101 protein-coding genes, 3 tRNA genes and 2 pseudogenes (1 of these 106 running past the window's edge) are annotated in these 115,343 nt (G+C 33.8%); 34 read left to right on the top strand and 72 right to left on the bottom strand.

The window, feature by feature from the left end:
• The 7 genes from rodA to QWY92_RS03515 form a co-directional block, all read right to left on the bottom strand.
• Positions 1–557 carry the 5' portion of a rod shape-determining protein RodA gene (gene rodA / locus QWY92_RS03545; RefSeq protein WP_290268542.1) on the bottom strand. 721 nt of this gene lie to the left of the window's left edge, so the window shows 557 of its 1,278 coding nt (coding positions 1–557); the start codon lies at positions 555–557; its stop codon lies off the left edge, out of view.
• On the bottom strand, positions 550–2,496 hold the full coding sequence (gene mrdA / locus QWY92_RS03540) for a penicillin-binding protein 2 (protein WP_290268541.1): 1,947 nt from the start codon (positions 2,494–2,496) through the stop codon (positions 550–552). The genes rodA and mrdA overlap by 8 nt, the downstream gene beginning before the upstream one ends.
• Positions 2,493–2,999, bottom strand: a complete 507-nt coding sequence (locus QWY92_RS03535) for a rod shape-determining protein MreD (RefSeq protein ID WP_290268540.1) — start codon at positions 2,997–2,999, stop codon at positions 2,493–2,495. The genes mrdA and QWY92_RS03535 overlap by 4 nt, the downstream gene beginning before the upstream one ends.
• The gene (gene mreC / locus QWY92_RS03530; RefSeq protein WP_290268539.1) at positions 2,992–3,816 is read right to left on the bottom strand and encodes a rod shape-determining protein MreC; all 825 of its coding nucleotides are present in this window, start codon (positions 3,814–3,816) and stop codon (positions 2,992–2,994) included. Before mreC ends, QWY92_RS03535 begins: the two co-directional genes overlap by 8 nt.
• Positions 3,817–3,840: 24 nt before the next feature.
• The gene (locus QWY92_RS03525; protein WP_290268538.1) at positions 3,841–4,869 is read right to left on the bottom strand and encodes a rod shape-determining protein; all 1,029 of its coding nucleotides are present in this window, start codon (positions 4,867–4,869) and stop codon (positions 3,841–3,843) included.
• Between the two features lie 195 nt (positions 4,870–5,064).
• Positions 5,065–6,597: a bifunctional phosphoribosylaminoimidazolecarboxamide formyltransferase/IMP cyclohydrolase gene (gene purH, locus QWY92_RS03520; protein ID WP_290268537.1), complete on the bottom strand. Its 1,533-nt coding sequence runs from the start codon at positions 6,595–6,597 to the stop codon at positions 5,065–5,067.
• Positions 6,598–6,919: 322 nt separating this feature from the next.
• On the bottom strand, positions 6,920–7,375 hold the full coding sequence (locus QWY92_RS03515) for a GAF domain-containing protein (protein ID WP_290268536.1): 456 nt from the start codon (positions 7,373–7,375) through the stop codon (positions 6,920–6,922).
• Between the two features lie 69 nt (positions 7,376–7,444).
• Between QWY92_RS03515 and xrtF the strand changes: the two genes are divergently transcribed.
• Both xrtF and QWY92_RS03505 read left to right on the top strand, forming a co-directional pair.
• Positions 7,445–7,996 carry an exosortase family protein XrtF gene (gene xrtF, locus QWY92_RS03510; RefSeq protein ID WP_290268535.1) on the top strand — a complete coding sequence of 184 codons (552 nt, stop codon included), beginning with the start codon at positions 7,445–7,447 and terminating at the stop codon, positions 7,994–7,996.
• Positions 7,989–8,417: an exosortase F system-associated membrane protein gene (locus QWY92_RS03505; RefSeq protein ID WP_290268534.1), complete on the top strand. Its 429-nt coding sequence runs from the start codon at positions 7,989–7,991 to the stop codon at positions 8,415–8,417. Before xrtF ends, QWY92_RS03505 begins: the two co-directional genes overlap by 8 nt.
• A 107-nt stretch (positions 8,418–8,524) precedes the next feature.
• On the opposite strand, the gene QWY92_RS03500 is transcribed toward QWY92_RS03505, so the two are convergent.
• Together QWY92_RS03500 and QWY92_RS03495 are read right to left on the bottom strand one after the other, a co-directional pair.
• A complete protein-coding gene (locus QWY92_RS03500) occupies positions 8,525–11,212 on the bottom strand; it encodes an AsmA-like C-terminal region-containing protein (protein WP_290268533.1) in 2,688 nt (895 codons plus the stop codon).
• A gap of 96 nt (positions 11,213–11,308) precedes the next feature.
• Entirely contained in the window at positions 11,309–12,013 is a 705-nt protein-coding gene (locus tag QWY92_RS03495; RefSeq protein WP_290268532.1) for a queuosine precursor transporter, read from the bottom strand.
• A 73-nt stretch (positions 12,014–12,086) separates the two neighbouring features.
• Here QWY92_RS03495 and folK point away from each other — a divergent pair, with 73 nt between their 5' ends.
• A complete protein-coding gene (folK, locus tag QWY92_RS03490) occupies positions 12,087–13,214 on the top strand; it encodes a 2-amino-4-hydroxy-6-hydroxymethyldihydropteridine diphosphokinase (protein WP_290268531.1) in 1,128 nt (375 codons plus the stop codon).
• On the opposite strand, the gene QWY92_RS03485 is transcribed toward folK, so the two are convergent.
• Positions 13,185–13,856 (bottom strand): class I SAM-dependent methyltransferase, encoded by a 672-nt coding sequence (locus QWY92_RS03485; protein WP_290268529.1) that lies wholly within the window; start codon positions 13,854–13,856, stop codon positions 13,185–13,187. The two genes, folK and QWY92_RS03485, sit on opposite strands and share 30 nt — an antisense overlap.
• 5 nt (positions 13,857–13,861) lie before the next feature.
• The gene (locus QWY92_RS03480; protein WP_290268528.1) at positions 13,862–14,398 is read right to left on the bottom strand and encodes an RNA methyltransferase; all 537 of its coding nucleotides are present in this window, start codon (positions 14,396–14,398) and stop codon (positions 13,862–13,864) included.
• Positions 14,399–14,740: 342 nt separating this feature from the next.
• Between QWY92_RS03480 and mutS the strand changes: the two genes are divergently transcribed.
• The 3 genes from mutS to QWY92_RS03465 all read left to right on the top strand — a co-directional run bounded on the left by mutS (position 14,741) and on the right by QWY92_RS03465 (position 17,637).
• Complete coding sequence (gene mutS, locus QWY92_RS03475; RefSeq protein WP_290268527.1) at positions 14,741–17,353, top strand: DNA mismatch repair protein MutS; 2,613 nt, start codon at positions 14,741–14,743, stop codon at positions 17,351–17,353.
• Between the two features lie 98 nt (positions 17,354–17,451).
• Positions 17,452–17,523, top strand: a tRNA-Gly gene (locus tag QWY92_RS03470).
• A 30-nt stretch (positions 17,524–17,553) separates the two neighbouring features.
• A tRNA-Leu gene (locus tag QWY92_RS03465) sits at positions 17,554–17,637 on the top strand.
• Between the two features lie 311 nt (positions 17,638–17,948).
• Here QWY92_RS03465 and QWY92_RS03460 read toward each other — a convergent pair.
• From QWY92_RS03460 to QWY92_RS03430, 7 genes are all read right to left on the bottom strand, one after another.
• Entirely contained in the window at positions 17,949–20,159 is a 2,211-nt protein-coding gene (locus tag QWY92_RS03460; protein ID WP_290268526.1) for a hypothetical protein, read from the bottom strand.
• 17 nt (positions 20,160–20,176) lie between these two features.
• Complete coding sequence (locus QWY92_RS03455; RefSeq protein ID WP_290268525.1) at positions 20,177–21,163, bottom strand: hypothetical protein; 987 nt, start codon at positions 21,161–21,163, stop codon at positions 20,177–20,179.
• 125 nt (positions 21,164–21,288) lie between these two features.
• Positions 21,289–21,657 carry a hypothetical protein gene (locus tag QWY92_RS03450; protein WP_290268524.1) on the bottom strand — a complete coding sequence of 123 codons (369 nt, stop codon included), beginning with the start codon at positions 21,655–21,657 and terminating at the stop codon, positions 21,289–21,291.
• Positions 21,658–21,664: 7 nt separating this feature from the next.
• Positions 21,665–21,940, bottom strand: a complete 276-nt coding sequence (locus tag QWY92_RS03445) for a helix-turn-helix domain-containing protein (protein ID WP_290268523.1) — start codon at positions 21,938–21,940, stop codon at positions 21,665–21,667.
• Between the two features lie 88 nt (positions 21,941–22,028).
• Positions 22,029–22,625 (bottom strand): RteC domain-containing protein, encoded by a 597-nt coding sequence (locus QWY92_RS03440; protein WP_290268522.1) that lies wholly within the window; start codon positions 22,623–22,625, stop codon positions 22,029–22,031.
• An 80-nt stretch (positions 22,626–22,705) separates the two neighbouring features.
• Positions 22,706–23,062, bottom strand: coding sequence for a hypothetical protein (locus QWY92_RS03435; protein WP_290268521.1), 357 nt, complete (start codon positions 23,060–23,062; stop codon positions 22,706–22,708).
• A 12-nt stretch (positions 23,063–23,074) separates the two neighbouring features.
• Positions 23,075–24,424 carry a tyrosine-type recombinase/integrase gene (locus QWY92_RS03430; protein ID WP_290268520.1) on the bottom strand — a complete coding sequence of 450 codons (1,350 nt, stop codon included), beginning with the start codon at positions 24,422–24,424 and terminating at the stop codon, positions 23,075–23,077.
• Between the two features lie 628 nt (positions 24,425–25,052).
• Between QWY92_RS03430 and QWY92_RS03425 the strand changes: the two genes are divergently transcribed.
• The 7 genes from QWY92_RS03425 (at position 25,053) to QWY92_RS03395 (ending at position 29,996) form a co-directional block, all read left to right on the top strand.
• A complete protein-coding gene (locus QWY92_RS03425) occupies positions 25,053–25,718 on the top strand; it encodes a DUF6796 family protein (protein ID WP_290268519.1) in 666 nt (221 codons plus the stop codon).
• A complete protein-coding gene (locus tag QWY92_RS03420) occupies positions 25,711–27,372 on the top strand; it encodes a CRTAC1 family protein (RefSeq protein ID WP_290268518.1) in 1,662 nt (553 codons plus the stop codon). The genes QWY92_RS03425 and QWY92_RS03420 overlap by 8 nt, the downstream gene beginning before the upstream one ends.
• A gap of 3 nt (positions 27,373–27,375) precedes the next feature.
• Positions 27,376–27,645 carry a hypothetical protein gene (locus QWY92_RS03415; protein ID WP_290268517.1) on the top strand — a complete coding sequence of 90 codons (270 nt, stop codon included), beginning with the start codon at positions 27,376–27,378 and terminating at the stop codon, positions 27,643–27,645.
• The gene (locus QWY92_RS03410) at positions 27,645–28,013 is read left to right on the top strand and encodes a hypothetical protein (protein WP_290268516.1); all 369 of its coding nucleotides are present in this window, start codon (positions 27,645–27,647) and stop codon (positions 28,011–28,013) included. Before QWY92_RS03415 ends, QWY92_RS03410 begins: the two co-directional genes overlap by 1 nt.
• Positions 28,010–28,147 carry a hypothetical protein gene (locus tag QWY92_RS03405; protein ID WP_290268515.1) on the top strand — a complete coding sequence of 46 codons (138 nt, stop codon included), beginning with the start codon at positions 28,010–28,012 and terminating at the stop codon, positions 28,145–28,147. Before QWY92_RS03410 ends, QWY92_RS03405 begins: the two co-directional genes overlap by 4 nt.
• Positions 28,148–28,294: 147 nt before the next feature.
• Entirely contained in the window at positions 28,295–28,666 is a 372-nt protein-coding gene (locus QWY92_RS03400; RefSeq protein ID WP_290268514.1) for a hypothetical protein, read from the top strand.
• Between the two features lie 88 nt (positions 28,667–28,754).
• On the top strand, positions 28,755–29,996 hold the full coding sequence (locus tag QWY92_RS03395; RefSeq protein WP_290268513.1) for a cation:proton antiporter: 1,242 nt from the start codon (positions 28,755–28,757) through the stop codon (positions 29,994–29,996).
• Positions 29,997–30,096: 100 nt separating this feature from the next.
• Here the strand turns inward: QWY92_RS03395 and QWY92_RS03390 are convergent, their stop codons facing one another.
• Positions 30,097–30,639 (bottom strand): DUF2911 domain-containing protein, encoded by a 543-nt coding sequence (locus tag QWY92_RS03390; protein WP_290268512.1) that lies wholly within the window; start codon positions 30,637–30,639, stop codon positions 30,097–30,099.
• Between the two features lie 179 nt (positions 30,640–30,818).
• On the opposite strand from QWY92_RS03390, the gene QWY92_RS03385 reads away from it, so the two are divergent.
• Complete coding sequence (locus tag QWY92_RS03385) at positions 30,819–31,121, top strand: DUF202 domain-containing protein (RefSeq protein WP_290268511.1); 303 nt, start codon at positions 30,819–30,821, stop codon at positions 31,119–31,121.
• Positions 31,122–31,240: 119 nt separating this feature from the next.
• Here the strand turns inward: QWY92_RS03385 and aspS are convergent.
• The 5 genes and pseudogenes from aspS to QWY92_RS03365 form a co-directional block, all read right to left on the bottom strand.
• Positions 31,241–33,070, bottom strand: a pseudogene (gene aspS, locus QWY92_RS20590) (aspartate--tRNA ligase); the annotation flags it as partial.
• 135 nt (positions 33,071–33,205) lie between these two features.
• Positions 33,206–34,576 (bottom strand): annotated as a pseudogene (gene gatB / locus QWY92_RS20585) (Asp-tRNA(Asn)/Glu-tRNA(Gln) amidotransferase subunit GatB); the annotation flags it as partial.
• Positions 34,576–35,976, bottom strand: a complete 1,401-nt coding sequence (locus QWY92_RS03375) for an amidase family protein (protein ID WP_290268509.1) — start codon at positions 35,974–35,976, stop codon at positions 34,576–34,578. The gene QWY92_RS03375 and the pseudogene gatB, both read right to left, overlap by 1 nt.
• Positions 35,977–35,978: 2 nt before the next feature.
• Entirely contained in the window at positions 35,979–36,248 is a 270-nt protein-coding gene (locus tag QWY92_RS03370) for an Asp-tRNA(Asn)/Glu-tRNA(Gln) amidotransferase subunit GatC (RefSeq protein WP_290268507.1), read from the bottom strand.
• Between the two features lie 274 nt (positions 36,249–36,522).
• Positions 36,523–37,728: a multidrug effflux MFS transporter gene (locus tag QWY92_RS03365; RefSeq protein WP_290268506.1), complete on the bottom strand. Its 1,206-nt coding sequence runs from the start codon at positions 37,726–37,728 to the stop codon at positions 36,523–36,525.
• Between the two features lie 98 nt (positions 37,729–37,826).
• On the opposite strand from QWY92_RS03365, the gene QWY92_RS03360 reads away from it, so the two are divergent.
• From QWY92_RS03360 to QWY92_RS03350, 3 genes are all read left to right on the top strand, one after another.
• Positions 37,827–38,411 (top strand): Crp/Fnr family transcriptional regulator, encoded by a 585-nt coding sequence (locus QWY92_RS03360; RefSeq protein ID WP_290268505.1) that lies wholly within the window; start codon positions 37,827–37,829, stop codon positions 38,409–38,411.
• 144 nt (positions 38,412–38,555) lie between these two features.
• Positions 38,556–39,134: a YceI family protein gene (locus QWY92_RS03355; RefSeq protein WP_290268504.1), complete on the top strand. Its 579-nt coding sequence runs from the start codon at positions 38,556–38,558 to the stop codon at positions 39,132–39,134.
• A 124-nt stretch (positions 39,135–39,258) separates the two neighbouring features.
• Entirely contained in the window at positions 39,259–39,870 is a 612-nt protein-coding gene (locus QWY92_RS03350) for a DEAD/DEAH box helicase (RefSeq protein WP_290268503.1), read from the top strand.
• Positions 39,871–39,921: 51 nt separating this feature from the next.
• Here the strand turns inward: QWY92_RS03350 and QWY92_RS03345 are convergent, their stop codons facing one another.
• The 4 genes from QWY92_RS03345 to QWY92_RS03330 form a co-directional block, all read right to left on the bottom strand.
• Entirely contained in the window at positions 39,922–41,463 is a 1,542-nt protein-coding gene (locus QWY92_RS03345; RefSeq protein WP_290268502.1) for an acyl-CoA carboxylase subunit beta, read from the bottom strand.
• A 56-nt stretch (positions 41,464–41,519) separates the two neighbouring features.
• A complete protein-coding gene (gene accC, locus QWY92_RS03340) occupies positions 41,520–42,962 on the bottom strand; it encodes an acetyl-CoA carboxylase biotin carboxylase subunit (protein ID WP_290268501.1) in 1,443 nt (480 codons plus the stop codon).
• Positions 42,963–43,012: 50 nt separating this feature from the next.
• Positions 43,013–43,498: an acyl-CoA carboxylase biotin carboxyl carrier protein subunit gene (locus QWY92_RS03335; protein ID WP_290268500.1), complete on the bottom strand. Its 486-nt coding sequence runs from the start codon at positions 43,496–43,498 to the stop codon at positions 43,013–43,015.
• Positions 43,499–43,728: 230 nt separating this feature from the next.
• Positions 43,729–43,801 (bottom strand) — tRNA-Phe (locus QWY92_RS03330).
• Positions 43,802–43,986: 185 nt separating this feature from the next.
• Between QWY92_RS03330 and QWY92_RS03325 the strand changes: the two genes are divergently transcribed.
• The 6 genes from QWY92_RS03325 to QWY92_RS03300 all read left to right on the top strand — a co-directional run bounded on the left by QWY92_RS03325 (position 43,987) and on the right by QWY92_RS03300 (position 52,042).
• A complete protein-coding gene (locus QWY92_RS03325) occupies positions 43,987–44,715 on the top strand; it encodes a type III pantothenate kinase (RefSeq protein ID WP_290268499.1) in 729 nt (242 codons plus the stop codon).
• Complete coding sequence (locus QWY92_RS03320) at positions 44,715–46,013, top strand: BamG family beta-barrel-assembly machinery protein (RefSeq protein ID WP_290268498.1); 1,299 nt, start codon at positions 44,715–44,717, stop codon at positions 46,011–46,013. Before QWY92_RS03325 ends, QWY92_RS03320 begins: the two co-directional genes overlap by 1 nt.
• A gap of 18 nt (positions 46,014–46,031) precedes the next feature.
• Entirely contained in the window at positions 46,032–47,414 is a 1,383-nt protein-coding gene (locus tag QWY92_RS03315) for a hypothetical protein (protein WP_290268497.1), read from the top strand.
• Positions 47,414–47,968, top strand: coding sequence for an LPS export ABC transporter periplasmic protein LptC (gene lptC / locus QWY92_RS03310; protein ID WP_290268496.1), 555 nt, complete (start codon positions 47,414–47,416; stop codon positions 47,966–47,968). Before QWY92_RS03315 ends, lptC begins: the two co-directional genes overlap by 1 nt.
• A gap of 305 nt (positions 47,969–48,273) precedes the next feature.
• Complete coding sequence (locus tag QWY92_RS03305) at positions 48,274–49,563, top strand: hemolysin family protein (protein WP_290268495.1); 1,290 nt, start codon at positions 48,274–48,276, stop codon at positions 49,561–49,563.
• Between the two features lie 349 nt (positions 49,564–49,912).
• Complete coding sequence (locus QWY92_RS03300; RefSeq protein ID WP_290268494.1) at positions 49,913–52,042, top strand: peptidylprolyl isomerase; 2,130 nt, start codon at positions 49,913–49,915, stop codon at positions 52,040–52,042.
• Between the two features lie 92 nt (positions 52,043–52,134).
• On the opposite strand, the gene QWY92_RS03295 is transcribed toward QWY92_RS03300, so the two are convergent.
• The 5 genes from QWY92_RS03295 to QWY92_RS03275 all read right to left on the bottom strand — a co-directional run bounded on the left by QWY92_RS03295 (position 52,135) and on the right by QWY92_RS03275 (position 57,346).
• The gene (locus tag QWY92_RS03295) at positions 52,135–53,043 is read right to left on the bottom strand and encodes a GYDIA family GHMP kinase (RefSeq protein WP_290268493.1); all 909 of its coding nucleotides are present in this window, start codon (positions 53,041–53,043) and stop codon (positions 52,135–52,137) included.
• A 24-nt stretch (positions 53,044–53,067) separates the two neighbouring features.
• Positions 53,068–54,048, bottom strand: a complete 981-nt coding sequence (locus tag QWY92_RS03290) for a YitT family protein (protein WP_290268492.1) — start codon at positions 54,046–54,048, stop codon at positions 53,068–53,070.
• Positions 54,049–54,057: 9 nt separating this feature from the next.
• Positions 54,058–55,599, bottom strand: coding sequence for a helicase HerA-like domain-containing protein (locus QWY92_RS03285; RefSeq protein WP_290268491.1), 1,542 nt, complete (start codon positions 55,597–55,599; stop codon positions 54,058–54,060).
• Positions 55,600–55,699: 100 nt separating this feature from the next.
• Positions 55,700–56,476 (bottom strand): phage tail-like protein, encoded by a 777-nt coding sequence (locus QWY92_RS03280; protein ID WP_290268490.1) that lies wholly within the window; start codon positions 56,474–56,476, stop codon positions 55,700–55,702.
• A gap of 177 nt (positions 56,477–56,653) precedes the next feature.
• Positions 56,654–57,346, bottom strand: a complete 693-nt coding sequence (locus QWY92_RS03275; protein ID WP_290268489.1) for a phage tail-like protein — start codon at positions 57,344–57,346, stop codon at positions 56,654–56,656.
• A gap of 111 nt (positions 57,347–57,457) precedes the next feature.
• Here QWY92_RS03275 and QWY92_RS03270 point away from each other — a divergent pair, with 111 nt between their 5' ends.
• From QWY92_RS03270 to QWY92_RS03245, 6 genes are all read left to right on the top strand, one after another.
• Positions 57,458–58,087: a 7-carboxy-7-deazaguanine synthase QueE gene (locus QWY92_RS03270; protein ID WP_290268488.1), complete on the top strand. Its 630-nt coding sequence runs from the start codon at positions 57,458–57,460 to the stop codon at positions 58,085–58,087.
• 88 nt (positions 58,088–58,175) lie between these two features.
• Positions 58,176–60,194: an ATP-binding protein gene (locus tag QWY92_RS03265; RefSeq protein ID WP_290268487.1), complete on the top strand. Its 2,019-nt coding sequence runs from the start codon at positions 58,176–58,178 to the stop codon at positions 60,192–60,194.
• A gap of 245 nt (positions 60,195–60,439) precedes the next feature.
• On the top strand, positions 60,440–60,871 hold the full coding sequence (locus QWY92_RS03260; protein ID WP_290268486.1) for a hypothetical protein: 432 nt from the start codon (positions 60,440–60,442) through the stop codon (positions 60,869–60,871).
• A gap of 150 nt (positions 60,872–61,021) precedes the next feature.
• A complete protein-coding gene (locus QWY92_RS03255) occupies positions 61,022–62,104 on the top strand; it encodes an efflux RND transporter periplasmic adaptor subunit (RefSeq protein WP_290268485.1) in 1,083 nt (360 codons plus the stop codon).
• Between the two features lie 27 nt (positions 62,105–62,131).
• On the top strand, positions 62,132–65,386 hold the full coding sequence (locus QWY92_RS03250; RefSeq protein ID WP_290268484.1) for an efflux RND transporter permease subunit: 3,255 nt from the start codon (positions 62,132–62,134) through the stop codon (positions 65,384–65,386).
• On the top strand, positions 65,376–66,827 hold the full coding sequence (locus QWY92_RS03245) for a TolC family protein (RefSeq protein WP_290269969.1): 1,452 nt from the start codon (positions 65,376–65,378) through the stop codon (positions 66,825–66,827). The genes QWY92_RS03250 and QWY92_RS03245 overlap by 11 nt, the downstream gene beginning before the upstream one ends.
• A 110-nt stretch (positions 66,828–66,937) precedes the next feature.
• Here QWY92_RS03245 and QWY92_RS03240 read toward each other — a convergent pair whose 3' ends face one another.
• From QWY92_RS03240 to QWY92_RS03200, 9 genes are all read right to left on the bottom strand, one after another.
• On the bottom strand, positions 66,938–67,819 hold the full coding sequence (locus tag QWY92_RS03240; RefSeq protein WP_290268483.1) for a carbohydrate kinase family protein: 882 nt from the start codon (positions 67,817–67,819) through the stop codon (positions 66,938–66,940).
• A gap of 84 nt (positions 67,820–67,903) precedes the next feature.
• A complete protein-coding gene (locus QWY92_RS03235) occupies positions 67,904–69,649 on the bottom strand; it encodes a RagB/SusD family nutrient uptake outer membrane protein (protein ID WP_290268482.1) in 1,746 nt (581 codons plus the stop codon).
• Between the two features lie 11 nt (positions 69,650–69,660).
• Positions 69,661–72,822 (bottom strand): SusC/RagA family TonB-linked outer membrane protein, encoded by a 3,162-nt coding sequence (locus QWY92_RS03230; RefSeq protein ID WP_290268481.1) that lies wholly within the window; start codon positions 72,820–72,822, stop codon positions 69,661–69,663.
• Positions 72,823–72,839: 17 nt separating this feature from the next.
• A complete protein-coding gene (locus QWY92_RS03225) occupies positions 72,840–74,453 on the bottom strand; it encodes a glycoside hydrolase family 32 protein (RefSeq protein ID WP_290268480.1) in 1,614 nt (537 codons plus the stop codon).
• An 18-nt stretch (positions 74,454–74,471) separates the two neighbouring features.
• Positions 74,472–75,797, bottom strand: a complete 1,326-nt coding sequence (locus QWY92_RS03220; protein ID WP_290268479.1) for a sugar porter family MFS transporter — start codon at positions 75,795–75,797, stop codon at positions 74,472–74,474.
• A 383-nt stretch (positions 75,798–76,180) separates the two neighbouring features.
• Positions 76,181–78,910, bottom strand: coding sequence for a substrate-binding domain-containing protein (locus QWY92_RS03215; protein ID WP_290268478.1), 2,730 nt, complete (start codon positions 78,908–78,910; stop codon positions 76,181–76,183).
• A 252-nt stretch (positions 78,911–79,162) separates the two neighbouring features.
• The gene (locus QWY92_RS03210) at positions 79,163–79,843 is read right to left on the bottom strand and encodes a PrsW family intramembrane metalloprotease (RefSeq protein WP_290268477.1); all 681 of its coding nucleotides are present in this window, start codon (positions 79,841–79,843) and stop codon (positions 79,163–79,165) included.
• Positions 79,844–79,879: 36 nt separating this feature from the next.
• Positions 79,880–80,428: an NUDIX hydrolase gene (locus QWY92_RS03205; RefSeq protein ID WP_290268476.1), complete on the bottom strand. Its 549-nt coding sequence runs from the start codon at positions 80,426–80,428 to the stop codon at positions 79,880–79,882.
• A 60-nt stretch (positions 80,429–80,488) separates the two neighbouring features.
• Positions 80,489–81,577, bottom strand: coding sequence for a M42 family metallopeptidase (locus QWY92_RS03200; RefSeq protein ID WP_290268475.1), 1,089 nt, complete (start codon positions 81,575–81,577; stop codon positions 80,489–80,491).
• A gap of 102 nt (positions 81,578–81,679) precedes the next feature.
• On the opposite strand from QWY92_RS03200, the gene QWY92_RS03195 reads away from it, so the two are divergent.
• From QWY92_RS03195 to QWY92_RS03185, 3 genes are read left to right on the top strand one after another with little or no spacing between them, the layout of a single operon-like run.
• A complete protein-coding gene (locus QWY92_RS03195; protein WP_290268474.1) occupies positions 81,680–82,357 on the top strand; it encodes a DUF4294 domain-containing protein in 678 nt (225 codons plus the stop codon).
• Positions 82,358–82,360: 3 nt separating this feature from the next.
• Complete coding sequence (gene trhA / locus QWY92_RS03190) at positions 82,361–82,987, top strand: PAQR family membrane homeostasis protein TrhA (RefSeq protein ID WP_290268473.1); 627 nt, start codon at positions 82,361–82,363, stop codon at positions 82,985–82,987.
• Positions 82,984–83,475 carry a GNAT family N-acetyltransferase gene (locus tag QWY92_RS03185; protein ID WP_290268472.1) on the top strand — a complete coding sequence of 164 codons (492 nt, stop codon included), beginning with the start codon at positions 82,984–82,986 and terminating at the stop codon, positions 83,473–83,475. The genes trhA and QWY92_RS03185 overlap by 4 nt, the downstream gene beginning before the upstream one ends.
• 15 nt (positions 83,476–83,490) lie before the next feature.
• Here the strand turns inward: QWY92_RS03185 and QWY92_RS03180 are convergent, their stop codons facing one another.
• From QWY92_RS03180 to kynU, 6 genes are all read right to left on the bottom strand, one after another.
• On the bottom strand, positions 83,491–83,919 hold the full coding sequence (locus QWY92_RS03180; protein ID WP_042499891.1) for a DUF4268 domain-containing protein: 429 nt from the start codon (positions 83,917–83,919) through the stop codon (positions 83,491–83,493).
• A gap of 60 nt (positions 83,920–83,979) precedes the next feature.
• The gene (locus tag QWY92_RS03175; RefSeq protein WP_290268471.1) at positions 83,980–84,621 is read right to left on the bottom strand and encodes an O-methyltransferase; all 642 of its coding nucleotides are present in this window, start codon (positions 84,619–84,621) and stop codon (positions 83,980–83,982) included.
• Between the two features lie 90 nt (positions 84,622–84,711).
• The gene (locus QWY92_RS03170; RefSeq protein WP_282149232.1) at positions 84,712–85,794 is read right to left on the bottom strand and encodes an amidohydrolase family protein; all 1,083 of its coding nucleotides are present in this window, start codon (positions 85,792–85,794) and stop codon (positions 84,712–84,714) included.
• A gap of 75 nt (positions 85,795–85,869) precedes the next feature.
• Complete coding sequence (locus QWY92_RS03165; RefSeq protein WP_290268470.1) at positions 85,870–86,403, bottom strand: 3-hydroxyanthranilate 3,4-dioxygenase; 534 nt, start codon at positions 86,401–86,403, stop codon at positions 85,870–85,872.
• A gap of 123 nt (positions 86,404–86,526) precedes the next feature.
• Positions 86,527–87,915: an FAD-dependent oxidoreductase gene (locus QWY92_RS03160; protein ID WP_290268469.1), complete on the bottom strand. Its 1,389-nt coding sequence runs from the start codon at positions 87,913–87,915 to the stop codon at positions 86,527–86,529.
• A complete protein-coding gene (gene kynU / locus QWY92_RS03155; protein ID WP_290268468.1) occupies positions 87,908–89,179 on the bottom strand; it encodes a kynureninase in 1,272 nt (423 codons plus the stop codon). The genes QWY92_RS03160 and kynU overlap by 8 nt, the downstream gene beginning before the upstream one ends.
• A 116-nt stretch (positions 89,180–89,295) precedes the next feature.
• On the opposite strand from kynU, the gene QWY92_RS03150 reads away from it, so the two are divergent.
• Positions 89,296–90,672: a sensor histidine kinase gene (locus QWY92_RS03150; protein WP_290268467.1), complete on the top strand. Its 1,377-nt coding sequence runs from the start codon at positions 89,296–89,298 to the stop codon at positions 90,670–90,672.
• A 190-nt stretch (positions 90,673–90,862) separates the two neighbouring features.
• On the opposite strand, the gene QWY92_RS03145 is transcribed toward QWY92_RS03150, so the two are convergent.
• From QWY92_RS03145 to rpsO, 21 genes are all read right to left on the bottom strand, one after another.
• The gene (locus QWY92_RS03145) at positions 90,863–91,699 is read right to left on the bottom strand and encodes an O-methyltransferase (protein ID WP_290268466.1); all 837 of its coding nucleotides are present in this window, start codon (positions 91,697–91,699) and stop codon (positions 90,863–90,865) included.
• A 240-nt stretch (positions 91,700–91,939) separates the two neighbouring features.
• Positions 91,940–92,560 carry a MarC family protein gene (locus QWY92_RS03140; protein ID WP_290268465.1) on the bottom strand — a complete coding sequence of 207 codons (621 nt, stop codon included), beginning with the start codon at positions 92,558–92,560 and terminating at the stop codon, positions 91,940–91,942.
• Between the two features lie 202 nt (positions 92,561–92,762).
• Entirely contained in the window at positions 92,763–92,999 is a 237-nt protein-coding gene (locus tag QWY92_RS20410; protein ID WP_336622084.1) for a hypothetical protein, read from the bottom strand.
• Positions 93,000–93,190: 191 nt separating this feature from the next.
• Complete coding sequence (locus QWY92_RS20580) at positions 93,191–93,460, bottom strand: integrase core domain-containing protein (protein WP_377879402.1); 270 nt, start codon at positions 93,458–93,460, stop codon at positions 93,191–93,193.
• Between the two features lie 780 nt (positions 93,461–94,240).
• Positions 94,241–94,411 carry a helix-turn-helix domain-containing protein gene (locus QWY92_RS03130; RefSeq protein ID WP_290268464.1) on the bottom strand — a complete coding sequence of 57 codons (171 nt, stop codon included), beginning with the start codon at positions 94,409–94,411 and terminating at the stop codon, positions 94,241–94,243.
• A gap of 147 nt (positions 94,412–94,558) precedes the next feature.
• Positions 94,559–95,065, bottom strand: coding sequence for a hypothetical protein (locus tag QWY92_RS03125; RefSeq protein ID WP_290268463.1), 507 nt, complete (start codon positions 95,063–95,065; stop codon positions 94,559–94,561).
• Positions 95,066–95,387: 322 nt separating this feature from the next.
• A complete protein-coding gene (locus QWY92_RS03120) occupies positions 95,388–95,648 on the bottom strand; it encodes a hypothetical protein (protein ID WP_290268462.1) in 261 nt (86 codons plus the stop codon).
• Between the two features lie 516 nt (positions 95,649–96,164).
• A complete protein-coding gene (locus tag QWY92_RS03115) occupies positions 96,165–97,169 on the bottom strand; it encodes an IS30 family transposase (RefSeq protein ID WP_290268461.1) in 1,005 nt (334 codons plus the stop codon).
• A 212-nt stretch (positions 97,170–97,381) separates the two neighbouring features.
• Entirely contained in the window at positions 97,382–97,885 is a 504-nt protein-coding gene (locus tag QWY92_RS03110) for an energy transducer TonB (RefSeq protein WP_290268460.1), read from the bottom strand.
• A gap of 131 nt (positions 97,886–98,016) precedes the next feature.
• A complete protein-coding gene (locus QWY92_RS03105) occupies positions 98,017–98,655 on the bottom strand; it encodes a hypothetical protein (RefSeq protein ID WP_290268459.1) in 639 nt (212 codons plus the stop codon).
• 165 nt (positions 98,656–98,820) lie between these two features.
• Positions 98,821–99,171, bottom strand: a complete 351-nt coding sequence (locus QWY92_RS03100) for a hypothetical protein (protein ID WP_290268458.1) — start codon at positions 99,169–99,171, stop codon at positions 98,821–98,823.
• A gap of 595 nt (positions 99,172–99,766) precedes the next feature.
• Positions 99,767–100,102 carry a hypothetical protein gene (locus QWY92_RS03095; RefSeq protein ID WP_290268457.1) on the bottom strand — a complete coding sequence of 112 codons (336 nt, stop codon included), beginning with the start codon at positions 100,100–100,102 and terminating at the stop codon, positions 99,767–99,769.
• A 337-nt stretch (positions 100,103–100,439) separates the two neighbouring features.
• Positions 100,440–100,967, bottom strand: a complete 528-nt coding sequence (locus QWY92_RS03090; RefSeq protein ID WP_290268456.1) for a DUF4269 domain-containing protein — start codon at positions 100,965–100,967, stop codon at positions 100,440–100,442.
• Positions 100,968–101,127: 160 nt separating this feature from the next.
• Positions 101,128–101,535, bottom strand: coding sequence for a hypothetical protein (locus tag QWY92_RS03085; protein WP_290268455.1), 408 nt, complete (start codon positions 101,533–101,535; stop codon positions 101,128–101,130).
• Entirely contained in the window at positions 101,532–101,909 is a 378-nt protein-coding gene (locus QWY92_RS03080) for a hypothetical protein (protein WP_290268454.1), read from the bottom strand. Before QWY92_RS03080 ends, QWY92_RS03085 begins: the two co-directional genes overlap by 4 nt.
• A gap of 134 nt (positions 101,910–102,043) precedes the next feature.
• Positions 102,044–102,421: a hypothetical protein gene (locus QWY92_RS03075; RefSeq protein WP_290268453.1), complete on the bottom strand. Its 378-nt coding sequence runs from the start codon at positions 102,419–102,421 to the stop codon at positions 102,044–102,046.
• A 420-nt stretch (positions 102,422–102,841) separates the two neighbouring features.
• Positions 102,842–103,309: a type II secretion system protein GspG gene (locus QWY92_RS03070; protein ID WP_290268452.1), complete on the bottom strand. Its 468-nt coding sequence runs from the start codon at positions 103,307–103,309 to the stop codon at positions 102,842–102,844.
• A gap of 223 nt (positions 103,310–103,532) precedes the next feature.
• Positions 103,533–105,947: an RNA-binding domain-containing protein gene (locus tag QWY92_RS03065; RefSeq protein WP_290268451.1), complete on the bottom strand. Its 2,415-nt coding sequence runs from the start codon at positions 105,945–105,947 to the stop codon at positions 103,533–103,535.
• Between the two features lie 64 nt (positions 105,948–106,011).
• A complete protein-coding gene (gene xerA / locus QWY92_RS03060; RefSeq protein WP_290268450.1) occupies positions 106,012–107,172 on the bottom strand; it encodes a site-specific tyrosine recombinase/integron integrase in 1,161 nt (386 codons plus the stop codon).
• 95 nt (positions 107,173–107,267) lie between these two features.
• Positions 107,268–109,517 carry a polyribonucleotide nucleotidyltransferase gene (locus QWY92_RS03055; protein ID WP_290268449.1) on the bottom strand — a complete coding sequence of 750 codons (2,250 nt, stop codon included), beginning with the start codon at positions 109,515–109,517 and terminating at the stop codon, positions 107,268–107,270.
• A 334-nt stretch (positions 109,518–109,851) separates the two neighbouring features.
• Positions 109,852–110,121 carry a 30S ribosomal protein S15 gene (rpsO, locus tag QWY92_RS03050; protein ID WP_057780575.1) on the bottom strand — a complete coding sequence of 90 codons (270 nt, stop codon included), beginning with the start codon at positions 110,119–110,121 and terminating at the stop codon, positions 109,852–109,854.
• 181 nt (positions 110,122–110,302) lie between these two features.
• Here rpsO and QWY92_RS03045 point away from each other — a divergent pair, with 181 nt between their 5' ends.
• A complete protein-coding gene (locus tag QWY92_RS03045) occupies positions 110,303–111,031 on the top strand; it encodes a hypothetical protein (protein ID WP_290268448.1) in 729 nt (242 codons plus the stop codon).
• 83 nt (positions 111,032–111,114) lie between these two features.
• Here QWY92_RS03045 and QWY92_RS03040 read toward each other — a convergent pair whose 3' ends face one another.
• The 3 genes from QWY92_RS03040 to fbaA form a co-directional block, all read right to left on the bottom strand.
• Positions 111,115–112,506, bottom strand: a complete 1,392-nt coding sequence (locus QWY92_RS03040; RefSeq protein ID WP_290268447.1) for a hybrid sensor histidine kinase/response regulator — start codon at positions 112,504–112,506, stop codon at positions 111,115–111,117.
• 600 nt (positions 112,507–113,106) lie between these two features.
• Complete coding sequence (accD, locus tag QWY92_RS03035; protein ID WP_290268446.1) at positions 113,107–113,964, bottom strand: acetyl-CoA carboxylase, carboxyltransferase subunit beta; 858 nt, start codon at positions 113,962–113,964, stop codon at positions 113,107–113,109.
• A 288-nt stretch (positions 113,965–114,252) separates the two neighbouring features.
• Complete coding sequence (fbaA, locus tag QWY92_RS03030; RefSeq protein WP_290269967.1) at positions 114,253–115,320, bottom strand: class II fructose-bisphosphate aldolase; 1,068 nt, start codon at positions 115,318–115,320, stop codon at positions 114,253–114,255.
• Positions 115,321–115,343: the final 23 nt, after the last annotated feature.

The raw sequence follows: 115,343 nt of genomic DNA, 5'->3' as shown, positions 1-115,343 counted from the left end.
TAATATTTAGGTAAACCTTCGCGATACAGTACGAAGAAGAAAGCCCCGTAAACAATGGTACTTCCGGTGTCGTTTTGTAATAGTACCAAAACGGCTGGTGTACAAATAATGATAAAGGTTTTTATTTGATCGCTGAAATTATTGATATTGGTGTTTAAATCGCTAATGTATTTAGCAACGGCAAGGGCTGTGGCGGTTTTAGCGAATTCACTAGGTTGGAGTGTCATCCCGCCAATACCATACCAAGAGGTGGCGCCATTTACGTTTTTTCCGAAGAAAAAAAGACCGACCAGAGAAAGCATAGAAATGATGTAAATAACACTAGAGAAACGTTCGTAAAATTTGGCATCAATAGCTAGTAATAAAACAATTAGGCCAAAGGTTAAGAAAATGAAAATAAGTTGTTTGCCGAAAGGTTGCGATATATCGAAATAGTTTAAAGTATCTCCAGTGTGTGACGCCGACATGATATTTAACCAACCAAAGCCCACTAATAATAAGAATAGGATAATGGTAATCCAATCGAACTTAAAATATCTATTAGTTTCTCTACTCATTAAGGGCTGTTTTGTTTATTTGTTTCAGCTTCTCTTGTAAGCGATTGTATTCTGTGTTGTCAACAAGTTGCAAGCTTGAGCCGCCGTTAATTCTAAAAGGTTTTCCTGATTGTGGTTTAGCGTATTCATCTTCCAGACTATGCTTTAAAATCCAATCTTCTAAATCTTTTCGAGTAATAGTCTTTTTAATATATTGTTCAATCATTAAACTGGCTATTCTACCTGCAAAACGACCTCCCCAATATCCGTTTTCAACAAAAACAGCAATTGCTATTTTAGGGTTGTCTTTAGGAGCAAATGCTACAAAAATAGAATGGTCTGTTAATTGCGTTGTTACGCTATCAATTTTTGTAAAATTTTCTGCGGTTCCTGTTTTTCCACAAATTTCAATATCTTTTACTTGAAGAGCTGCAGCTGTTCCTTTGTTGTACACATCAAACATGCCTTGAATTATAGGTTCGAAATTTTGCTTGTCAATGGTTGTATGTTTTGGAGTGGTGTAGTTGGAATCAATCGTGTCTCCTTTAATGTTTTTTATAATATGTGGCGTGTAAAAATAACCGCGATTGCTAATGGCGGCTACCATGTTTGCGAGTTGAATAGGTGTAGCTTCAACTTCACCTTGGCCAATAGCGTTAGAAATATTGTATGTAGATGCCCATCTGCCTTTGCCATACCATCTATCGTAAAAATCGCCATCAGGAATCCGTCCTTTGTTGCCAATTTTAAGGTCGTAGCCTAAATAATTACCCAAACCAAAACTTTTAACGTGGTCGCTCCAAACATCCATGCCGTCGTGCGCATTGTCATATTTGTCAATTATACGTCTGTAAACATTAGCGAAATATGCGTTGCAAGATTGTGCAATACCATCTGTCATTGCTAAAGGACTGTAATGATGGTGGCATCCCGTTAATTTTCTGCTTCCTAAGTAATAGCCCAATCTACAAGTGAACTTCTCTTCTGGAGTTACTACTTTTTCTTGTAAACCAATGAGTGCATTCAAAACTTTAAAAGGCGACCCTGGTGGGTATTGCGCTTTTAAACTTCTGTCGAATAATGGTTTTGCAATGGTATCATAATACAGTTTAGTGAAATTCTCAGATCGTTTTCTGCCCACTAATAAATTTGGGTTGAACGATGGTGCCGAAACCATGGTTAAAATTTCACCCGATGCAGGTTCGATAGCAATAATTCCACCGCGTTTATTTTGCATCAATAGTTCGCCATAAGCTTGGAGGTCGGCATCGATGGTAATGGTGATATCTTTTCCTGGTTCTGGAACAATGTCAAATTCACCATCTTTATATGAGCCTATGTTTCGGTTAAATCGGTCTTTTTGAATAAATTTCAGACCTTTAACCCCACGCAGTGTTTCTTCATAAGAAACCTCAACGCCTTGTTTTCCGATGAGGTCGCCCATTTTATAGTAATCATCTCGGTTTATTATGGCATTGTTAACCTCACCGATATCACCTAAAACATTAGCGCCAATAGAAGTTTCGTAATGTCGAAGCGAGCGTTTTTGAATATAAAAGCCTTTGAATTTCCGCATTTTTTCTTGTAGAACAGCATAGTCGGCTTTGGATAAATGTGATATAAAAACAGATGATAATCGTGGCGAGTAATGTCTCGCTTTATTGTAAGTTTTTATGAATTTTGCTTTATCAATTTTTAAGAGATTGCAAAATTCTAAGGTATCTAAAGGTTCCACTTCACGTGGAATAATCATAACATCGTATGAGGGTTGGTTGGAGACTAAAAGGGTACCATTTCTGTCGTATACAAAACCGCGCTTGGGGTAATCCCAAACTTTTCTAATGGCATTATCGTCGTATAAACTTTGCGAATTCGAGCTGTAAACTTGAAGATAAAATAGCCGAAAAATAAAAGTAAGACCAACAAGAATGATGGAAATATAAAGTAGAAATTGTCTCATTTCGATTTTTTACTAAAAATAATTGTTATGATCATAATCAGTATAATACTGAATATACTTGAGAATAACGTTTTTTGAAGTATTAAAATTATTTTAGAAAAGTTAAATATTTCTAAACTGAATAATACAAAATGATGTATTACTGTGAGGAGTGAAATATAGGTGAGTTTGGTGCCAAAATCGACCGTGTCAAACTTGATAGATTGGTGCTCGTAAATCATGCCGAAAGACGATTTTAAAATCACTGGGCGTATGTAAGCAATAAATACACAGGCTCCTGCATGAATACCACCAGTGTCTAGAAATAAATCGATAGTTAAACCTAAGAAAAAACTGAGTAAAATAATAATAATCCTATTGTTTCTAACAGGGAAAAAAGCGATTAATAAAATATAAACGTAAGGGTTTATGTAACCCAAAAAGTTAATATGATTGAATATTAAAATTTGAAAAAACACGAGGACTAAAAAACGACCACCTTGTACAAAAAACAAATTATTCATTTGAGTTGCCGTTTAAGAGGTTAGTAATTTCAGGAAGGTGCTTGTTTTCGATAATGTAAACATGTTCTAAGTTAGTCATGTCGTTAAAAAGGAGCACGTTAATTTCGTAATAGTTTTCGTTGTTGTCGAGATGAAAATCGAGCACAGTACCAATAGGAACATTCTTTGGGAAAATCGAGGATAAGCCAGAGGTTACAATGGTATCTCCTACTTTAAAATTGGCGATTTTTGGAATATCAACCAATTGGGTAACGCGAGGATTTTTTGCGTCCCAGGTTAAAGATCCGTAATGATTGGTTGTTTTTAACTTCGCGCTAATGTTACTTGTTGTATTTAAAATAGAAATAACCGTAGCAAAGTTTTTACTGGTTTTGTTAATAATACCTAAAATACCTTTACTGGTAATGACACCAAAATCTTCATGGATATTATCATTTTTACCTTGGTCTAAAAGCAGCGTATTATTTGTTAAGGAATAGCTGTTTTTTATAATACGTGCCGATGTAAACTTGTAAGTTTCATCAAAGGTTGTACTGTCTAAATAAGTAGAATCGCTTTGGTTAGTGTTATTGTATAAAAGCGATTTTAGCCTTTTGTTTTCTTCGGTAAGTAAATTGTTTTGAGACCTTAAATTAAAATAATCAGACAAGTTATTAACCGATGTGTAAACGCCACCTGTTAAAAAATTAGCCGAATTAATAAACTTACTTTTATGGTACGAATGCGATTGAATTGTAAACACAATAGAAATAGAAAACAGCAACAAGAACAACAAAAAGTTTTTGTTTCTTATTATAAAATTAATAATTTGTTGCATGTGTTATCGACCTATTTTATGCTTTTATTTTATCAATACACTTTTGTATTTAGGTAAGTTTTTAAGCGTAATACCTGTACCGCGAACTACGGCGCGTAAAGGATCTTCAGCAATATAAACTGGTAAGTCTGTTTTTAAAGATAAACGTTTGTCTAAACCACGAAGCATCGATCCACCACCGGCTAAATAAATACCTGTATTATAAATATCGGCAGCTAATTCTGGAGGGGTTTGAGATAACGTTTCCATAACAGCATCTTCAATACGTAAAATAGATTTATCTAAAGCTTTCGCTATTTCGCGGTAAGAAATTTGTACTTGTTTTGGTTTACCTGTAAGTAAATCACGCCCTTGAACGCTCATATCTTCTGGAGGCAACTCTAAATCTTCAGTAGCTGCTCCAATTTGAATTTTTATTTTTTCAGCAGTACGTTCTCCAACATATAAATTGTGTTGGGTACGCATGTAATACACAATATCGTTTGTAAAGACATCACCAGCAATTTTAACCGATTTATCGCAAACAATACCACCAAGAGCAATAACTGCAATTTCGGTTGTACCACCTCCTATATCCACAACCATGTTTCCTTTTGGTTGCATAATATCTACACCAATACCAATGGCCGCAGCCATAGGTTCGTGAATTAGGTAAACTTCTTTACCATTAACACGTTCTGCACTTTCTTTTACCGCTCGCATTTCTACCTCTGTAATTCCAGAAGGAATACAAATTACCATACGTAAAGCAGGTGTGAAAAACTTCTTTTTTAAAGCTGGTATGTTTTTAATAAACATACTTATCATTTGCTCTGAAGCATCAAAATCGGCAATTACACCATCTTTTAATGGGCGAATGGTTTTAATATTCTCATGGGTTTTACCTTGCATTAAACTGGCTTCTTGCCCAACGGCAATAATTTTACCAGAAATTCTGTCTCTAGCTACAATAGATGGCGCATCGACAACCACTTTATCATTATGAATAATAAGTGTGTTTGCGGTACCTAAATCTATCGCTATATCTTCAGTTAGGAAGTCAAAAAATCCCATGTGCAATTAATAATTTAATGTGGTTTAAAAAACGGATCCCGTAAAAGTACTAAAAGTTAGCAAATATCTTGAGTTTTATAAGGCTCAAAATTTGCTGTAATTAAAGTATTCTATGGTTATACGTGATATATTAGTTTACGGACTGTTTAAACCTCGTTTTTGTTTTAAAAACAAGGTTTAAATAGCTCGTGAGTCTTAATGTTTGAAATGGCGTGTACCTGTCATAACCATAGCAACGTTGTTTTCGTTACAATAATCAATACTCAGTTGATCTTTAATCGATCCTCCGGGTTGAATAACAGCAGCAACACCTGCGTTTTTAGCAATTTCCACACAATCAGGGAAAGGGAAAAAAGCATCACTAGCCATAGCCGCACCGTTTAAATCGAATTTAAAACTTTGTGCTTTATGTATGGCTTGTTCTAAAGCATCTACACGACTAGTTTGTCCTGTTCCGCTAGCTAATAATTGCTTGTTTTTTGTTAATACTATGGTGTTAGATTTAGTATGTTTACAAATTTTAGAAGCAAAAATTAAATCGTCAACTTGTGCGGTTGTTGGCGCTAAAGTAGTTGCTGTTTTTAAATCTTCAGCTTGATCGGTAATGTTGTTTCTATCTTGAACTAAAACACCGTTTAAACAACTTCTAACGTTTGTTTGTGGCATTTCAATATCATGGATTTCTAACATAATTCTGTTCTTTTTTCCTTTAAGGATTTCTAACGCTTCCGCTGAAAAAGAAGGGGCGATAACCACCTCACAGAATAATTTATGAATTTCTTCCGCCGTAGCGATATCAATTTCTTTGTTACTGATTAATACACCTCCAAAAGCAGAAACAGGATCGCCTGCTAAAGCATCTACATAGGCTTGGTGTAATGTATCGCGTTGTGCTAAACCACAAGCATTATTGTGTTTTAAAATGGCAAATGTTGGAGCGTCGTTTTTAAACTCGTTCATTAAGTTAACAGCGGCATCTACATCTAAAAGGTTGTTGTAGCTTAATTCTTTACCGTGAAGCTTCGTGAACAACTCATCGAAGTTTCCGAAGAAAAATCCTTTTTGGTGTGGGTTTTCACCGTAACGTAAAGTTTTACCGTTAGTTTCGCTTATTTTTAAAACTGTTTCTTCGTTGTTTTGGTTGAAATAGTTAAAAATAGCAGTATCGTAATGAGAAGATACGTTGAATGCTTTTCCAGCAAAACGTTTTCTGTTTTCTTCTGAAATGCTTCCGTTGTTTTCTGAAATTAAATCTAAAAATTCAGCATAATCATCAACAGATGATACACAAATAACATCTGAATAATTTTTAGCTGCAGCACGAATTAAAGAAATACCTCCGATATCGATTTTTTCAATAATGTCTTGTGTGCTTGCACCTGATGCTACTGTTTTTTCAAAAGGATATAAATCTACGATAACAACATCTAATTGAGGAATGTCGTATTCAGCTAATTCAGCTACATCGCCATCATGGTTTTGTCTGTTTAAAATACCACCAAAAACTTTTGGGTGTAATGTTTTTACACGACCACCAAGAATAGAAGGATATGAGGTCACATCTTCAACAGGAACAACGTCTATGCCTAAATCGTTAATAAATTTTTCGGTGCCACCAGTAGAATAAATGGTTACGCCTTGGTCGTTTAACTTTCTTACAATTGGTTCTAATCCGTCTTTACTGAATACAGAAATTAGTGCCGATTTAATCGTTTTTTCGTTGCTCATTGTGTTGTGTAATGTTTAAGAGTCCTTTTTTAACGGTGAATTTTATTGTTTTTCAGTCTTTTAAGCTGAAATTTCTAAATAATTGCAAAAGTACTTATTTCCTTTAAAAAATAGGCGGTGAATTATTAAAAAAGACAAGGTAATTTTTAACTAAAAAGGGAAGTGGTAAAATAAGGAGTTGAAACGTAAAAAATGAAAGCCCAAAATAGGAGAGGGAAACGGAGGGACGAAAAACTTAAAATCTTAGTTTTAGCTACAAGTTTTTCAATCAAGTTATCGAAAAGCTGTAGCTAAAACAGAATGATTTTTTATAAAATACTTTTTAAAGTATAGTTGCTACTTGCTGGCAAACAAACTCTAAAAAACGCTCGTCAGCTTCGGTAAATGGGTCTGGTGTGTTCGAGTCGATATCAATTTGACCAATGTTTTCACCATTTACAAAAATAGGGACTACAATTTCGGCTTTTACAGTAATGCTGCATGCAATGTAATTATCTTGAGCTGCTACATCGGGCACTACAAAATTTTCGTTACTTACGGCTACTTGTCCACAAATACCTTTTCCGAAAGGAATTACGGTATGGTCTGTTGGCGCACCAACGTATGGGCCTAAAAGTAATTCTTCTTTTTCTCCATTTCTGAAATAGAAACCTATCCAGTTGTAGTATGTTATATTTTTATCTAGTAATTCGCAGATGCTTAATAAACGCGCATCTTTATCTATTTCTGTGTTTGAAATTATGGCTGTTACTTGAGGTTTTAGAGATTCTAAAATCATAATTTTAAAAGTTTTGGCAAAAGTATTTAAAAAGATGTAATTTCGGTACTTTGTTTATAGCATTTTAATTTGAAAACACTCTTTATAAAATACAAGTCGGTAATAAAATTTATACTTACATTTTTAGTGGTGTATATTGTGCTTTCTGTGGGCTATAAATTCTATTTAGAATTTTCTGAAGGATCTCGGTTTTATCCCGATTATTTCACACATTTAGTGGGGCAGCAGAGTAACGATTTGTTAAATACTTTTGGGTATGATTCTCAAATGTTACCGCACCCTGATGAGCCATCTCTTAAATTGATTTTAGAAAACGTTTATGTAGCTCGAATTATTGAGGGATGTAATGGGATTAGTGTTATTATTTTGTTTGTGTCTTTCATTTTTGCTTTTTCGGGGAAGTTGAAAACAACCTTGTTATATGTGCTTTCCGGGAGTGTTTTAGTGTATGTCGTAAATGTGCTGCGTATTGTGGTTTTAGCAATTGGTATTTATCAATTTCCAGAATGGTCGGAGTTTCTACATAGCGTTGTTTTTCCAGGAATAATTTATGGTGTAGTGTTTTTATTATGGGTGTTTTGGGTGAATAGGTTTTCAAAATTAAATAAGAAGGATGTCTAAATTAATACGATATGTTTTACTTTCCTTTTTATTCGGATTACTCGTTTTAATTCGATGGTTTGAGCATGAGTTATTTTACGATCCGTATTTAACATTCTTTAAAAACGATTATTTATACGTTGATAGTCCACGACGCGAATTACTAAAATTGGTGAGTTTTACAACGCTGCGGTATGTTTTAAATACTGTGGTTTCTTTAACAATTCTTTACGTGGTTTTTAGAGAACGAAGTATTATAAAGTTCTCTATGTATATTTATGGTATCGCATTTCTGCTTTTAATTTGTGGGTATTTATACTTTGTAATCAATCCGAAACAAGCCGATTATTATATGTTTTTTAATTTACGGCGCTTCTTAATTCAGCCCGTTATTTTAATCTTATTGTTGCCTGCTTTTTACTATCATAAAATCACAAAGTAGCGAACTATTCCGTAGGTTATATTATGAAAAAAAAAGCCATAAAAACATGAATTATTTATTCGTGTTTTTATGGCTTTTCCTTTTTCTTCGGAAGTTTTAAACAGAAATTACTGCACCGTGTCTTGCGTTTTTTTCTTCAAGAAACCACCAAGTACATTTTTAACCGCGTCTGTAGTATTTGTTTTTTGTGTGGTTTTTGTGGTGTCAGTTTGTGTTTTATTTCCTGAAATAATACCGCCAAGCGCATCTTTTATAGCGTCAGTTTGTGTGGCTTTGGTTGAATCTGTTTTTGTTTTGTTACCAGAAATGATACCTCCAATTAAATCGGAAACTTTATCTTTTCCTTTATTCAGTAGTTTTTGTTTTTCAATTTCAACTAGTTGTTTCGTAAGGTTGGTAACGCCACTTGTTAAATCTGTTTTAACGGTTGGACTTGTATACGATCCGCCAATATTTGCTGTAACAGGAATCGTGATGTTGTTAGCGTCTTCGCTATCAATTTTGCTTAATAGATTAGTAACCTCATTTCCTAAATATTTTGCAGGCACGTTAAAAACGGCGTTGTAATTAAGGGTTTTGTCAAAACCATGAGCTCCCGAAACCGTAATGGCAATATCCTTATATTTTATATCGAAAGGTTTAACGCTTACTTGTCCGTTGGCAAATTCTAATGTCGTTTTTAAGTCTTTTAAATCCAATTTACTGAAATCGATAAAATCAATAGAACTTTCCAATTTACTCATTAACCCGGTTTTGCTTTCGCTTAAGTTTGTGGTTAATAATTCAGCTAAAGCATTACCTGAAATTGTGCTTAAATTCGGTAAAAATTCTTTGTCTAAACTACCCGATAAATTCATGCTAGTGTTTAGTTTACCTTGAAGTATTTTAGCAATAGGAGCTATGTTTTGAAGTAATTCTAAGCCTTGAAAAGATTTTGAAATATCGAAATTATTAGCGCCTAAACTGAAATTGAATGTTGGTATTTCAGTTTTTGTAGATACATCGCCAGAAACAGTAAGTGCACCATCGAAAAGACTTGAAGTTACATTGCTTAATGTTGCTGTTTGGTCTTTTATTAAAAGTGTACCTGTAACACTCGTTAAGTTTAAATTATCGTAAACTACTGTTTTAGCGTTGGCGTTTATGGTGCAATCTAAAAATGCTGGAATTTTTAAAGACTCACTAGCGCTTGTGCTTTGGTTTTCAGTAGAAGCAGTTTCGCTTTCCGACATAAAATCGCTCACTTTAAACACGTTTGAGTTGAGGTCGAAATTTCCTTTTAAGGCAGTGTCACTCAATAAAAACCCTAATAAGTTGGTTATCGTTCCAGAGGCATTTAAATCACTTTCTCCTGTTTTGGCTTTAAACTGATTTAAAGCCACTGTGGTTGGATTGAAAGTTAAATTAGCTTCGGAAATTTCAATTGGGTTTGCCATATCATCCGAAGAAAAAACAAAATTAGTTACACTTGCTGAGCCACTGCTTTTAATGCGTTCAAAAGCATTGGTTTCAATCGCATTCATATCAAAAGATGTGCTTAGTTTTGCTTTTAAAATTCCGGTAAGTTCGTTTTCTAAAGTCACTGGATATGCCTGTGATATGTTTGCGAGGTTTAAAACACCGTCTAAATTGGCATTTATAAACATGTTTTTTGTGATGTTTTTAATACTTGCAGACGATTTAAAAACATCGTTATCTATTTTGAAGTTAAGCGTATTCAAATCCACGTAAGTGTCATCTAAAATACCTGTTGTGTTTTTTATAGTAGTATTAATCACAATGTTTTCAACACGTTTTGGTAAATCAGGATATTTAAATGATGCATTGTTTGATACAATGTTGATATCTAAAGTCGGGATCGTTTCATCAGAATTAATACCTTTTATTATACCATTTATTTTGAAATCGCCACTAGTTTCTACACCATCGAGGCTGCCAGAATAACTTTCTGGAATTAAAGCTAAAAAGTTTTTAAAGTCCGATTCTGGATTTTTAAAGGTAATATCAATTTCTTGACCTTTATCGTCGTCCAATAACCTTACAAAACCATCAAATTCAATAGGAAGTTTGTTAATGTAACCTTTGTTTTCTTTAAAGGTGTATTTGCTGTTTGCTAAATCTAAGTCGATTAAAGCGCCTAGTTTTATGGCGTGATTATCTAAATAGTTTGTGCTATCCATCATAAAACTGACGTTAGCTTCTGTGTTTGTATCCAATTCCGAAGTGTCTCCCGAAAATGTACCACTACCATTATGGTTTAATGCGGTAAGGTGAAAACTCATTTTAGAGCCTTCATCAATATAATTAAAAGTACTATTGTCAATGCTGTAATCTTCAATGCTAAATGCAAAGCTACTAGACTCCGAAGTAGTTTCCGTTGTGTTGGTATCGGTTTTTGTAATGTCGTAATTGGTTACGCCAGCTGCATTGGTTTTAAGCGTTACCAAAGCTTCATCTATATAAATACTATTTACAACAATAGCCTCTTCACTAGCGGTTTTGAATAATTCAGGGATAGAAACGGTAAAAGCAATCGATTTTGTAGAGAGCAGGGTTTCATCCTTAAATGGTTCAAAATTGGTAATAACCAAATCGTTAATGTTAACTTGAGCTTCCGGAAAACTGCGGATAAAACTCAGACTAACATCGCTAAATTCAACATTCGCGTTTAAGTTTTCGTTTATAAACTGTTTCACCATACCTTGTATTTTACCTTGGAAAACAAAAGGAAGTGCAATTAATAAAATAATAAGTGTAAGTGCGGTAATTCCCGCTATTTTTAAAACTTTTTTCATAAGTAGGCGTCTATATAAATATATACGCAAAAATCGGGTTTAAAGTTTAATATACTAAGGGGTTTATGTTAATTTTAACGGAATGTAAGGTAAAGTTTATAGCAATTCAATTTCCTCGTTTACTTTAAGGTTGAAACGTTTACGGAATAAAAACACACCTAAATATAAAAATGGTGTATCTATGAATGCAATGATCACTTTAAAGATGAAACCGCTTAATAAAAGTCCTAAAAACCGATCCCAGGCAATAATATCGAAAATACAAAGCAGGCCAACAACAGTGAAGGTGTCTACAAATTGCGATAAAAAGGTTGAAAAATTATTCCGAAGCCATAAATGTTTCCCTTTGGTAAGTTGTTTCCAGAAATGATAAATTTGAATATCGATAAATTGCGCAAATAAATACGCCATCATACTCGCAAAAACGGCTAAAATGGTGTTGCCAAAAACGGTGTTAAACATGCCATTTTGAACAGGAGACCACGGTGTGGCGGGGACCACATTTGAAACGTAAACTATTAATAATGAAAAAAATGAAGCAAATATACCAGCGACAACCACTTGGTTTGCACGTTTTTTGCCATAAATTTCACTGATTAAATCCGTGATTAAAAACGTAATTGGGTAGGGGAGAATACCTACGGAAACTTCAAATAGTTTACTCCCAAAAATTTCAATATCGAAAGGATACCAATAGAAAAATTTCTGAAAAATTAAGTTAGAAACTACTAACGAGGTTATAAATAAGGCACCCAAAAGCATGTAAATCCGTTGGGCAGCAAGTCTGTCTTTTAATGTCATGCAAAGTTGTGAATAAATACCTCGGGTAAATATACAATGAAACCATTTAGTTTTCATTATTTTGCCGATACTTATGACAAAACCAACCACATTTCATATTGCTTTAGGAAGTAATAAAGGCGATAAACTTGAAAATTTGCAACATGCTATTGAAGCCATACATCTTGAAGTTGGCAATATTAAGGCGATTTCCAAAGTGTATCAATCGCCTGCGTTTGGTTTTGAAAGTGACGATTTTTATAATGCCTGTTTAGTTTTAGAAAGTTATTTAAGGCCTCAAGTAATTCTAGAAATCTTACAAGAAATTGAAACGCAGTTAGGGCGAAAGCCTAAGCAAACTGAGGTGTACGAGGCTCGTGAAATTGATTTGGATATTATTTTTTCTGAACAAGAAATAATTAGCACCGAAACCTTGATGGTGCCACACCCCGAAATGCAGAAACGTAAATTTGTGTTGTTGCCATTGCATGATGTGGCTGCTAAAATGACGCATCCTAAATTTAATAAAAGTGTATCGGCTTTGTTAACGGAGTGTGCGGACGATTCTGTGTTGTCACCATTAGAAGATACTTTGAAAAACCCATTGGAGCGTCTCGATTTTTCAAAATATAATTACATTGCTATTGAAGGTAATATTGGTGCTGGAAAAACGAGTTTAACAAAAATGATAGCGCAAGATTTTAACGCGAAGTCTATTTTGGAACGTTTTACTGAAAACCCCTTTTTACCTAAATTTTACGAAGACCCAAAACGGTACGCTTTTACGGTAGAAATGGCTTATTTAACGGATAGGTACCAGCAGATTACAGAAGATTTTGCACAACTCGATTTGTTTAAAGATTTTATTGTGAGCGATTACGATGTGTATAAATCACTCATTTTTTCTAAAATCACACTTAAAGGCGACGAGTTTAGTTTGTATCGAAAGTTGTTTTATATGATGTATAAAGATTTACGTCAGCCCGATTTATATATCTATTTATATCAAAATACCGAACGGTTACAGCAGAATATTAAAAAACGCGGACGCGATTACGAGCAAAATATTGAAGATGATTATTTAGAAAAAATTAATTCGGGTTATTTAGAGTTCTTAAAAACGCAACCGAATTTCAATGTAAAAATTATTGATATTTCCGATAAGGATTTTGTGGAGAATCGCACAGATTATTTATGGGTTTTGGGTGAGATTTGTAAATAACCACGTTACAATCTGTCCTTTTCCATCGTTCAAAATATGTTCGCCAAGTTTTGTAGCTTCTTGAACTTTCAAATTAAAAGGTGGCTCTAATAAGTTAACACCACTATTCTTTTTTATTCGGATGCCTTGCCCAGAAATAATATCTTTATTTGGTGTAAAATCGCCTGTGGGCACATGTTCCGTAAGAATAACGTACTTGTAATTCATTAGTTTTTTCGCGACTTTTTCAATTTCAGCATTAGATAAATGTTGTAATACTTGTCTAAGAATAACGCAATCGGCCTGAGGAAGTGGGGCCTCAACAATATTTAAACATTGAAATTCTAGGTTTTCCTCCTGAAATAAAATTTTATTTCTTTCAATTAGGCTTTCAACAATATCAATCGCAAAATATGTTTTAGTAAATTGAGTTAGGTGTTTACCAATATTAAAATCGCCGCAACCCAAATCGCAAACGGTTAAAAGTGATTTGTGCGATTTCAAAAAAGCAGTCAACACCTGTAAGTACGGCTCAATAATTTCAGGATTGTGAGAGCCTTCACCAGAGTAAAAATCAAATCCGGTTCCGCCCCAAAGTTTCATATCGTAAACCTGAGTCATCGCATCCTTAGTTGGCCACGGCGTCTTTTTTCGTTTTGCCACCTAAACTATTTATTTGCTAATAACTTAGAAAACACATCCCAAACCACAACACCACAGCTCACCGAGATATTCAGCGAATGCTTTGTGCCAAATTGCGGAATTTCAATAACTATATCACTTGCCGAAACTACATTTTGCGCCACGCCTTTCACTTCATTTCCAAAAACAAGCGCGTATTTTACATCTGTTTCAGGTGTAAAATCGTTTAGCATCGTGGCGTTTTCGGCCTGTTCAATCGCGCAAATTTTCACGTTTTCGGCTTTTAGTTTTTCAACTAAACCCATCGTGTTTTCAATATATTCCCACGCCACAGTATCGGTACTTCCTAAAGCTGTTTTATGAATATCCTTGTGTGGTGGCGTTGCCGTAATGCCACAGAGGTAGATTTTTTCAACTAAAAACGCATCACTCGTTCTAAACACCGATCCAATATTATTTAAACTTCTAATGTTGTCAAGCACAATAATTACAGGTGTTTTCGCTGCTTCCTTAAAGTCGTCAACACTCAATCGGTCCAGTTCACTATTTTTTAATTTACGCATGATACTTGATGAATTATATTTTTTATTCCGCGAAAGCGAAACATTTTTATTTAATTAAATTTGGTTTTTTATGGCGTTCCCCAAGGGTCGGGCTTTCTGTAGTCGCTTTTTTGTGTTGCATAGGTGCAACAACACAAAAAGAGCTCCAACAATGCTCCAATCCCTAACGCGCCACGGTTATGTGCTTACTCAAGCCTGAAAATTGTTTTATAAATCACAACTAAAATCGGTGGTTGTCCATAAACTTAAAATTGTGAACAATTAGCGATAACTTCTAGGCGTTCCACTTCAAAAAAAATAGAATAATAGTTACTTTAGCAAACTTACTAAAACAGATATCCATTGGCAACAAAAAGTAAAAAAGTAACTCCGTTAATGAAACAATATAATGCTATCAAGGCGAAATACCCCGATGCATTGTTATTATTTAGAGTAGGCGATTTTTACGAAACCTTTGGTTCGGATGCTGTTAAAACGGCCGGTATTTTAGGGATTATTTTAACCAAACGTGGAGCCGGTAGCGAAAGCGAAATAGAACTTGCCGGTTTTCCGCATCATTCTTTAAACACCTATTTGCCTAAGTTGGTAAAAGCAGGCGAACGCGTGGCTATTTGCGACCAACTCGAAGATCCAAAACAAACCAAAAATATTGTAAAACGTGGCGTTACTGAATTGGTAACACCGGGCGTAGCTTTAAACGATGAGGTTTTAGTGTCTAAATCGAACAATTTTTTATGTTCTGTTTATTTCGATAAAAAAAATATAGGAATTTCGTTTTTAGATATTTCAACCGGGGAATTTTTAACTTCTCAAGGTAATGCGGAGTATATCGATAAGTTACTGCAAAATTTTAGCCCCAGTGAGGTTTTAGTCTCTAAACAAAAACGCGCTAAGTTTAATGAAACTTTTGGCGACGATTTTCACACGTTTTATTTAGAAGATTGGGTATATCAAACCGATTATGCTTACGAGACTCTAGTAAAACATTTTGATACTAAAACACTTAAAGGTTTCGGTGTTGAAGATTTACAAGAAGGCGTGATTGCTTCCGGATCTATTCTTCATTATTTAGGCGAAACACAGCATCATAAACTGCAACACATCACATCAATTTCTCGTATTGCAGAAGATGATTATGTGTGGATGGATCGTTTCACTATTCGAAACTTAGAACTTTATAATTCTACAAATAATAATGCCGTAACGCTTTTAAATGTTATTGATAAAACCATTTCACCCATGGGTGGCAGGTTGCTAAAACGTTGGTTGGCATTACCGTTAAAGAGTGTAGCCAAAATAAAACTACGTCATGAGGTAGTTCATTTTTTAACGTCCGAAGATGCTACGCTTTTAAGTATTCAAAACCATATTAAAGGCATTGGTGATTTAGAGCGATTAATTTCTAAGGTGGCTACTACTAAAGTGAATCCGCGCGAGGTTATTCAACTTAAAAATTCATTAGAAGCTATAGTTCCTATAAAAACTTTAGCGTCCGATTGCGATAACGATTCCTTAAAAATTATTGGAGATACGTTACAAAGTTGTAATGTGTTGCGTGCTAAAATTAAAGAAACTTTAAATGAAGAAGCGCCTGTAAATGTTTTAAAAGGAAATAGTATTGCTGAAGGATTCTCTAAAGAATTAGATGAATTACGAGCACTTTCAACCTCAGGGAAAGATTATTTAAATGGCATGCTCGAACGCGAAAGCGAACGCACAGGGATTACTTCGCTTAAGATAGCTTCGAATAACGTATTTGGGTATTATATAGAAGTTCGAAACACGCATAAAGATAAGGTGCCCGAAGAGTGGATTAGAAAACAAACTTTGGTAAATGCAGAACGTTATATTACCGAAGAATTAAAAGAATACGAAGCCAAAATTTTAGGTGCCGAAGATAAAATACAAGCCATTGAGCAAAAATTATTTGCTGAATTGGTAAGTTGGATGAACCAATATATCAAGGCCGTGCAACAAAATGCTTATTTAATTGGGCAAATAGATTGTTTGTGTGGGTTTGCTCAACTGGCAAAAGATAATAATTACGTGTACCCAGTTATTGATGAGTCGCACGATTTAGAAATTAAAGAAGGACGTCACCCTGTAATTGAAAAACAATTGCCTATTGGCGAAGATTATATTGCCAACGATGTGTTTTTAGATAGAACCACACAACAACTTATCATGATTACTGGGCCTAATATGTCTGGTAAATCGGCTATTTTACGTCAAACCGCACTTATTGTGCTATTGGCTCAAATGGGAAGTTTTGTGCCTGCAAAAGAGGCTCGGATTGGTTTGGTTGATAAAATATTTACGAGAGTAGGTGCCAGTGATAATATTTCGATGGGCGAATCGACGTTTATGGTAGAAATGAACGAGACGGCGTCTATTCTAAATAACATCTCAGAACGCAGTTTGGTTCTTTTAGATGAAATTGGACGTGGTACGAGTACTTATGATGGTATTTCGATTGCTTGGGCTATTAGCGAGTACTTGCATGAGCACCCGGCGAAACCGAAAACCTTATTCGCGACGCATTATCATGAACTGAATGAAATGACGGAAACTTTTGGACGTATTAAAAATTTCAACGTTTCAGTAAAAGAATTAAAAGATAATGTGCTTTTCTTGAGAAAGCTAGTTGAAGGGGGAAGTGCGCATAGTTTCGGAATTCATGTGGCAAAAATGGCGGGCATGCCACAACAAGTTTTACGTCGTGCCAACAAAATTTTAGAGAAGTTAGAAAAGTCGCATTCGAGTGAAGAACTCACAAATAAAGTAAAATCGATGCAAGACGACATGCAGCTCAGTTTTTTTAATTTAGACGACCCTTTACTGGAAAATATTAAAGAAGAAATTTTAGACATTGATATTGATACACTTACACCGGTAGAAGCGCTTATGAAATTGAATGAAATCAAGCGTATGTTGCTAAAGAAAAAACAAGGTTAAAAGTTTTTTTAAATTTTTTTTCAAAAAGGCTTTGGTAATCCAATAAAAGTCTTAAATTTGCAACCGCAATAGCAATATTGCTCGTTCATTAAAAGACTGCGAAAGTAGCTCAGGGGTAGAGCATCACCTTGCCAAGGTGGGGGTCGCGGGTTCAAATCCCGTCTTTCGCTCTGAGAATTTTTGCCTTAAAATATTCCAATGCTGAAGTGGTGGAATTGGTAGACACGTTGGACTTAAAATCCAATGTCCATTAGGACGTACGGGTTCAAGTCCCGTCTTCAGTACTATAACCGTTGTTAATCGATTGATTTTCAGCGGTTTTTTATTTTTAATACTTAATTCTTGCCAACCATTTGCCAACCATTTTTAAAAACACTCATTTACACGTGTTTTGATTTTTACCTATACGCGCGAACAGATAGTAACGAAGTTTTTTTTGACTTTTGTTTATGTGCGCGAACAGATAACCACGAAGTTTAAAATAATTCATTAGATTGATAAACATAAAACTAAAATTAAAACCTCATCAAGTTGCATAATGATGAGGTTTTAATATTCTGCTTACGGTTATTAATGTATAAACACTTTTTATTTTCTACTTATACACTGGGACTGGTTCAAAAGCGGCTTCTATAAATTTCCATGTACCGGCACCGTCGGGTTTTACACTCATTATGTAACCATGTCTTACGGTTGTATCTCCTTCAATGGTAAATTCTACTTTACAATAAAAGTTAGGAACATCAACACCGTTAATGTTGGTAAATCCTTTTAATTGCGTCATTAATTCATTACTTACAACATGCTCTCCCTCGATGTAGTAAGGTTCAAATAATCTGTTTCCTAAATCTGAATTAATAATATTATCATTTTCAGTAATGGCGGCCTTTCCGATTAATTGCGTTGTCATTGCACTATTTGCCGTCGAACTTCCAAAAGATAAATACTCGTTTTGATAGTGTTTTAACGGTGTGGCTAGTAGTGATTTTCTACGTCTTAAATTATTTGCTGGCGACAATCTTAAATTTTTCGCTGTTTCAGGGCTGAAAATTCCCGTTGGTGCCGCGGCAAAATCATCATTCCATAAACGCTCAGTTAAAACACCGGAAACATCTTTACAGTCTTTTATAAAAATATCAGTATCTCTGTCAGTATCTAAGGTCGGGTAATCTTCCCTTTGGTACCGTCTTTGTTTTTCTTCGTCGTAAACGCCTGCAATGTATTTCGAGATTGACGAATAAGGGTTTTTTATTGCTGTTATGTTTGAAACCCAATTCGCCTTTCCGTTAGGCTCGTCCAATCCCATAATACCTTCAACTTCACCGCCTTTCTCATAACCTAATTCAACACTAGAAAAAACAAAGTCCTCTGCAGTATGTTTTTTTACGTTGGCCAATGGTATAGGCAATACAATTACAATGTTAGGATTGAAAAAATATTCAAAATCCTCGGCAATAATTAGGTCCTGGTTGTTTATACTTTGAAACCCGACATGAACATTTAATACAGATTGCAATGTTTGCGTATAATCTTTAAAAGATGTTGTGAACTTTTTATACAGTTCATCGGCTAACCCGAAATTACGCAACCAATGGCCACTGTATGCGCTTAAATAAGCAAATTCACCATCTTGTGAGTATCCTAATTCGGTACGTCCTAATATGGACGCTTTAAACCTATTTGATTTTCCCGTGATTAACTGTGATAGTCTCTCACCTAAATCATGCAATGTTATTGCTTTTGTTGATGTCGTTGCAAACGTGCTACTTTCTGTTAGTATCATTTCAACGTTAATGTCTCTACAATTGATTTCTAAACGGCTTCGTGTTCCGCTACCACCTTTTAACAATTGGCTGAATTGTAATGATGCTGATTCACCTGATTTTAAATTAAGAACCTCATTAACATTGAAAGTCTGTGCGATTTCGTCATAAGTGGAAATATTATCAGCGTACCAAATCACTATTTCTCTATCGTAATCATAATCAGTACCGTTTTTATAAATGGCAACTCTTAGCCAGAATCTTGAAAAATCGGTGTTCTCGTTTCTTATAACATCGGGGGTAAATGAGATAGACAAGTCCATGTTTAAAACGCTCCTCAATTTTGAGTTTGCAAAAAACATCATTTCATTTGTTCCATCAGAAAACCTGTCACCTATTTTGGTATTAGGATATGGGTTTTGTGCATTTTCGTGCGATTTAGATTTTATAAGCAATGGTACGCATACGGACGAACCACGTTCGTTTCCTTTATCATCTGTATAATTATACATATATGCCGTATCATCATTATTGCTAACCTCGTATGTTGATGTTAAAAATATTTCTCTATCATCAATAGTTAGGTCTTTTGTTGCTAATTCAGGAATAGTGATTTGATCAATTGTTGTTGTGCTTTCAATTTCTAATTTTTCACTTTCACGTGCTTTAAAAAGTTTGTCAAAACCGCCTGAATTAATTTTAACAGAAAGTTCGTTGTTTTCTAGGTTGTAAATCGTCTCAAGTGTACTGGTGTATAGTTCAACCCATTCATCAGTATTTGGGTTTTGACCCTCTTTTTTAATTGAAACTACTTCGTTAATGCCGTAATTTTCCAATACATCAACTATATAATCTAAGCCGTCATTAGTAAATTTTAAACTTGCTGAATAATTTGTAACTATCCCGATGTTTTCAATTGTTCTTACAAATTCCTCATCCGCTGTCTCGTAACCAATAGGATCTGTAATTATGAGGTCAGGCTTATGTGTCGACGATAAAGTATGACGTATATTTTCGTAGTATGCTGCGTTAGTTAGTACCATTTTTTTCTGTTTTTAATTTAATTACTAATGTGTTTTTGTTTTAGGTGTTTTGGGGTAGTATTTAACTCACTATATGAATGGTTAATTATTACCCTTTTAGGTGTTTTTAATTTTCGGTTAATTATTACCCCTTTTTTTATTAAATCCTTTCTTAATTGCTCATGTAAATTTTCGGAATGTTTTATTATTATTTGTTTTAATTTCTTTTTAGGCTTGTCTCTTTTGTTAGGTTTTAAAGTATCTAGCCAGTATGTAATATCTGAATAGTTGTTTAACTCCTTTTTAATTGATTTTATCAACTTACTTTTGTTAATAGTCTTATCGTAATAAACGACCCTTTCAAACCTTTTTAAAAGAAAATGTAAGGCCTTATTTAGTGTTGTTTTATTTATATCTTCAAAAGTTTTAATACCTGTTTCCGTATTGAAATCAATAGACTTTTTATGCGCGATTTCAATTCTTAATGTATGTTTGCTTATTCCGTATTGTTCGGATTTATTGTAAATTTTTATCCTGTAATTATTGTGTAATACTTCAGCGTACCGCCTTTTAAACTTAAACTCAAACGGCAAACCTCGATTGAACAGCAAGCCAGTAATAAATAATTGGGGGCAAAAGTCAGGCGTAGTGTTGATCCCGAATTCTATGTTTTGAAATATCATTTTATTTGGTTTACAATCAAACAATAGACATAAATGCTTATTTATTTCTAAAATATTATCCAGTGTAAATATATTCCCGTTATAACCCTTGTAGTTTCTAACCGTTTTGTAATTCGGTGCCTTGATCTCGTTTAGAGAATTATGTAATTTATGAATACTTCCAGTAAATAAAATTAACCCACTATCGTAAATTGTAATTTTACAATAGTGGTACATGGCTATTTTTTTTGCAGCCAATAACCCCGTTTTTTCTGAAACCTCCGTTTTAAACTCGAGATACGGCAAACTTTCAAGGCGTTTCCTATCTATGTTTAAAAGCTTTATTTTTATGTAATCAATCAAAAGGAAATAGTTATATTTGCGTGTATGTAATGCGTTGCCAGTGTTACTGCATTTGAACAAAAAAAAGAGAGCCTTTGAACAGCTCTCTTTTTTTGTTTTGTTCTTGCTGTAATGTTTCTAGTTTATTATAAAAACTTCCTTAAATCGGTTGTGTAGTAGTTTTGGTAAAACTCAATTGTTAGGGTGCTGTAATCTTCGGAAAATCTAAAAACAACTAGGTTTCTTTTTCTTTGAGTGTCTCCCTTGTAAACGTTTTTTTTAGAGGTTTTAAATAAACCTGTAATGTATTTAGTCCACTTGTTTCCCTCTCGTATCTTTAACCAAAAAACAGGCATAGATTGAGCGCAATTTTGATTAACACTAATATTGATGAGGTTGGAAAATACAGGGTTTGCGCTACATTTTTGAAGTTCGTAATGTTTCACGCTTTTATATTTGCCCTCGTTTATTTCCTTGTAAACGTGAGTGACTGGTTGAGGTGTTTGCGTTGCCATCGTATTACTATTTAAGTTCAACGAAAGCATTTTCAATATCGGTACGTAAATAATATACACGTCCCCCGATTTGCTTTGCCTTTAATATTCCTTTTTTAGTCCAGTTGTGAACACTCGAGAGGTTTATTTTAAGCATTTCGGCAACCTCAACACGTGTTAAATACTGTTTAGGCTCTTTGGGTTGAAAGTGTTTTTTGAGGTCTTCTAATTGAGTTTTTACACCCTTAATAATGGCCGTTTGAAGTTGTTCAGGGGTTACTTGAATAAATTGTACTTGTGGCATTTTGCTAAATATTTTAGATTAATATTCGGCTAAATTGCAACGCTTTAGAAGTGTTTAAATACTACTAACTTTTAACTAACTAAAGATTTTATTTTGCTTTATTGTCAATGTAATTATTAAATGACCCTTTTAAGGTGTCTAAAAATATAGTTTTGCTTCCTGTTCTATAAGTAAACTTTGTGATTGCCTGATCTATGTGTTTTAATTCAGTACCAAAAACCTCTTGAACTCTTTTGAATATATCTTCCTGTTTACCCTTTAAATTTCCGTTTTCAATTAGAGCCTTTGTTAATTCTATGAGTTCGGTTTTATTTCCGTGCCATTGTATTGATCCTGTTTTTTGCTCATTGATATTTAACTTTTCATTTAAAAACGTCAAAATAGATTCAAAGGCAAAATTAACCTGTTTCCGCTTAACTTCATTAATTTCCTTTTGAGGTGTTTTAATCATGTCCAGTACTTCAGTCATGATATTGCATCCTAAAAATTCTGTTTTAATAAAAAAGTTTCCGTCTTTTAGTTCAATATATTCCGTATTCTCAAAACATGCTTTGTAAAAAGATATATTTTCTTTTACAAACCTTTGTAAACTAGCATCTTCGTAAACTGTTTTAAAGTTTTCAAAATCTGAATTAAAACTATTTTTAAATTCGTTTGCTGAAAAGTATAATTTTAGGTAATCCATTTGAACAGTGTTTTTTGCGTTGCCTTGATAAATATACAAAACCCTCTTAACACGTTTAAAAGGGTTTGTTTTATTGTTGTTTATGAGGCTTGTTTTTCTTCAATAATGGCCTGTCTTAAGCGGCTTAATTGTTCCTTTACTTCTAATTTTTCTTCATATCCTCTTTGCACCCCTTTAAGTTCGTTCTCTACTTTGTTAATTATGAGAAAATCACAATCCCCAGTGTCTAAGGCGCACTCTTTGAAATATTCAAACCTATCCGTTAAAATCATATACGAATCCTTAGTACATTCATTTGGTAAATCTGACATCCATTCCAGGCACTTCAATCCATGCTCAAAACTATTAATAGCCTGAAGCAATAACAACTGATTCCCTTTTTGCAAGTTTGCTGCGTTTTCTTCTTTTTTTAATTCAATTGCGGTTTGTTCTTTCATAATATATAAAGTTTAATTGTTTACTGCGTTTTTAATAACAGTTAGGTTTGTTTTTTTGTGTTGCTTTTGTGCTTGTAATGTATAGAAATCCGCTATTTGTTGGGCGTAATCCAAACTATCCTTACCAATGTAGTTTAATAACATTTTTTCTGAACTATGAGCCGTTATACTCATTATTAATGGCGTTGGTAATACACTGTATAAGTTAGAAGCAAAAGAACGACGGCAAACGTGAGAAGCCATTAACTCATATTTAGGATATAAGCCGCTTATTTTTCTTTTAAATCCTTTTGAAATATACTTTCCTTTACTGTCTTTAGGTATTACGTTGTTATTTTTGTCTACCATCAAAATTTTAGTTCCTGTTATCATTTCATCAATTCCAGCAATACGGCAAACCTCTTTTATATGGTTGTTAAATTTTTGAATTGATATTTTATATGGCAAACCATCTTTTAAAATCTCTTTTGTTTTCTCTAATACTGGTATAGTTACGTTTTTACCTGTTTTTTGCTGTTTTAGTTCTATTACTTCTAAACCGTTTCTATTAATAAAATTACTTTGGTTTAATTGCAAAAGGTCGCCACCTCTTTGTCCTATGTTACATCCTAATAAAAGCCATTTTTGAGCGTTTTTAAGGGCGTCATTTAAAAGTACCGCGCTTTCTATCGCTTGCAATTCTTTAGGGTTTAAAAACAGTATGTTTTCATTTTTGGTTTTAGTACTATCAATTTTCTTTAATTGTACACTGGTTTCAATTCCATAAAAGGAAGCATCATTACAAACCGTTTTTAAATCTGCTATTTTTTTAAGTGCGTAACTTTTTTGGTAGTTCTTTGTATTGAGTAGGTATTTTAAAAAATCCTTTGCAAATTTTACGTTTACATCTTTTACCTTGAAAGAGTTTTGTTTTTGATATTCAGTAAGAATATTTTTTAATGAAGTATAGGCGTTAATACGGCTTTTTGATAATCCTATTCCGCCTTTTGCATTTTTTCGTGTTGGTGCTTCATTAATAATGCTTTGTATGGCATCCGTTAATAAATCGCTTTGCGTGGTTTCTGTAATGCGATTAAAGAATAAATCAATATTATATTTTAACCAACTTGCGTTTATTTCTTCTCCTGTACTATTCGCATTATTAACCTGATCTAAAACATAGGTTTCTAATTTCTGTAAAGTAGATTTTAAATTTTTATTTGTTGGGGTGTTTGTTTTAGGGTAATTGGTAGAACTCCAATTTTTTGGACTGATATACAAACCAGTTTTAGCGCGTGGACTTAAACCCCGTTTTACAGATAATCTTAAATAAACCGGTACCGTTTCACTATTACCTAATACTTGAAATTTAATTGTTGCCATTATTTTGAGTATTTGAACAATACAAATATACAATCTTTTACAATTCTTGCCAACCGTTTGCCAACCGTTTTTAAACCTATTTCAATTTTATGCGATTTTATTAAATACGTATAACCTTTTGTAAAATATGCAGTTGATGGATTTTTAAAAGGTTTGCCACATGTTTACTAAGGTTTGAATAGTATTCAAAATAGTGGGTTTCAAGTCCCGTCTTCAGTACAAAAGCCTTATCTTTTATTAGATAAGGCTTTTTTTATGTTCAAAATCTAAATATTTCTTCAAAAACACATAAGGTTTTAGGATGATCTTTACTATCGGATTTTCCAAACTTATAGATCTTCAGTGAATTACGCTAAAGGGTTATGTAAAGTGATAAATGACACTAAAAAGATGTATAGATGTCATGCTAAGTAACTATCCAAAACTTAACACCATTGTATAAAGATAGCCTAACAAGAATTAAAAAATTTATTGCAGATTACCTGAGAGAGCTTGTTTTTTAACAAGGCTATTTTATGTTGCTATGGATGAACGTCAATTATAACCTATTAGTATATAGTATTTTATTTTATCTGAAAGTAATTTTAACATATCTCGACAAACCCATAACTAACACATTAACTATCAAATGAAATTAACTAAAACTTTAGGGTATCTAGGCCTTATTGCTTCTATTCTTGTAGGCTTAGGGGAATATTTTTTACATTATTCACCCTCAATTTTAGAACATTCCGAAAATTATCAGTTTTTCAAATTCGTATCATTAAATAATCTTACCGCAGGTCATTTCTTGGCCGTTATTGGATTACCTTTTTACTTTGCCGGATATATACATATATATCGAATGCTTAAATCGGGCAACGAAGCGTTAGCTAGGCTGGTTTTAGCCATAGGATTTATAGCTTTTGCAGTTGGTGGAGTTTGGATTGGCTCTCGTGCTTCTATAGGTAATATTGTTCATTTAAAAGAAACAATCGATCCTTTGGCCTACCAAAACTTATTATCACATTACACAAACCACATGGAGGTGTTAGTGCAAGCTCTACGTATTATTATAGCCACATTATCTGTTGTTTTTGCTATTGCCATTTTAAAAGGAGGGACATACTACAAAAAATGGATGGCAATTTTCAATCCTATTGTAATACTCATTTTATTAGTGGTTTTAGGGAAATTAATACCCGCTTTAGGCAAGCACATGCTACCTATATTAATGAACGTGACTCATTTTATTCTTTTCGGATTATCATTATACCAATTTAACAAATACATTAAAAATCAAAAAAATGCTTAAAAAAATTCTAAAATTCACAGGAATAGTAATCCTTTTACTAGTTGTACTCATTCTTGGTTTTTTCTGGCGCGATTCCGTTTCAGATAAATACGATATCACAATAGAAGATAGTAAAATTCCTTTATTTTCAGAAATAGCTATTGATTTTAAACATCAATATAATGGTGTTAAATCATTGCCAATAGCACCTTCAGCTTTAATAGATATTGATAACGATAATATAGACGAAGTCTTTTTTGGAGGTGGCATGTTTCAAGAAGATGCCATTTTTGCTTATCGTGATAATCAGTTTGTCGATATTTCTTCCGAAGTTAATTTACAGCAAAAAGGGAGTACGTTAACCACGGTTGGTGTTGTTTCTGCCGATTTTGATAACAACGGATTTACCGATATTTTACTTGGTAGAGAAGATGGTTTAACAATCTATTATAATACCGGCGGAAAGTTTAGCGCTAAAAAGATTGACACACCAATAAATGAAAAATCAACACCTGCCGGATTAACGGTTGGTGATATTGATAAAGATGGTGATTTAGATATTTTTATGGCAACCTACCTTAAAAAAGAGCTGATGGAAGGGCAAACCATTTTTGAAGATTACACTTACGGTTCTACAAGTGAATTACTTTTAAACACAGGAAACGAAAATTTTGTAAGTATCACTAAAGAAGCTGGCTTAGACTATGTTCACAACACGTTTCAAGGTGTTTTAGTTGATATTGATAACGATTCTTGGTTAGATTTAGTTGTGGTGCATGATACGGGTGAAGCAAGAACTTATAAAAACAACGGCGACCTAACATACACGATGAAACCGAACCCGCTAACCAAAAAATTCGCCTACCCAATGGGATTAGCAGTTGGTGATTATAATAATGATGGGTTGGTAGATTTTATGTTTTCTAATACAGGAAGTACGCTTCCTAGAGCGATTGCGAAAGGCGATATAAAAGAGGCATCTTTATTTAATGAAAAATGGATTCTTTTTAAAAATGAAGGAAACTTTAAATTTACAGATACAGCGGAAGAGACTAAAATTGCAGACTATGAGTTTTCTTGGGGTTGCACCTTTGCAGATATGAATAATGATGGTTTACAAGATTTAATGGTAGCTGAAAATTATGTAGATTTTGCACCTAATAAACTGTTTAAACTGCCTAGTAGATTTTTAGTTCAGAAGGAAGATGGCACGTTTGCACCAACTGAAGAAAAAAGTGGTGTTGTTAATCCGTATTACGCTATAACATCATTAGTAAGTGATTTTAATCAAGATGGTTATTTAGATATGATTTGGGTAAACATCGACTCGCCATCCTTAGCCTATATCAACAAAGGAGGAACTAACAATTATCTACAAGTAGACTTAGGAGAATCTGTAAATGCACAAGGAGCAAAGGTAACAGTAACTACGCCAACAAAAACGTTAACCGATTGGTTAGTAAGCGGGGAAGGTTTAGCTAGTGATCAAACGGCATTGCTTCAATTTGGATTAGGTAAAGAATCTACTGTTTTGAATATTAAAGTGCTTTTGGCAGACAACAAAGAAATTAGTGTTGATAACCCGAAGGTTAACTCGGTTATCGATTTAAAACCACAGGTTAAAGCACCTATTGTAGAAGAAACAGATATAGAAATAGTAGAATTAAAAAACTAAGAGATGAATTTTATAAAACAATTATTAGGCAAGGGCAAGGAAAAAGAAATTAACGATTTATCTAAAGGCTATTGTCCTAATTGTTGGGGGCATCAAGAGTACGATAACCTCATAAGAGAAAAGTATGAGGATATGCAAATAAGTGTTAATAACCATAGTGCTAATTATGCATTTGTGCAGAAATTTGTAGTAACACACCTCGATGGGATTAAGCTTAAAAGCACAGTTAAAGGTACAGAATGCCCTACTTGCGTAGTTGTAACTAGCCAATAATGCTAAAAAGAATTACATATTATGCTATTCTTGGTGTGCTTATAATAGGTGTATATGGAGCTGGCGGATTAGTTATTGAAGAATTAAAAACAGGTGAAGGCTGCCCAAAAATAATGGGCATCCCCATGTGTTTGGTTATTCTAATCTGTTTTCTTATTCCGCTGATAGCACATATTCTAAAAAAATGGAACGTGCTATACTTTCTGTTTGCAGGCTTAGCATGTAGTATTGCTTTAGTTGCTTCAATCATGCAGCTTTTAGGTTATGCCGAATGCCCGAAAACAGCTTTTGGTACACCCATGTGCTATTATTCATTATTGCTTTTTAGTAGTTTAATGCTTTTTAAAATATTAAATTTTAAATTATGAAAAGACCGGTGGTTATTGTTCGAACAAACAATTTAGAAAGCAAGCAGCCAGAACGCGTACTCGTAAATGGATGGGATTATCGTGTAGATTCTGGAGTTTCAAAAGATAATAATAAAGTACTTCGTATATTTTAACTAAAATTAAAGGAGACCATTGGTTGGTAGGATTATTTAATCGTGATGCATATTTAGAAACCTAGTTAGATATGTATTGCGATGAAACAGAATCATACAAGGGGCGCACAAAATAACTTGCTCAAAACGGTTTAAAAATAAATTCTCATGGAAAACTGGTATTTACCAATTACAATTGTGCCTGGTTTAGGATTGCTTATTCTTTCAACTTCAAACTTAATGGTCACTTTGAGTAATGAAATAAACGTACTGATTGAAAGTTCTAAAAAGAAAACCATTATTGCAAGAAAATTAAAACAATTGAAGTTGCTTAATATGGCTATGGTTTTTTTCTATGTTGCTGTAGCACTTTTATTAATATCTGCTGTTATAAATGGTTTATATGAAGTTGGGAAAACTTCGTTGTATACCAGTGTTTTAGCTATTTTCTTCGCCCTCATCGGACTTTTTTCTTTAGTAACATTTTCCTTTAGGGCAGTAACAATTCGGCAAAATCAATTTCAGAACACAATAGATTAAATCTAATATCTTATTATTAATTCAATAGGAAGTTTTATCTTTCTATTGTTATTTTCGTAATGAAATATTTTAATACCATCTAAATAAAATGTTCGAATCCTTCAGTATTATATTTACAATAGCGACACTTTTTAATTACACTAATTATAAATGGTTAAAATTGCCAACCACTATCGGGTTAATGGTTTTGAGTTTAATATTAATTGTTCCTATAAAGCTAAGTGAAATTGTTTTTCCTGAACTTTATAAATTCTTTTATAACATTATTGTTAATGCAGATTTTAAAACACTGTTACTTAATGGTATTTTAAGTTTTTTGTTATTTGCTGGCGCGTTACATGTTAACCTCGCGGCACTTGCTAAAGAAAAAAAATCTATTTTTCTATTTGCAACTTTTGGAGTGCTTATATCTACATTTTTAGTTGGAGGCTTAACCTTTTTCGGAGCTCAACTTATTGGTGTGAAATTACCATTTTTGGATGCACTGCTATTTGGGGCTTTAATATCTCCAACCGATCCAATCGCTGTTATGGCTATTTTGAAAAAAGCGAATATTGCCGAAAGTTTAGGGATTAAAATAGAAGGCGAATCGTTGTTTAATGATGGTATTGGTGTGGTTGTGTTTTCAGGAATACTGTTAATAGCTCAAGCGACTGGTGAGTATAGTAATACAGAGATTGGAGCCGAAATAGGAATGCTGTTTTTAGAAGAAGCAGTTGGTGGAGTACTTTACGGATTGTTCATTGGTTTTTTAGGTTTAAAATGTATTCAGTCTTTAAAGGAAAATCCCCAATTAGCGGTCATGATTACACTTGCTACTGTTATGGGGGGTACCGCGGGTGCATTTATATTACATACATCGGCACCATTGGCGATGGTTGTGGCAGGACTATATATAGGGAATAAAATTCATGTTAATGAAGATAAAAACCAAATACAAAAGGCGATTAGTTCCTTTTGGGAGATTTTAGACGATGTATTTAATGGTATTCTCTTTGTGCTTATAGGGCTTGCTATTCATTTATTAAATTTTAATACAAATTATATTTTATTAGGTGTTCTTGGTGTTTTAATTGTGCTTTTAGCACGATTCGTTTCTGTGCTTTTACCATATTCATTATTAAAACACGAAGAAAAGAAACCCATTAAAACCGTTGTTGTTTTAACTTGGGGCGGATTACGAGGTGGTATTTCTATTGCGTTAGCATTAAGTTTAAGTAAAGAACTTTCAGGAGATTTAATACTTCATGTAACTTATATTATTGTGTTGTTCTCAATTATAGTACAAGGTTTAAGTATTGGGAAAGTTGTAAAAAAAATATATTCTTAAAATTCCATTTTAATAGATATCGATTAAGACATTATAAAAGAATCAAAAAAAATCCCGCAAACTTAAGTTTGCGGGATTTTTATATATGATAAGTTTGTTATTACTTTACAAAAGGTACAGCAATACGAGTAGTTCCCCAACCTAAATGCATGTTTATGGCTCCATCAGCTTCATCAAAAGCAATAGAAAAAGCATCTAAATCATCTCCAGAAGTTACCGGTACAGATAATCTAGCAACATCGTTCGCTTCTTTGTAGAAATAAGAACCCCAAACATTTAAATCTTTATTAATTATTGCAGTCCATTCGTTTTCATTAGGAATTAAATAGAAAGTATATGTTCCAGCTTTAACAGTGGTATCACCAAATTTCATATCTGAGAACAATGTTAATTCAGCAGCTTCATTAGCGCCTACTCTCCAAACTTTACCGTTTGGTGCTAAAGTTGCTAAATCACGTCCGTTTAATTGTGGTCGGCTATAAATAATTTTAATGTCTTTATTTGCGTCTTTGTAATCCGAAGGGAAAGCAGCCGCATCCATTGGGCTTTTATCTAATTTTGAGAATTTTTGAGCGCTTACACTTGTTGATAATAACATTACGAATACGAAAGCAAGACTTGTGAATACAGTTGTTTTTTTCATGATAAAATTTTTAATTTTTTAAATATTTTTTTAGATATACTAAAATAGTTGTTATTTCAAGAAACAGTCGGTTTATAATCTAAAAGATTACAATCTTGTTTAATCTTTTTTTGAATAGACTTTGGAAGATTATTTAAACTTAGATAAAAAACTGTATTTTTATATACAAATTCACAAAAATGAAGCTTCTCCGCTTTGGTCGAGATTTTGAACCAGACCAAAAAGTTATTTTACGAGATTATTTAGCCATAGAGCGCACACGCTTGGCCAATGAACGCACATTGTTGTCTTACATACGTTCGTCGCTTTATTTGCTCTTAGGAAGCTTAGCATTGTATCAAATAAAAGAATTTCCAAACTTTAAATACCTTACTGTTGTTGGCCTTGCTTTTAGTGGCCTGTTTTTTATTATTGGTATTTATAGGTTTTCCATGCTTAAAAGAAGTTTGAAACGCTTGTATTATATGGCTGACGGAAAGTAGAGTAGACGTTATTGGTTGTTAGGTAATTGTGCTTGTTTGTATATTTTGTTTCTAACAAAAAAAAAGCCTCAGTAATAAACTGAAGCTTTTATATTTATTTTGAATGAAATTGAAAAGTCCTACTTACGCATCACTTTAACATTCATTTCTTCTACTTTTTTATCAGATAATAATGAAGGCGCACCAAAAAGTAAATCTTCACTAGTTCCTGTTTTTGGAAATGCCATAACCTCTCTAATGGATGCTTTTTTCTCTAAAATCATCATTAAACGGTCTACACCCCAGGCAATTCCGCCGTGTGGTGGTGCTCCGTAATGGAAGGCTTTATACATGGTTCCAACACTTTTCATCATCTCTTCCTTATTATAACCCATGTTTTTATAGGTTGCTTCTAGAATTTCTGGTTTGTGTGCACGCACCGATCCGCCACCAATTTCGTAACCATTCAGAATTAAATCATATTGCTGCGCAATAATGCTTCCAATTTCATCTTCGTTACCATTCATGTGTTTGTCGATATCGTAAATTGCAGGCATCGAGAATGGGTTGTGTGTAAAGGTCCAACGGCCTTCATCTGTTTTTTCAAACATCGGGAAATCTACAACCCAAGCAGGTCGTAATTCTTTCGGATTAATCAAACGCAGCATGCTTCCTAACTCTTGGCGCACTGCATCTAAAGCTTTATTTGCTGTTTCATAATCGGCAGCCGAGAAAAACACAATATCACCAACTTGAGCGTTGGTAGTTTTTATAATTCCAGCAGCAATATCTTCACCTAAAAATTTAATAATTGGCGATTGTAAATCGTTTTCATTTACAATAATATAGGCTAAACCACCTAAACCATGTTGTTGCGCGATGCCGGTAAGTTTTTCAATCTGTCCTTTAGATAAGCGTTTTTTTCCTTGTTCTTCGGCAGAAACTTTTATGCATTTTACAATACCACCTTCATCAATAGGTTTACTAAATACTTGGAAGCTGGTTTCTTTTACAATTTCGGTAATGTCTTGCAGCTTTAAACCGAAACGTAAATCTGGACGGTCGCAACCGTAAAAATCCATAGCTTCCTTATATGTAATTACTTCAAACGGATGTAAAACCCATTTTTTGCCATATATTTTCTTCACAATCGCGTTAAACATTTTCGTGTTTAAATCGATAATTTGTTGCATACTTGCGTAAGCCATTTCTATATCGAGTTGTGTAAATTCTGGTTGGCGATCGCCACGAGAATCTTCATCTCTAAAACAACGTGCAATTTGGAAATATTTCTCATAACCACTAACCATCAACATTTGTTTAAACTGTTGTGGGGCTTGAGGTAAAGTGTAAAATAAACCGGCTTGCTTACGGGTTGGTACAATAAATTCACGAGCGCCTTCATCGGTTCCTGCACTTAAAATTGGCGTTTCAATTTCTAGGAAATCATCATCGTCCAAAATATCACGCATCATTTTAATCACTTTATGGCGATTAACAATAACACGACGCACATCGTCATTTCTGTGATCTAAATATTTATACTGAAAACGAACGTTTTCATTCGTTTTTGTAGCGCGTTTAATTTCAAAAGGAAGCGTTTTAGACAGGTTTAAAATATCTAAATCTGTCGCTTCTAATTCTATAGTTCCTGTTTTTAAAGCCGCATTATAGTCGTCTTCTTTACGTTGAACAATAGTACCAGTCACGGTAATAACAGATTCTGGTTTTAGTTTTACAAGTTCGTCTAAATTCGCGAAAGATTCTCGGCTTAAACGGACTTGGAAAATTTGAGTACTTGAATCGCGTAAATCAATAAACATTAATTCACCATGATCTCGTACAGAAGACACCCATCCTGAAAACGTCACGGTTTCTGCAATGTTATCTTCAGATACATCCGAGATGACATGCGTTCTATATTCGTCTTTTATAATTAAAGGAATTTCCGGTAGAACTTCCTCTTCTTTTTGTTTTACAGTTTGAACTTTGTTCGTTTCTGGTTGTTGACTAGTGGCAACAGCTTCAATATTAGCTCCAGAAGTTTGAACTTGTTTTAAAATCCCTTCACGAATTACTTTTCCTGAAGCACCTTTACCAATTATAGCAATTACCTTTCCTACTAAAATACCAGCTTTTCCTTGGTTTCCAGATTTAATATCACTGGCAACAGCTTCATTTTCAGAAATAACCTTTGCAATGGCATTCTCTATTTTTTCTTCGGAAATAGTATTGGCTTCAAAATACGTTTTGTAATCGAATTTTGAATCTTCTAACAGCGATTTAATAGCGTTTTGTGCTAAAACAGGCGTTACTTTTTCATTTTTGAATAAGTTGAAAATTTCTATAAAATCTGAAATATTTTCAATACTTGTATAATCTTCAGCTTTAATATTATTGGTTAACGTTTTTGCAACGAATGATGGATCTTTCAATTCATTATTAATAGCAACAAAGGTTTCCGAACGTAATGAATCGGCTGTAAAAAACTTAGCATCTTGAGGTAAAACACCGCCTTTTATTAAAATAGATTCTACAGCAAAAGGGAGTGTGCTTAAATCAACATCAATAGATTCTACAACATCTTTAATGCTTACAAAAGGTAAATCGGGCTCCGAAATAAAACGGTAATCGGCCTCGAATTCCTTTTTACGCATGGTTTTTGTTTGCTTTAAATCGGCATCCCAAAGCACCGTAGTTTGGTCTGGTCTAAAAGCTTTATTCTCGATGTAATAATTAAGTTGCTTTTCTACTTCTTCCTTCAAAGCATCAATCATAAACTTAAACGAGTTTAAGTTTTTAATCTCAGTTCTCGGGTTTAGTTCGTAGCTCTGTTTTTTACGAAGCGATACAGAAACATCCGATTTAAACTCTCCTTTTTCAAGGTTAGCTTCAGATATTTTTAAGTTTTGAACAATACGCTGAATGTATTGCGCATAGGTTGAAGCATCTTCAATATGGCGAATACAAGGTTCTGTAACAATTTCAATAAGTGGAACACCTGCTTTATTGAAATCAACTAGAGATATTTTTTTCTCATGCATCAATTTTGCAGCATCTTCCTCGATATGAACTTGTGTTAAATTCACTGTAAATTGCGAACCATCGTTTCTAAAACAAGATACTTGTCCGTCAGGAATAACAGGGTTATGAAACTGTGTAATTTGTATGTTTTTCGGGTTGTCTGGATATTCGTAGTGTTTTCTATCCCAAGAAATCACTTCGTTTTCAAACGTAGATTTTACCGCTTTACCAAAGTAAATAGCCTTTGTAATAGCTTCTTTGTTAATGGATGGTAAAACACCCATTTGGCCAGTACAAACCGAACAAATGTTTTGGTTAGGTGTGTCTATTTCTTCGTTTGGACAAGAACAAAATAATTTTGATTTTGTGTTTAATCGTACGTGTGTTTCCAGACCGATTACTAACTCTAATTCGTGCTTTTTAAGTAGCTCGTTTAATTGCTCTAATTCCATTATATCGTATCTTTTAAGAAGTTAGCAAACTTCAAAACGAGTTCGTCATTATGTTTTGCTGCCGTAATTTGTAAACCAGTTGCTGTACCTTGTGGAACAGTTAAAGTGGGTAATTGCCCTAAGCTGAAACCAACGGTATAAGCATCGGATAAATACATGGCGTGCGGATCTTTTAAACTGTCGCCAATTTTTGGAGGCGTATTTGGTGTTACTGGTGAAAGGATGATATCTACATTTTTAAAATCGTTTTCGAAATTTGAAGAAATAGTGTCACGAAGTGCTAAGCCTTTCAAATAAATTTCATCGGAAAATCCTTGTGATAATACTTGATTTCCACCAACGATACGGCGTTTTGTTTCTTCAGAAAAATTCTCCGAACGTGTTACCGAATAGGTTTCTTTTAAAGTATCACCTTCAATTCTGTTACCGTAATTTGTACCGTCTAAACGAGATAGGTTAGAAGCAGTTTCGGCCATAGCCAAAGTATAATATGTAGATACTAAAGTTTCAGATTCAAAGAAATCTAACGCTTTAACTTCAATACCTTTTGCTTTTATTTTTTCGATAGCTTGTAAAAAATCGGCTTTTACTTTGGGGTCAATCGCTGGGCTATCAATAAAGTTTTTAAAGTATCCAACGGTTTTGATGCCTTCGGAATTTAAAATTTGCGCCTGAGATATTTCCGCGGAAGCGTAAGAGGTTTGATCTTTAATATCTTTACCACTCATTACGTTTAGTACAATACGAATATCTTCGATAGATTGTGCAATAGGTCCAACGCAGTCTGTAGACGATGCGTAAGCCATTAAACCATAACGAGAAATACGACCGTAACTTGGTTTTAAACCATAAACATTATTGTAACCAGCAGGTTGGCGAACCGAACCTCCTGTATCGCCACCAATAGAAAAAACGGTGTAATTTTTTGCAACGTTTACTGCAGAGCCACCACTAGAACCACCACCAACTAAGTCGGGATTTATAGCGTTTTTTACCGCGCCAAAAATGGTGTTTTCTGAAGATGAACCATGACCAAAACTATCGCAATTTTCTTTTACCAATGGAATAGCGCCTGCATCCAACAAATTCTGGATAGCCGTTGCTGTATATGCTGCTTTGTAGTTTTTTAACAGGTTAGAACTCGCTGTTGTTAGCGTACCCTGAACCATGTAAACATCTTTAATACCAAAAGGAATGCCTTCTAGCAAACCAATAGTTTCACCGTTGGCAATTTTAGCATCTACTTTGGCTGCTAAATCTAGCGCCATAGAATCCAACATGGCGTTAACCGTATTGTGCGTGTTTGGTTTTAATTGGGCTAATTTGTCTTGCACTAATGCTGTGCAAGTTATTTCTTTATCCACCAATTGCTGATGGATTTTGAGTATTTGAGAATCCATATTTATTCTTCTATCACTTTAGAGACTACTAAATATCCGTTTTTTTCCTTCGGAAAGTTTTCGATGATGATCTGTTTTTCAATTGCAGAACTTTCAATAACAACATCGTCTCTTAAATCGTTTATCAACACGCTATTATTACCATTATTATTAGAGGTTTTATTATTTGTTGGCTGTGCATTCTTTATCACATCAAATAATTTATTGACAGCCTCGGAGGGTTGTGCACCTTTAATACTCGACAAAATGTCGACGGTCATAATTTTACTCATGTCTTAAATTTTAGTTACTAAGTGAAACTTATAAGCTAGCAAAATTACGAAAGTTTTTATTGGCGTGGAAGCTTATGTAATGTAAAGTTGAATTGTGTGTTTATTGATAAAATACTCTATAATAAAGAGGTGATAGCTTCTAGATTTATGATAAACTTCAATCTAAAATCGCCTTTTATTAAAAATATGAAAGCCTTCTATATTTGAGTGAAATAAAAAACAATAGGATTAATCTTATTTTTCGGGTTTGAAAGCACGGATGGCTTCAGAAAAATTATGTGGTTATTAATCTCTTTTTACGTTTCAAAATTAGAAAAACAAGAATAGATAATACACCGAAAATAGAAAAACCAATAAAGAGCGGTAAAACCGATGTTTTTACAAAACTACCAATATAATGAGCAATAGGCACAGCTAAAACTGTTGAGAAAAAACCGTTTATTGCGGCGCCAATACCTGCAATATGCCCAAGGGGTTGCATGGCTAATGCTCTTAAGTTTCCGAATAAAAAACCAACCGCAAAAAATTGTAAAGCTAAAAAGGAAATAAGCGTGTAAATGCTCGGGTTTTGCCCAGATGAGAATAAAATAACATATAAAACAGAAATAAAAGCATAGGCTAGTGTTGAGTAATATGCAATTTTCATCATGCCAAAACGCTCTACTAATTGACTGTTTAAAAACGTCGCAAAACCAATGGAAATAGCAAGGCTAGCAAATATATACGGAAACATTTCAGCTAAATTATATTGTTCCTGAAAAATTTGTTGAGAGGTACTTAAGTATACCATGAACGAGCCCGTAATAAAACCAGAAACTAAAGTAAATGCTACAGATTCTTTATGTTTAAGAAATTCTTTGGTTCCACTAATAAATAGGTGTGGGGAGAGTTTTATGCGTTTTTCTTTTGGTAAGGTTTCGGGTTGTCTGAGCCAAAACCAAATCATGATAATTAAACCAAAAATGAGGTTGAAATAAAATATAGCTTGCCAATTAAAAAGGTTGATTAAAAATTGTCCAAACATGGGGGCTATAATGGGTACTAAAATAAAAAACATGACCACAAAGGATAGAATTTTAGCCATATAATCGCCGCTAAATTCATCACGAATCATGGAAGTACTTAAACTTCTAGGGGAAGACAAACCAATACCTTGCAGAATACGGCCAAAAAGCATCATTTCGTAATTTTTGGTTGTTACGCAAATAATACTGGCAATAATAAAAATTAGGAAACCAACATAAACAATAGGTTTACGTCCGAAACTATCAGAAATAGGCCCAAAAATAAGTTGACCAAAACCAATACCTAAAAAAATCATGGTAATTAAAAGTTGGTTCTGGCTTGAGCTTGTTGCGCCTAGCGAAGCTCCAATTTCTGGTAAAGCTGGTAAAAGTGCATCAATCGTTAAAGCAACAATAGACATTAAAGATGCCATTAAAGCCACGAATTCAAACTTTACCTTTTTTTGTTTTTCCATCGCGCAAAGGTAAAATATTATAAATCTACAGGTATTCAATTAACATTTATTAACGTTATAATATTATCACTAAATTTGATAGCAAGAAACATGTGTAAATGAAACTAAAACCGCTTTTTGATTATATAAAAACCCGTATCACTTTAACACCTGGAGAGAGGGCGTTTTTAGAGTCCAAGGTTAGCTACCGTAAATATTTAAAAGGACAATATATTATTCAGCAAGGAGATGTTTGTAAGCACGTTTGTTTTGTAATTTCGGGCTGTACCAAAACATTTTATTTAGACAAAGAAGGGCAGGAGCATGTGCTTATGTTTGCTATTAAAGATTGGTGGACTTCGGATATGGGAAGTTATATCACGCAAACTCCAGCCGATTTCAGTGTGCAATGTTTAGAGGATACGGAGGTTGCTGTTTTTTCTTATGATACTTCGGAAATGTTATACGCCGAAATACCAAGTTTAGAACGATTTTTTAGGCAAATTGTAGAGCGTGCTTTTGCAGCGTCTCAAAAGCGAATTATTCGAAACCTTAGTCTTTCCGCCAAGGAGCGTTATCTTTTCTTTAAAAATGAATACCCTAAAATAGAAAAACGCATTCCGCAGTATTTAGTCGCATCTTATCTCGGGATGACTAAGGAGTTTCTCAGTAAAATTAAAAGCCAATTGGTATTCGAAAAATAGCTAATGAAATTCACAATGCCGAATTAAATAAAAAATCATGTTAAACTAGATTAACCTAATTAGGTAAGCTACATTATTTTTTAACAGGAAAAACAGCGGCATCTTTGTATCTTTAATTTTAAACAAAACATTAATTATATTATTATGAAAAACACCATTAAAAATTTAGCGTTAGTTGCTATTGTCGCAGTATTTACTTTTGCTTTTACAACGATTGACAAGGAAAAGAAAGAAGTTAAAACAGAAAGTAGCAAAGTAGTTTGGAAAGGTTATAAAGTAACTGGTTCTCACGAAGGTACTATTGCTATTCAATCGGGCTCGTTAAGTTTTGAAGGAGACAAGCTAGTAGGAGGTAACTTTGTTATCGATATGACCACGATTATTTCTACCGATATGGAAGGTGAATATAAAGGGAAACTTGAAGGGCATTTAAAATCTGACGATTTCTTTGGAGTAGATAAACACAATACTGCTACTTTAGAATTCACAGAAGTGAAAGCTTCTGGTAAAAACGCGTATCAGGTTTCTGGAAATTTAACCATTAAAGGAAAAACAAATCCAGAGACGTTTACAATGTCTATCTACGGAAATAAAGCAACTGCGAACCTTAAAATAGATAGAACAAAATATGGTGTTCAGTATGGTTCAACAAGTTTTTTCGAAGGTTTGAAAGATAAAGCAATTTATGATGAGTTTGATTTAGTAGCCGATTTAGAGTTCTAATATCAACTTAAATAAGTTATACAGAAAGGTGTTCAGCAATGAGTGCCTTTTTTTTGTTTTTAAGGTTTCTGTTTTGGGTGTTGAAAAGCCTATCTTTGAAATCTATAAAAAAGAACTTCATTTTATGTCATTTAAAAAAATAATCGAACCCCTAAAAGATAATTTAGCAAACAAAGGAATTGAAACGCCATTACCGCTTCAGAAAGAAATTTTATCTAAAATTAAAGGCGGTTCAAGCATGTTTATTATCGCACCTAAAGATGCAGGAAAAACAACTAGTATTATTATAAGTGTTATTCAGAAATTGAAAAGTTCTTTTGAAGATGCGCCGCGTGCCTTAATTTATGTAAAAGATAAACAAACGGCTTTAGATCTAGAATTAGAATTTAATAGTTTTAAACGTGGTACCGATTTACGCGTGTATTGTGCTTATGATGAAAAGAACATTGATGATCAACGTGATGAAATTTATTATGGTACCGATATTATTATTGCTACACCAAAACGTTTAAATAAATTATTCTATTTAAACGCCGTGAATTTAAATAGGTTGCAAATGTGCATTGTTGAAGATGCAGAGTTTTTATTTAGAAATAATAATTTTGCAGAAGTAACAAGAACACCTGAAAGTATTGGGAAATGCCAGTATTTAGTATTCGCAGAAAAGTTCGATGCCCGTTTTGAGCGCTGGCAAGATACGTTTATGTACAATTCCCAAATAGTTAAAATGAAATAGTTTTAGCCTGAATAACGAGATTTTTTTTAAGACTAATTAAATCTACAGGTATTACAACGGGATATTGCCGTGTTTTCGTTTTGGTAAAACCACTTTTTTATCCTCAAGCATAGCATATGCTTTTATTAATTTTCTTCTGGTGTGGTTCGGAAGGATCACTTCGTCTATGAATCCGCGTTGTGCTGCACGATACGGATTTGCGAATTGTTCAGCATATTCAGCTTCCTTTTCTGCTAATTTTTCTATAGGATTTTCTGCGTTTGAAATTTCATTTTTAAAGATGATTTCACTGGCGCCTTTTGCTCCCATAACAGCTATTTCGGCGCCTGGCCAGGCAAAATTTAAATCAGCTCCAATATGTTTTGAGTTCATAACATCATAAGCGCCACCGTAAGCTTTTCTAGTAATTACGGTAACTCGCGGCACGGTAGCTTCACTTAGAGCGTATAATAGTTTTGCACCGTGCACAATAATACCGCTCCATTCTTGGTCGGTGCCAGGTAAAAAACCAGGAACATCAACAAGTACTAATAAAGGAATATTAAAGCTATCACAAAAACGTGTAAATCGGGCTGCTTTTTTAGAGCTGTTCACATCTAAAACACCGGCTAAATATTGTGGCTGATTAGCAATAATACCAATACTTCGCCCGCCTAATCGCGCAAAACCTACAATGATATTTTGAGCGTAATCTTTATGAATTTCGTAAAACGAATCTGCATCAATAATCCCAGAAATTACATTGTGCATATCGTAAGGCTTGTTTGGGTTGTCGGGAACAATAGTCGATAATACGTCACGGATTTCATCACCTAACTTAAAGTCAAGTTTCTTTGGAGTTTCGGTGTTGTTTTGTGGTAAATAGCTTAAAAGCGTTTTTAAATCGTCTAAACACGCCGCATCATTTGATGATGTTTTATGTGCTACCCCCGATTTTGAAGCATGAGTTTGCGAGCCGCCTAAATCCTCACTGCTAACATCTTCATTGGTAACCGTTTTTACAACACTTGGCCCGGTAACAAACATGTAACTGGTTTTTTCGACCATTAAAGTGAAATCGGTAATCGCTGGGGAATACACAGCACCGCCCGCACAAGGCCCCATAATGGCAGAAATCTGAGGAATAACTCCTGAAGCTTGCACGTTTCGGAAAAAAATATCAGCATAACCGCCAAGCGAGCGTACGCCTTCTTGAATTCGTGCGCCTCCAGAATCGTTTAAGCCAATTATTGGAGCCCCTACTTTTACTGCCAAATCCATGATTTTGCATATTTTTTCAGCATGTGTTTCGGAAAGTGCTCCTCCGAAAACAGTAAAATCTTGAGCGTAAATATAAACCAAACGCCCGTTGATTGTGCCGTAGCCGGTAATAACACCATCGCCAAAATAGACTTCGTTTTCCATGCCGAAATCAGTGGTTCGGTGGGTTACTAAAATGCCGATTTCTTCAAAAGAACCTTCGTCTATAATATAATTAACACGTTCGCGTGCGGTTAGCTTTTTCTTAGCGTGTTGTTTATCGATGCGTTTTTGTCCACCGCCTAAATGTGCCTGTGCAATGCGGTTGTTAAGTTTGTTTATTTTTGAATCCATGTGATGTTTTATATAGGGTGAACGCTATTTTTTTAATTGAAACTTGTTTTCAGGGACTATTTATTCGGAAGTCTTAATTGTTTTTGATCTTCTAAATAGTGTTTTACAGCAATAAGTGCCGCAATTTTAGCTTTAGTTTCGTTTTCCGCTTTAAGTGTTTCAGGATTATAATATTTTTTCACAAAATGCGTATCGAAATCACCTGAACGAAATGCGTCGTGATTGCAAACAAATTGTCCGAAGGGTAAAGTGGTTTCGATGCCTTCTACGTGAAAATCATTAATCGCTTTTATCATCAGGGCAATCGCTTCTTCGCGAGTTTTTTCGTAGGTGATTAGTTTTGATAACATCGGGTCGTAATAAATAGGAATATCCATGCCTTGCTCAAAGCCGTTGTCTACGCGAATTCCTTCACCTTCCGGGATTTTGTAAACATCTAAATGTCCAACGCTAGGAAGGAAATCATTTAAAGGGTCTTCGGCATAAACCCGTAATTCTAAAGCGTGTCCGTTAATTTTAAGATCGTCTTGTTTTAGATGAAGTGCTTCGCCTCTCGCGACTTTTATTTGTAGTTCCACCAAATCTACTCCGGTAATTAATTCGGTTACCGGGTGCTCCACTTGTAAGCGAGTATTCATTTCTAAGAAATAAAAATTTTGATGTTCATCTAATAAAAACTCTACGGTTCCGGCTCCTAAATAATCACAGGCTTTGGCTACTTTTATGGCGGCTTCTCCCATTTCGGAGCGTAATTGCGGCGAAAGAACACAAGAAGGAGCCTCTTCGACTACTTTTTGATGACGACGCTGAATACTGCACTCACGTTCAAAAAAATGTAAGACATTGCCATGACTATCCGCCATAATTTGAATTTCGATATGTCGCGGTGAATTCACGTATTTTTCGATAAAAACTGATCCATCTCCAAAGGCGGAAGTCGCTTCGCTGATAGCGCGATTCATTTGCGATTCTAAATCAGTTTCTTTTTCAACAATACGCATGCCTTTTCCGCCACCGCCGGCCGATGCTTTTATTAAAATGGGGAATCCTATTGTTTTTGCAATGTTTTTTGCTTTTTCAACATCGGTTATGGCTTCATCAATACCAGGAACCATAGGGATGTTGTATTTTTTAACAGCATCTTTGGCAGCTAACTTACTGCCCATAATTTTTATAGCTTTTGATTTTGGACCAATAAAAATGATATTATTAGCTTCGCATAATTCAGCGAAACCAGCATTTTCACTTAAAAAACCATATCCGGGATGAATGGCGTCGGCATTTAATGTTTTGGCTACTTCAATAATTTTATCACCTCTTAAATAAGATTCATTTGATGGTGGTTCGCCTATACAAACTGCTTGGTCGGCAAGTTTTACATGTGGGGCATGTCTGTCGGCGGTAGAAAATATGGCAATGGTTTTTATGCCCATGCGTCTTGCGGTTTTTATAACGCGAATAGCTATTTCTCCACGGTTAGCGATTAGTATTTTTTTCATTTAGTTGGCGTTTATTCTTTTTTATTCTGGTTAAAACGACGGTTTTAAATTTATTCAAACTCAATCAGGAGTTGTTGTTTTTCAACAGCATCTCCTTTTGTGACTAGAATAGCTTTGATGATGCCGTCGCGAGGCGAGGTAATAATGTTTTCCATTTTCATTGCCTCCAAAATAAGTAAAGTGTCGTTTTCTTTCACTGCTTGTCCAATGGTTATGGGTAATTCTAAAATTAAGCCCGGCATAGATGCTTTTATAGTTTGAATTTGTTTTGAAGAACTGCTTTCAAATCCCATTTTTTTAATAAGTTGATCAAGCTCGTTTTCAATATTAATGGTGTAAGTAGTGTTGTTTACCTTAACCTTGTAAGTCTTTTGGAGGAAATTTGACTCAATAATTTCAGCTTTGTACGATGTGTTTTTATGAAGAATATGCTGTTTGTTTTCTGAAGTTTTTACAACATCAATAGCTGATAAATCGGTTTCTAAAATTTCGAAAACCTGATTATTATTTACTTTGGCGATAAATTGTTTGCTCATAAAATCCTAGTGTTTACTCCTAGTAAATATAAGGATTTAAAAAATATTGATAGATGAAATTGGTAATGGATTGGAAGGTTGTGTTGCTTTGAGGGGGAGAGGTGTTTAAATTCCGAAGTTTTTGATGATGATTCCTTTTGAGTTTGACTTTGTTTTAAGTTGTAGTATATGCTGTAAAACAAAAAACTCTTAACAATCGAATGATTATTAAGAGTTTGTGAAAAATTTTGTGGTACCTCCAGGAATCGAACCAGGGACACAAGGATTTTCAGTCCTTTGCTCTACCAACTGAGCTAAGGTACCTCGCTAAAGCGGTTGCAAATATACACTCAATTAAAGTATCTGCCAAATAAAAAATTAAAAAAATGTAAAATAATTTTCATTAACCTGATTTTCTTTCAGTTATGGATTGAAATAAAATTAGATAATATTTAGTTTTTCAGAATTAATTAAAAACGGCTTTGTAAATTTACCGTTTTATAGAAAATATGTATTTAATTATTGATGTTGGAAATTCGTTTGTTAAGCTCGCTGTGTTTAAAAAAGACCAACTTGTAGCTAAACGTGTTGTTAAGTTAATGGATGTTTTAAAGGCTGTTGAGGTTATTAAAAAAGAATACCCAACTATTGCTAAGGCTATAGTGTCTTCGGTTGGGCGTTTAACGCAACGGGATGTTGAGGAGATAGGTGTTTTGTTTGATTTAACAGAATTAAATCATAACACGAAGCTTCCTTTTGAGAATTTATACGGAACGCCTAAAACATTAGGAGTAGATAGAATAGCCTTAGTTTGTGCTTCGGTTAAACAATTTCCTAAGAAAAATACGTTAATAATAGATGCTGGAACTTGTATTACCTATGATTTTGTAACCGATGAAAATGCATATTTAGGTGGTGCGATTTCTCCTGGTTTACGTATGCGGTATGCATCGTTAAATAATTTAACAGCGAATTTACCGTTATTGGATACAGAATGTCCTGGCAATATTATTGGTAACTCCACAAAATCATCAATTCATTCAGGTGTTGTTTATGGGGTTTTAAATGAAATTGACGGAAATATTACGGCGTATCAAGAGAAATTTTTAGATTTAACAGTTATTTTAACAGGTGGTGATACTAATTTCTTGTCTAAACAATTAAAAAGTAGCATATTTGTCAACGATAATTTTCTTTTAGAAGGACTTAATTATATTTTACAATTTAATTCAAATTAATGATAAAAAAACTTGTATTCGTTTTTATTGCAATAATGGCAATTCAAAGTTACGGACAAGAAGGAACGGCATCACCGTATTCTTTTTACGGTATAGGAAGTCTTAAGTTTAAAGGGACGGTAGAAAATAGGAGTATGGGTGGTTTAAGTATTTATACTGACAGTATCCACGTTAACCTTAGAAATCCGGCCTCTTACGCAGGAAAAAACTTAGAACTTTTAAACAACGAAAGTAGACCTGTGAAGTTTACCGTTGGTGGTTCATACACAAGCACGACTTTAAAAAGTGATTCAGGAAGCGATAACGCGTCTTCTTCAACTTTCGATTATTTGGCGATAGCTATTCCTGTAGGTAAATTTGGTTTTGGCTTCGGTTTAATTCCTTATTCTTCGGTGGGCTATAAGCTAGAATCTTATGAAGATGAAAAGATTTCCAATAGATTTAGAGGTGAAGGCGGACTTAATAAAGCCTTTTTAGGTTTTGGATATCAAATTGTTGAAGGTTTAAATGTTGGTGTAGATATTCAGTATAACTTCGGAAACATCCAAAATAGCACCATAGATTATCTGTATGATGATGAAGGCGATGCTGTACAGTATCAGGGACGTGAGAATAACCGATCGGATTTAAGTGGTTTAAATATTAACATCGGCGCATCGTATAAAGTAATGTTAAATGAGAAACTTGAACTTGTTTCAGGACTTACTTATACGCCAGAGAGTAGCTTAAATTCTAAAAATGAGCGTTCATTTTCAACAATTGTTTCATCTACCGATGGAACAGAATTCCCGATAAGCACAATAGAAACAGATCTTGGTGATTTAAAAGAAAGCGACTTGGTGTTACCTTCTAAAGTTTCGTTTGGTGTAGGTATTGGCCAACCAAGAAAATGGTTTGTTGGTGTTGAGTCGGAATACATGAAAACAAGCGATTTCTCAAACGAATTATACAGTAATAACACATCAGCAACTTACGAAGATCAATCTACAGTACGATTAGGTGGTTTTTATATTCCTAAATACGATTCGTTTTCAAGCTACTTGAAACGTGTGGTTTATCGTGCAGGTATGCATTTTGAAAACACCGGTTTAAATATAGAAAATGAATCTATAAACGAGTTTGGCATGTCTTTTGGAATGGGATTACCAGTTGGAAGCTTTTTCTCTAATGCTAATATTGGTGTTGAAGTTGGTAAACGCGGTACCACGAACAGCAATTTAATTCAAGAGAATTTTGTTAATTTCCAATTAAGTTTATCTTTGAACGATCGATGGTTCAATAAAAGAAAATTTGACTAACAGCATAAATTTAATATCATGAAAACTAAAATTACACTATTATTAACCTTTTTGTTTGTAAGTACGAGCGCCCTTATAGCTCAAGACAATCAAGAAGATATGGCAAAACTCTCTATCATGTCAGAGTATGCTAAGTCCAAGAATTATGAAGCTGCTTATACACCATTTATGGAGTTGAGAGCAAAAAACCCAAGTTACAGTAGAGCGATTTACGTATATGGAGAAAAAATTCTTGAAGATAAAATTGAAAAAGCACCAGAAGCAGAAAAAGTAGCATATATTAATGATCTTTTAAAACTTTGGGAAGAACGTGCTCAATACTTTGCAAGCAAAACTCCTGCTGGAGAATATGGAGCAATGGCATGCCAGTTAAAATACGATAACAAAGTGGCATTAAGTTTAACTAATGAAGAGTTATACGCATGTTTTGATGCTGCCTATAAAGCAGATAAAGACACCTTTACAAACCCAAAAAGTTTATATACTTACTTCTCTTTAATGGTTGATTTATATGATGCGAAACAAAAATCAGCAGCAGAATTATTTAATAAATATGATGACGTTGCAGAAAAAGTAGAGGGTGAAGTAGAAAACTACTCGAAAAAGCTAAATGCACTTATTGAAAAAGATTCTACAGGAGCAAGCTTAACATCAAAAGAAAAAAGCATTAAAAGATCAAGTGAAAGTTATTTGAAAGCTTACGATCAAATTTCATCTGGTATTGATAATAAATTAGGTTCAAGAGCAAACTGTGAAAACTTAATTCCTTTATACGAAAAGGATTTTGAAGAAAACAAAACCAATGCGGTTTGGTTACAAAGAGCAGCGGGTAAAATGTCTGAAAAAGATTGTACTGATGATCCGTTATTCTTTAAGTTAGTAAATGCATACCACGAAATTTCACCTTCGGCTAATTCAGCTTATTACTTAGGGATCTTGAAAGATAAAGAAGGTAAAAACAGTGAAGCTATTGCTTTTTACAAGCAAGCTATTGATTTAGAGTCTGATGACTTCAAGAAAGCCAAATTAAACAACAAAATTGGTATTAAACTAAAATCTAGAGGAAACTACGGTCAGGCTAGAGGATACTTTAGACAATCTTTAAAATTAAACCCATCAAACGGTCGTCCACATTTATCTATTGCAGCGATGTATGCAGCTAGTGCAAACAACTGTGGAGATACAAACTTTAATAAAAGAGCAGTATATTGGTTAGCAGCAGACGAGGCTAGAAAAGCAGCACGTGTAGATCCTACTTTAAAGAAGGCGTCAGCAGCATCTGTAGCAAACTATATGGCTAAAGCACCTGCTAAAGCAGATATTTTTAGCTGTGGTTGTTCTGGACAATCTATTAAAATTGGATGTTGGATAGGGGCTTCGATTACCGTACCAAGTATTTAATGAAGAAGACTAAAACATATTATATTTTAAACATAGTCATGCTTAGTTGCATGACTATGTTTTTTTCATGCAATAATAGTTTGAAAGAAGTGCAGAAAATTGGCATTTCGGAAAATGAACCTATAGGTGTTGCTGAAAATGTTAACTTAAAACACACCGACTCTGGTCGGGTAACAGCTAATTTAATTAGCACAAAAATGCTCGATTTCTCCAATCGAGATTTTCCGTATAACGAATTTACAGATGGATTAGTACTGTATTTATATGGAGATAAAAATGAAAAAAGTACTGTTGTTGCAGATTATGCTATTATTTATTCTGATACGAATTTAATCGATTTACGAGGTCACGTTGTTATTACAATGGCTGATGGCTCTTCTTTAAAATCGGAACAACTTTTTTACGATCAAAAAAAGAATTGGTTATTTACCAATAACGCGGTAACCTTTGAAACCCAAACCGATATTATTCACGGGAACGGTTTTGATTCGGATACCAAATTCAAAAATGCCGAAGTTCTAGAAGTTACTGGAATTATTAGTATGGAAGAGTAGTTCTATAGCTTTCCACTTCATTTTTCTTTATTCTATTTTAGTAACATAAAACAGTGTTACAAATAAAATCGTGCTTCTGTATTTTTAATTATCTTTGTACTCAGTTTAAAATTCAATAAATGAACTATTTAAAATTTTCAAAATTTTTATATTTAGCTTTCGCACTCTACTTAGTCTATGATGTTTTCAAAATCTGGAACATTGATAGAAGTCGAGCATACCTAAGTTTGTTTTTATTAGCCCTTGCTATATTTATGTTCTTCTTTAGACGTCGTTTCGAAAATAAAAGCAATAACTCCAAGTAAATGAGCCTTTATGTTATTATCATAATTGTTTCACTTATCCTTTCTGCATTTTTCTCGGGTATGGAAATCGCTTATGTATCTTCAAATAAAATACATATCGAAATTGAAAAAAAGCAAGAAGGTATGTTGGCTAAAGTGTTAAAAAAGCTAACGGCAAAACCTTCAAAATTTATTACCACCATGCTTATTGGTAACAATATTGCATTGGTACTCTATGGGTTTTTTATGGGCGATTTGCTTGTAAGTTGGTTTCAGTCTATGCTGCCAACACCTTATGGGTTTTTAAATTACTTACTCGACGATTTAAGTTTATTAACGCAAACCATTATTTCAACCATAGTTATTTTAATCACTGCGGAATTTTTTCCGAAGGTGTTTTTCCAAATCTACGCCAACAAACTTATTAAAGCATTAGCCGTTCCTGCCTATGTGTTTTATGTGTTATTTAGTTTTATATCCGATTTTGTAATCTGGATTTCTGATGTGGTATTAAAAGCTTTTTTTAAAACAGAAGGCGATCAAATTCAATTGGCCTTTACAAAGGTTGAATTAGGGAATTACATCAGCGAGCAAATGGAATCGGTTGAAGAACATGACGAAGTGGATAGTGAAATTCAAATATTTCAGAATGCTTTAGAGTTTTCCGAAGTAAAAGCACGCGAAGTTATGGTGCCTCGAACGGAAATAATTGCTGTTGAAATTAATGAATCTATAAAAACTTTAAACGCCTTATTTACAGAAACCGGTTGTACCAAGATTTTGGTTTATAAGGAAACTATTGATGATATTTTAGGTTACGCTCACTCGTTTGAACTTTTCAAAAAGCCAAAAACCATTAAGGCAATGATGTTGCCCGTTGAGTTTGTGCCAGAAACCGTTTTAATTAAAGATGTGTTGGGTGTATTGACTAAAAAACACAAAAGTATTGCTGTGGTTTTAGATGAATATGGTGGCACTTCAGGTATTATGTCGGTTGAAGATATTGTTGAAGAACTTTTTGGCGAAATTGAAGACGAACATGATACGGTAGATTTAGTGGATGAAAAGTTAGAGGATGATACCTTTCATTTTTCGGGTCGGGTAGAGGTAGATTATATTAACGAAACCTACAAAATTAACCTTCCGGAAAGTGAAAATTATGAAACCTTGGGCGGCTTAATTGTAAGTCATACACAACAAATCCCAGAACAACATGAAGTGGTTAAAATGGACGATTTTCAGTTTACCATTCTAGAAGTATCTAATACAAAAATTGATCTAGTTGAAATTAAACTTCTTGAGGAAGATTAATATTGAAACTTATTATTAGAATTGAAAATTGAATGTTTCAATAGTATTTAGATTAATTAGTCTTTCCTTATAGATTAAATAGATAAGAAGAAAACCTTCCTTTTTACGTTTTGACTGAAACATTTCAGGAATAAAAACCTGACGGGATAAGCGCTTCTAAACCCATAACAAGTGCCTGAATAGCTACAAACTAACATACAATAAACAAAATACAAAATATCCCTTTCATTATTAAATAGAAAATGGTATTTTCGCGCACGATATTTTCATCAAATTGGGTATCAAAAGGTATCCAAATTTAACAAGCTAAATCCCAAAAAGGGTTTATTCTAAAACATTTTAATTACAGATGGCAGTTTTAAATAAAATCAGACAACGTTCACTTTTCCTAATCTTAATAATAGCGTTGGCGTTATTCTCTTTCGTATTAGCAGATTTATTTAAAAATAGCGATGCGCTTTCAGCAAAATCGCAAAACATTGTGGGTACCGTAAATGGCACAGACATTACACGCGAGTCTTTCTTGCAAAAAGTAGAAGTGGCACAACGTCAAGCAGGTCCTAATTCAAGCAATACACAAACCATGAATCGTGTTTGGGAGCAAGAAGTAAGAGAAGCTGTTTTAGGTGGCCAGTTCGAAAAATTAGGGATTTCTGTAGAAAAAGACCAAATGAAAGATCTTTTGAAAACGGCACTTGCAACAAGTCCTGAGTTTTTAAACGAAGCGGGTTTATTTGATGAAGCTAAACTTAACGAATACATTGCTAACTTAAAGGAAACATCACCTGCAGGTTACGAAAGTTGGGTTAATTACGAAAAGCAATTAGCAGCCAACGCCTTACAACAAAACTACTTTAACTTAGTAAAAGCTGGGTTAACAGGAACACTTGCTGAAGGTGAATTGGAATATATGCTTGAGAATAATAAAGTAGATATTAAATATGTACAAGTACCTTATTCTTCTATCGCAGATAGTTTAGTGAAGGTAACTAAATCTGATATTTCTAGCTACGTTAGTAAGCATGCTGCTAAGTATGAAGTAGAAGCTACAAGAGATATTCGTTTTGTAGAATTTAATGAAGTTGCTAGTCCAGAAGATGAAGCAGCAATTCAAGAAGATTTAAAGAAGCTTTTAACGGATCGTGTTGAGTATAATGAAGGCCTTAAAGCTAACGAAAATATAACTGGATTTTTAAATACTAAAAACAACGAAGAGTTTATCAACTCTAATTCTGATATTAAATTTGATAATCGTTTTGTATTTAAATCAAGTTTACCATCAGCAATTGCTGATACTATTTATAACTTAAATGTTGGAGATGTTTACGGACCTTATAAAGATAATGGTTCTTACAAAATTTCTAAATTAATTGCGGTAAAGCAAATTCCAGATTCAGCTAAAGTTAGACACATTTTAATTCCTTTTATCGGAACAAGAAGTTCTGGAGCGCAAGCAACACAAACTGAAGCAGAAGCGAAAGCTACAGCGGATAGCCTTTTAACTATTTTAAAATCTAACCGTTCTAAGTTTCCTGAGTTTGTTACAGAATTTTCTACAGATCAAGGAAGTGTTGAAAACGGTGGTCGTTACGATTGGCATGCATACAATACTATGGTTCCTGAATTTAACGATTTTGAATTTGAAGGTAAAACTGGCGATTTAGGAATTGTAAAAACCATGTTCGGTTTTCATATTATTGAAGTTGAAGGACAAAAGAATACATCTAAAGCTGTTAAAGTTGGAACCTTATCTAGATTAATTGAGCCATCGGATGCTACAGTTGATAAAGTATTTAGAGATGCTTCTAGTTTTGAAGTTGCTGCTGTTGATAATGATTTTGAAGCACTTGCAAAAGAGCGTAACTTTACAGTACGTCCTGTTAATGGGATAAAAGTTTTAGATGAAACCATCCCTGGAGTTGGAAGTCAAAGACCAATTGTACGTTGGGCATTTGAAGAAGGCGCTGAAATAGGTGATTTAAAACGTTTCAGTATTACTAATGGTTATGTTATAGCACAATTAGTTGCTAAGCATGAAGCCGGATTAATGTCTGCTGAAGATGCAACAGTAAGTGTGTTACCAATACTTAGAAAAGAGAAAAAAGCAGAGATGTTAAGATCTAAAATAACAGCTACAACCTTAGAAGATTTATCAACATCACAAAATAAAAGTATACGTACAGCTTCTGCGATTAATATGAAAACTCCAACAATTTCTGGAGCAGGTAGAGAGCCGTTAGTTGTTGGTGCTGCTTTTGGATTAAAAGAAGGTGAAACTTCTAAATTAATTGATGGAGCAAATGGTGTTTACATGATTCAGGTAACAAAAGTTACGCCGGCTGCACCATTAGATAACTACCAATCTTCTGCAAACAGAGTTGCGCAACAAAAATCTAATGTTGTGAATTCTAAATTATACAATGCATTAAAAGATGCTGCGGAAATTGAAGATAATAGAGCTAAAACACAAGTTCAATAAGAACAACGTAATTCGATTATAATATTAAAAAAAGCCTCATTAATTTGAGGCTTTTTTGTGCTTTATATTTCGATGAATATAAATGCTCGTGATTATTTTACCATATCTAAATATGGAATCACGGTATTGTAGCCTTTTGCTTTAAAATAGCGTTCAGGATTGGCGTTAGTTGCAGCTAGAATAAAATCTCCACCCCAAGCACCAAGACTTTTAATACTACCTTTAAAGTCGTTAAAAAGCGCTTGTTTTACTGGTGTCTGTTTGGTTATTTCGGCTATAATGTTTTCATGTGTTTCCATAAGGTTTTGGAACACTTCCAATGTTTGGCAAGTACACATCTGCTGAGTTATCTCGTTAATTTGATTAATGTAATTGGATAAATCACCTTTATGTTCACGATAATGAGAAATGCCATCGCGGCTGTTTTGCTTTTTATTCAAATGAATAAAATATAAGTTGTTTTTAAAGTTGGGGTCGAAATTAATTTCAATCACTTCCTTTGAATCCTCTTTTATTTGATAGCTAATCGCTGTGTCGTGTTTAGCGCAAGCAATATCATATCCGCTACCTCCAAAAGTATTTTCTAAAAGGATGTATGGATCCACTTGTGCCCAAGTTGCTAAATTGTTTATTAAAGTAGACGATGTGCCTAAACCCCAATTTTTAGGAAAATCTAGTTTTGTGGTTATTTTAAAGCCTTTAGCGCCTTTTAAATAATTTGGGTTTAACTGTTTTACGGCGTTTAGTATCTGTAGAAGCCGGTTTGAAATGGCATCATCATTTCCTAAATGTTGAATAGTGTTATCTTTAATTTCAAAAGTAATTTCAAACCAAGTTTGTTTGGTTTCATCTAAACTTGTCCATATAATTTTAGGTTCATCTATAGTTTCAACATCTAAAGATTGTCCGTATGTTGTAGGCACCGCCAATGCTATAGCGCCATCTAAAACAACATATTCTCCTGAAATTAGTAATTTACCGTTGCTAAAAAATTGCTTCACGTTTTATGTTTAAGTTAACCTCTTTTATTTTAAAGGTTTCCGTTTTATCATCCCGCCTTTTAAATCTTTTACTAAGCCCATGATGATAAATGCATTTCTGTCAATTTTATCAATTTCGGTGTGCAGTTTAGCAAGTTCTAAGCGCGTTACTATGGTGTAGATAATATCTTTGTCATAACTGTCACCATTAGTGCCATAGCCTCCTTTTCCTGCGTAAATAGTGCAAGCTCTGCGGAGTTGTTTGGTTATCATGAGGCGCAATTCTTCATGTTTGTTGGAAATTATGGTAACACCTACATATTCTTCAACACCATCTACAACAAAATCGACTGTTTTCGCTGCCGATAAATAAGTTAATATCGCGTATAAAGCAATTTCAATGGACAATATATAAGCACCTACCGAAAATATAACAATGTTTATTAGTAGCAGGACGTCTCCAATGGTTAGCGATAGTTTTCGACCTAAATAGATGGCTAAAACCTCGGTGCCATCGATAACACTGCCGCCACGCATGGAAAGCCCAATACCTAAGCCTAGGAAAAATCCTCCAAAAACTGCAATTAAAAGTTTGTCTTGCGTAATTATGGGGTATTCTACAAAGTGAACCACAATGGCTAAAAGCGCAATAGCAGCAATACTTTTTAATGCAAATTTAACGCCTATGGTTTTCGAGGCCAAAAACAGAAATGGTAGATTAACAATAATAAGTAAGTAGCCTAAATCTATAGAGGTGACGTTTTGTAACAATAAAGAAATACCTGTGGCACCACCATCGATAAACTGATTTGGTAATAAAAAACCTTTTAACCCAAAGCCAGCAGAAAACACACCGATGATAATAAAAACAGACTCTTTTATGGCATGTGATATTTCAACCTGATAGCTTCTAACTAAGGGAATAATTTGTTTTATGCTAATGGGCTTACTGTCGCCTTTAGCTTTTGTTTTTTCAAGCTTTTTTCGAGCTAAATCTACAAGTATTTTAGATAAAAATGGATTCATTTATTTGTTTTACTTTTTCAATACTTTAGTTAGAATGCCAAAAACACTACGGATAAAAGTGGCGCTGGTAAGTACTTTTACAATCGGGTTCATAGCTGTACTTCTGCGTCTGGTAGTCGATGTTTTACGTTTCGATTCTGCTTTTTTTAGAGCTTCGGCTTCTTGTTTCGCTTTTTCTTTAGCTTCGTCTGCTTCGGCTTGCTTAATTTTTTCATTTAACAGTTCGTAAGCACTTTCTCTATCAATAGTTTCGTTGTATTTTTTAACCATTTTAGATTTAGCTAGTAACTTGCTTAATTCCAAATCGGTTAAAACATCCATTCTACTCATCGGTGCACGCATCATGGTGGCTGCAAGTGGTGTTGGACGTCCTTTTTCGTCTAAAGCAGATACTAAAGCTTCTCCAATACCAAGCGATGTAATAATTTCGGTGGTGTCGTAATATTCTGAATCTGGATAATTTTGCGCCGTAAGTTTAATAGCTTTTCTGTCTTTTGCTGTAAAAGCTCTTAAAGCGTGCTGAATTTTTAAGCCTAATTGTCCTAGTACAGCTTCGGGTACATCGGTTGGGTTTTGCGTTACAAAATACAAGCCAACACCTTTACTTCGGATTAATTTTACAATACTTTCAATTTGGTTTAAAAGCGCTTTGGAAGCTTCATTGAAAATTAAATGGGCCTCGTCTATAAACAAGATGAGTTCAGGGCGATCACTATCGCCTTGCTCTGGAAATGTAGAATATATTTCTGCTAATAAACTGAGCATGAATGTTGAAAATAATTTGGGGCGATCCTGAATATCAGTTAACCTAAGAATATTAATATAGCCACGGCCATTTTCATCAATACGCAATAAGTCTTGGGTGTCGAAAGAGGTTTCACCAAAAAATAAATCGGCACCTTGTTGTTCTAATTCGATCACCTTCCGAAGAATAGCACCTGTAGATGCTGTTGAAATACGACCATAAGCTTCGGTGAATTCGGCTTTACCTTCTTGAGTGGTATATTGTAATATTTTTTTGAAATCTTTTAAATCGAGTAGCGGTAATTTATTATCGTCGCAATATTGAAAAATTACGGATACAACACCCGATTGGGTTTCGGTTAAATCTAAAACGCGGGATAATAAAACGGGGCCAAATTCGCTTACGGTAGCTCTAAGGCGTACACCATCTTGTTCAGAGAGCGTTAATATTTCAACAGGAAAACCTTTGGCTTCAAAAGGGATACCTATTTGTTCGTGACGCTGATCAATTTTTGGGTGTCCAGGGCTTGGTTGTGCTAAACCACTTAAATCGCCCTTAATATCCATGAGTAAAACCGGGACACCTTTATCGCTTAAATTTTCGGCTAAAACTTGTAGAGATTTTGTTTTTCCTGTACCTGTTGCTCCAGCGATTAAGCCGTGACGATTCATGGTTTTTAAAGGGATTTTTACATGGGCACCCGTTATTGTTTTACCATCTAACATGGCGGCTCCCACAGGAATAAAATCGCCTTTAGTGGTGTTACCTTCGGTGATGTATTTTAAAAAATCATCTGTCTTACTCATACCGTATATTTTTGATAAAAATACAGTAAATAAGATGAAGAAAAAAATGTGCTTAAAACTGAAATAAATAGAATGTTTAAATTCTATTTATTTCAGTTTATTACCTATGAGCTTCATAAATAACAATTATATTTTCTAATTTATCAGTAACATTGATGGTAAAACCATCGGCATTAAAGCTTGTTACTTCAGCAGCTGTTAAACCTAGCTTATCTCCATTTTGATTTCCATAACGAATACCTATGGCTCTAGAGCTAGAAGCATATCTAGAAATATCGTTAATAGAGTTACCACTTCCTCCGTTAAAAATAACTTGTTGGTTTATAATGCCTCCATAGTTAGTGGCATAACCTTGCATGGCTCCGAACGAATTTTGAAAGCCGGTATTATTATCGGAAACTCCATTATCTGCATCTAAATCTTCAGTTTCTACGTTGGCATAAGCCGAGAATTTAATAGAACTTGGTTCAAATGGAATACCATTAATAGTTTGAATTCCGGTGTTGGTAATAATAAATTTACCTATATATGTTGTAGTGCCAATAAAAGCGCCAGAATCTGTCCCGGAGCCTAATAAGTTTCCTGGGTCTGTACTAACCGTGGCATTAGAGTTTATGGGATTCCATAATGGAGTGCCTACCGATCCAGAATTAAACTCAAACCTGCTTGTAGTGATGTTAAACACCAATAAACCTGTAGCGGGTAGTGGTATACTATTTCGTTCAGCAGTAGTTAGTCTTGGTATTAAAATACCTTTACTGTCTGATTCAATATCTAAAATTGAAGAATCGTCGGGGGAAGTGGTGCCAATTCCTACTTGAGATTGGACACAGAAAAAACTCACGCATAGCGTAAGCATAAGGAAGTACTTTTTCATTTTATATAGCCTTAGGGAGGCAGTTTTTTGTAATTATTCCTCGAAAATAACTAGAAAATTTAAAAAAGCAATATTTAAACAGCACTAATGCATGTATTTTTGTAGATGTTTTACTACTAATAGAAAACCTTTAAAAGGGTTAAATTTTATGAGTAATGTTTAGTTTCTGAAAAACAATTAGTTAAGGTGGCTAATGCCTATGTTGACAAATTTAGCATTTAAAGCTACATCTCCATTGTTTAAAACATACTTCATAGTTATTACATCGTTGGCGTTAATAGGGTACATTACATTTCCACTAGTTCCCCAGTAATCTTGATTTGGCAAACTTGAAAAACCTCTTGATAAGTAGGCAACTAGCGAATTATTAACTTCAAGTGCAATAATATATTTTTTGGAACCACTAGGCATATTAGGGGTTGATAAAGAAGCGCTAAATAAGTAATTGCCACTTTCTTTTATAATAACGGTACCATTTGCTGTAACATCATAAACATCAGGATTTGTTACCAAAACATCAGCTGGTCCTATAGGGAAATCTACATAAGTATTATCTGGTGCAGAAAGTGCAGAATTAGTTGAAGGGTAATCTTTATTTATGATTAAAGTACTATTAGATTGGCTACTCCAAGTACCATTACTAAATATACAATATGAATTTAATGTGGTGTTATAAACTAAGGCGCCATCTAAAGGGCTTGAAATGGCAGCCATTTCTGTAGAGGTCATTCTTGGTGGTACAAAAGCACCTACTTTACTATCTATTTGTAATATGGAACCGTCGTCGGGAGTTGTTGTACCAATACCCACTTGAGCTTGTACATAACAAATGCTAGCGCAAAGCGCAAACATGAGAGAATATTTTTTCATTTTATTAATTCCTTTGGGAGAGGATTGCTATTAAGCATCGAATGTAAACAAAAAACATGTAATTAACTAAATACAGCTTAAAACTAATGAAATTAGTATCTTTGCAAACTTATGAAAAAGGAGATACAACAATTAGTTGACAAAGGGGAAATGCTCCCATTAATGGAAGAGTTTTACACCATTCAAGGTGAAGGCTTCCATAAAGGAACCGCCGCGTATTTTATTCGTGTTGGCGGTTGTGATGTGGGTTGCCATTGGTGCGACGTTAAAGAAAGCTGGAATGCCGATTTACACCCACCAACACACACATCGGAAATTGTAACTAACGCTAAAAAACACAGTGATACCATTGTTATTACAGGTGGAGAACCATTGATGTGGGACATGACGGCGCTTACAACTCAACTTAAAGCCGAAGGTTTACAAGTACATATTGAAACATCGGGTGCTTATAAATTAACCGGTATTTGGGATTGGATTTGTCTTTCGCCTAAAAAATTAAAATTACCAACTCAGGCGGTTTATGATAATGCTCACGAGTTAAAAGTTATTGTTTATAATAATGACGATTTTCGCTTCGCGGAAGAACAAGCAGCAAAAGTAAACAAAGACTGTATTTTATACTTACAACCCGAATGGAGCAAACGCGATAAGGTAGTTCCAGAGATTGTAGATTATGTAATGAAGCATCCAAAATGGAAAGTATCATTACAAACCCATAAATATTTGAATATTCCATAATAATGTATAGCCTTGAAACTTATTTCAAGGCTATTTTATTTTATTGTCGGTTAAAACTTATATATTTAGGTAATAAAATATTGTTAAAGTGAGGTTTATACGTTTTGCTTTTATCTTTTTTGCTTCCATGACTCTATGTGCTCAGGATTTAGAGGTAAATCAATCTGTAAAGGAATTATCTGCAAAAATTCAAACTTCAGAAAACACCGAACGCTTAAAATGGATGGATAGTTTGGTGTCTATCGTAAAATATAAATCGGAATTAAAATACGATTCTATTGTAAAACAAACCATCCGTTTTGGTATCGAGTTAGATTCTTTAGAGTTTGCAGGAAATCATATTGCCGATTTTATATACTATTTAAACAATATCGCAAGAAATCCTGAAGCAGGGCTAGCGTTGTATAATCTCCATATAGATACGTTTGAACACCTCGGGAAAAGTAGCGCATTAACCCGGTTTTATTTAAACGTAGCCGACAGTTATTATTATTTAAATGACCTGGAACGTGCCACGGAATTCTACAATAAAAGTATAGCGTATGCTAAATATTCTGAAGAAGAGCGCCTACTTGCATTCTCGTATTTATATTTAGGTTATACGCAGTCGGATACTGGTAAATTTGCCCGTGCATCGAAAAATATTAAATCGGCTATAACTATATTTTCAGAAGAAAAGGACACATTCAATATATTGTCATCCAAAAATGCTTTATCCATTTTATATAGTAAGAATTCTTTTTTTAAGGAAGCAGAAACTGAACGAAATGAAGCTATAGAATTAGCTAGATTAAGTAATAATACCGACAATTTAATTGGGTTGTATTTTAACGCGGCTCAAGATTGTAAAAAAACATCCGAACTTTTAAAAGAAATTGAGTATTTAGAGTTAGCACTTATCGCCAATAGTAAAACGGATAATGTGTTAATTTTAAAACCTATCATACTGTCGGAGCTTGTTATTGCTTATTCTGAAAGTAATAATGAGGAACTTGCCGAAACTCATTTTGGCGAGTTGAAAACGATGTATTTAGATGATAAATCAGAAAGTAATAGGGAATCGTTTGTTTATGCCTCATCTGTATTAGAGTTTAATAAAAAAAACTATGCAACAGCACTAGCCTATGGTAAAGAGTATTTAAATATTCGAACTAAAAAAAATAGCTATGAAGAAATTATGCTTGCAGAAAAATTTATTTCTAAAGTATATGCAGCCATAAATGATCCGTATCAAAGCAATGAGCACTTAGTTAATTATTATAAAATTAAAGACTCTATTACTAATGCGCAAAACATTAAATCATTAACCTACTATCAAACCTTATACGAAACAGAAAAAAGAGATCGTCAAATAGAAACTCAAAGCACAAGTATTGAATTGTTAAATGCCGAAAACAGGAATATGGCGCAACTGTTCATTTTCGGTAGTTTGGGGCTTTTAGCTATGTTTGGTGGCATCTTGTTTTATCGCTCGTTTATTAATGCGAAAAAACGAGAAATTGTTCAGAAGGAATTTTCACAAGAACTTATTAAGACTCAAGAAAAAGAAAGAACACGAATTTCTAAAGATTTACACGATAGTGTTGGGCAGCAATTAGTACTTTTAAAATGGAAAACACAAACCCTAAATCAGCCCGATTTATCACAATTGGTTCAAAATACTTTAGAAGAAGTTAGGCATATTTCTAGAGATCTTTACCCAGTTACATTAACCACTTTAGGCTTAACTAATAGCATTGAGCAATTACTATCGGAGTTAGATGAAACCACCGAGCTATTTGTGAATTTAAGTATCGATAATGTTAACAATGATTTTGACGAAGTTGAAACATTAAATTTTTATAGATTCATTCAAGAATCTTTAAGTAATGTGCTAAAACACGCTAATGCCAGTAGTTTGTTTGTTAATATTTTGAAACAAAAAAATGGTGTAAAAGTGTTAATTAGGGATAATGGAAATGGTTTTGAAGTTAGCGAAAGTGTGAAGCTAAATAGTTTAGGTTTAAAAACAATGACAGAACGTATTAATATACTAAAAGGCAGTTTAGCGATAAAAAGTAAGAAAAATAAAGGCACCTTAATTTTGGTACAAATACCTGGGCATTGATGTAAAAAGGAGCTGTTTTTTGAAGTTGATTAGATAAACTTGATAAAATGATTAAACGTAAAAATACAAGTTTATACTGTGCGTCAAATGAAATAAATTACTTCGGAGAACTATTAAAAAGGAAGTTAAAGCGTCTTAAAATTTAAAAAATAAACGTTAATTTTTTTATAAACTCGGCCTTCCAAATGTATTAAACAAAAAATATTTTGGTAATATAATTCTATTGGTATAGTTTTGCGCGCTGTATGAAACACAGTTTTGCTAAATATTTATTTTTATTAAACCTCTTTTTGGTAACGGGGTTTGTAAACTTATATGCAAATACCAATGCTAAAACGGCTTCTTTTGTACAACACACCGATACGGTAGATTATACCGTTGAAACTTCGGTTCAGCAAAATGTGAACCACCTTGTTTTTTACTCTACAGAAAACAATAGAACGCATAATCATCTTTCAGAATATATTGACGCCGAAAGTTTTGAGGAAGACAATGAAGAACATTTAAATTCTAATCTTAAACTTTTATCCCTTGGCAGCGCTTTTACTGCCATTTTTTATGAGCAACTCTTAGATGCTCTAACTTGTGAAATTCAAGAAGCCAACCAACGCTATATTTTTAATTGTAGCAAAACTTCAATACGGTTACACGCTAAATTTCAGGTTTTTATAATTTGATTTTTCTTCTGAAACAACCTAAGTACTGCAGGTTGTTTTAATATTTCTATTCTAGAATTTTAGTTAGAGTAAGCATAAATCCGTCTATATACGACGCTTTTATCTTGCGCAATCATTTCATTATAATCATTTATTTTAAAAAGTAAAACCATGAAGAAAACCTTCATTTACATTGGTGCGTTTGTATTTTTATTGAATACAAGTTGTGAAAAAAAACACGAAAAGAAAGCAGAAGAAGTTAAGTTTTTAATAACCAATCCCGTTAAAAAAGATACCTCAATTATAAAAGACTATGTGAGTCAGATTAAAGCTTATCAGCATATTGAAGTGCGAGCTTTAGAAAAAGGCTATTTAAAACAAATTTTTGTTGACGAAGGTCAACATGTTAAAAAAGGTCAGCACATGTTTCAAATCTCTCCAAACGTGTATAGAGCGGAATTGCAAAAAGCAACTGCGGAAGAACATGCTGCGGAAATCGAACTTAAAAACACGAAACTTTTAGCTGATAGTAACGTGGTTTCAGAAAATGAATTAGCCTTATCTCAAGCTAATGTTGAAAAAGCAAAAGCCGAAGTATCCTTAGCTAGAACACATTTAGGTTTTACCGATATCCGGGCCCCTTTTGATGGTATTATGGATCATTTGGAAGCCAGACAAGGAAGTTTGCTAGACGAAGGAGAACTGTTAACTACACTGTCAGATAACAGTAAAATGTGGGTGTATTTCAATGTCCCAGAAGCTGAATACCTTGATTATATCATGAGTGAGGATAAAGACGAAAAAAAACAAGTTGATTTATTATTGGCTAACAATAAGCGATTTAATCAAGCAGGAATTGTAGAAACTATTGAAGGTGAATTTAATAACGAAACCGGAAATATTGCCTTTAGAGCGACCTTCCCAAACCCGGATGGTATTTTGCGTCACGGCGAAACTGGCAGTGTTTTAATGAAAGTACCGTTTAAAGATGCCGTTATTATTCCGCAGAAAGCAACTTTCGAAATTTTAGATAAAAAATTCGTTTTTGTTGTTGATAAAAACAACGTGGTTAAGCAACGAGAAATTACGGTAGATGCCGAGTTACCTCACTTATTTGTTGTGGGTAGCGGCCTTGCAGTAAATGAACAAATATTACTCGAAGGTATTCGAATGGTAAAAGACCAAGAAAAAATTGCTACAACATTTGTGAAACCTAACGAGGTATTAGCAAACTTAGAATTATACGCTGAGTAAGGATGTCTAATTAATCTCAAAAAAATCATGTTTAAAAAATTTATACAACGACCGGTTTTGGCCATCGTCATTTCGGTCTTTATCTTGTTAACGGGTTTAATTGCTATCAAGCAATTACCCATTTCCCAATTTCCACAAATTGCGCCAACAACGGTTAATATATTTATTGCATACCCAGGTTCTAGTGCCGATGTTTTAGTGAATTCCACTTTAATTCCTTTAGAAACCGCCATTAACGGAGTGCAAGGTATGCGTTACATTGCGTCTGATGCGACTAGTGCAGGTGAAGGGACATTGCGTGTTATTTTCGAACCCGGCACCGACCCCAATGAGGCAGTAGTTAAAGTAAAAACAAGGGTCGATCAAGTGATGCCTTTATTGCCGGAACTGGTGCAACGTGAAGGTGTTGTGATCACGCCAGTGCAGCCGAGTATGTTGATGTATGTGAATCTTTTTAGTAAGAAGAAGGACAACGACGAGAAGTTTTTATTTAACTACGCGTACACGAAAATAATCCCAGAAATTCAACGTATTGATGGTATTGCAAGTGCGAAAATTTTAGGAAGTAGAAAATATGCCATGCGTGTTTGGTTGAAACCAGATCGTATGCGCGCCTATCATATTTCTGCGGAAGAAGTTTTAGAAGCTATGGAGGATCAAAGTATTTTGGCCCGACCAGGTAGAATTGGTAGAAGCTCAGGTAAAACAGCACAGTCTTTAGAATATGTATTAACCTATGAAAACCGTTATAACGAACCCGACCAATACAAAGAGATTATTATTAGAGCAAACGAAGAAGGAGAAATCATCAAATTGTCCGATGTTGCCGATGTCGATTTAGGAAGTGAATTCTTCGATATCTATTCCAATTTAGATGGGCAACCGTCGGCTTCTATCGTCTTAAAGCAAACTTTTGGTTCTAATGGTAGCGATGTTATTGCTTCCGTAAAAGAAAAATTAGATGAGCTTAAACAAGATTTACCACCAGGAATGGATTTCCAAATTAGTTACGACGTTTCTAATTTCTTAGATGCTTCCATAGAGCAGGTGGTACACACGCTTCGTGATGCTTTTATCCTTGTGGCTATTGTGGTATTCTTGTTTTTGGGCGATTGGCGTTCTACATTAATCCCTATTATTGCCGTACCGGTATCTTTAGTTGGCGCCTTTTTTGTAATGCAACTTTTTGGGCTTTCCATTAACCTAATTACACTTTTCGCTTTAGTACTTGCTATTGGTATTGTGGTCGATAATGCCATTGTGGTTGTCGAGGCTGTCCATGTTAAAATGGAAGAAGAGCACCTCTCGCCATACAAAGCATCATCTGCTGTTTTAAGTGAAATTGGAGGCGCTATTATTGCCATTACTTTAGTCATGGTTTCAGTATTTATTCCTACCTCTTTTATGTCGGGGCCTGTTGGGGTTTTCTACCGTCAATTCTCCATTACTATGGCGGGTTCCATTGTTATTTCTGCCATTGTTGCCTTAACATTAACACCGGTGCTTTGTGCTATGATGTTGAAAAACAACCATGGAAAAGAGAAAAAGAAATCACTTGTCGATAAATTTATAGACTGGTTTAATAATGGTTTCGAAAAACTAACAGGAAGTTACGTGAAGCTCCTAAATAAAATAGCAGCGCGTCGCATTATAACATTTGGAATGTTGGCAGCGTTTTGTGCAGGAATTTATTTTACGAATGATGTATTGCCAGCTGGATTTATTCCGAATGAAGATCAAGGGATGATTTACGCCATCATTCAAACACCTCCAGGAGCAACCTTGGAACGTACGAATGAAGTGGCTAAAAAACTTCAGAAAATTTGTGAAGAAACTGAAGGTGTGCAATCCGTTTCTTCTTTAGCGGGATATGAAATTATGACGGAAGGGCGTGGTTCTAATGCCGGTACTTGTTTAATTAACTTGAAACCTTGGGGCGATCGAGAACATACCGTACATGAAATTATGGAAGAGCTAGAGGAAGAAACTAGAGATTTAGGTGCCGTAATAGAATATTTCGAACCGCCAGCTGTTCCTGGTTTTGGGTCTTCAGGAGGTTTTGCCATGCGTTTATTGGATAAAACAAACTCAACGGATTATCATCATTTTGAAAAAATCAATAACGAGTTTATGGCGGCCTTAGCTGAACGTCCAGAATTAACAGGGTTGTTTACGTTTTTCTCAGCAAACTATCCGCAATATAAATTGAAAATCGACAATAAAAAAGCCATGCAAAAAGGGGTGACTATTGGTAAAGCCATGGAAAACCTAAATATTTTAATTGGTAGTACTTACGAGCAAGGGTTTATTCGTTTTGGTCGTTTCTTTAAAGTGTACACACAAGCTGCGCCAGAATATCGAGGATTACCATCCGATCTTCAAAAACTTTATGTAAAAAATGAATCCGGAGAAATGGTGCCGTATTCTGCATTCATGACCATGGAAAAAGCTCTAGGTCCGAATGAAATTACTCGTTATAATCTCTACAATTCTGCTGCTATTCGTGGGCTTCCTGCTCCAGGATATACAAGTGGTGATGCTATTAACGCGATTAAAGAAGTGGCTAAAGAGCAACTGCCAAGAGGTTACGATGTGGGTTGGGAAGGTTTAACTTACGATGAAGCTGGCCGTGGTAGCGAATCCATCTATATTTTTGCTATAGTATTAATCTTTGTGTATTTCGTACTTGCGGCACAATACGAAAGTTTTCTACTCCCATTTGCGGTTATACTATCGCTTCCTGTGGGTATTTTTGGATCATTTTTTTTACTGAAGGTTATGGGCTTAGCAAACGATGTTTATGCTCAAATTGGTATGATTATGTTAGTCGGGCTACTCGGTAAAAATGCAGTACTAATTGTGGAGTTTGCTGTTCAAAAACGCAAACAAGGGGCTACTATTTTAGAAGCCGCCATCGAGGGGTCGAAAGCTCGATTTCGACCTATTTTAATGACGTCTTTTGCCTTTGTTGCAGGTTTGGTACCGTTGGTTATGGCTACTGGTGCAGGTGCTATCGGAAACAGAACAATTGGTGGTTCTGCCATGGGAGGTATGCTTATCGGAACCATTTTTGGGGTTATTCTTATTCCTGGTTTATATTATTTCTTCGCGAAAATAGCAGATGGTAGAGGTCTTATTAAAGATGAAGCATCTACGTCGGTTACTGAAGAGTTAATGCGCATTAGTGAAAGTGAAAGCCAAAGTGAAGTGAATGCTACTAAAATTAGTAAGATTAATAAATTATTGAAAAAACTTGTTAAAAGAAGACATGATGAAAATTAATATAAAACACAGCATTAAAAACACCCGTATTATTTTGTGGGGTGTTTTTATAAGCGTTTCCGTTTTTTCTTGTGTGCCAACAAAGGCTGTGCGAGAGGTAAATAAAACGGTTCCGGAAGGTTACCAAAATCAGTCTGCAGATAGTTTGAATACGGCAGATGTGGATTGGAAAACCTTTTTTACAGACACTAATTTAACGGCGCTAATTGATGCCGCTTTAGCCAACAATCAAGAGCTTAACATGATGTTACAGCAAATTAATATGGCTAAAAATGAAATTAAAGCACGTAAAGGAGAATATTTACCGTTTGTAAATGCTTACGCCGGCGCGGAAGTAGAAAAAGTAGGCGAATATACCCGAAATGGCGCTATTGAAAAAAACTTAAATGTACATGAGGAAGATGCTTTTCCAGAACCTTTGCAGGATTATTCCATCGGACTTTCAGCATCGTGGGAACTTGATATTTGGAAGAAACTTAGAAACGGTAAAAAAGCTGCTGTTTTTGAGTATTTATCTTCGGTTGAAGGTAAAAACTTTATGGTTACAAATTTGGTTGCCGAAATTGCGAATTCGTATTACGAGTTAGTGGCTTTAGATAATCAATTAGCCATCATCAACAAAAACTTAGATCTTCAACAGAACGCTTTAAAAATGGTAAAAGTTCAAAAGCAAGCTGCTCGCGCAACAGAATTAGCCGTACGTCGATTTGAAGCTGAGGTTTTAAAAAACCAAAGTAATAAATACGATATTCAACAGAAGATTGTTGAGGTTGAAAATGGGATTAACTTCTTGGTTGGACGATATCCACAGCATGTGGTGCGTAATTCTGATAATTTTATAAATACCAATATCGATATTATCAATGCTGGAATTCCTTCGCAATTACTAGAAAATAGAACTGATATTCGTAAAGCGGAATTTGAACTTTCTGCAGCAAAATTAGATACTAAAGTTGCTAAAGCTAATTTTTATCCTGCCGTAGGTATTTCTGCCGGAGTGGGGCTGCAAGCTTTTAAACCTAAGTTTTTAACCGAAACTCCACAGTCGTTGGTGTATTCTTTGGTAGGCGATGTTGTAGGTCCATTAATTAACCGAAACGCTATAAAAGCAGCGTATGCAAATGCAAATGCTAAACAGTTGCAAACCGTTTATGAATATGAAAAAACTGTATTGAATGCCTATGTTGAAGTCGCTAATGCGCTTTCAAGCGTTGAAAATCTTAAGAAAAGTTACGATTTAAGAGATAAGCAGGTTAAGGCTTTAAATGAGTCTATTGAAATTGCTATGAAACTCTTTAAATCGGCTAGAGCAGAATATACTGAAGTCTTATTAACACAGCGTGAAGCTTTAGATTCTCAAATTGAAATTATAGAAACTAAAAAAGAACAACTTTTAGCTCATGTAAATGTTTACAAAGCTTTAGGTGGTGGTTGGAAATAATTCCCTAGATTATTTTTTAGCAAGGTTCTCAGGTTTTGAGAACATAAAAAAAGCCGTTTTACAATATGTAAAACGGCTTTTTAATTTATCTATATTAAGGATTTACGTATTTATAGATTCATGAATTTTTTAATTTCTGAAGTGCTGAGTTTTGGGTTTGCACCTTCGTTTTGTGCAACCAACGCACCAACAGCACAGGCAAAATCTATGGCTTTTTGTGGTTTTTCGCCATTAAGGAGTTGACTTGTTAACGATGCTAAAAAAGAGTCGCCAGCACCAACGGTATCAATTACTTTTATTTGATAGCCGCTATTGTAATAAAGATTATCATTTTGTAGTAAAACGGCTCCGTGTTCACCTTTGGTAACGCAAATATTTTTGGTGTTCGTTTTCTCGGAAATGAATTTTAAATTTTGCTCCAATCCGTTGTATTTCGAACCTAAATAATCGCTTACTTCGTAAAGTTCCTCGTCATTAAATTTAATGAAATCGGCTTTTTCCATGAGGTGTGTTAATACGTCTTGGGTATAGTAAGGTGTTCTTAAATTGAGGTCGAAAATGTTATAATTTGCTATTTCAACTAAATCGTATAATGTTTTTCTTGAGGTTTCATCTCTTGCGACTAAACTACCAAAAACAAAAGCATCGGCATTTTTCACTGCGTTTTTAGAGCTTTCAGTTAGACTTATTTTATCCCAAGCTCTAGGAAATTTAATGTCGTATGATGCAGAGCCTTTTTCGTTTAGCATCACTTTTACTTTTCCTGTTTTATAGTCATTTAATGTCTCTATACAGGAAGTGTTTATGTTGTTGTCATTCAGGTAACGAAGTAGCTTTTTGCCGCGTTCATCATTACCAATAGCGCTAATCATACTTACGCTATTGTTGAATGAACTAAGCCTACTAGCTACATTTAAAGGTGCGCCTCCAATTTTTTTATGCGTGGGGAATACATCCCACAAAATTTCGCCAAAACAAACTATTTTTTTCATAATGTAAATTTAAAATAAATCCAGAAGTAACAACTACATTACTTCTGGATTATTGAAACTAAACTAAAATAAACTAGCTAAAAATTAATAGTTAGGGTTTTGTTTGTACAAACCACCTGTGAAGTCAATTTCTCTTTGTGGTATTGGATAATATTCATCACGACCTGATGTAAATTGCGCATTCGATAGAAAATCTTTTCTAGTTTTTTCAACTTCTAAATAGTCGTTTAGTACTGGTTCTGCAATACCCCAACGTACTAAGTCGAAAAATCTAGGGCCTTCCATTCCAAATTCTAAACGTCTTTCAAACATTAAAGCTTTTAAGGCTTCTGTTTTAGCCATGCCCATTGGGTATGTTCCAATATTATAAATATTAGTGGCGCCAGCACTTATTTGGCGTTGTGTACTTGCCGCAGCACGCATTCTAATATCATTAATTATAGTTATACCTGCGTCAACCTCTCCTCTTTGAATTAAGGCTTCAGCTTTAAATAAAAGAACATCTGCATATCTAATAAATTCAATGTTTTTAGAAGTTCCAATAAAAGGTCCTTCTTTGACATAGCAAGAACAGTCTGGTGCTTGTTGTTCTTTCATGTTTCCAAAATAGCCATATACACCTGGGTCTCTAGCCCAACTGTAATTGTAAATCATATCTCCGTTTTCCTTAACCGTGTTTCTGTATTTAAAAGGTCTGCCTGGAATACCAACAGTATGGTCAATTCTAGGATCCACTGTAAGTCCTGAGGCTAAAGGAGTTTCGCCATCATTGTTAACTACATCGAAAATGTTACTGTCGTTAAAGGTGTCGAGTAATGGTAATCCATCAGCATCTGTTCTAAAGGCATTTACCATGTTTTGACTTGCTAAGTGGAAACCGCAGCATCCGTATAATCCATTACCATGAGGGGAATTTAATCCGGTTACAAAACTTACTCTGCTTACTGTTGTACCATCGTTAATTGAAAATTGTGCTGCCCAAATAGATTCTGGTCCATTATCAAATCCATCTAAGTAATTGTTGCCGTAATCAGATTCTAAAGCGCCAGTAACATCGTCTGCATAATCAATTACTTCTTGTAATCTATCCATGTTAATGTTGGTAACCTGGTGCGTGTCATTTTGCTCATAAGCTTGATATAAACGAAGTTTTGCTAAATAAGCGGCAGCGGCATTTTTATCGGCACGACCTACTTCTTCTTGCGATTGTGGTAAGTTGTTATAAGCAAATAAGAAATCGTCTGCTATTTTATTCCAAAGCTCATCATTATCAATAATATTCGAAATTTCTAAAATCTCTTCTTGTGTTAAACCTTCAGTGATGTAAGGAATTTTTTTGAATAATAATTTTAGAACAAAATGTGAATGTGCTCGTAAAAAGCGAAGCTCGGCTTGTCTTGTTATTTTGTTGGCGTAATCTGCTTCTGGTATTTCATTAATAACGTTTAAGGCTAAGTTAGCTCTTGAAATAGCGGCGTAGTAGCTTGTCCAGGTTCTAGGTGCCATCCAATCTACAGGATCGTCTGCAATGGTTAAGTTGTATTGTTCGTATCTGTCAATAACATCCACATCTCCACGTCCGCCGCCACCTTTGTAGGCGTCATCTGAACGTACACTTCCATATACCCACATACTGGTTAATGGGCCTACCATATCGTCGTTTGCAATTCCGGCATAAGCAGCAACCACTAAGGCTTCTGCGTTTTCTGCTGTTGCTGCGGCTTCAACCGAAAGGAAGCCTTCAGGTTCGTATTCTAAAAAGTCGTTGGAGCAAGCAAACATTGTAAATGCCGCCATGCTTCCTATTAATAATGTTTTTATATTTTTCATGTGAGCCATTTTTAAAAGTTAATGTTAAGTCCTATTGAAAGTACAGTTGGTACTGGAATGGTGTTTACATCCGTACGTTCTGGGTCGGAACCTATATAATCGCTAGGTGTAATCCAGAATAGGTTTTCGCCTTGTAGATAAATTCTACAACTGGTCATGCCAGCTAACTTAGTTGTTAGTTCTTCAGGAAGTGAATATCCAATTTGAAGGTTTCTTAATTTGAAGTAAGAATTTTTTCTGTATAAATAATCAGAAATTCTCGTATCGTTGTTTACTAATGATAATGAAGGAACATCGGTATTTGTATTACTTGGTGTCCATGAGTTTAATACCCCAAGTCCTGCATTTTCTCTACCTTGAACAAAATTGTTGAATGAAATATAAGGGTCTTGTCCAATTCTACCAGCAACGCCAGAGCCGAATAAAGACATGTCGAAATTTTTATAATTCATATCTAATCTAATACCATACTCAAGGTCGGGTAAGGTTGTTCCAAGAAAATCTCTGTCTTCTGCACCAATACTTCCATTACCACTTAAATCTTTAAATTTTAATCCGCCTGGTCTAGCGCCTACCTGAGTTGGGCTATTGTCTACATCGTCTTGACTTTGAAATAAGCCATCTGTTTTATAACCGTAGATAGAAAATTGAGAATGTCCAATTATTGAGTTATCAACAGTTCCAGGGAAAGCAGACACAACTTCGGCAGGTAGTTCTGTAATTTCATCTTTAAAAGCACCTAAATTGGTTGCTACAGTGAATGATAAACCGTTATCTAAAGTTTTAGAATAATTTAATGCTAGTTCCCAACCTCTGGTTTCTGTAGTAGCTCCGTTTAAAGTTTTTAATTGACCTTCACCTATTGCAGAAGCAATTGGAGGAATGGTTAAAATATCGGAAGTTTCTCTGGTAAAGTAATCGAAGGATCCTACGATAGCATTGTTAAACAAAGTAAAATCTAACCCAAGGTTAATTTCTTTGGTAGTTTCCCATTTTAATGCTGGGTTTCCAGCTTGAACAGGAGCGAAGCCTGAAGGTAGGTTACCTGTGTTAATTCCGCTTAAATCGTAAGCTGTACCTACATTGTAAAAGGTGTTAAAGAAAAAGTCGTCTCCAGTAGCCTGTAATTGATTTTGCCCGTATTTTGAAGCAAATAACCCAAAACGTGCTACATCTCCAATAGATTGGTTACCAACTTCTCCATAACCTGCTCTAAATTTTAATGAATTTACAACATCATTATCTTTCCAAAACTCTTCATTACTAATTCTCCAACCTACAGTTGCAGCAGGAAAAATACCATATCGGTTTTCGGCACCAAATCTTGAAGAACCATCACGACGTATGGTAACAGATGCTAAATAGCGATCTTCAAAACCATAGTTGATTTTACCAAATTGAGATAATAATCGGCTTCCTGTAGAGGTGCCTGTGTTTGTTCTAGCGCCTGTGGCTTCTTTTAAAACAAAATAAGCTTCCGTTTCGGTTGAAAATCCATCGGCCTGAGAATAAACACTTGAAAAATCATCTTTTATAGATTCCGTTCCTAGTAAAACATTTATTTTATGCTTATCGTTAAGTTCTAGTTGGTAGCTTAATGTGTTTGTAAATACTAAGCTTGTAAACTTGTTGGTGTCATGTATTAATCTGTTGTTACTTCTTTGAATAGAGCCGTTATCAACTTTAGTTTCAATATCTTTTTTATGATAATCGCTAAAATCTATACCTAAACTGGTTCTGAATGTTAGGTTTTCAATAATATCGAATTCACCCCAAATATTTCCGAAGAAAGTTGTTCTATCTGTATTATCCCAACGGTTTAAATATTGCATTAAAACAGGATTGTTTCTGTCGGAATAACCAGAACCTAAAGGGCCAGCGAAGTTTCCGTTACTATCGTAAACAGGAATTGTTGGTGCTAAGGAAATGGCTAAACTTGGCGTAGGTGCACTACCAACATCTGGAGACGCTAATGTTTCGTCTGATGTGAAAATTTGTGTATTTACACCAACTCTTAATCGGTTTTCAAATAAGTTGAAGTTAGAGTTTAGTTTTGCCGAAATTCTTTCGTAGCCTGTGTTTTTTAGAATTCCTGTATTTCTTAAATGGCCTATATTGAATAAATGAAAAGAATTGTCGGTACCTCCTGAAACGGATATTTCATTATTGTAAACATAACCTGTTTTGTAAGTCTCGTCTTGCCAATCGGTATCTCCAACGGGTACTGAAGTATCTCCCCCTACGTATGGCTGAACGGCAACACTGTTTAAAACAGGGTTATTGAAATCGCCGTTCCAATCGAAATCATATATTTCACCATAACCACTATTTGGGTCGGCTCCATCATTTACTGAAGCTCTCCAAAGTACCTCACCACGTTGTTGAGCGTTTAGCATATCATAACGTTGTTTTTTCTCCGATTGAACAGAAACGTTTGAGTTGATGCTGACTTTAAATTTTTCGCCACCGGCAGCTTTTGCACTGTTTTTAGTGGTTACAATAATAACGCCGTTTCCTGCACGTGCCCCATATAGAGACGATGCGGAAGCATCTTTAAGCACCTGAACAGATTCTATTGTGCTAGGGTTAATGCTTGAAAACACTTCCTGACGCAATGTTGGTACCCCATCGATAACAAATAAGGGATTATTGTCGCCTAATGTTGTTGCCCCACGAATTAAAATATTGTTTGCAGATCCTGTTGGGTCTCCAGATTTTTCAATAAACACCCCTGGAACACGACCTTGAAGTCCTTGAACGGCACTACCAGAACTCATACTTACGCCCTCTGTTGGCCCAAGTTCAACTACGGTAATTGCTCCTGTTACATCTACTTTTCGTTCTCTAGAGTATCCTGTTACTACAATTTCGTCTAGTTCGCTGGCATCGGCAATTAAGGATACGTTAATAATAGATTTTCCTGCGATTTGAATTTCTTGTGTTTTATAGCCCATATAGCTAAAAACTAAAGTAGCATCTCCATTAATATTGTCTATGGAATAATTTCCGTCAAAATCTGTTGCGGCACCTTGCGAGGTTCCTGCAACTATTACGGAAACACCTGGTAAGGGCATGCCGTCTGTTTGGTCTGTAACCGTACCGCTTACTTGGCCTTGAGCGAACAAGCTCAGCAGCGCAAAAAAGGATAAAAATAAAAGTTGTTTACATTTCATAATTAATTTAGTTTAAGTTAAAAGTTTAGTTTATTAATTTCAATAGAACTAAGCGTAAAGTCTTGGTTGTTAGAGTTTATGCTTAGCGTTTCAAAAGGTTCTGTTGGAAAGAAAATTTCAGTCATTACGGTTTCTCCGTTATCAAAAAATAACTCGATTGAGGTTTTGTCTAGAAGTATAGTTCCAGATAAATTTTGATTACTCGATGTTCTTGGAGCAATGGAGATTCTATCGGCAAATTTTTCGGAAAATGTGGTGTTACCGGCTTGTTTTCTGTTTATAAAAAATGTTTTTTTAATATTATCGAAACCAAATAATAGTTTTTCTCCTGCCTGGTTTTCAAGTTTGAAGGTGTATGTGGTTTCGGTTAAATCTGAAATATTAAATTGAATTTCAGCACTTGCTAAATCAATGGTTTTAGTATCGATGATTTTGGTATCGCCCGATATAATTATATTTTCTTTTTTATATTTCTCACCTCTGTAACTAGCAAGTTGTTGTACAGGATTTGATATTAATCGGTAGCCATTTTCATTTTTTTGTAGTTGTACTTTTCTAGCTACTGTCATGGCGCTCCTCCAAGTTTCGGTTGGAACTTTTTGAGCGTAATGCCAATTAGACATCCAGCCTAACATTAATATGCCTCCGTCTTTTGTGCGTGCATTAGACCATGATACACCCGCATAATTGTCTCTTCCGAAGTCTATCCAGAAATTATGATCATTATTTAAGCTGGTTTCAAAGTCTTTATCCAAAGTAAATTGAGTGCCATCAAAATCGCCAACAAAATATTGTGTAGCACTTCCGCCATTTGGACCGCCAGGATTAATACTTACTAATAGTACCCATTTTGATTCGTTGGTGCCTATTATAGGAAGTTTGAATAAATCGGGGCATTCCCAAACACCGCCATGACCGCCAATGTTTTTACCGAAATTGGAAAGTAAATTCCAGGTTTTTAGATCTTTTGAGTCGTAAAACATAATGTTGTCTCCGGCAGCAAGTACCATTACCCATTTTTTTCTGTCTTCATCCCAAACAACTTTAGGATCTCTAAAATCTTTAATATTATCATTATCAATAACTGGATTGCTATCGTATTTGGTAAAGGTTTTACCTTCATCATTACTGTATGCAATGCTTTGTGTTTGTTTCCAATTATCACCTTCACCAAGTTTTTTAGAACTGGTATACATGGCAACAATAGGAATAGCTTTGCTAACTTCACCAAAACCGGAACTATTGCTAATATCAACTACAGCACTACCAGAGAAAATGGTGCCTAATTCGTCAGGATAAATAGCAATGGGTTGTTCTCTCCAGCTAATCATGTCGGTGCTTATAGCATGACCCCAGTGCATTGGCCCCCAAACACTACTTTCTGGGTGGTATTGGAAATATAAATGATAATATCCGTTGTAGTAAAACATACCATTTGGGTCGTTCATCCAAGCTTTCTTTGGTGTAAAATGAAAATTTGGTCTATAAAGTGATTCTTCCGTACTTATTTGGGGGGTGGAAAGTGTTGTGTTTTCTGTTGTTTGCTTTGTATCACTTGTTTTTTTACAACCTATGATTCCGAAAACAAAGAGAATCATTAATACAGATTTACCGAGTTTTAAAATGTTCATGATGAGATAGTTTTTAGGTTAGTTATATTTATTGATTAATTTTTTACTTAGATCTTCCAATGAAACGCCTTTTGTTTCGGGCATCATAAAGACTACGAATAGCAATTGAAAAACCATCATTATGGCAAAGACTAAAAAAACCACGCCAGCTCCAACAGTAGAGAAAAGTATGGGGACTAATGACGGCACAATTGCAGCTAATACCCAATGTACCGAGCTGCCAAAAGCTTGGCCTGATCCTCGTAAATGGTTCGGGAAAATTTCAGAAATAAACACCCATATTACAGTGCCTTGCCCAATAGCATGTGCGGCAATAAACATGAATAAAAAAACAGGTACGGCGCTACCTTCCCAATTTAAAAAGAAGGCTGCGGAAACTAAGGATAACGATATAATATAGCCAAACGAGCAGATGTACATAAGTTGTTTTCTGCCGAGTCTATCAATTAAGAAAACGCCCAAAAGAGTAAAAACCATATTGGTTACTCCAACGCCAATACTACTAAGTAAGGCTGTGCTTTCGCCAAGTCCAGCTTCTTCTAAAATTCGAGGCGCGTAATAAAGTAAAGCGTTAATTCCAGATAGTTGATTGAAAAAAGCGATTAGAAAAGCCAATATTAATGGGAATCTATACTTTTTAAGAAAGATGTTTTCATTGGCTACTGTATTTTCCATTTCGGTTTTTATTTCAAGCATTAGTTTTTCCGGGTCTAAATCGGGACTAATAATTTGAAATACTTGTTTTGCTTCTGAATTTCTAAACTTAGTAAGTAACCATCTTGGGCTTTTTGGTAATGTCAGTGTGAAAAGGGTGTAAATTACAGCAGGAATAGCTTCAACGCCAACCATCCATCGCCAAGCATTTTCGCCTAAACCATTTAAAAGATAGTTAGATAAGAAGGCTATAAGAATACCAAAAACAATATTAAATTGATAGAGGCCAACGAGTTTACCGCGATCTTTAGCTGGGGCAATTTCCGATATATAGGCAGGTGCCGCAATAGTGGAAGCACCAACTCCTAAACCTCCAATAAATCGGAATATAGCAAAGGTAATTGGGTCGTTAGCAAAGGCAGAACCAATGGCCGAAATGGTATATAGAATACCAATCCACATGAGTGTTTTTTTACGTCCAATTTTGTTTGTTGGAATAGCGCCTAACAGTGCTCCTATAACAGTACCCCATAATGCCATTCCTATTACTACAATGCCATGAAAAGCATCTGAAGAACCCCATAAAGTTTGTAGTTTTTTTTCTGCACCAGATATAACAACGGTATCAAAGCCAAATAAGAATCCTGCAAGTGCTGCGGTAACAGACCATATTAGTATTTTTTTATTCATGTGGTGGTGTAATTAGTTTAGTGATTGCAATGTATATTTTTAATTACGCCACATGTTTTAGTTTTGTATCAATAAGTTATAAGTTTGTTAAAGTTAAAGTGAGAAAGCACGGGAAGTATTGTTATTGTTGAGGTTTTTTCTTTTTTTAAAAATGGAAGTGCAAAGTGAAATGTAGGTAATGTTACATAAAAGTATAAAAATGTAACTATGTTACCCTTCTTTTAGTAGCTAAGCGGAGGTGATTTTAATAATACGCATTGCTAAAATGGTAAAATTCAGTAAGAAATACTGCTACTTTGATGATAATCAGCCTGTGTTTTTATGAATATCGCAGTGGTAAGTTGTTTTAAAAAGTAGGTATTCTAGTGTAAAGTGGAACTAATTTAGGTGTTTGATCTGTATTTTTTTGGTGTTTTTTGGTATTTGTTTTTAAAACTTGTAGAAAAGTAATTGGGAGAAGAAAAACCTGTAGCATAAGCTATCTCAGAAATGGTAAGACTGGTGTTATCGAGTAAGTGTTTTGCTTTTTCTAGTCTTCTGCTCTGAATATAATCGCTAATACTAACGCCTAAAATAGCTTTCATTTTTCTATAGAGCTGAACCCGAGAGATGTTTAAATGCTCGGCGAGTTGTTCTACCGAGAATTTAGAGTTGTCTATATGTTCTTCAATGTGTTTGTTGATTTTGGAAATAAAATCCTGTTCTAGTAAACCAAAATTTTGTTCTGTATCAACTTTATGGATGTTGTTTATAAAATAGTAACGTAACTTTTCTCGATTATAAAGTAAACTTTTAATCGATTGTTGCAGAATAGCAAAGCTAAAAGGTTTAGTTAAAAATAAATCGGCTCCCGATTGAAGTCCTTGGATGTATGATTCTTTATTGTTTAAAGCTGTAAGGATAATGTTTGGAATGTGAGACGTTCGTAAATCGGTTTTTAATGTTTTGCATATTTCGAAACCATCGAGACTACCAGAGACATTAATATCGCACATGATAATATCAGGAATGGTTTCAATAGCTTTTTCAATAGCGTCAGAGCCATCGGATAGATGTATGTGGTAGTCTTTCGATAGTTTTCCGTGTAAATAGTTGGCTAAATCTAGGTTGTCTTCAATTATTAAAATGGAATAGTGATCGCCGGACTGTGTGGGTTGATTTTGTAAAAACACCTCGTCTTCATAACCATCATTAAAGCTTAAAACGGTTTCCTCAATAATATCGGGATCATAAACAATTTCATCAGTGCTTAAGTGGGCCTGACCTTTGTATAACGTGACTATAAACTCTGTTCCATGCTTAGATTTTACCTCAATGGATCCTTTATGAAGTTCTACAAATTCCTTGGATAAGTGTAGGCCTATACCGGAACTCGATTTATTATTGTTCGAGCCTTGGTAGAAGGCAGAAAAAACCTGATTCATTTCTGAAGTAGGTATACCAATACCCGAATCTTTAAAATGAATTTTTACCTGGTTTATTTCTGGAATGTCATGAATTTTTATACTAATAGAACCGTTATTGGGCGTAAATTTAAAAGCGTTGGATAGTAAGTTGAAATAGACTTTATCCATTAAATTTCTATCAATAAAAAGGTTTAGGTCTTCATTATCTGTTTCAATTGAAAAAGTAATATTTCGTTTTTGAGCCTCGCGTTTAAAGTCGTTAAAAATGAGATTAGAAAACTTGATTAAATTGGTTTCAGACGCTTTTAAAATGAATTTTCGATCTTCTATTTTTCTGAAGTCTAGTAGTTGGTTTATCAGTCGCAGTAGTCGTTTTGAGTTATTGAAAATTAATCCAACTTCACGAGATAGTTTATTGTCTTTTAGTGTTTTGTTTTCGGATAAAGATTCAATTGATGATAAAATTAGAGTGATAGGGGTTTTAAATTCATGTGATAAGCCTGTAAAGAAGTTTACTTTAGCTTCATTACTTATTTTAATTTCTTGCGCTATTTTTTTTATTTGATTCCTTTGAGTGGTAATTTTCTTATTGCGTATTTCTAATTCTCGCTTTTTCTTTTGGTTGCTGTATGCTGAATAAATACTAAAAACAACTAAAAGTAAACTAATAATAAGTAACCCTAGAAGTAACTTTAGGATATTGCTTTGTGTAGAATAGGTTTGCTTTTGTAGTTTTATTTTTTCTTGCTGACTTTCTATTTCATACTGGTGTTTGTTAATTTTGTCATACTGATTTTTCATTATTTCAGCATTTCTAAAGTCAATTATTGTTGTGTTTAATATATTGTTTTTGTCTACTTTTTCATTACGTAAAATTTTTACAGCAATTTTTAAAGCTTCGTCTCCTCCTGTAGGATAAAGTACAGTTGCAGATAATACGCCGTTTTGCACCAGTTGGATGCCGTTGTTTTCTCCATTTAACCCGTCTACGCCAATAAATTTAATGGAGCTTTCTGTTGCTTTAGATTTTGTTATTTTCCATGCGTCATGAGCAATGTTGTCATTAAAACCGAACACATAATGGATAGGTTTTATGTTTAGTGAGTCTAAAATTTGAGGTAATCGCTGTGGAAGGTTTTCTTCTTTAATACTATAATTAATAGAAACATTAGGGTCGCTGTTTATAATTTGATGAAATCCCAAATGCCGCTCAATAACAGGCGATGAGTTATCACTTCCTTTTATTTCTAAAACACTGATGTTTTCTTTGTTTTGCGATGCAATATATTTTGCAGCCATACGGCCTACATCAATATTATTCGCTCCAACATAAGCGGTGAATTTTTGCGAATTAATTTTTCGGTCCACGATAATAACAGGAATCCCTTTATCATAAGCCTTTTCAATTAATGAGACAAGAGGGTCTGGTCTTAAAGGGGATATTATAATCACATCAAAGCCATCGTTTATCATGGTTTCAATTTGTGATTTCTGAATTTCTATATCTTCATTAGCTTGAAAAATAGTTAAATCGATATCTTCATTTAATGACGCTTCTACTATCATTTCATGGTCCATAACCTTTCTCCAATCATCTTTACTAATACATTGCGAAAAGCCTATTCGATATTTTTTTTCATCATCATTAGTGCAAGAAAAGCATAGCGTAAGTATAGCGAAAAATAGAAAAGCCTTTGTTTTTATCATGTTGGTAGAAATATATTTAAAAATACATTAAAGAAATCATAAAATACTTAACTTTTGATTGATAATGTTGATAAATAAACTGAAGATTATGAAGGAACTAGCCCGCTTGCGAAATAGAACGCATAAAAAAAGCTACCTGTAAACAGATAGCTTTTAAGTCCCTAAAGTTTAATCGTCTTTCGACGAACTTAACCTCTCTCCTGCAAAATTACAAGCAATGTATAAGTTGTGTGCTGTTAATAATTGATAGGTTTAGTGTCTGTTTTTGAAAATAGAGTCTTTTTGATGTTGTTTTATAGCTTTTCTAGAAAGTAAAATTCCGATGAAAAGAGAGACGAATGCACCTATCCAAATCCCTGGAATAAAATCGATGAATAAGAAAAAATCGTAAGCACCATGAAAAATAATAGCGAGGAGTAAACCTGTTAAGTTTAATACTATTTTGTTATTAGAAAATTTAGCTTTCCCCATAAAATAACCCATTAAAATACCGAAAGTAGCATGAGCCGGAACAGCGGTTATAGCACGTAAAAAAGCTGTTTCAAAACCGCTTTCAAGAACATAAGCAATGTTTTCGGTAGCCGCAAAACCCATGGATACCATTACGGCATATACAATACCATCAAAAGGTTCGTTAAAGGCTTTTCGAGTTTGGGAAAAATACCTTACAATAATATATTTACTAAATTCTTCCGTTAGGCCAACAACAAAAAAGGCTTTAATAAATTGTTGCATTACACTCGTATGGTCTGGGAGTGGTAAAATAATATCAAAAACATAATACATTATCGTGGTAATAATAATGCTAATTACAGCGCCTAACAAAAAAGCGATAAGCATGAGGCGTTTTGGCTCTTTCTCGTATTTATCTTTGATATAGATGTAAATAATAACTATAAAAATAGGCGCAAGAGCAGATAAAAGTAATGCCATTAAAGAGTGTTTTAAATGTGGTTTTCGAGGAATAAATTAAATTTCTGCCTTTATTTTATCGAGTACAAATTGGTAGTAGGCTTTGTTCGAAGCTATGAAATGATTGTCGGTACTGTTTTCTAAATGCAGTTTAAACTGATTGAAAGAAACTAGTTTTAAAGCTTCTACCTCTTCCTCTTGTGGAGTGAGTTTTGTGATGTCGATTTTTAATTCAGCAATAAATACGTGATGAAATTCATTATCCTGAATAGCTCCGTCGGCATAAGCTGTTTTGTGCTTGTTTATTCCAATTTTAGTTAAATCACTCGGTTTAAGTAATAAGCCTAATTCTTCATGAGTTTCGCGTATGGCAGCGGTTTCTATAGATTCGCCAGCATCGATATGGCCGGCAGCTGACACATCCCAAAGTAGCGGATAAATTGCTTTTTTATGAGAACGTTGTTGCAGTAAAACTTCACCTTTTTTAGTAAATAACCAAAGATGGATCGTGTTGTGAAACCAGCCGTTTTTATGCGCCTCAGATTTTAAAGCTACCTTTCCTGTTGGTTCACCATTTTCGGATACAATATCGATATATTCGTCCATATATTCAGATTAAAAAAGCCCCATTTACATGAGGCTTTTGTGTTTTATATTCAATTTTAATTAGTCGAAATAACTAAATGTTTCGCCATCTTTAATGTTCAATAATGTTTCGTAAATCATTTTAATAACGTTTTCAACATCATCTCTATGCACCATTTCTACCGTGGTATGCATGTACCTAAGTGGTAAAGAAATTAAAGCTGAAGCGACACCGCCATTACTATAAGCAAAAGCATCGGTATCTGTTCCCGTAGCTCTAGAAAGTGCAGAACGTTGAAAAGGAATACCTTTAGCTTCGGCTGTTTCTGTAATTAAATCGCGTAATTTTTGCTGTACAGCAGGAGCGTAAGCAATTACAGGTCCGCTACCAAGTTGTAAGTCTCCTTGCGTTTTCTTTTCAATCATTGGTGTTGTGGTATCGTGCGTTACATCGGTAACAATAGCCACGTTTGGTTTAATGGTTTGGGTAATCATTTCGGCACCACGTAAACCAATTTCTTCTTGTACAGAATTTGTAATGTACAATCCAAAAGGCAACTCTTTTTTGTTCTCTTTTAGTAAACGCGCTACTTCAGCAATCATAAAACCACCCATACGGTTATCTAATGCACGACAAACAAATTTGTCGCCATTTAAAATATGAAATTCATCTGGATAGGTAATTACACACCCCACATGAACGCCTAAGTTTTCAACCTCTTCTTTAGTTTTACAACCACAGTCGATAAAAATATTATCAGGTTTTGGTGCTTCTTCCTTTGCTTTATTTCTAGTATGTATTGCTGGCCATCCAAAAACACCTTTTACAATGCCATTCTTTGTATGGATATTTACAATTTTACTCGGTGCAATTTGATGGTCACTACCACCGTTTCTAATCACGTAAATTAGTCCGTCATCAGAAATATAATTTACATACCACGAAATTTCATCAGCATGTCCTTCAATAACGACTTTGTATTTTGCATCAGGATTAATCACTCCCACAGCCGTACCATAGGTATCTGTAATAAAGGTGTCAACATAAGGTTTTAAATAATCCATCCATATTTTTTGCCCTTCCCATTCGTAGCCAGTAGGCGCTGCATTATTCAAATATTTTTCAAGAAAGTCCATAGACTTTTCGTTCAGTATACTATTCTTTGCCATTTTTTAAAGTTTTGCACTAAATTAATAATATAAATAGAAAAAAAATGTTTTAGAGGATGTAAATTATTAATTTTGACAGACTAATTGTTTGGTGTTTTTAAGATGAAATTTTTAAACTATGTATTTCTGTTATTTCCATTGTTACTTGTGGCTCAAGTAAACGATGCGGTTAAGGATACCACAGTTGGACAATATTTGATTATTAAAGGCGATTCTGTACCGAGAACAACCATTGATTTAGATGCCGTTATGATTTTGCATCGCTTAAAATTTAAGACAAGAGAAGAACGTATTCGGTATTTAATTTTACGCCGAAAAACCTTAAAAGTTTATCCGTACGCTAAATTGGCTGCCGATAGGTTAGATTCCTTAACCAAGCATTTAGAAACACTTACCAGAAATCGAGATAAGAGAAGGTACACAAAAAAGATTCAGAAATATATTGAAGGAGAGTTTTCTGAAAAGTTAAAGAAAATGAGTCGTACCGAAGGGCAGATACTCGTTAAATTAATACATCGCCAAACAGGTGTAACAACGTTTGATTTGGTTAAAGAACTTCGGAATGGTTGGCGTGCTTTTTGGTACAATACCACGGCTAGTATGTTTGATATTTCGTTGAAACGAGAATTTGACCCCGAAAACGTAAAAGAAGATTATTTAATTGAAGATATTCTGCAACGAAACTTCCAAAGTGGACGATTAGAACGGCAGAAGTCGGCTATCAAATTTGACTTTTACGACCTAACTGAAAAGTGGAAAAACGAGACTGAAACACCCTAATTTATGAGAATTCAAACACCATTCGAGGAGAAATTAAATGCGTTAACGCATGGTTTTGGTGCGATATTAGGTGTTGTTGCTTTGGTTTTACTAATAACTTTTGAAACGGCTAAAACCGAGTGGAGTTTGTTTAGTGTGTTGGTTTATGGTTTATCTATCATTGTTTTATTTACAGCGTCAACATTGTATCATTCGGTTAAGGATGAACGCAGAAAACACATTTTTCGAATTTTCGATCACATTAGTATTTACGGCCTTATTGCAGGAACTTACACGCCGGTTTGTTTAATTACACTGGATCAAAGTTTGGGCTGGCCACTGTTTTGGAGTGTTTGGGGGATTGCCATTTTTGGAGTGATTCTAAAAATATTTTTTACAGGAAAATTTGAAATATTTTCAACCTTGCTCTATTTGATTATGGGGTGGCTTATTGTTTTCGATTTTTCCTATTTATCCGAAATGATAGGCACTAATGGCATATGGTTTTTATTTTTAGGAGGGATGTCATATACCATTGGTATTGTGTTTTATGCTATTGATAAAATCCCGTACAATCATGTTATTTGGCATTTATTTGTGCTTTCGGGAGCCATTTTTCATTTTTTTATGATTTTTAATTACGTGATATGATAGCAGTTAAAAGAGCAAAAACACAAGATGATTTTAAATTAGTAGAAACCTTAGCGAGCCAAATTTGGCATGAGCATTATCCGAGTATCATTGGTTTAGAGCAAGTGGAATATATGCTGGCTAAATTTAATTCCGCGAAAGCGATTGAAGACCAGGTGGGTTTAGGTGCGCAGTTTTACTATTTAACCTATAACGAAACACCAGTTGGCTATATGGCTATTAAACCCGAAGCCAATTTTTTATTTTTGAGTAAACTATACGTTGCAAAAGCATGTAGAGGTAAAGGTGTTGGCCGAGTTGCTTTAAATTTTATAGATGAAGAAGCAAAAAAGCAACAACTTTTAGGCATAAGATTGAAGGTGAATAAATACAATACAACATCTATTGCAGCTTACGAAAAGTTAGGCTTTAAAAACGTAAAAGCATCTGTTACCGATATTGGAAACGGCTTTGTTATGGACGATTTTGAAATGGAAAAGTTGTTCTAGTGTTTAGTGGAGGTATTAACCTTCAATAACATCTTTGTATTCCTCGAAAAAAGCTTCAAATAAATTCATGTTAACATTAAAAAACTCCATCACATCGCGCCATGTGTTTTTGTTATGGATAGATACTTTTTGTTCTAACGGCACATAAATTCTCGAAATTTCTTTTTCATTATCTAAAAAATAAGCTTCGTTGTAAATGGCGTCTGGCAAATATTCATCTAATAAAATAGATTTTAAAGCCTCTAGTTTCTCCCAATGGTTTATGCGGTGTTCCAAATCATCCTCAAGATCTAAAGCGATTAATGCCGATTTATTATCAAAATGAAATTTAAAACTTAAACCTTTTAATTTTGTGTTGTATAAAATCCACTTTCGTGGGAAAGATTTTCCGAAACTGGTCCAGAATTCTTCTCTCATTCGTCTTGATTCTTCTTTACTAAACATTGAAAATATATGGTTTTCTATTTCCGCGAAGGCGGAAATCTCATTAATTTATAACCCTAATTACAGTTTTCTACTCACCGTTAATCCATCTCGAATAGGTAAAACTACGGTTTCTATTCTTGGGTCTTCCTTTAAAAGCGTGTTGTAATCCAAAACTGCTTTAGTCGATTTATCTTTAGGGTCTAGCGGTTCAATTACTTTACCATGCCACAACACATTATCGGAAATAATAATGCCACCCGGATTTAACTTTTCAATAATTAAATGAAAATAATTGACGTAGTTGGGTTTATCGGCATCAATAAAAATTAAATCGAAAGTTTTATCGAGCGTTGGGATAATATCAATAGCATTACCGAGATGCTGAAAAATTTGGTTTCCGTATTCCGATTTATCGAAATATTTACGCTGAAAATCAAACAGTTCTTCATTTACATCAATAGTGTGTAACTCACCATCTTTTTGTAAACCTTCAGCTAAACATAAAGAGGCATAACCTGTAAAAGTACCGAGTTCCAAAATGGTTTTCGGGTTTTTAAGTTTAGAAATCATGCTTAAAACACGGCCTTGATAAGGACCGCTCAGCATAATGGGCTGTAAAATTTTTTGATACGTTTCGCGCGTAAGTTGCTGTAATAATGAAGGTTCGTCTTCAGAATGGTTTACAACGTAGGCGTCTAATTCTTCGGGTAAAAAGGGCATTTAGAATTTGTTCTTTTCGTAATGAATAAAACACAAAAGTATTACTTTTTTACAATCTTTAGTCTTCTGATAATTAAAAGCAGGTTTTGGTTATCCTAAAATTCGATTGAGTAGTTTTTGTTTTGCAATATCATCATCACCACAAAGCCATTGCACCACGTTGTTTTCCCAAATATCGTCGTACTCTGTAGTGGTAATAATGTCGCGTTCTACGGCTAAATCTAAAATTTTCCCTGGGTATGATGATTGCTTATCACTTTCCATTTCTCCCAAAGGATACGGATCGTCTAGCCCCATGATAACTTGTTTAGAACCATGATTTCTAATTAGTAACTCCAAGCCTCCAGTATCATGCACTAAAGTATCGAAGAAAATATTTTTATGCCCTACGGCTTTTCTTGGGTGGTGTTTGCCTTCAAATAAATCGGGTCTACCATCGAAACCTTGAATACGTCTGCCTAAATTAATTTGAGCCAATTGTCCGCCATGAGCAAAGCAAGTACGCATGTTTGGATATTTTTCTTGATAGCCATTTAAGGTTAGAAAATGGTATGCATCGCCACATTGTGCCAACATCCAAATAAGGTGAAAGCGCCAAGAGGTGTTTTCTAATTTTATAAATTTTTCGCCATCATACGGGTGAATTTCGACCGCTAAATTGTATTTGTTAGCCAGTTCAAAAATAGGTTCATTTTCTTCGTCAAAAATACAACGCCACGTGCCAATAGTATCCATGTAATGGGTTGGCAAACAAAGTAATTGCATACCATGCGTTTCTACGCAACGTTCAATTTCCCAACAGGCACTACGAATAAAACCAGGATGTACCACAAAACCACAAGTGAATTTACTGGGGTGTTCGCGCTGTATTCGGGCATTAAAATCGTTTTGAAAACGCAAAGCCTTTTTCATTTCTTCAACACGCAAACCATTACCGTAAAGTTGCGACAGGTTTAAAACCACGGCGTGATCTAGTTTGTTGCGCTCCATCCATTCTAGTTTTTCATCTAGAAAAAAACTAGAGTCGGTTACGGGGCGTTTCCAATCTTTCTGAAGCATAAATTTGCGGTCTTTATCCACCCAAAAAATGCCTTTTTCTTGCATGTAATCTGGTATTTCTTCCGGATAGGGAAGTAAGTGCGAATGGCCGTTAATTCTAAGTTTACGTTTCATGTGTTTGGTTTCAGCGAAAGCGAAAAAAGTTTTAGATTGTTATTTTAATCAGGACTATTTGAAGTGTAAAACGTACTATTCAATTTTAACCTTTTTCGGAGGTTGCATAATTTCACTACAATTTGGGCAAGTACGTTTGTGCTGATCACTGTAATAATTATCGAAAATTTTAGGCATATCGGTTTCAATATTTTCTACTGTAAAATCTTCCTCATAAAGTTTAGTGACACAATTTTCGCAAAACCACAATAAGGCATCTCGCATCCCTTCGGGGCGTTTATACTCTATAACCAAACCTACGGTGTTGGCACCGCGTTGTGGCGAATGCGGCACTTTTGCTGGTAATAAATAGATATCCCCTTCTTTAATGTGTACATCTTTAGGCGTGCCATTATCAATTATTTTCAGAATAATATCACCTTCAACTTGATAGAAAAATTCTGGAGTTTCATTGTAATGATAATCTTTACGGTTATTTGGACCGCCAACAACCATGACAATAAACTCGCCATCTTTCCAAACCACTTTGTTCCCAACGGGAGGTTTTAATAAATGTCTATTTTCTTCAATCCAAGCTTTGAAATTTAAAGGAGAAACTAGTGTACTCATTTTTTTATGTTTTGAATTAAGTTTGTATAAAGTTACAATTTATAATGAATTCTGAATATTCAAAATGTTAAATATTAGTTAGCCTTTTAGAACTATAGTTCTCTGAAATCGAGAACTCGTAATCTATAAATCAGAACTTAGGTTTAAGATGTTTTCGGTTTCTTGTTGCACCTTTTTTAGAACACTACTTAAGTCTTCCGAAGAGGTTATACTATTGTTTTTTAGTAAACTGAGTATGGCTTTATCTTGGGCGCGCCCTCTTAGCATAGCTTCTTGATAACCTATGTTTTCGTTGAAGGTAACTAAACTATATTTTGAAGCATATTGAGTTGGAAACTGCTTTTCTAAAGCCATTTCTATTTTACGCTTTTCTTGAAAAATAGGATGTGCCACATGATCTCGCATTTCTAAAAAATTATCGATAGCTAAATCGGCAATAGCATCGGTATCTTTTTTACGTTGTTTTTCGTAAGTTTTAAATATTTGTTCCCATTCGCCTTCATGTTTGTCTAAAACGGCGTCTAATTCAACAACGTCCTCAAAAGCAGCATTCATGCCTTGGCCGTAAAAAGGGACGATAGCGTGAGCTGCGTCGCCCATTAAAAGGGTATTGCCTTTATAATGCCATGGCGAACATTTTACAGTACCTAAAGCAGCGGTTGGATTGTTGAAAAAATCGTCCGTTAAATTAGGCATAATAGCCAGTGCATCGGGGAATTCTTTTTCGAAAAATAGTTCGACTAGCTCGGGCGTGTTAAGATTGTCGAAATTGTATTCACCTTCGGAATAACTTAGAAATAAAGTAACTGTAAAACTGCCGTTTAAATTGGGAAGTGCAATGAGCATGAAATTTCCGCGCGGCCATATATGAAGTGCGTTTTTATGTGTTTGGTATCCGCCATTTTCTGTGGGTAAAATACTTAATTCTTTATAGCCATAGGATAAGTAATCTTGAGAAAAACTGAACAAGAATTTTTTTCCTAAAAAATAACTTCGACGTAATGCTGAACCTGCGCCATCGGTGGCTATAATAACATCTGCATCTTCGATAAATTCCGTTTTGGTTTGGTAGTCTTTAAAAAGGGCAGTGGTTTTTTCAAAATCTACCGATTTACATTTTTTGTTGAAATGTATATTCACATTTTCGTGTTGTTCGGCTTCATCTAAAAGTAAAGCGTTTAAATCGCCACGAGAAACGGAGTAGATGTACTCTTGATCTCTTCCGCTGTAATTCGATTGAAACGTGTTTCCATCTTGATCATGAATCATTCTACCATGCATGGGAATGCAAAGCGATTTCACTTTGTCTTCTAATCCAACAAGTTTCATGGCTTTGTTACCTCGGTTGGAAAAAGCTAGATTGATAGATCGGCCCGCACTGATATCTACTTTTCGTAAATCTGGACGCATTTCGTAAACCATAACGCGATAACCACGTTGGGCTAGACGTAAGGCTAACAAACTTCCGGAAAGACCTGCGCCAATAACGATTACATTTTGTTGTTTATTCATCTAAAATGGCTTTTAATTTTTCAACTAAATTAAAAATATCTTCATAAGAATTATATAAGGGTACAGGCGCACATCTAATGACGTCGGGAGATCGCCAATCGCTAATTACGCCCGATGCAGTAAGCTTATCGTGCAAATTTTTATTTGCGTTTTTAACTTGAATGGACAGTTGACAACCGCGTTCTTCTGGGTGTGAAGGTGTGATGATTTTAATAACATCTTCGCCAAGTTGTTTTAATAGAAATTCGAAATAGCCTGTAAGGGTTTTAGATTTTTTTACTAGATTTTCTATGCCTACTTCCTGAAACATATCTAAAGATGCTTTTATGGCAGCCATAGACAGAATAGGAGGGTTGCTCAGTTGCCAACCTTCCGCACCAGGAAGTTGATCGAATTCATTACGCATATTGAATCGCGTTTTTTTGTTGTGGCTCCACCAGCCGGTAAAGCGATTTAATTCTTTATTATGGGCGTGGCGTTCGTGTACAAAACAACCGCCCAAACTTCCTGGGCCAGCATTTAAATATTTATAGGTGCACCAAACAGCAAAGTCAGCTCCTGAATCGTGGAGGTTTAATTGAACGTTACCTGCGCCATGAGCACAATCGAACCCTACATTACAACCAAATTTATGGCCCAGTGTTGCAATGCGTTTTAAATCGAAAAACTGACCGGTATAATAGTTAATGCCTCCAAGCATGATGAGTGCAATCTCGTCGCCTTGAGTTTCTAAAATTTTTTCTAAGTCGTCATAATTAAGAAGTTCTTCACCTTTTCTTGGTTTCCAAAGCACCACACCTTCCTTATCATCAAAACCATGGTGACGTAATTGCGATTCCACAGCATATTTATCCGAAGGAAAAGCATCACTTTCAATAAGGATTTTATAGCGTGTTTTTGTTGGTTTATAAAAAGACACCATCATGAGGTGTAAGTTGGTGGTTAGGGTGTTCATAACAATAACCTCAAGGGGTTTTGCGCCAACAACTTTCGCCATGCTCTCAGTTAAAAATTCATGATAAGGTAGCCAAGGGTTTTTAGCTTCGAAATGACCTTCGACACCCAGGTTCGCCCAATCTTCAAGCTCCTGGTTTATGTATTGTTTTGTCGTTTTAGGTTGAAGACCAAGGGAGTTCCCTGTCATATAAATAAAATTTTTTCCCGTTTTGTCTTTTGGGATATGGAATTGATTCCGATACGATTTAATAGCGTCTTTGGCGTCTAGTTGCTGGGCAAATTCTAGACCTAATTTGTATTCAGGCAAAGCTTTAGGTTTTTCTGTTTAAGCAAAAATAACATAATTATATCATATATAATTTGGGTGTTATTTTGTAGGAATTGTTTAACTTTAATGCATCAACCTATAATTTACCTTAATTTATGCTAAACAAAATATGGGAGTCGCTCCTGCATTGGTATTTTCGGTATTCTGGCTTGTTCGACAGAAAAGAGAAAGAAGGGCTGCCGTATTTTCGAGATAAACTTTTTGCAACCATTTTAATTTTAACTTTTGTTTTTGGTTCTTTCTCTTATATAGCTAGTGCATATGTCGCTATTTATAGGGATGAAATGCATGTGTTTTATACTAATACCAGTGCCTTTTGTGTTTTAATATTTAATGTATTTAGTAGGTCTATTAGCTTTAAAACAAGAAAACTGTTATTTTCTATTAACTTCTTGTTGTTGGCATTTATGATGTTGGCTTTACTTGGTTTTAAAGGTAATGGCAGTATGTTGGTTTTTGTTTTAACCATTATAATTACTCTGTTTAGTGGTCGCAAACATGGATTATTAGCATTGTTAGCGGCGGCGTTTTTTTACTTAGTTTTAATTTTATCCGTTTATTTTCAATGGATTGATTTACCAGCATACAAAGGTTATGAAGTAGAATTGTTATTTGTGATTATAATTAACGATTTGCTTTTTAACTTATTATTGGTTTTTTCGGTGTCTTTTTTGGTTAATCAGTTGCATAGTGCTTTGGTAAAAGAGAATAAATTGCAATTAGAACTTACTGAAAAACATCAAAATGTATTGGTGGCTAAAAATAGGGCAGAGCAATCTGATAAATTGAAATCTGCTTTTCTCGCTAACATGAGTCATGAAATACGAACGCCTATGTACGGGATTTTGGGCTGTACGGAATTTTTAAAAGTTTATAATGTTGATGATAAAGATTATCAAGAATATTTAGAAATTATCGAAGAAAGTGGTGAAACATTATTGGATATTATGACCGATATTCTAAATATTTCGGTAATAGAGTCTGGTGCTAAAGATGTTAATATTAAAACGTTTAATGTTAATGAAACGATTACTGATATTTACGAAACATTTTTACCAAAAGCCAAGGGGAAAGGTTTGGGTTTACTCGTAAAAAACGTCATTGGAGTACAGGATGCTTTTATAAGTTCGGATAATGTAAAGTTGGTTTATATATTAAAACATCTTGTGAAAAATGCGATTAAATATACTGAAAAAGGAGATGTTGAATTATGGTGTGAACGCCGTGATGAATCATATTTAGCCTTTCGATTAAAAGATAATGGTATTGGGATTCATCGGGAAGATTTTGATAAAATATTTGAAACATTTTATCAGGTTGATGAGCAAAACTTAAAGGCTTTACATGGCTCAGGTATAGGTTTATCTATCGTTAAGGCTTATGTTGAAATGCTAGGTGGGGATATTCGTGTGGAAAGTGATTTCGGTATTGGAACCACTTTTCTTTTCACCATTAAGGTGGATTTAAACTAGTTTTTAGTAAAACTTTTTCTGTACGCGAAGTATGGATTTCCCGTTTTTATTCAGAATATAATGGGTTCATCGCTGTCATCATTTCAATAGCTTAATGAGATTTGTGAGATGTGAATTTATAACGCAGTAAAGATTCTATTTAGTAAATATTTAAACCAGAAATCCTTTATTGCGCTTCTAAATTGTTGTTTTATAAAGAGACAAATAAATTGTAGTCGTTAGGTGTTTTTCCTGTTTGCGTTTTATCTATAATAATTAAACCAAGTTTGAAGAAGTCTATGGAATAGCTATAGTCGGTTTTTTTAATTTCTTGCCAAACTTTAATCATTTCTGGGCTCCAGTTTATATCATCAAATATAATTATAGCTTTTTCTGAAACATTAGAAAGAAGCATTTTATAATAGCGAAGTGTCGCATCATAAGTATGGTTGCCATCAATAAAGATGAGGTCGAATTTTGTGTCTGTCTCAATAATAGCCGGAAGCACGTCATCATAAAGTCCACATATTATGTTGAAATTATCATGGTTTGGTGTTATAGATTTAAATCGGGTTTCAGCGATATCGCATAAACCTTGAATGCCTTCAATGGTTGTTAAATTAATATCATTATCTGTTTTAGAATTTAACATTAATGATTTTAGATAGTATTGTCCTGAAACACCCAGGTTTGTTCCAATTTCTAATATTTTTTTAGCATTTATATAATGTGAAACCAAAAAGAAAAATTCACACCAGTTTTGAGGAGAAGACGCTTTTTTACAAATAGTGCCAACTTCCTGTTCAAGATTTGGTTCAAATAGGCTATAATCAATTTTGGTGTTTAGCGCTAAAAGTTCTTTTCTGAAACCTTCAAGGTCATTGAAGATTGATTTCAAGTCTTGAGAATGGTTTTGAGATTTTGTTTCAAAAAATGCTTGTACAATTTCTTCTCCAAAAACTTCTCCTTTTATTTTTTTCAATGTATCCTTTTCATTGAATTTCGCTAATGCAATATGATTTACTTTTCGAACTTTTTTTACAAACATTTTGTCTCTTTTATAAATAAATTGGAGTGTTATTTAAGATCCAACTATAGAAGCAAAGTTAAACTAAAGTTTAATAAATAATCCATTTTTCATCTCGGTTGTTTGTTGTAACCCGTTATTTTTTTTATTCTATTTAACTTTTGTTATTACGAGCAAAGTGAAATTCATCTTCATAATACGTTTTTATTCTAATTTCAGAATTAATTGGTTTTGCCGTTTTTACTCAGTACTATGTGTTTTTTAACTTGTTAAATTAAATGATATTTTTATTCCTTCGATAATCATACCTGTTCCAATAATTGCTATGATTAGTCCCATTAATTTTCCGATAACAGAAATTACATTGTCTCCAATTTTTTTGGCAATAAAATCGCTTAAATTAAATGTTATATAGGTTAGTAAACACATAATTCCGAAAATTAGTATAACTAAGGCAATATGAATATAGGATGCATGAGAAACAAAATTCATAGCTGTAACAATTGTTCCAGGTCCAGCTAAAATAGGTATAGCTAAAGGTGATATGGCAATATTTTCATCAATATTAAAATTCTTTATATGTTTAACATTGGATTTTTTAGACTGTAACATCTCAAAACCGACATAGAATATTAATATACCTCCCGTTATTTTAAATGCAGGTATTGTTATTCCGAATAATTCAAAGATGAATTTCCCTAAAACAACAAACACAGTAACAATAATAAAGGCAACCGATATGGCTTTTAAGTTTATTCTTTGTTTTGTTTTTTTGTCAGCTCCTTCAACTAAACTTAGGAATATTGGCATGTTAGAAATAGGATTCATAATTGCGAAGAATCCAGTGAAAACGGTGATTGAAAATGTGATTAAATTATCCATATTATTTTTTTTCTTTTTTTTTATAAATGAACTCTTATAAAATGCAAATCCCAATAATTACACTTGCATAGATTTGAGAGTCAAAGATTTTGTTGTATGTTAACTCGAATAAATTTGGTGCGTAAGAGCCAAATGCTGAAGCGTAAAGCATTATAATGTAACTAATCCACAAAAGGTTATTATTACCACCACTAAATATTGTTTAACCGAAACCTTGATTAATGAATTTAACGGTTCCTCCCTTGTCCGGATACTTTTTTGATAGGTTAACATAACTGTAGGGCGTTATTAAAGCTAAAATACCAGCGAATAAGAAAGCTATTGGTGTTCCGACTTTGGCAAGTGATACTGCAAGCCCGAGTACTGCGAAAATCCCACCACCAACCATGCCGCCAATTCCGATATAAATGACTTCTTTTAAACCTGTTTTTTTATTCATACTGTTTTTTTAAAAAAAAAGAAGTTAACAACGTACTTGTATATGAGAAGCTATGCTTTTGTACACTAAGATTTTCGAATAAAATTAGAAGCAAACAACAAAGTATGTTTTATTGGTTATGTTGAATTTGTATTATGCTGATATAGGTTGACCTTTTTTGGTCTAATTTATAGCTTTAAATTATTTATATTCTAAATAGTTAGTTCAGGTAAATTTACATTATTTCTTCGATATGATTTGTATTTGATGTTTTGGTTTAAATGTATCTCAGCAGATTTTCTTAAATTGAGGCTAAAATGAATTCTTAGATTGTTATAAATATATACAGCTTGTTTAGTCATTTTCTGAGCTAACTGAGTACTTTTAATAATTTGTATTAGTCCGTATTCATATTTTAGTGTTCTATTAATGCGTTTATTTACAGTGTTTTCATGTGAGTCGTATTGTTCTGTCATACTCATTGTAATATTATATACTTCGGATTACAGTATTGAAAACCTCTATCAGAATGATGAATGAGTTTTTTTTGGGGATATTTTCTGTTTTTAATAATCATAGCCAGCGCATCTTTACAAAGGGATGTATCTTATATGGTTATCAATTTTGTATCCCATAATTTGCTTAGAATAAGCATCTGTTACTAGATCTAAGTAATTGTGTCCATTTTCAGTTTTAATGTATGTAATATCGCTTACCCAAAGCTGTTTCGGTCTAGTAGTTACGTGGTCTTTGACAAGATTATGATATTTTTTATACATATGGTTAGAGTTTGTGGTTTAATGTCATTTTTGTTTTTAGGAATCAAAAGATTGTTTAATCTAAGGAGCCTATAAAACTTGTCTCTACCAATTTTAATATCAGCGTTTATAAAGTTTTGCTTTAGTTCAAAGTATAGTTTTGTGCCACCAGTTTTAGATCCTACTTTTTTTCTGTAGTCCTTAACCATTTTGATTAGTCTTTACTGGTCTACGTCTTGTTTTTGTTGAGCTTCGAGCCTTTTGTGAAAAGCTTATTTAGATATCTCAAAACATCCATAGAGCCATTTTCTTTTATACGGTCTTTCTTCTTTTGCTAATGTTTTGGGTAATGACTTTTTTGACATATCGACGCCTGTAATGAGTTAGATGTTAGCTGTAATGTCTTGTTGGAAGTCTTTCTGGAATTCAAGTTCTTCGATTTTTTTCTTTAACCTTTTGATTTCATCGTTTTTGCTCATACCCATGTTTTGTTGTACTAAGATACTATATTTTCTTATCCAAAATAGGTAATGATGTTCTAGAAACATCATACTTTTTTGAAGCTTGGTTGTTGGAAAGGTGTCCGTTAAGAATTTGATCAATGACTAAAAGTTTAGTTTCTAGACTTACTTTTTGGGAGCTTTTTTTTCGCCAGTGTTCATTTTCTGTTTTCATAAGGGACTATAATTAATGGTTTAATTTTTAATCAACCTATTTCAGGAAAGTACATTCCGCCAATGAATGGCAACGACCTTTGATTAAGGGCTAATTTAGCAATTTTTAAACATGGTGTTGGTAAATTGTTGTTTTTTAGTTTTTATTTTAAATCTTCAATGCTTTTTTTGCATATTTCAAAGGAGTTATGTGTGCTTTAGGAAGATATTTTATATCCCCAAAACTATTTTTTCTTTCACCTTCAATTTTTATACAGTTTAAAAGATTATTACAGTTTAAATAATAATATTCAATTTTAAAAACTTGAATTGATTTTTTATAATTTTTTTCTTCTGTTTCAAAATTCTTTTCAATTTCAAAATATTGAATTGGTTTATTCTCTGAAAAATAAGTTACTCCAATAAAAATACCCCAAGATAAAAGCATTCTTTCTTTTGTTTTTAATATTTCAGCATTCTTACTCCAGACTTCTAATGTTGAACCTTTTGTTATTAAAACAGGATTTAGTTTGTTGTAATCAAATTTAGATTTATTCAGGTTTTTGTTCGATTCAATTTTTGATATTATTGAATTAATTGAGTCAAATTTTTCATTTTGACCAAAAGTTAAATTCCAACAATTTAGAATAAAATATAAAGTTATTATCTTTTTCAAGTTATTCAGAGTTAATTTGATAGTTACTAATTTTCTCTATAATATATAAAAACGGTCTTGTATATGGTTAGTTGCGTGATTAAGTAACTAATTTAATAAGCAAATACGAACCCGAGAAAATTCCTAAGGAATTTTCCAAGTAAGCAAGTAAAAGCAATTAATTACACAAGGTGGTAGCAAATGGCGTTTTTTCAGGTGGTAAATTCAGTTCCGCCAATATTTTATTCAATTCAGTCAGCGAATCTTTGTCAATTAATTCCGTATTGATTTTCAATTCCTTTTGTTCTGTTTTCAGCTTATAATCTCCTGCAAATTTTTTAATCTAATTTATTTCATTTAGATTTATTTTTTTTCTAAATCCATAAAGTCCATTTTTTCGAATCGTTCCGTTTTCTATCGTTAGATATTGATTTGTCAAATCGTACAAATAATGTCCAACGTATAAAATTCCAATTATTAAATAACCATAATCAGACCAACGATTATTTTCGGCTTCCCATACATTAAATACTCCAAGTCCAATCCAAACTATTCCGAGGATTAAATTCGTAAGTAATCTTTTTTTTTTGAATTTTATTTTCATTTCTGCTGTTTGCTAACGGTTGGGTATAAACACGCAAGGCCCTTTGGTAGAGCACGAATTTAAGCGATTATTTTTATACTTTGTTGGGGTTTAGTGCATTTTTTCTGTTCATATTTTTATTCAAGTTATTTTGGATTATACCAACCACTAATGAAATTTTCAAAAATAAAATCTATAAAAAGTAAAATTATTACAATTGAAACAATGATTCCTAAAATTCGAAAGTATTTCTTGTTGCTTTCAGTCATTTTTTTTGTTTGTTATGATTCTCAATTTCAACATGTTGAATTTATGATTTAAAAGAATTACTTTATTCCGTTTTTCCGCGTCAACATTAATGTCTGGAAAGATTTGCAAAAATCGCATACTGCTTTTTCCCGTGGTTTTTAGTTTTTCCATTTCAGTTTTTTTATTCAGCTATTTTGCTCAAATTCCACGTACAAAAATTAAAATTTTGTTGGTTTTTGCTGCATTCAAGGTTCTAACGCAACAAACGTTGCTTTTTTTTGTTAGCTACTAAGCTACATTTTTAAGTTCAGAATCCATAATTTCTTTAGGCGTTTTATAGCCAATAATTTTACGCGGTCTATTGTTAAGTTTTTCTTGAATATTCATGAGTAATTTTTCATCAATTTGGTTAAAATCTGTTCCTTTAGGAAGGTACCTTCTAATGAGTCCATTAGTGTTTTCATTAGTACCTCTTTCCCATGAAGAATAGGGGTGTGCAAAGAAAATTTTCATACCAGTATTTTGAGTTATTTTTTCGTGTCTAGCCATTTCAATTCCGTTGTCGTAAGTCATAGATTTTTTAAAAATGTTGTTTAATTGATTTAGTTTATGAGAAAACATTTTAGCGACTTCATCCGCTTTTTTAGAGTCAAGTTTTATAATAATAGTATATCGAGCTTTACGTTCAACAATGGTTCCGATGGCACTTTTATGATTCTTACCGATGATTAAGTCGCCTTCCCAGTGCCCAATTTCAATTCTATCATCAATATGCTTAGGTCTGTTGTCTATACTGATTTGGTTGATTATTTTGCTACCAGTTCCACGTCTTTTTTTAGGCGGTCTCCGTCTTGTTTTTTTACGTACCAGTAGTTTGATTAGTTTTCTATTTAAACTGGCTTGAGGTCTTGTATAAATATGTTTGTAAATAGCTTCATGAGAGATAGACATAATAGGGTCATTAGGATAAAGTTCTTTAATTCTTCCAGAGATTTGTTCAGGCGTCCACTGAGATAAAAGTCCTTTATAGACAAAATGTTTTAAAGGTTTATGAGTGCTTATTTTGTCTAAATTTCTTTTGTTTAGGTAATCATCTTTAGCACACCAATGCGATAAATCTGCATCGTATTTATCATTGGGATTATCTACTAATTTGTTTATTTCTCTAGAGATTGTAGATCGTGCTCGGCCGAGCTGTTTAGCGATATAAGCTTTGGATCTATTTTCGTTTAAAAGGGTCTCTATTTGTACTCTTTCTTTAAGGGTAAGTCGTCTATGTTTTTTTACTTCCATTATAACAAATCTATTAATTTAGATTTGTTGCGTTAAGTTATTGAATGGAGGTTGGGCGGTTTCTAATTGGGTACAACGTTTATGTATAAGAATAGTTGCGTGTTTGTAACGTCTGATTTTCCGAAGGAAAATCAGACGTTACAAACACGCAACGACCTTTGATTAAGCACTAAATCGCAATTATTTTTATACGGTGTTGTGCATAGTTTTTTTTATTTTTCCGGTACAAATTTAAATGGTAAAAGGAATTTCACTTTAACTTTTTTATTTTTAGTCAATTCAGCAGGTTTCCAATCAGGTAATTTTGAAATTACATCATAGCAAGATTTGTCAATATGATTTTTAAATCCTTCTATAATTTCAATATCAACAACTTTACCTAACGTGTCAACAACAAATGTCGCTTTAACTTTTCCCTCAACCTTTTCAATAAATTCTTGTTTAAAAGTAAAGTTATTTTGAATAAATATCGTTAGAGAATCAAGTCCGCCAGGAAATTCAGGCATCTTCTTTAAACTCATAAAATTTATTTGTTCATCATTTTCGTCTAAAAGTTGGTATTCCAAGTTCAGCGAATTTTGAGATTCCACTTTTTTAAATTCCGTTTGAGTGATTTTATTTTCAGATTCAGAATTTTTTTCCGTTTCCGTTTTTTCCGAATTCTTACAAGAAATCAGAAGTAAAAAGGTCAATATAATTCCTATTAATCTATTCAATTTGTCGGTTTTCTTAAATTATGCACAACGTGTTTGTGTATGATTAGCGGCGTGTTTAAGCACCTAATTTAGCAAATAAAAACCGAATAGAAAATCCGCGAGGATTTTCGTAAGTAGGCGAGAACCAGCCATTAATTATACACGGTGTTAGCAAAAGTTTTTATTTCAGTTATTAATCCTTTCCAATAGCAATATTCTCCTCTTTCAGAAATGAAATTGCCTTTACTATCAATTATCACATAGCCTCCACAAGGATAGGGAATAGGGTAAAACGTCTTTTCAATCAGACTATTGATATCAGGTTGCCATTCAATTTTATTACCGAATCCATTTAATTCGTCATCTGATTTATATACAAACAATTGTTTTAAATTTTCTATTTTATCAAGTTTTCTACGATATTGATTATATTTTGATTTGAAATTTGATTTATATCCATCTGTACTGCATTTGTCATTTCCAGGATAATAGTTTATGAGAAATATGTCATTATTGCTAAACTCCTCATCTTTGTTTATATAAAATACATTTTTAATTGAGTCAAGTACCGTTAATTCGATTTTGCCTTTTTTGTATCTGGATACTTTTACATTTAAATATGTTGAGTCTAATTCAAATCTTAAATTATAGTCAAGGGGTTGTTCAAACTTTTTGTCAAACTCAGTTTTTGAGATATATTCAAAATTGTCATTAACATAAAGCTCTTTCTTTTGGCCAAATGAAATAAGATTGTAGAAGCAAATTAGTAAGATAGTTATAGTTATTCTCATTTTTCAAATTTTTGCTAACGGTCTAGTATAATAATATTTGCTGGTTTGCGTGCGAGGATTTTCCGAAGGAAAATCAGACGTAGCAAACGCGCAACGACCTTTGATTTATTACTAAACCGCAATTATTTTTATACATTGTTGTAAACAGTACTTTATTCATTTTTTTTATCCACTAACACTTTGAATCAGAAATTGACCAAGTTTAAATCCAAGTAAACCAATAAATATTCCAATAGCTATCCAATAAATTCTCTGCTTTTTGTCTGCTTCTACAATTTTGGTTTCTATTAGTTTTCCGTTTTCTTTCAGTTCGAGTTTAATTTCTCTTTTTCCAAACTGTTTATATTGCGATTCTAAAGTCAGGTTTTGTGAATTCAGATTTATATTATGAGTAATTCCAGAAAAAGAAAACTTTTTAGAAATTTGTTTTCCATTCAGCAAAATACTTTCAAATCCAAAAACAGAATTCAGAAATTCTATTTTATTTGTTTCAATATTAAATTCAACGTATTTCATTCGTTATGAGTTTTTTTCGGTATTGTTTACAACGTGTTTGTATAAAAAGAGTTGCGTGTTTGAGTGCGAGGATTTTCCGTAGGAAAATCAGAAGTAACAAACATGCAACGACCTTTAAGATAAACCTAAATTTAAGCAATTTTTTTTATGCGGTGTTAGCTTTTAGTGCTTTTTTTACGTTTCTATTCTATTTTTTAGTTGGCTTTTTAATTCCGTGTTTTATGTTTTATTCAGCTCGATTTTCATTCCGAAAACTTGTTCAAATTCCGCAATTTGCTTAATTCCGCTTTTCAATTCAGTTTTCAATTCCGCAAACGAGCTTAAAAGTCAGACGCCATTCAATTCAGAGTTGAGTGATTATTCAGCGTGTTTTTTAAAATTCAGCAAGATGTTTTTTCATTGTTTACTTTCTTAAAATTCAAAAAACAAACAAGCTTTTTTTAATTCCGCAAACTTGCTCGAGCATTAAAGCCAACGGTTACGTATAAGAATAGTGCGGTTTTGTGTGCGAGGATTTTCCGCAGGAAAATCAGAAGTAGCAAAAGTGTACTGTTCTTTGTTTAAGCACTAATCTACGCATTATTTTTATGCGATGTTATGTGCTGGCTTTTTTCTTTTCCAGTGATTTATTTATTATTTCAGTTATTTTTCCAATTCCGATTATTAAACTTCCTTCGCAGAATTTAAATTCCGTTCCTACTTCTAATTGTCCTTCATAATGATAAGTCGAATTCATTCCTATTTGAGCTAAAACTGTTTCTCCAGGATTTACTAAATCAGTTCCGATAAAGAATTGATGTCCAGATGTCAACATTTCAGTAAATTCAAACTCTAAGTGCGGACGATATCCAGAATTCGCAGGTGTTTTTCGTCCACCTTGTTCAGTCGTTCTATATTTTAATTCCGCAATAAAATCAAATTTACGGTTCATTTCGAGAATATTTTTTTATTAAAAAACCATTAAAAGTAAGTAAAAAAACACAAAAAATAATCGCACTTATTTCTTCATCATAGATGCTATAAATCAGAAAAAAACAACCAGCAATAAAAGTTATTTTCCAAGCGATTAAAACCATTTTCAAAAATGAAATGTTAGAATTTTGTTTCATTGACGTTGTTTTTTAGCTTGCACATAACGGTTTTGTGTATGATTAGTGGCGTGTTTAAGCACCTAATTTAGCAAATAAAAACCGAATAGAAAATCCGCGAGGATTTTCGTAAGTAGGCGAGAACCAGCCATTAATTATACACGGTGTTGCCCACAGTATTTATTTTTTCAGTTTTAATAATTCAGAATATGGATTTCCATTCAACCCTAATAATTTAGCAAAAGCAGGTTCCGTTTTTATTCCGTTAGATTTTAATTCTTTCACTTTTTGTTTAAATTCAGAACCTTTTTCCTTTAAAATTCTATTTTCAATAATCATATGCTGATAAGCATTTTGCTTTTCGGTCGGAATATTTTGTCCAAAAATCTCAAACAAAAAATTATCCGTTTTAAATTCCGCAATAGTTGAATCAATTCCATTTTGTTTTGTTGAATAAACTTTAAAGTCTTTTTTGTTAGAAAAATTTTCTGATAAATATGTTTTAAATTCAGAGTGATTTTGACATTCACAAATAATATCTAAATCACTTTCTGGTAAATCAATTCCGATTGGAATAGTTCCAGTCAAAATTGGGTTATATTTTTCGAGTTTCTCTAAAATCCCATATTTTTTTATTTCAGAAAAAGCAAGTTTTTGTCTTTCGTTTCCGAATTCTAAATATTCAATATTTCTAAAATTTTCAATCAATTCGCGATTTTTTTTATATTGTGGGCAACGGTTTTGTATATGATACGTTGCGTGGTTTAGCACGTAATTTAGCAAATAAAAACCGAATAGAAAATCCGCGAGGATTTTCGTAAGTAGGCTTTCACTAGCAATGGATTATATACGTTGTTAGCACCAGTACTTATTCAGATGTTGAACTTTTCAATGGGTTTTCATTATCAATTTTTTGTAAAGCATCTTTTGGTGTTATAAAATCAAGACATACACTCATAATCACAATTGAAAATAGTATAACTAAACCACTAATCATAAAATTTTCGTGTCGTTGGTGTATTAAAATGGTTATATAACAAATAAGAGCTAACAGAATTACAATCGAAATCTTTTCAAGTGGGTCAGATACATCGATTGTCCACACGCAAATATTTATAATCAAAAAAATTGCAATTGAAATGAGTAATCCAATATTATGAAATTTTTTATTAGTTATACTTGGCGTTGCTTTTAAATACTTACCAATATCAAGACCTTGATTGTCAACTAAGTCTTTTATTTCTTCTGGTGTTCCCTCAATATCTCCAATTCTCATAAATTCTTTTTTTGAGGGTGAATTAATTTTTCTACATCTTTTTTAACCTGTTCTATGCTCCATTCGGTCTTATTGTCGTCTTTTATAATTATAATTCGACCTTCTTCCATTATTAGGTTTGTTCCAGAAAATTTAAATCCAGCTAAGTTTCCGCCAAATGCGTGTTGATTTATTCTCTTTAGAGAGTCGGTTACAGAATTTTCCTTTTTACGAAATTCATCTTTTATTGGTGACGTTTTTTGGAATTTCAGTTCTACAATCGCTCCATCATTTGCAGGATAAATGATTGATTTGAAATTTATGTCTTTCCTGAGATAAGGCGAAATAAATCTCCGAAAGTTGTTCAAATACAATTGAATTGTTTCTTTGTTCATTGTTTTTTTCGTATTGGTGCTAACGTTGTTGTGTATGGTTAGTTGCGTGGTTAAGCAACTAAGTTAATAAACATTTACGAACCCGTGAAAATTCCGCAGGAATTTTCGCAAGTAAGGAAGAATGAAGCAATTAATTATACACGGTGTTGTAACCAGTTTTTCTTATTCAGTTTTGAATCAATATTATGGTAATCAAGTATGGCTAATCTTACCTGATTTTCATTCATTCCCTCAATCATTATTCCGTAATATAATTCCTCTGTATTTTCAGGTTCGTCGTAGGTTTGTTCGTGATTTTTATTTTTAAACCACCAAGTCATATACTTTAATCCGTCCCAATCCGATACGTTTTGATTGTTTTCATCCGTTCCATATTCATCGACAATCAATCCTATAAGTTTCTTTATATCGTCTGATTTGTAATTTCTAGAACGTAATTCAAGATGTTGTGCTTTTTCGTTAAATATTGAGATTTGATATTGGTCAAATATTTTCAGAAATTTTGACTTCAAATCATAGAGTAAGAAATTCCGATTATCATTAGATTCAGAAATGGAATCAGTTTTATATGCTGAATTTGCACTGAATAAGTCAATGTCAATTCCCAATAATTCCTTTATATTTCTGATTTTTCTCAAATTGGTTACAACGTGTTTGTGTATGATTTCGTTGCGTGTTTCAGCACTAAAGTTAGCAAATAAATCACAGATAGAAAGTCCGCGAGGACTTTCGTAAGTAGGCGAGTATTAGCAATGAATTATACACGGTGTTGTAGCACGTTTTTATTTATTTCATTCTCCAGTTTAATTAAAAATTGCTTTTCCAATAACTAAAATTACTACTACAATTAATATTATTCCAGCAGCTATAATTTGAAACCTCATATAGTTTGATATCGTATCCCAAAAAGAGTTTTTTTTCATTTCAATATTTTATTCTGATTTAATGTCATCTTCAGTTCCAAATTTTCCGTCAGAGCCAGCAGATGTGATTAAAAATCCGTTTCCATTATCTATAATCGTAAATTCATATTCTCGATTCCAAGCGTCTTTTTTCCAATCTTGTCTTAAAGGACTATTTCCGATTAATTCATTCAGTTCCGTTGGGTATTGTCCAAGATTTTCATTCCAATTTTCCATTCTGTCACTCATTTCAGTTATTTCCTTTTTTGTTTTTTCTGGAAAAACTGACGTTCTTTGATATGTAAAAAATAGAATAGCACTTAAACTTCCAACGACCAAAAAAGCAATTACCATTAATGCACTCGGTTGCATAAAATATTTTTGAATCGGTCTTTTAATTCCGTCTTCTTTTTCTTTTTTAGTTATTCGTTTTTGATGTTTATAATCTTCACGAATGAGTCCAAATTCAGCTAAAGTCGAAAGTATTAATTCTATCATTTAGTTCGTTTCTCAAATGTGCTACAACGTCTCGTATATGAAAAGTGGCGCTGAAAATAAGCGGTTTCTTTTCGGATAAACACAAGCCGAATTTTTAAATTTTACTATTTATCTTTTTTATTGGAAATCGTCAAATTTAAAAATTTGGCGACTTTCCAAAAATGCCCAAACCTTAGTGTTAGTAATGACTTGCGCTATTTTTTATATACATTGTTAGCCACAGTTATTTTACTTTCCATCCTTTTTCCGCAAATATATTTTTAGCATAATTATCAGGATTTACTTTAAACTCTAATTCCTCCTTTAACTTTAAGAGCTTTGTGTTTTCTGGCTCATAAATAAGACCTTTTTCACATATTTCTAAAGCTCTTAAATCATCTCTGTTATTATTTCTAATATTTATTGCGTACCCAAATGAAGTTATAGCATTTGAATGTATTTGAGTTTGAGATAACTTATCGCCGATGTAAAATGCTTTTTCAAAATATTCATTGGCTTGATTTGCTACCTTTTCTTTAGTTCTCTTATGATGGTAGTACGAAATATTTCTAGCCTTCATAGAATAGCCCTGTGCAAGCCCTAGGTAAATTCTTTGGTCTTCATTATTTATTTTTAATGCTCTTTCAAAATAGTCAATACTCGATTGTATTATTTCCTTTATTTTATCTCTATTACCGATACGACTTTTGTATTCGAGATATCCTAATTCTATTAAAGCTTCTAAAAATTGGTCATCTAATTCTATAGCTAATAAAAATGCTTTTTTTGTCTTTTCGTAAGATTCTTTATAAATACCACTGTCTTCAATTTTCCCTTTTATCAAATATAAGAAAGCAAACTTGCTATTTTTTTCAATTAATCTTTCAATAGTGGTTATTGCTGTGTCGTAGTCATAGTAAGCAACAGACAAAGCTTTTATGGCTTCTGTTGCTGCAACTTTCTCTTTATGATTTTTAGCTTGCGAACGATAAAATAGATTTACACTTTCAGAACTATCTGAATTAAATTTACTTTTTTCTTGAACAAAATTCTCATAATTACTTATAATATCTTGCTCGTTTTTTAGAACCAGATACTGTTTGGAATATATTTTGGCAAGGTGAGGAATAGAATAACCTATTTCTCCGCTTTCAGTTTTTTGTTTTAAACAAAGAGAAATTTTTGTCAGCTTTGGAATAGCTTGAAGGCCTATATCATCGCTTGAATATCCACTTATGTAAATCAAGTCGTCTATTGTTAAAAGTTCTTCTTTTTCTGAAAGTGAAAAAACAAATAACAATGCTTGTTCTATTTTAGATAGCTTGTCAATTGAACCTTTAAAACAAAATCTTAGAATATCTTCGTAAGCTTTACCATTCTTTAAATTTTCAAGGACTGTCTCAACAGGTGTACCTGTTGATAATTGATGAGAAATTAGCTGACCTGCTAAAGGCATACCTTTTGTATATTGGTATAACTGAGGTAAACTTTCTCCATATAAATTAGAAAAAGTATTTTCATCATTACCGCAAAACAATTTATATTGAGAATTTAAAAACTCAGGAAATTCTTCTTTTTCATCGAAACCATTTAGGTTAATTCTTGACATATAGAAATCCCCTAGAGTTTCTCTAGTTGTTAAAATAGCTTTGGAATTAATTGGGAAATGTTCAAGAAATGAAATTAAATCTTTATCGTTTAAAGTTTCAAGATTATCTACGATTAATAATACTTTGTTGTTTTTTAAGAAGTTTATTACAGTCTCTTCAATTTCATAATTTTCATTTTCATCTAAACCTAAGTCAACTACGAAATCATATATATCTTTGAGAAGTTCTGAATAATTAGCAATAAATTCACTTAGGTCTTTAATACCTTGTGGTGTGTATTTATTACGTTTAGAACTTGTCCAAATTATAAAATCAAAATTGTTTTTAAACTCGTCATTTTCAATAAGTCTTGTTGTGAAGTGGTGGACAAAAGTAGTTTTACCAATTCCACCAATTCCGTCAATTTGAATTAAACGATTATTTTTATTATTTAACTTATTATTTAAATCTGTTAAGTATTCTTTTCTACCAATAAATTCATTGTACATTATTGGTTGCGTACTAACATTTTCTATTACTTTGAAATTGTTACTTTTAAGCTTATAAAAAAGATTATCAGCTTTTATTGAGCGACTTCCTCTTCTACAGTATACATCTCCAGTTTTGAAGACTGCAATGTTTTTACTTTTTCCAGCTTTCCAAGAAGCTTTGTTATATTGTCCGTCTTTTTTAAATGGTATTATTGTTTTTGAGGGAAAAATATATAATATAAAAAAATAGGCACCTTCAATTTCAATAGTATTAGTTAAAAATTCAATTGCTCCATCTGCATAATTATCCAATATATTAGAAATATTTGCTTCGTCGGTATCGCTATCACTTCTGTCATCTAAACCAATCCATTCAAAATTGTTATTAACACCATAAATTAAATAACCTCCCTTAGAATTAGCAAATGCAAGTATATCTTTGGCAATTTCGATTTTTGACTTAGTATCAGATATAGTATATATTTCTTTATAGTCTAAATCCGTAGATTCAGTCTTAACTTCTAAATCTTTAATATCTTTAATTGTCTTCTTACTTACAAATTGTAATTTTTCGGTCATATTTTTTCTAATTGTGGCTAACGTGTTATATAATAACTTTTATCACTCATATCCCGTAAAATAATCAGGATATAGTAATATTGTTGTTACTGTTATTCTGTAAAGATAATTTTTTTATGGCATTATCTAAAGGGCTTTTTATTTGCTGTAAATCTTTTCTGGTAACATGCGTGTAAATCATAGTGGTTTCGGGTCTACTATGCCCTAATAATTCTTGAATATACCTAATATCAATACCTTGCTCAAGCATGTGTGTGGCATAGCTGTGTCTAAGCGTGTGCGGTGTTATTGTTTTTGTTATTCCGGCAGTCTTGGCGTTTCTTTTTAAAAATGCGCGTATAGATTCCGGGCTATAATGTCCGCCGTTCGGGTTTTCAATAAAATAAACTTTAGGTTTGTATGTGTTGTGATAGTTTTTTAATAAAGGAAATAAGCTTTCAGCAATTGTAGTGTAGCGATCTTTGCGTCCTTTAGCATTTTGGATATACAATTGTTTCCGCTTAAAATCAAAATCACTTAATTTAAGACTAATCAACTCTCCAATCCGTAAACCGGAACCATAGAGCATAGCGATTATAGTACGGTGCTTTAGATTTTTTGTGGCTTGTAAAAGCGAAAGTACTTCCTCAATACTTAAAACAATAGGTAGTTTTTTGTCCTTTTTAGGCATGTAAATTTTGTCTGTATTTATGGAACATGCTGGGTAGAAATGTGCAAAATGTTTAAGCCCACTAACCATTTGCCTGTGCGTACTAATGGCATAATTTAAAGTGCTTACAGCCCATTCGGTGTAGCGTCTTACATCGTTTTCATTAAGACTATCCAATGGTTTTTCTCCTGTAAAACGTAAAAACTCTAATATAAAGCCTCCGTATGTTGAAATGGTACTTGTGCTAAATCTTTTTCCTTTTAAGAACTCGAGAAACTGATGGTAAACAGTCGTTTTTTCGGGGTTTAATATTGCGAGTTTAGATTTGCTTGTTTTGTGAGGCACTAGGCTTGTTGTGGTGTCTTCTATAAGTGTTAAGTTGCCTTTTTGTAGATGTGCTTTAAAAGCTTCTAACCGTGCTTCATTGTACTCAAAATAGAAAGTACGATGCGTGTTGCTCCAGAATACGCCGTCAAATTTTTTAATATATTCTTTAACGTCAAAATTGTACCGAAATGTAATAGCAATACAACTTTTAGAATTATAAGTAAGAGGAGCTAATGTAATTGAAGTCATAGTGACTTAAAGTTACAACATTTTTCTGAAAGCAAAAAAGAAGCCCGATAACTTGTTATAGTTATCGGGCCTGATTTATGAATTAAAAAAAAGAATTAATCTTCTTTTTTATCTTCTCTTGGTTTTCTGTCATCACGACGGTTGTCACGACCTCTGTTGTCACGAGCACCTCTGTTATCACGTCCACCAGAACGTTTATCATCTCTTGGTGGTCTAGCAACATAACCTTCTGGTTTTGGTAAAATAGCTTTACGAGATACTTTCTCTTTGCGTGTTCTTGGATCTTGTCCAAAATACTTCACATCAAAAACATCACCCATATTAACTACATCCGATACATTTTCAGTACGTTCCCAAGCCAATTCACTTACGTGTAATAAAACTTCGTTTCCTGGTGCATCCATATACTCAACAACAGCACCAAAATCTAACATTTTGATTACTTTTACTTCATATACACTACCAACAGTTGGTTTAAATAATAAAGAATCGATTTTTGCCATAACAGCATCAATACCTTTAGAACCTACACCTAATATTTCAACAATACCTTCTTCAGTAACTGGATCTTCGTTAATAACGATAGTCGTCTCAGTTTCTTTTTGCATTTCTTGAATTACTTTTCCTCCAGGTCCAATTAAGGCACCAATAAATTCGTTTGGTACACGACGCGTTACCATAGTAGGCGCATGATCTTTAACGCTTTCTGCAGGTGCAGCAATAGTATCTGTAATTTTACCTAAGATATGTAAACGACCTTCGCGTGCTTGTTTTAGTGCATTTACTAAAATTTCGTAGCTTAATCCTTTAATTTTAATATCCATTTGGCAAGCAGTAATTCCTTCAGAAGTACCAGTTACTTTAAAATCCATATCTCCTAAGTGATCTTCATCACCTAAAATATCAGATAATACGGCGTAACGGTCACCATCAGAAATTAATCCCATAGCAATACCAGAAACTGGACGTTTCATTTTTACACCAGCATCCATTAATGCCATTGTACCAGCACAAACAGTTGCCATAGAAGACGAACCGTTAGATTCTAATACTTCAGATACAACACGTACAGTGTACGGACAATCTGAAGGAATCATTCCTTTTAAACCACGTTGTGCTAAGTTACCATGCCCAACTTCTCTACGAGATGTTCCTCTTAATGGTCTAGCTTCACCTGTACAAAAAGGAGGGAAGTTATAGTGTAAGTAGAAATTCTCCTCACCTTCGTAAGATGGCATATCTATTTTGTTAGCATCTCTAGATGTTCCTAAAGTTACTGTAGCTAAAGCTTGAGTTTCTCCACGAGAAAAGATAGAAGAACCGTGTGTAGAAGGTAAATAATCTACCTCACACCATATTGGTCTAATTTCGTCAGTCTTTCTTCCGTCTAAACGTAAACCTTCGCTTAATGTTAATTCACGTACCGCTTCTTTTTCCGCTTTGCTGTAGTATCCTCCAACAAGGTGTCCAAATTCTGCCATTTCTTCTTCTGTAAAAGACGCTTTAACTTCTTCTTTTACTTCAGCAAATGCAGCGCTACGTTCTGCTTTAGAAGTCCCCTTCTTTGCAATAGCGTAACATTTATCGTATGCTAATTCGTGTATTCTTTTTTGTAAATCTTCGTTAACTTCTGCAGTTGTGTATTCACGAACTTCTTTTTTACCAAAAGCTTCCGCTAAACGCAACTGTGCATCAATTTGTACTTTAATAGCTTCGTGAGCAAATTTGATAGCGTCTGCCATTTCTTCTTCAGAAATTTCATCCATCTCACCTTCAACCATCATTACAGAATCGGCAGAAGCACCAATCATCATCTCTAAGTCAGATTCTGCTAATTGTGCTCTAGTTGGGTTAATTACAAATTCACCATTAACACGTGCAACTCTAGCTTCAGAAATAGCACATTCGAAAGGTAAATCAGATAATTGAATTGCAGCACTCGCCGCTAATCCAGCCATAGCTTCTGGCATTACGTTTTCGTCATGAGACATTAATTGAATCATCACTTGAGTTTCTGCGTGGTAATCTTTTGGAAATAATGGACGTAAAACACGATCCACTAAACGCATCGTTAATACCTCACCGTCACTTGGTCTAGCTTCTCTCTTAAAGAAACCACCTGGGTAACGTCCTGCAGCAGCAAATTTTTCGCGATAATCTACCGTTAAAGGTAAAAAGTCAACATCACTTTGTTTGTAGTTCGAAACAACTGTACATAATAACATACATTTTCCCGATTGTACTACAACGCTACCATGAGCTTGTTTTGCTAATTTTCCGGTTTCGATAGAAATTTCTCTACCGTCCCCAAGGTCAATAACCTCTTTAAAAACTTTTGGAATCATAAATTTTTTCTTGCAATCTAGGCATACATTTGCCTAAATTATGTTAAACAATGGTCGCTGTGTTGTTGTGTGTAGTTGTTGTGTGTGCGACATTAAAAATGTCTATTGACCAATGAAAAACCTTTTGTCCCATCCCGAAACAATCAGGATCTTACGGGTATCTAGCTTCTTCTATTACGCTATTTTAAACTCTCACGCTTGAGTTGTATTCTTTGGGCGTTGCCTAAAGGCCGGGCTTTCCGCTATATCTTTTTTGCTTTTAATGGCAAAAAAGGATGCCGCATCAATCCCTAACGCAAAAACAAAAAAGAGGCCGTTAAGCCTCTTTTTAAAATTATTTTCTTAATCCTAATTCTTTTACTATAGCACGATATCTTAAGACATCTTTCTTAGTTAAGTAATCAAGTAAGCTTCTTCTTTTACCTACTAACATTACTAAAGAACGTTCAGTATTGTAATCTTTACGATTGTTTTTAAGGTGTGCAGTTAAGTGCTCAATTCTTTGGGTAAATAAAGCGATTTGCCCTTCTGCAGAACCTGTATCGTTTTTATCTTTCCCGTGTTTTGCAAACATTTCTTGTTTGGCTTCTTTTGATAAATACATTCTAATATTATTGTAAATGATTGTTATGTAATACGAAAGATTTTCTTTCGAGCCGCAAATATAGTTATTTTTCCAATAACTATATAGGTTCAACACAAATATTTAATGTATACCCATGGCATATACTTTTTTATTATATTTGTTTGAAAGTTAACCTGTTAATTATACGTCCCTATAGTTTATGGCTTATTTAAAATTAAACATTTTCAATGTATTGATATTCGTTGGTATGCTCGTTGGTATAGGCTTCGGAAGTTTTATTCTTAGGAAGAACAATACTAAACTGTCGCGCTTGTTGGCAGGATTTTTTTTGTCGCTCTGTATATCGATAATACAATTAGTATATCGTGATATGGGGTTAAATCGTGCTATTATAGAAATTCCACGATTGCCAACCGATATTTTGTTAGTAGCCTTTATTTTTGTTTTTGTAGAGCTCTACACCAAATATATTTATCGGAAATCTGTTTTGTATATCGCGTTTTCAGTCTTTTTAGCTGTATATACATTTAACCTCTGCTATCATTTTCAGGTTTTTTCAATGGCCTTAGAAACATATTTAGCAATAGACTTATTAATAGAGACTATAATCCCTGTGGTTAGTTTAGGATTAATGATTCCGATTTTTGTTAATGTTTATGGTGTTTTTAACAAGAACGAAAAAAACAGCGTTAACAGAGCTTCTAACGCGCGGTTTCAATGGCTTTTCAATCTCATTTACGGCGCTTTATTTTTAACGATACTTTGGGTTTTAAACGTTGTTTTTGCGCGTTTTGTTTTTAATGGCGATAATTTACCGAGCTATTACGTGTTATGGCTTAGCGCTACGGCTGCCTTAATTTGGTGGGCATATAGCGGTATTCCTATAGAGGTTTTACTAGATAAGGAATCAGAAGATCATAAGCCGTAAAGGTGCTTTTCTTTATAGAATTAAAAAGAAGACATAGTCTTAAAATAACAAATACCTTTAGGAAGGCAAAAAAAACACCTGCATTAGCCCTTTTGATGTAAAATGGCTTGGATGCTTGCTAATAAATGGCTTGGAGTAAATGGTTTAGTTAAGCAATGATGCAGGTCTAAATCAAGTAATTCAAAGGTGCTATCCGTTAAATCTTCATTACTTATTAATAAAAATGGAATGTCTTTAAGGGCGGGTTGTGCTATTAATAGTTCTCTCAACTCGAAACCATCAATAACAGGCATTCTTGTCGTACTTATAATTAAATCGAATTCAAATCTATTTAATTTCTCTAGTGCCGATTTTCCATTTGTAACATATACACAGTTGTAGAGCGGTGCTAAAAAAGCATCATAACATTGATTAAGTTCTAATACATGTTCGGCAATTAAAATGTTTGTTTTAGAGGCTAACCAAACTTTATTATTAAAATAATGACTGTTTTTTATTACATTTTTAGAAGGGCTAAATGGAATAATATTTTCTGTAGCTTGTCCGTTCTTTTTCTTAATGGGTAACGTAATGTTAAATTCTGCGCCTTCTTCTATAGAACTGTTTAAAGTGATATTGCCTTGCATTAATGCAACTAGAGCTTTAGCACTAAAAAGTGTAATGCCAATACCTTCAATATGTGAGCTGTTTTCTGAAGGATTAAATAGGTTGAAAACTTTAGCCTGGTCGTGTGCCGTTTGGTTCACATTAAAATTACTAAAGGTGATGCAAAGCATGTCGTTTTCATCGATTGAAACCTTGAATTCTATTTTAGAGTTTTCAAAAGAAAAGTTGATAGTATTAGTCAGTATGTGCGAAATGAGTTTGTCGGTCTTCGCTTTATCTATTTCTAATAAAAGCCTATTGGGGATGTTAGAATCAAGATGTAATGTTATGTTTTTCGAGTGAACTAAATCATTTGCTTTTAATAATTGATGATTTAAAAACTCATTAATATCGACCTCCTCTAAACGAATTTTTTTAGACGAGTCCGTCGTTTTTAAATAACTTACAATGTCGTTAATGTCTTGATTTATTTTGAATCCATTTTTTTCAACTGTTCCTATGTCTTGTAAAATAGCATCAGTTGAACGTTTTTCTTTAACTAGTTCTAAAGCTGCTAAAATTAAAGTGATGGGCGTTTTTATATCGAGCACTAAGTTTTCTATAAGCTTGTTTTTATCGGTGAGTCGCTTTATTTTGTTTTCTAAAGTGAGCTTGATAGTGTCAGTTTTGCGTTTTTGTAAAATAATAAAAGAGATTAACGCACAAAACGTAATGGCCGTACCTATAATGTAAAATATATCATCATTGTATTCCGGAGGCGTATTTACCGCAGTATGGCTTTTCGTATTTTGAAATAAGCTTATTAACAGTGTTGAAAGTTTCGATAGCAAACCAATGTCACCTGTAAGGGGTGGTGTGTATAATGTCATGTTTAATATTTGGAAGGTCTTAAAGGGATATATACGTTGTAGTTAGGGGTTTAGATGTGAAAAACACGTTCTGTTCGCTTAAATTTATGGAAATAAAGTTGGTTTTTTATAACTATTTAGATAAATTTTTAATGTTTTTATCATATTCAATAGCGTTAGAGTCTTTACTGTAGCGGAAAGTAAGAATAAGTAGATTTATTTTTAGGAGTGGAAAGTTTATTTAATTTTAGTGTTGTTTTTTTTGTAAAAAAATGTTTTCTTAAACTAGAAAGTAATATTGGAGTGCTTTTTATGTTAATACTAACAAAAAAATGAAAACAATTCCTGTATGCAGAATAAGGATTGAAGTGTGGTTTCTAAAACTAAGTTATTTGAATGTATTATTAATTTTGAAGTAGGAGAGATTACGGTATTTTAGCATAACCCAAATGGTGTGTGGATAAAATAGAACAGGAGAATTTTAAAAATGAACTTGCTCAAAGCGTTCTCAAGATAGAAGGTATAAAGAAGATTTTGGACAGGCGAGTTGCTTGGGAGATAAGTTTTAAGAAAAGATATGTCAAAATAAAAAAAGCGAGCCGTTGGGCTCGCTTTTTTTGTTTATGCTCTTAAAGGTTGATTTGTAATTAAATCAACATATTGATTGACTTTGTTTTTTAGATCTTTACGAAGTGTAATAAAATCTAGGAAACCGTGTTCTAGTAAAAACTCGGCTGTTTGGAAACCTTCAGGTAATTCTTTTCCTGTGGTATCGCGTACAATTCTAGGGCCTGCAAAACCAATTAAGGCTCCTGGCTCACTAATATTAATATCGCCTAGCATAGCAAACGATGCTGTTGTACCTCCTGTTGTTGGATCGGTACATAAAGAGATATAAGGTAAACCGGCATCGGCTAATTGCGCTAGTTTTACCGATGTTTTAGCAAGTTGCATAAGTGATAATGCTGCTTCCATCATTCGGGCTCCACCAGATTTAGAAATTACCATTAAAGGTAATTTGTTTTTTAAGGCGTAATCGGCTGCACGTGCAATTTTTTCTCCTACAACACTACCCATAGAACCTCCAATAAAAGCGAAATCCATACAAGCTACCACGATATCTTTTCCTTTAGATTTACCTACAGCACAGCGTACGGCATCTTTTAATTTGGTTTTTTCTTGAGCTGCTTTTAAGCGGTCTGGATATTTTTTAGTATCCTCGAATTTTAAAGGATCTTTAGAGTCTAGATTTTTATCGAGTTCTTTAAATTTATTATCATCAAAAAGAATTTCGAAATATTCTTTACTGCCTATTCTAACGTGGTATCCGTCTTCTGGACTTACGTAGAAGTTTTTTTCTAATTCTTCGGCATCTACAATTTTACCTGTTGGAGATTTATACCACAGCCCTTTTGGGGTGTCTTTTTTCTCTTCCGTTGTGGTTGTAATACCTTTTGTTTTTCTTTTAAACCAAGACATATATATGTGTTTTAAAGTTTAATGCTTTAATGTTAAGCCGTTAACTGCGTTAAGGATTGATGCGGCATCCTTTTTTATTTTGTTATTATGCGAAGCAATAATAGCGAAATTAAAAAGATACAGCGGAAAGCCTGACGGCAAAATTAAAGCTTTTTTTAATTTTGCGGTAACGCCAGGATGATTTTATTCCTTTTTATCCTTTAAAAGGTTAAGATAGTGCATTTTAAATAAAAAAAGGCCCCGCTTTAACGCAGAGCCTTGATGTATATGTGATAAAATAGCCTAAAATTATAGGGTATTTACGTTGTTTAAGTCTTCGAAAGCCTTTTTTAAACGGGCTACGAATGTTTTTTCACCTTCACGTAACCAAACTCTTGGATCGTAATATTTTTTGTTTGGAGAATCGTCACCATCAGGGTTACCTATTTGTGCTTTTAAATACTCAGATTTTCCGCCCATGTAATCACGAATACCTTCCATGAATGCATATTGTAAATCGGTATCGATGTTCATTTTAATTACACCGTAGCTAATGCCTTCTCTAATTTCTTCTACTGTAGATCCAGATCCACCGTGGAATACAAAGTCGATATGGTTTTCTTCAACACCATATTTTTTTGTAATGAATTCTTGAGAATTTTTTAAGATTTTCGGAGTTAATTTAACGTTACCTGGCTTGTAAACACCGTGTACGTTTCCAAAAGCTGCTGCAATAGTAAATTGTGGACTTACTTTGCTTAATTCTTCGTAAGCGTAAGCTACTTCTTCTGGTTGTGTGTATAGTTTAGAATCGTCTACATCAGAGTTATCTACACCATCTTCTTCACCACCTGTAATACCTAATTCTATTTCTAAAGTCATGCCCATTTTAGACATTCTTTCTAAATATGTTTTGCATATAGCGATGTTTTCTTCGATTGGCTCTTCAGAAAGGTCAATCATGTGAGAACTGAATAATGGTTTTCCAGTTTCTTTAAAGTGTACTTCACTAGCGTCTAATAAACCGTCGATCCAAGGTAATAATTTTTTAGCACAGTGATCTGTATGTAAAATTACTGGAACACCGTAAGCTTCGGCTAAAGTATGTACGTGTTTTGCACCTGCAACAGCACCTGCAATAGCGGCTTTTTGTCCGTCGTTGCTTAATCCTTTACCTGCGTTAAATTGTGCACCACCATTAGAAAATTGGATAATTACTGGAGCATTTAAATCTTTTGCAGTTTCTAAAACACCGTTGATAGTGTCCGAACCGATAACGTTTACTGCTGGTAAAGCATATCCGTTTTCTTTAGCATGATTAAATATTGCTTGTACTTCTTGTCCGGTTGCTACACCTGGTTTTATATTGTGTCCCATTTTATGTAATAATTTTAATTTAT

Source organism: Algibacter miyuki (genome assembly GCF_030409805.1).
GTDB classification, from domain to species: domain Bacteria; phylum Bacteroidota; class Bacteroidia; order Flavobacteriales; family Flavobacteriaceae; genus Algibacter; species Algibacter miyuki.
The sequence above is the reverse complement of the archived record's forward strand: the minus strand, read 5'-3'. Positions and strand labels throughout refer to the sequence as shown.

Coding starts and splice junctions, on each gene's coding strand:
- mrdA (WP_290268541.1), bottom strand. CDS start 2,496: ATGAGACAATTTCTACTTTATATTTCCATCATTCTTGTTGGTCTTACT.
- QWY92_RS03535 (WP_290268540.1), bottom strand. CDS start 2,999: ATGAATAATTTGTTTTTTGTACAAGGTGGTCGTTTTTTAGTCCTCGTG.
- mreC (WP_290268539.1), bottom strand. CDS start 3,816: ATGCAACAAATTATTAATTTTATAATAAGAAACAAAAACTTTTTGTTG.
- QWY92_RS03525 (WP_290268538.1), bottom strand. CDS start 4,869: ATGGGATTTTTTGACTTCCTAACTGAAGATATAGCGATAGATTTAGGT.
- purH (WP_290268537.1), bottom strand. CDS start 6,597: ATGAGCAACGAAAAAACGATTAAATCGGCACTAATTTCTGTATTCAGT.
- QWY92_RS03515 (WP_290268536.1), bottom strand. CDS start 7,375: ATGATTTTAGAATCTCTAAAACCTCAAGTAACAGCCATAATTTCAAAC.
- QWY92_RS03505 (WP_290268534.1), top strand. CDS start 7,989: ATGTCTAAATTAATACGATATGTTTTACTTTCCTTTTTATTCGGATTA.
- QWY92_RS03500 (WP_290268533.1), bottom strand. CDS start 11,212: ATGAAAAAAGTTTTAAAAATAGCGGGAATTACCGCACTTACACTTATT.
- QWY92_RS03495 (WP_290268532.1), bottom strand. CDS start 12,013: ATGACATTAAAAGACAGACTTGCTGCCCAACGGATTTACATGCTTTTG.
- folK (WP_290268531.1), top strand. CDS start 12,087: ATGACAAAACCAACCACATTTCATATTGCTTTAGGAAGTAATAAAGGC.
- QWY92_RS03480 (WP_290268528.1), bottom strand. CDS start 14,398: ATGCGTAAATTAAAAAATAGTGAACTGGACCGATTGAGTGTTGACGAC.
- QWY92_RS03460 (WP_290268526.1), bottom strand. CDS start 20,159: ATGGTACTAACTAACGCAGCATACTACGAAAATATACGTCATACTTTA.
- QWY92_RS03450 (WP_290268524.1), bottom strand. CDS start 21,657: ATGGCAACGCAAACACCTCAACCAGTCACTCACGTTTACAAGGAAATA.
- QWY92_RS03445 (WP_290268523.1), bottom strand. CDS start 21,940: ATGCCACAAGTACAATTTATTCAAGTAACCCCTGAACAACTTCAAACG.
- QWY92_RS03440 (WP_290268522.1), bottom strand. CDS start 22,625: ATGGATTACCTAAAATTATACTTTTCAGCAAACGAATTTAAAAATAGT.
- QWY92_RS03435 (WP_290268521.1), bottom strand. CDS start 23,062: ATGAAAGAACAAACCGCAATTGAATTAAAAAAAGAAGAAAACGCAGCA.
- QWY92_RS03430 (WP_290268520.1), bottom strand. CDS start 24,424: ATGGCAACAATTAAATTTCAAGTATTAGGTAATAGTGAAACGGTACCG.
- QWY92_RS03425 (WP_290268519.1), top strand. CDS start 25,053: ATGAAATTAACTAAAACTTTAGGGTATCTAGGCCTTATTGCTTCTATT.
- QWY92_RS03420 (WP_290268518.1), top strand. CDS start 25,711: ATGCTTAAAAAAATTCTAAAATTCACAGGAATAGTAATCCTTTTACTA.
- QWY92_RS03415 (WP_290268517.1), top strand. CDS start 27,376: ATGAATTTTATAAAACAATTATTAGGCAAGGGCAAGGAAAAAGAAATT.
- QWY92_RS03410 (WP_290268516.1), top strand. CDS start 27,645: ATGCTAAAAAGAATTACATATTATGCTATTCTTGGTGTGCTTATAATA.
- QWY92_RS03405 (WP_290268515.1), top strand. CDS start 28,010: ATGAAAAGACCGGTGGTTATTGTTCGAACAAACAATTTAGAAAGCAAG.
- QWY92_RS03400 (WP_290268514.1), top strand. CDS start 28,295: ATGGAAAACTGGTATTTACCAATTACAATTGTGCCTGGTTTAGGATTG.
- QWY92_RS03395 (WP_290268513.1), top strand. CDS start 28,755: ATGTTCGAATCCTTCAGTATTATATTTACAATAGCGACACTTTTTAAT.
- QWY92_RS03390 (WP_290268512.1), bottom strand. CDS start 30,639: ATGAAAAAAACAACTGTATTCACAAGTCTTGCTTTCGTATTCGTAATG.
- QWY92_RS03385 (WP_290268511.1), top strand. CDS start 30,819: ATGAAGCTTCTCCGCTTTGGTCGAGATTTTGAACCAGACCAAAAAGTT.
- QWY92_RS03375 (WP_290268509.1), bottom strand. CDS start 35,976: ATGGATTCTCAAATACTCAAAATCCATCAGCAATTGGTGGATAAAGAA.
- QWY92_RS03370 (WP_290268507.1), bottom strand. CDS start 36,248: ATGAGTAAAATTATGACCGTCGACATTTTGTCGAGTATTAAAGGTGCA.
- QWY92_RS03365 (WP_290268506.1), bottom strand. CDS start 37,728: ATGGAAAAACAAAAAAAGGTAAAGTTTGAATTCGTGGCTTTAATGGCA.
- QWY92_RS03360 (WP_290268505.1), top strand. CDS start 37,827: ATGAAACTAAAACCGCTTTTTGATTATATAAAAACCCGTATCACTTTA.
- QWY92_RS03355 (WP_290268504.1), top strand. CDS start 38,556: ATGAAAAACACCATTAAAAATTTAGCGTTAGTTGCTATTGTCGCAGTA.
- QWY92_RS03350 (WP_290268503.1), top strand. CDS start 39,259: ATGTCATTTAAAAAAATAATCGAACCCCTAAAAGATAATTTAGCAAAC.
- QWY92_RS03345 (WP_290268502.1), bottom strand. CDS start 41,463: ATGGATTCAAAAATAAACAAACTTAACAACCGCATTGCACAGGCACAT.
- accC (WP_290268501.1), bottom strand. CDS start 42,962: ATGAAAAAAATACTAATCGCTAACCGTGGAGAAATAGCTATTCGCGTT.
- QWY92_RS03335 (WP_290268500.1), bottom strand. CDS start 43,498: ATGAGCAAACAATTTATCGCCAAAGTAAATAATAATCAGGTTTTCGAA.
- QWY92_RS03325 (WP_290268499.1), top strand. CDS start 43,987: ATGTATTTAATTATTGATGTTGGAAATTCGTTTGTTAAGCTCGCTGTG.
- QWY92_RS03320 (WP_290268498.1), top strand. CDS start 44,715: ATGATAAAAAAACTTGTATTCGTTTTTATTGCAATAATGGCAATTCAA.
- QWY92_RS03315 (WP_290268497.1), top strand. CDS start 46,032: ATGAAAACTAAAATTACACTATTATTAACCTTTTTGTTTGTAAGTACG.
- lptC (WP_290268496.1), top strand. CDS start 47,414: ATGAAGAAGACTAAAACATATTATATTTTAAACATAGTCATGCTTAGT.
- QWY92_RS03305 (WP_290268495.1), top strand. CDS start 48,274: ATGAGCCTTTATGTTATTATCATAATTGTTTCACTTATCCTTTCTGCA.
- QWY92_RS03300 (WP_290268494.1), top strand. CDS start 49,913: ATGGCAGTTTTAAATAAAATCAGACAACGTTCACTTTTCCTAATCTTA.
- QWY92_RS03290 (WP_290268492.1), bottom strand. CDS start 54,048: ATGAATCCATTTTTATCTAAAATACTTGTAGATTTAGCTCGAAAAAAG.
- QWY92_RS03285 (WP_290268491.1), bottom strand. CDS start 55,599: ATGAGTAAGACAGATGATTTTTTAAAATACATCACCGAAGGTAACACC.
- QWY92_RS03280 (WP_290268490.1), bottom strand. CDS start 56,476: ATGAAAAAGTACTTCCTTATGCTTACGCTATGCGTGAGTTTTTTCTGT.
- QWY92_RS03275 (WP_290268489.1), bottom strand. CDS start 57,346: ATGAAAAAATATTCTCTCATGTTTGCGCTTTGCGCTAGCATTTGTTAT.
- QWY92_RS03270 (WP_290268488.1), top strand. CDS start 57,458: ATGAAAAAGGAGATACAACAATTAGTTGACAAAGGGGAAATGCTCCCA.
- QWY92_RS03260 (WP_290268486.1), top strand. CDS start 60,440: ATGAAACACAGTTTTGCTAAATATTTATTTTTATTAAACCTCTTTTTG.
- QWY92_RS03255 (WP_290268485.1), top strand. CDS start 61,022: ATGAAGAAAACCTTCATTTACATTGGTGCGTTTGTATTTTTATTGAAT.
- QWY92_RS03250 (WP_290268484.1), top strand. CDS start 62,132: ATGTTTAAAAAATTTATACAACGACCGGTTTTGGCCATCGTCATTTCG.
- QWY92_RS03245 (WP_290269969.1), top strand. CDS start 65,376: ATGAAAATTAATATAAAACACAGCATTAAAAACACCCGTATTATTTTG.
- QWY92_RS03240 (WP_290268483.1), bottom strand. CDS start 67,819: ATGAAAAAAATAGTTTGTTTTGGCGAAATTTTGTGGGATGTATTCCCC.
- QWY92_RS03235 (WP_290268482.1), bottom strand. CDS start 69,649: ATGAAAAATATAAAAACATTATTAATAGGAAGCATGGCGGCATTTACA.
- QWY92_RS03230 (WP_290268481.1), bottom strand. CDS start 72,822: ATGAAATGTAAACAACTTTTATTTTTATCCTTTTTTGCGCTGCTGAGC.
- QWY92_RS03225 (WP_290268480.1), bottom strand. CDS start 74,453: ATGAACATTTTAAAACTCGGTAAATCTGTATTAATGATTCTCTTTGTT.
- QWY92_RS03220 (WP_290268479.1), bottom strand. CDS start 75,797: ATGAATAAAAAAATACTAATATGGTCTGTTACCGCAGCACTTGCAGGA.
- QWY92_RS03215 (WP_290268478.1), bottom strand. CDS start 78,910: ATGATAAAAACAAAGGCTTTTCTATTTTTCGCTATACTTACGCTATGC.
- QWY92_RS03210 (WP_290268477.1), bottom strand. CDS start 79,843: ATGGCATTACTTTTATCTGCTCTTGCGCCTATTTTTATAGTTATTATT.
- QWY92_RS03205 (WP_290268476.1), bottom strand. CDS start 80,428: ATGGACGAATATATCGATATTGTATCCGAAAATGGTGAACCAACAGGA.
- QWY92_RS03200 (WP_290268475.1), bottom strand. CDS start 81,577: ATGGCAAAGAATAGTATACTGAACGAAAAGTCTATGGACTTTCTTGAA.
- QWY92_RS03195 (WP_290268474.1), top strand. CDS start 81,680: ATGAAATTTTTAAACTATGTATTTCTGTTATTTCCATTGTTACTTGTG.
- trhA (WP_290268473.1), top strand. CDS start 82,361: ATGAGAATTCAAACACCATTCGAGGAGAAATTAAATGCGTTAACGCAT.
- QWY92_RS03185 (WP_290268472.1), top strand. CDS start 82,984: ATGATAGCAGTTAAAAGAGCAAAAACACAAGATGATTTTAAATTAGTA.
- QWY92_RS03180 (WP_042499891.1), bottom strand. CDS start 83,919: ATGTTTAGTAAAGAAGAATCAAGACGAATGAGAGAAGAATTCTGGACC.
- QWY92_RS03175 (WP_290268471.1), bottom strand. CDS start 84,621: ATGCCCTTTTTACCCGAAGAATTAGACGCCTACGTTGTAAACCATTCT.
- QWY92_RS03170 (WP_282149232.1), bottom strand. CDS start 85,794: ATGAAACGTAAACTTAGAATTAACGGCCATTCGCACTTACTTCCCTAT.
- QWY92_RS03165 (WP_290268470.1), bottom strand. CDS start 86,403: ATGAGTACACTAGTTTCTCCTTTAAATTTCAAAGCTTGGATTGAAGAA.
- QWY92_RS03160 (WP_290268469.1), bottom strand. CDS start 87,915: ATGAATAAACAACAAAATGTAATCGTTATTGGCGCAGGTCTTTCCGGA.
- QWY92_RS03150 (WP_290268467.1), top strand. CDS start 89,296: ATGCTAAACAAAATATGGGAGTCGCTCCTGCATTGGTATTTTCGGTAT.
- QWY92_RS03145 (WP_290268466.1), bottom strand. CDS start 91,699: ATGTTTGTAAAAAAAGTTCGAAAAGTAAATCATATTGCATTAGCGAAA.
- QWY92_RS03140 (WP_290268465.1), bottom strand. CDS start 92,560: ATGGATAATTTAATCACATTTTCAATCACCGTTTTCACTGGATTCTTC.
- QWY92_RS20410 (WP_336622084.1), bottom strand. CDS start 92,999: ATGAATAAAAAAACAGGTTTAAAAGAAGTCATTTATATCGGAATTGGC.
- QWY92_RS20580 (WP_377879402.1), bottom strand. CDS start 93,460: ATGAGTATGACAGAACAATACGACTCACATGAAAACACTGTAAATAAA.
- QWY92_RS03130 (WP_290268464.1), bottom strand. CDS start 94,411: ATGAAAACAGAAAATGAACACTGGCGAAAAAAAAGCTCCCAAAAAGTA.
- QWY92_RS03120 (WP_290268462.1), bottom strand. CDS start 95,648: ATGAAAATAAAATTCAAAAAAAAAAGATTACTTACGAATTTAATCCTC.
- QWY92_RS03115 (WP_290268461.1), bottom strand. CDS start 97,169: ATGGAAGTAAAAAAACATAGACGACTTACCCTTAAAGAAAGAGTACAA.
- QWY92_RS03105 (WP_290268459.1), bottom strand. CDS start 98,655: ATGAGAATAACTATAACTATCTTACTAATTTGCTTCTACAATCTTATT.
- QWY92_RS03100 (WP_290268458.1), bottom strand. CDS start 99,171: ATGAAATACGTTGAATTTAATATTGAAACAAATAAAATAGAATTTCTG.
- QWY92_RS03095 (WP_290268457.1), bottom strand. CDS start 100,102: ATGAACCGTAAATTTGATTTTATTGCGGAATTAAAATATAGAACGACT.
- QWY92_RS03085 (WP_290268455.1), bottom strand. CDS start 101,535: ATGAGAATTGGAGATATTGAGGGAACACCAGAAGAAATAAAAGACTTA.
- QWY92_RS03080 (WP_290268454.1), bottom strand. CDS start 101,909: ATGAACAAAGAAACAATTCAATTGTATTTGAACAACTTTCGGAGATTT.
- QWY92_RS03070 (WP_290268452.1), bottom strand. CDS start 103,309: ATGATAGAATTAATACTTTCGACTTTAGCTGAATTTGGACTCATTCGT.
- QWY92_RS03065 (WP_290268451.1), bottom strand. CDS start 105,947: ATGACCGAAAAATTACAATTTGTAAGTAAGAAGACAATTAAAGATATT.
- xerA (WP_290268450.1), bottom strand. CDS start 107,172: ATGACTTCAATTACATTAGCTCCTCTTACTTATAATTCTAAAAGTTGT.
- QWY92_RS03055 (WP_290268449.1), bottom strand. CDS start 109,517: ATGATTCCAAAAGTTTTTAAAGAGGTTATTGACCTTGGGGACGGTAGA.
- rpsO (WP_057780575.1), bottom strand. CDS start 110,121: ATGTATTTATCAAAAGAAGCCAAACAAGAAATGTTTGCAAAACACGGG.
- QWY92_RS03045 (WP_290268448.1), top strand. CDS start 110,303: ATGGCTTATTTAAAATTAAACATTTTCAATGTATTGATATTCGTTGGT.
- QWY92_RS03040 (WP_290268447.1), bottom strand. CDS start 112,506: ATGACATTATACACACCACCCCTTACAGGTGACATTGGTTTGCTATCG.
- accD (WP_290268446.1), bottom strand. CDS start 113,964: ATGTCTTGGTTTAAAAGAAAAACAAAAGGTATTACAACCACAACGGAA.
- fbaA (WP_290269967.1), bottom strand. CDS start 115,320: ATGGGACACAATATAAAACCAGGTGTAGCAACCGGACAAGAAGTACAA.